Source organism: Burkholderia sp. L27(2015), from assembly GCF_009765705.1.
In the GTDB taxonomy this organism is placed as follows: domain Bacteria; phylum Pseudomonadota; class Gammaproteobacteria; order Burkholderiales; family Burkholderiaceae; genus LMUX01.
Genome location: NZ_LMUX01000021.1, coordinates 1690085 through 1776508 on the forward strand (window position 1 = coordinate 1690085; position 86424 = coordinate 1776508).

Genomic DNA, 86424 nt, shown 5'->3' on the forward strand with positions numbered 1-86424 from the left:
CAAAAAACCACGACACGCTGGCAATGCTGGGCTCACTCCGACCGGTAGCAATATCAAGGATCGTCAGAAAGATTACAGCGCCGACACCGTCGTTGAATAGGCTCTAGCCAGTGATCCGGGTTTCCTGGTCCTTCGGCGCTCCCGCCTTCTTGAGAATGCCCAACACCGCAATGGGGTCGGTCGGCGAGATCAGTGCGCCAAACAGCAATGCAAAGATGAAGCGCAGCTCATATCCCAGCAGATAAGCTGCGCACCAGAACAAGGCGCCTATGACAAACGTGGAAATGATGGTGCCAAGCGTGGAAAGGTCAGAGCAGATAGAAGAATACGCCCGTCCAGCATGGCGCGCGGGCTTGCACCGCCGCCGAGATGGGCCGCTCGAACGTCCCGGCCCAAGGACTGTCCAAGCCAAGACGCATCCGTGCCACGCACCTGAGGGTAGCAAGATGGCTGACGACCTAGATCAATCTGACGAAGCAGTACTGGGCGATACGCGGCACGTCCGGGTCGCCTCGACCCAGCCCGACCCCGCTCCTCAAGCGGACGAAGACTCCCCGGCGCCGATGGCTTTGCCCTGGCTATGTTGTCTCGCGTTCGTTGTAGGCATCGTAACGGGGTTGGGCGCCGTCATCTTTCGCGGACTGATCGGGTTCGTACACAACGTGCTCTTTCTCGGTCAATTTTCGTTCGCGTACGATGCCAGCATTTTCACGCCCGCGGCACCCTGGGGGGCGTTTGTGATTCTCGTGCCGGTCGTGGGTGGGCTCGCTGTCACCTGGATCGTGAGTAACTTTGCGCCGGAAGCAAAAGGGCACGGTGTGCCGGAAGTCATGGACGCCATTTATTACAAACGTGGTGTGATCCGTCCCGTGGTCGCCGTGGTGAAGTCGATTGCTTCGGCACTCGCGATCGGCTCCGGTGCTGCTGTGGGACGAGAAGGGCCCATCATCCAGATTGGCTCGGCGCTGGGCTCGACGCTCGGGCAGATCATGCGAATGACGCCCGGTCAGCGCATCACTCTCGTGGCCGCTGGAGCCGGGGCCGGCATCGCGGCGACGTTCAACACGCCGATTGGTGGTGTGCTTTTCGCCACCGAACTGATGATGCCCGAAATCAGCGTCAACACCTTCCTGCCCGTTGCGATTGCGACGGGTACCGCGACGTTCGTCGGACGACTCTTTTTCGGCGCGATGCCGGCTTTCTTCGTGCCGCAACAGCTCGGCGCGATGCCCAACCAACTCGGTAGCGCGGTCACGCTGATTCTCTATGCGTTGCTCGGCGTGGTGGCCGGCGTTGCTGCTACGCTGCTGGTTCGTACGCTTCACTGGGCCGAAGATGCATTCGACCGGGTGCCAGGGCGTTACTTTCGTCATGCACTCGGCATGTTGATGGTTGGCGTGACGATGTACTTGCTATGGCGCAATGCGGGCCATTATTACATCGAAGGGGTCGGCTATGCGACGATCCAGGCAACGCTCTACGGCCAATTGCAAGGCGGTGCGTTCCTGCTGATGCTGGCGGTGTTCAAGATGCTCGCGACATCAATCAGCCTCGGCTCCGGTTCGTCGGGCGGTGTGTTCTCCCCGTCGCTCTTCATCGGCGCGACGCTCGGCGCATCGTTTGCTTCGCTGATCTCGATGGTGTGGCCGGGAGCACCGGTCAGCGCACCCGCATTTGCGATGGTTGGAATGGGTGCAATGGTTGGCGGCGGCACGGGCGCTGCAATGACGGCCGTCGCGATGATCTTCGAGATGACTCGCGACTACGACATTGTGCTGCCCATGATCATTGCCGTAGCCTTTAGTCTTGGCGTTCGCCGCATGCTGTCACGGGAAAGCATCTATACGCTCAAGCTCGTAAGGCGTGGACATCCCATTCCCACTGCGTTACACGCCAACATGTTCCTGGTACAGAACGCAGCCCAGGTGATGGAGACTGACGTCTTTGTGCTCGATGCGGACACGCCCTTTCGCGACATGCTTGCACGCTCGGAAGGGGTTCCATTTCGGCACGTCGTAGTGACGAAGGAGCAGGAGATCTATGGCGTACTACGCATCAATACGGGACTGCGCCGCGCAGTGAGCCAGGGTGAGGCTGATATCACGCTCGGCGTTTTGGCGCAGCGTAACTTCATTGTCGTGCGCGAGAACGAAGTCGCTTTCAGCGTCATTACCCGGCTCTGGAAACAGCATGCGGTCATGGCGGTCGTCGTCGGAGGACAGGAAGGGCACGATCCCACCAGAGTGCTCGGCGTGATTGCAAAAGAACACATTGCGGACTCGGTTGCAAGCAGTATCAGGATCTTTCCGGGGTAGACTAGGAGGGCAACCTCCGTGTCCCGGATAGCATGCGAGGCACTGCGTGGAAGCCCGTGAAAAGTAGCCGGCGCAGACCTCGGTCAAGGAGGGTCAAGTGAGCCATAAACATAGCCTGTGGGCCGCCCGAAGACGTATCAGCAGGGCTCTTCACCTAGATGCATTGAAAGGTTTATCCAGTTTCGGAATGACGTCGACAGAGACGACGCCCGAGTGGGTGATTGTTTACCGGACCGCACGGGGGTTCTGCTGTATGTACCACGACGCCCCGGTGGAGTTAAGGGAAATGCTCGATGTCCAGATCTGGGCCGAGGAAATGGACGTGCAGACGTACTTCATCGGCCTTTGAAAAGAGCCTGAGCGACAGCGAGAAGGGGCGCGAGGACATTCGCCTTCAACTTTGACGAAGGAAGCGAGATATGTCACGGCGCGCCTAATTGCTTATCCGGACAGCCGCGATTTCGCCGCGACCACTTGCAACTGGTCGCGCTGCCGTCGGGAGTCAAACATCCCCCAGCCGAGTCCGAACTGAGATTGGCGTCTTGTCATCTGCGTAGGAGGCAGCACACGCCGTTCCGAAAATCGCACTGACTCATCCTGAGCCGTTCATCATCTGACTCAGTGCGGCCAGGAACGGCCATTCGACAGCATCGCTCAGATCGCCGACAATCGGCATGCAATCACGGTGAAATCTGCAGGAAAACCTTGTTGACGGAAACGACGATGACATACGAAGATGCCGAAGCTCATGCGAACGACTGGATCGAAGCCTGGAACTCTCACGACCTGGAGCGGATCATGTCGCACTACTCACAAGATGTGGTGTTCGAGGCCGAAACAGTTAGGGCGCGTTGGGAGAAACCGGACGGCAAACTCTTCGGAATCGCGGAACTGAGGAAACACTTCGCCTTAGGTCTGAAACTGGCACCGCAGCTGAAATTTCAGCTTGAACAGGTGCTCCTCGCACCCTCAGGCTACGCAATTCTGTACAGAAGGGAAAGCGGGAATCGTGTGATGGACTGCGTCACCATGAATGATGCCGGTCAGGCGGCGAAGGTGATTGCATACTACGCAGGCGTGCAGCGATAGGTGTGTGGGCGACGCTAGCGACGTCCGCTACGGCCCCACACGTAGCGCACCCAACGTTGCCAACGGCTCTGCGGCGGAGCGAGATGGTCGCGGGTTGCCTGCGCGCCGCGGTCACGCTCGACGCTCTTCTGAACCTGTTCGTGGATCTGGCGCAACGTCAAGCCGCCGGGTCCTTTTAGGTTGTCGGGATCTGGCTTGTCTATCATAGCAATGGCCTATTCTTGATGAGTCGACTTGATCTTGATACATATGGGCAGTCGCGGCAAGCACGGTTGGCGCCAGGAGCGGTCATCGAGTGTGGTGTCTCAGGTTATGCGTTTCGTTGCCGATATTCAATACAACAAAGAGGAAAAGCGGTGGATACAAACAGCTCCATGTTCGAGCCAACTACGTTGGGGCTGGCGCTGGCGGCAGTTCTGCTCATCGGTGTCTCGTAGAACAGCTTGCCGGCGCGGCGCCCGGCACCGCTACGTTTTTCAGTATCGATCAACCTCGATCTTTTTGACCATTGATCTGCGCGGCGCAATGAGGCGGTAACAGCTAGAATTGCGGCTTTAGCATGGAATACCTCAATGTCTTTTGCGTCGCTTGGCCTGATCGATCCCTTGCTGCGTAATCTGCAGGACCTCAATTACCAGATACCTACGCCGGTGCAGGCCAAGGCGATTCCTGCCGTGCTCAGTGGCCGCGACGTCATGGCTGCGGCACAGACCGGCACCGGCAAAACGGCGGGTTTTGCGCTGCCGCTGTTGCAACGGCTGGTGCAACACGGCCCGACGGTGTCCAGCAACCGCGTGCGTGTTCTGGTGCTGGTGCCCACGCGTGAACTGGCCGAACAAGTGCTGCAAAGCTTTATCGATTACGGCAAAGGCCTCGACTTACGATTTCTGGCCGCCTACGGCGGTGTGAGTATCAACCCGCAGATGATGAAGTTGCGCAAAGGGGTGGATGTGCTCGTTGCCACGCCGGGCCGTTTGCTAGATCTCAATCGCCAGAACGCAGTGCATTTTGATCAAGTACAAACACTGGTGCTGGATGAAGCCGACCGCATGCTGGATCTGGGCTTTGCGCGCGAACTCAACGCCGTCTTTGCTGCCTTGCCCGCTCAGCGCCAGACCCTGCTGTTCTCTGCCACGTTTACCGATGATATCTGTGCCATGGCGGCGGGCATTCTGCGCGGCCCGGTCAATATCAGCGTCAGCCCACCCAATGCCACGGCCAGCAATATCGAGCAGTGGGTGGTGCCGGTGGATAAAAAGAACAAGCCTGACCTCTTCATGCACCTTGTGGCTAAGAACAACTGGGAGCACGCGCTGGTGTTCGTCAAAACCCGCAATGGCGTGGATTACCTGGCGGCCATGCTGGATGAAGCGGGCTATGCGGTCGACACTATCCATGGCGACAAACCGCAACCCGCCCGCATGCGTGCGCTGGAGCGCTTCAAGACGGGCGAAGTACGTATGCTGGTAGCCACCGATGTGGCTGCGCGCGGGCTGGATATCGACGATCTGCCGCTGGTGATCAACGTTGATCTGCCAATCGTGGCGCAAGACTATGTGCACCGTATCGGCCGTACCGGCCGCGCGGGCGCCAGCGGCGTGGCGGTGTCCCTTGTGTGTGCCGATGAAGCGCCGCAACTGGCCGCGATTGAAGCGCTGATCCGGCAAACGCTGCCCCGTGAAGAAGAGCCGGGTTTTGAAGCCGACCACCGCGTGCCGCAAACTAGCGCGACGGGCCAGATCATCAAGAAACCCAAAAAGCCTAAGAAGTCGAACGTGCTGCAAGCTGGCGAAAACAAACTCAAGCCTGAGGCGCAGCGCGCTGTGGCCGCGGGTAAAGGCACAAGCTTGTCCAGCGGTAACCCATTCAGTCTTCAAAAGCCACGCAGCAAAGCCGCCAGCAAGCCAGTTGCGGGTTCACGTAAGCCGGTTGGCAAACCCGCTGGTGGCCGTGGCAAACGCCAATCCTGATCCGTGGGGATGAGTAACGCCCGCCCTGGAACAGGCTGGCGGTTTGCGGCGCGCTGGCAGGCAGCGGCGCGGCCGGCGGGTAACGGAGCCTCGCGACTCGGTTGACCGCCAATTCCGGGTTCGGCCAGGAGCGGTCGTCCGGAAGAACTCGCTGAAAGCGGCCATTCGCCGGTATTGACCTGCGCAGCCAATAAACGCTAGGATTGTGAGCATGCCCAGTCGCACCAAACTCCTCTTTTCGCTGGTCCGTGCATGTTGTCAAAACGTGCCGAGGGGAAGTTGCGTCTAGCAATCTAGCTACACGTTGAATCAATCGCCTCTGGCCGCCCGTTGTAAAACCGGCGGCCTTTTTGTTTTTGCCTGCCCCCTTCGAGACGGAGAGAGTTGATGCCGCTTGCGCTGTATGACACCTGGTCGCGTACCGTGCGCCCGTTCACGCCAATCCATGCTGGCCACGTTGGCATCTATTGCTGCGGACCCACCGTCTATGACCATGCGCATATCGGTAATCTGAGAACGTATGTGTTCGAAGACATCCTGCGCCGGGTGCTGATGCGCAACGACTATGAGGTCCGCCACATCGTCAATATCACCGACGTCGGCCATCTGACCTCGGATGCCGATGAAGGCGAAGACAAGATGGAAAAAGGTAGCAGACGGACCGGAGAGTCGGCATGGGCTATCGCTCAGCGCTACACCGAGGCCTTTGTCGCGGATTGGCATGCCCTCAACTTGCTGGAACCGACGGTATGGTGCCGTGCGACCGATCACATCGCCGAACAAATAGCGTTCATCAGCGAGTTGGAACGATTCGGCTACGTGTATCGGACCAATGACGGTCTCTATTTCGACACAAGCAAGCAGGATAACTACGGCTTTCTGGCCCGGCTCGACCGCGCCGGCCTGCAGGCGGGCAAGCGCGTCGCAGTCGGCGACAAGAAGAACATCACGGATTTTGCGCTATGGAAGTTCAGTCCGGCTGGCATCACGCGGCAGATGGAATGGGATAGCCCATGGGGGCGCGGATTTCCAGGTTGGCATATTGAGTGCTCGGCTATGTCGGCAAAGCATCTCGGCATCTGGTTCGATAGATATTGGAGCAGGCAGCGAGCAAGCACGCCACGACGAACAAACCCGTAAATGCGATCACCTATGCCGGCGGATTCTGGTGCTCGACAAATCTCGCCTTTTACTTCTTTTTTGGCGTCCTTCGCCCCGCACCGCCTGGCAATGCCGACTGCCGTGCGACGATCGCATTTACGATGCGTGGCAGGCGTACGCCGATATTGCGAACCGACATGTTTTGGGCAGCGACCTGTGCCCCTTCCAGCACGAACATGATTTCGCTCGCGGTGTCGTCGGGCGACGCGAGACCCGCTGATTTACACAGCCCTCCAAGACGTTTCAACTGACGCGCCTTGTGTTCCTCGATCAATTGGCGAGCCGGATGATTGCGGTCCGGCAGTTCCGCGATCGAGTTGATAAATGGACAACCACGTTGCGACCAGGCGGCGACTTCGTCGGCTATGAAGGTCGCCCAGCCACGAATCTGTGCTTGAGGATCGCCAACGAGAGCCGACTCAATAGCGTCAAATGCAGCCCAATAATGCCCCGTTACTTTTCGCAACCATTCAACCACTAACGCATCCTTGGACTGGAAATGGCGATACAGCGCCATTTTCGTGGTGTTGGCACGCGCAGCAATTGCTTCGACACCGGTTGCATGAATCCCTTCGGCATAAAACAGCTCGGCCGCAGCGGCCAGCACCCGCTCGCGCGGTGGCAACGAGCGCTCTGCGCCCTTTTCGACAATCTGGAAATTTTTCATATCACATTGACAATGATACCGGTCGGTATCAGTATACGGCCCTCATAGATACCGATCGGTATCGTACCATGATGGCTCCGCAGTCGTGCCGGGTCGTGTCGCCATCGTCAGTCATTGGAGAAAATCATGATGAAGCTGTCCGAGTATGTAAGCTACGACGCCGTAGGCCTTGGCGACCTCGTCTCCCGCGGCGAAGTAAGTTCGCAAGAGCTTTCGCAAACTGCCCTTCGTGCATGTGAAGCGGTCAATCCACACATCAACGCAGTGATCGAAACCTGGCAGCCCGAGCCGGCGGACATTGCGCGCGAATTGGGCGGTAGATCGCCACTCGCAGGCGTGCCGTTCCTGATCAAGGATGTCGGCGTGACGATGGCAGGCAGGAAGCTCGAATTCGGCAGCCGTCTGGCTGAAGGGTTCACGGCGGCCGCTGATTCGATCCTGATGCAGCGCTTTCGCAGCGCCGGACTCGTTACGTTGGGACGAACGACTACGCCAGAGTTCGCGTGGAGCGGCACGACGGAATCCGCCCTGTGCGGCCCGACGCGCAACCCATGGGATACGGCGCGTGGCGCGGGTGGCTCCAGCGGCGGAGCTGCGGCGGCGGTCGCCGCCGGCATCGTGCCGCTTGCTCACGCAACGGACGCGGCCGGCTCGATTCGCATTCCATCGGCAACGTCTGGCTTATTCGGCCTGAAGCCCACCCGTGGCCGCGTCTCGAACGGGCCTTCGCTCGACGAGGCAATCAACGGGCTTGCAGCACAGCTCGGCGTCAGTCGCTCGGTACGTGACAGTGCGGCATTGCTCGACGCAGTGCATGGAGCGACCGGCGGAGAAGCGTTCGTGATCGCGCCACCGTCAGCGAGCTATCTTGCGCAGGTCAATATGGCGCCGGGGAATTTGAGGATCGGCATGATGCCACAGGCATGGGGTGGAAAGCGTACGATCCCTGCGATCCTTGACTGCCTAGCGGCAACATCTCGGCTCTGCGCATCGCTCGATCACGAAGTCGAAGAAGGAGGGATGCCTTTGGGCGTCAGTTGGGATGCGTTTGTTCACGCAAGCTCGGTCCTGTGGGCTGTCAACATCGCTGCATGGATAGAAGACATGGCTGCGGCGATGGGGCGCAAGATCGACGCGACGACGCTTGAACCGCAAACGCTCGCAGTGTATCGAACGGGGCTTGGAATCAGCGGCACCGAAGTCATCCGTGCGCTTGATTTACGAAACGCAGTAACCCGCTGCGTGTCGTCGTTCTTCTCCCGCTACGATCTGTTGCTGACACCGACCTTGCCCGATGTCGGGCCGGACATCGGCACGTACGCGCTGGGTGCCGAGACCATGAACGGGCACGAATGGACTAGTCGTGTGTTTGGCAATTCACCGTTCACGCCGGTCTTTAACGCAGCAGGATTGCCTGCAATGTCGGTACCGCTCTTCAACGACGAGGCAAGCGGTTTGCCGATCGGCATGCAGTTCGTCGCATCGGCGGGTCGGGAGGATCTACTCTTTCGTGTCGCGGGCCAACTTGAACAAAATTTGCCGTGGGCGACGCGGAAACCGAGTGTATGGGTGGGATCGACGATAGACTGAAAATGCTGATTCCTCGCTATATCGGTATAGCGGACGCGATACGGCGGTTCTATTGGGCCGCCCGTGGGCCCACGAAAACGACAATCCAGCAACGGACGTTCGTTATGGATGAGCGAAGGTCTGTTTGGGGTCGACTGCTGCCTGATGACTTGATTGATAGCGGACCTTCGCAGTGGGCGATGCGGTCTCATTTCATTTATGAATAGAACTTAACAATGCTTTAAGTTCAGCACCGATCCAGGCCAAAAAAACTAGGTAAAGTACGTCCACAAAAATCATCTATAAAAACAAATGGAGACGTCATGGATCGAAGGAAATTCGTAGTCGGTTTGTCATCTGTAGGAATCGGCATGCCTGTGTGGGCGGTCACCACGGACAAAACGGACACTCCAGCAGCTAGCACCACGTCGGCGTCAGCAACCGTAGGCACATCATCCACCTCCAGCGCATCGACCCACGTAACCGCGGACGTTGCCGATTTCGTCGTGCGCACCACGTGGGATGGCTTGCCTCCCGATCTGATCGAAATCGGCAAGAAATCGATCCTCGACAGCCTGGGCCTCGCGCTCGCGGGAAGGCGGGCGGATACCGGCTCGATAGTCCTGCGCTACTTGAAGGAGCTGGGCCTTGGACACAATACGCCGGATGTAAAGGCGGCCAGCGTACTGGGCACCAGCGTGCGCGTGCCGCCACGCTTTGCAGCGTTTGCCAACGGTGTTGCAATCCATGCCGACGACTTCGACGATACTCAGCTCGCGATGAACCCGACGAGGGTCTATGGACTGTTGACTCACCCGAGCGTCACGGCGCTACCCGCAGCGCTCGCGTCCGCGGAGGTGGGGCATCGGTCGGGTCGCGATTTCATGCTTGCATACCATCTCGGCGTCGAAATCGAAACCAAGATTGCCGAAGCGATAGCGCCGCGTCATTACGAGGATGGTTTTCACACGACCGGAACCTGCGGCGTGTTCGGATCCGCGATCGCCTGCGCAAAGCTGCGCGGCTTCGACAGCCGTCAGATTTGCCGAACACTGGGAGTGGCCGCCGCACAATCCAGCGGCCTGCGCGAGAACTTTGGCACGATGACCAAGCCATTTCAGGCGGGGCATGCGGCTGAGGGCGGCGTGATCGCCAGCGACCTGGTGGCACTGGGCTGGACCGCGGCCGAAAACATCCTGGAAGCGAAGCGTGGCTTCTTCGAGGCAGAGGGCGGCGGGTTCGACCCTGCCGTCATGGAGCGCCTGGGCCAGCCCTGGACGATGGTCACGCCGGGCGTCTCGATCAAGCCATTTCCCTCGGGCTCCCTGACCCACCCCGGCATGACGTTGCTGCAGCAACTTATCCGAACTCAGCATGTGCGAGCCGAGGATGTTGTGCAAGTGCGTGTGGGTGCAAGCCGACAAATGCTCAATACGCTGATCCATCACCAGCCGAAAACCGGGCTCGAGGCGAAGTTCAGTATGGAGTTCTGCGTCGCCATCCTGCTGATCACCGATGGCAAGGCTTCCCTAAATGACTTCCAGGATGACGTCGTGCGGCGCTCCGATGTCCAGGCCATGATAAGCCGCGTGGACTTCTACGATAACCCGGCGGCGGACGCGGCCGGCCTCGACAAGATGCGCACTATCATCGACATTCGCCTCAAGGATGGGCGAACCATTTCCGGACAGGCCGATTACGGCAAGGGTAGTCCACAGGACCCCGTTACCTTCGATGACGTCGTGGAGAAATTCCAGGGATGCGCCGAATATGCGCGTTTTCCGAGCAAGACGGCTGCGCAGGTTGTGGCGGTCGTGCGGGATCTTGAGGGGTTGGAAGATGTCGGTGTGTTGATCAGGCTGTTGCGCCGCACTTAGGCCACACCCCACAGCGTGTCGCCAGGGCGACACGCATCGTCCTTAGTTGGACGGCGGAACGACAACGACAGTACTACCGTTCGTCGAAACGCCACGTGCACCATTGGCACCATTGGTGCCTCGCGCGCCAGCATTACCTGTATTGCCGGTGTTACCCGTATTGCCCTGCGCGCCGGTGGCACCCGTATCGCCTGTGTACCCAGTGGCGCCAGTCGCGCCCGTGTAGCCGGTCGCACCCGTTGCACCCTTGCTACCGTTTACGCCGGAGTACCCCATATCACCTTGAGGTCCCTGATTACCCGTCAGGCCCGGAGGGCCGGCGGGGCCGGTGCATGCGCCGAGCACGATTACTGTCAGTGCGGCGACAACCAATGTTGAGTATTTCATGTGATTCCTTGATTCGACCTACGTGAATCACTCACGGTATCGTGAGCAATTTGCAAATTTGATGTGCTGGTGAACGGAGGTGATCGGCTGTAGCGGCTGAGGGCTACGCGATCATGGGTTTGCCGGGGGAACAGATTGGACAGATAGGGAGTGCGGCTTGGCACATCCCCATTTAGGGTACAGGCGAGAACCGTGCCCGGTACTGTGTTCTACATAAACACGACCTGCGCACGACGCCTGAGCAGGGGCGTGGGAGAGAATCGGTAATTTCTTTTATAAAGTAGGTAACTAACGGTGGGGCGCACCGCCGCGCGCCACGCCTTGGAACTGTTGCGTCACATACTGGCGAAACCACCTGTGGTGCTTACTTGGGTCGCTTATTTAGGTAGCCTATTTAGGTCGATCACTTGCTCGCGGAGTCGACGGGGACTTCGGCGTCGCTGTCGGCCTCGCGACCTCGCTTGGGTCGGAGCACGGCTCTCACCTTCCCGCTGTTTCCGCCGCCGCAGAAAAACCGGTCGCCGCCATCGGACTCGAGCCCCGACACGCTGACTCCCGGCGGCATGACAATCTTTTCCAGGATCTCTCCTGTGCGGGGATCGATACGCCTCAAGTCGCTCTCATCACCTTCCCAGGTGCCGTGCCAGAGTTCTCCCTCGACCCAGGTGACCCCGGTGACGAAGCGGTTGGACTCGATGGTGCGAAGAATCGCCCCCGTCAGGGGATCGACTTGATGGATCTTCCGTTCCCGATATTGTCCGACCCAGAGCGTCCCCTCGGCCCACGCGAGCCCCGAGTCACCGCCGCCGCCAGGCGCCGGAATCGTTGCGAGCACGTAGCCGGTGTTGGGATCGATCCTCTGAATGCGGCCCTCGGCGATCTGAAACAGGTGCTGACCGTCGAAGGCCGTGCCTGCATATGCCGCCACGTCAATCGAGCGCAGTATCTCCCCGCTTGCCGGATCGAAGGCATGCAACTTGTTTCCGGCAGCAAACCAGACTCGCTGTCCGTCATACGTGACGCCATGCACGCTGTCTGCACCCGGAAAGGGTCCGTATTCACTGATGATTTCGGCTGTTGATCGATTCATGTTCTCATCCTAATCACTGGGTAGTGGAGTGGGGAGTAACAAGATTGTCGTGAATCCCGGCACGGGTGGGGTCATCCACCGGCGAGCGCGTCCGCGATCGAACGACTGCACCTTGCCCGCTGTCGCAAGCGCATCGAGCGCGCGCTGCACTGTGCGCTGGCTCGCTCCAAGCGCAAGCGCCAAGGCCGAGCTCGACCACGGCTCACCGTCGGCGAGAAAGGCGAGCATCGCCCCATGCTTTTCTTCGACCGGCCGCGCCAGCACGACGACCTCGCGTGCGCGGTGCGGCACCAGCGCAAATCCTCGCTTCGTCGCGCTGACGTCGGCCAGCGTCCGAAGCACCGTGCGCAGCCGCCCGACTTCAACTCGCAGCCGCGCGCGATGCGATTCATCGGCGTGCTTCGCTCGAAATGCCCGCGCGACCAGGACGTCCCTCGGCACGTCTTCGGGCCACGCTTCGGACAGCGCGCGTGCCAGCGCGAACAACACGGGACGCCTTGCTAGCGAGACCACCGTGCGTGCTTCATGTGCGCCTGTCCCATGCACGACATGACGGCATGCGTCCACGACGAGTGCCCTCGATGCCAACAGGGCTTCAACCTCTTCGAGTAGCAAGGGTTGTTCCTGGTCACGCGTAATCAGGCGCGCTGCAGGTGTGTTGAGGACGAGCGATGCGCTTTCGACCTCCGCCGTCAGCGCCGGGATACCCGCGCGGCGTGCCGCGTGCCGGGCGCGCGCGAGTGCCGCGCGCGCCGTCTTTGTCCGCAGGCGCCGCATCGCAATCGCCGCAACGACCAACTCGTGGGTGGCCCTCAGCGCAGATGGCAACGGAGCCGGATCTAACTCGGCGAGCGTACGCTCGGCCTCGTCGAGGCGCCCGATCAAAAGGTAGCGCCGCACCTCGAGACATCGCGCGTGCGCGGCATTCACCCGGTCGCCGTGCGCTTCGAGCGTCGCCCGGGCTGTGTCGAGCGCTTTCGCAGGCCAGCCCAGGTCGCGCGAGACGAGTGCGATCTCGGCCTCGGCGACGACACATCTCGCGCGGGCCACGGCCTCTTTCGGACCGAAGGCACGCGCCGCACTGCGCACGAGAGCCTTCGCTCGAACGAGATCGCCGAGCTGCGCCATCGCGATACCTCGAAGCGCAAGCGCGGGCGCGTCGTCGCGCAAGGCGACCCAGTTCAGTGCACCGAGAGGGTCCCCCGCCGCGAGCGCATGCGCCGCAGCCGTGATTAGCGAGTCCATCTGAATCGCGCCACGATTGTCACTCCTACTGTTCGATGCCCGAGTACTAATCTAGCACGACCAACCCCTACGTCGTAACGAGAACCGAGCGAACGATGCAGGACACCTAATGGAGAGAGGAACCATGACGACGCATATGACAGTGACACCCGAAACGTGGCTGGCGGCCCGCCTCGAGCTGCTCGAGGCGGAGAAGGAACTCACGCGGCGCAGCGACGCGCTGGCGCGGCGACGTCAGGAGCTGCCGTGGGTTCGGGTCGACAAGGATTACCGGTTCGAGACTTCTGAGTTTGAGACCGCTGAAGGAAACGCCTCGCTGGCAGACCTCTTCCAAGGGCGCTCGCAGCTGCTCGTCTACCATTTCATGTTCGGGCCCGACTACACGGCGGGGTGTCCATCCTGTTCGGCGATCGCTGACGGGTTCAACGGTTTTGCCGTCCACCTGGCGAACCACGACGTCACGCTAGCGGCGGTGTCGCGGGCGCCGCTAGCGAAGTTGCAGGCGTACAAGCGCCGGATGGGGTGGACCTTCCCCTGGGCGTCCTCGCAGGGCAGTGACTTCAATTTTGACGTCAACGTTTCGTTCACCGAGGAGCAACAGCGCGAGGGCGCCATCGAATATAACTACCAGCGCGGCGGCCACGCGATGGACGCGGCACAGGTCCCGGAGCCCGTCGCCCAGTTCGCGGCCACGTGCGGAACCGATGCGCCCACGTATTCGCGCGACAGACCGGGCATGAGCGCGTTCGTGCTCGAGGACGGCGTCGTCTATCATACCTATTCCACCTATGCGCGCGGACTCGACGGTCTGTGGGGCATGTACCAGTGGCTCGACCACGCTCCCAAGGGGCGCAATGAGACGGGCGTCTGGTGGCGTCGGCACGATGAGTACGGCGAGTCGGAAAAGGACCCAAAGCATCGCAAGTACGATGGGCGCTGAGCCAAATCATGGGTCTCGTCGGCGCAACCGGCGGGCGTAAGATGTCGCGGCGCACGGTTTCCGAGCGAGCGTCCCGGCGAGCCTTCTTCGGCGCCTCGGCGCTGCTCTTTGCCGCCAGCGCGGCGATGACGATAGTTTGGTGCACGTCCATGTCGGCCATGGGCGGGATGCCGATGCCCGGCGGCTGGACGATGTCGATGGCGTGGACGCCGATGTGCGGGCAGACGTGGCTCAGTGTCGCGGCGTCGTTCCTGCGCATGTGGGTCGTGATGATGGTAGCTATGATGCTGCCATCCTTGGCGCCCATGCTGTGGCGCTACCATCAGGCTGTCGGGGCTGTCGGGGCAACTGGCGAGGCAAGCGATGCAAGCGATGCAAGCGATGCAAGCGATGCAAGCGAAACCCGCCGGGCTCGACTGACCGCGCTGGTGGCCGTGGGGTACTTCTGCGTGTGGACCGCGTTCGGAATGGCCGTCTTTGCGCTGGGCGCTGCGCTTGCGACGCTCGAGTTGCAGCTAGCGGCGCTGGCGCGCGCCGTGCCGATCGCGGTCGGTGTGGTCGTCCTGATCGCGGGGGCGCTGCAGTTCACCGCGTGGAAGGCACATTATCTTGCCTGCTGCCAGGCGGCACCGCAGCGCGGCCGTGCGTTGCCGGCGGCCGCATGCGCGGCCTGGCGACACGGTCTGCGCCTCGGCCTGCACTGCAGCTACTGCTGTGCAGGGCTGACCGCAACCCTTGTCGTCGTCGACATCATGGATCTGCGCGCGATGGCTGTCGTGACGGCAGCCATCAGCGTCGAACGCCTCGCACCGTCCGGGGAGCGTGTCGCGCGAGTCATCGGAGCCGTCGTCATCGGGGCAGGGTTATGCCTGATCGCGCAAGCCGCCGGGCTAGCCGCAGGGCCAGCATGAAGCATCCCTTCAGCTCTTACGAAAACGGGAGACCGCCTTCAGCACTCGGTCACCGTGGGTCGTGACCAACGAGACGTGCCGCCCTTCCGCAAGACTCTCCAATGAAACGAGCTGGCGCTCCAATAGGGCATCGAGATCGGCGCGATCCAGGTCAATTTGTTCCTGGGCATTCTTCACCAACATCAGCGTTGCGAATTCGTGTGGACTGAGCATCTTTGTCTCCGAAAGAACATGGGGACTTGGCGCAAAGGCGCCGGGAGGTTAGGCTAACCGGGATTGCATGACAGATTCGTGTATCCCGATCAATTTCCGGCCAATGACGATGAACACCGATAACCACGAATTGCCCGCTGGAATGACCGACTCCCAGCGATTTGAGTTGCTGGTGACCAGCGTGAAGGATTACGCAATCTACATGCTGGATCCAAGCGGCTACGTTGTGAGCTGGAACGCTGGCGCCCAGAGGTTCAAGGGGTACGCCGCCAGCGAGATTATCGGCAGGCATTTTTCCGAGTTCTACACCGACGAAGACCGCGCGGCCGGCGTCCCGGTAAGAGCCTTGCGCACGGCGCTTGAGGAGGGAAAGTTTGAAGACGAGGGCTGGCGGGTGCGTAAAGATGGCACGCGCTTCTGGGCGAGCGTGGTCGTCGATCCCATCCGCGACAAGACCGGCGAGCTCGTCGGCTTCGCTAAAATCACACGCGACATCTCCGAAAGCAGGGCTGCTGAGGAAGCGCTACGAAAAAGTGAGGAGCAGTTCCGCCTCCTGGTCCAAGGGGTAACGGACTATGCGATCTACATGCTGTCCCCGGCCGGGGAGGTGATTAGCTGGAACGCCGGCGCGACGCGAATCAAAGGGTACGATCACGGCGAGATTATCGGTCAGCATTTTTCCCGGTTTTACACCGAAGAGGATCGCGCTCGGGGTTTGCCCGCAAAGACCTTGGCGATGGCGGCACAGGAAGGTCGGGTGGAGTTGGAAGGCTGGCGTGTTCGCAAAAACGGCACCCGCTTCTGGGCGAATGTGGTCGTGGACGCGATCCGGGATGAGAGCGGTAGGCTCGTAGGGTTCGCGAAAGTCACGCGCGATATTACGGAGCGGAAAGAGGCGGCGGCTGCCTTGGAACGCGCCAACGCCGCGCTATTCCAATCGCAGAAGATGGAAGCCATCGGCCAGCTCACGGGCGGGGTCGCACATGACTTCAACAATCTTCTTGCCGTGATATCGAACGCGCTGCAGGTTCTCGTCGCTCAGTCGCGGACCCACCTGGACACGAGGATGCTGGAAACGATGCAGCGGGCCGTTGACCGTGGCGCGTCGCTGACCCAACAACTACTCTCGTTTGCTCGACAGCAGCCACTCAAGACAGAATCGCATAATGTGGACGCTCTAATCCACGGATTCGAACCCATGCTGCATCGGGCCGGGAACGCGTCGATCCGGCTGGAATTCAAGTTGGCGTCGGGGCGCAGTGCAGTGCTGCTGGACGCGGCGCGCTTTGAAGCGGCATTGCTGAACCTTGTAGTGAATGCCCGCGATGCGATGCCCGATGGCGGAAACATCGTTATCGGCAGTGAACGCGTTGTGCTTGCTGCAGCCGCGATCGGTAGTCTTCCGGCCGGCCCTTATGTCAGGGTTTTTGTCGCAGACACCGGAACCGGCATGTCGCCCGGAGTCGCTGCGCGCGCGTTTGAGCCGTTCTTTACCACCAAGGAGCTTGGCAAAGGCACCGGACTCGGCTTGAGTCAGGTATACGGGTTTATCGTCCAGTCGGGTGGAGACGTTTCGATCCACAGCGTGGAGGGCGAAGGAACCCTGATCGATATCTATCTTCCCGCAGCAGCAGACTCTTCCGAGAGCCCCGGCGATTATTCGGGGCACTTGGCGACGGAAACCGTGTTGCTGGTGGAGGACGAACCTGACTTGCTGGCTGCGGCATCCGAGCTGTTTAGAAGCATCGGTTACGAGTTGGTGACGGCCAGTAACGGATCGGATGCCGTCGATATCCTCATGCAACGTCCGGAGATCAACATTCTGTTTAGCGACATCGTGTTGCCGCACGGGATCAGCGGTCTGGAGCTTGCGCGACTGGTTCGGGAGCAGTATCCCGACATCAAAATCGTGCTGACCTCCGGCTATCCGATTACCACGCTGCGCCGGGAACATGGCGAGCTCAGCGAGTTCACGTTCATCGACAAGCCCTACCGGCTCGCGGATCTGGCGAAGGCGCTGCGCGCAGGTTGATGCGTCGCAACGGCGGGGGAAGGCCGACGCGTCGTTTAATCCCCCGAGCGCCACGAAGCCATGCTCTGGAGCACACCGTCGCGCCGGATCAGCCCGTGGAATAACGCCGCCGCCAAATGAAGCAGGAACGTGGCGAACAACAGATAAGCGAGGATCGTATGCAACTGGCGCAGCGTTGCATATACGGTGGCGTTCTGCGTCAGTATCGGCGGCAGGTGCAGTGGCCCGAACAGGACGATCGGGTAACCGGCCGCCGAAAGCATGCTCCATCCGATAATCGGCATCAGGAACATCAGTGCGTAAAGCACGACATGCGAGGCATGCGCAGCGAAACGCTGGATGGCCGGCATATCCGCCGGAAGCGGCGGCGGCCGGTGGAACAAGCGGTTTACGATACGAATCACGACAAGGATCAGGATCGCGATGCCTAGCGGCTTGTGGATAGCCACCAGCGTGCTATAGCGGGCGGATTCGGACGCCGCCATGCCCACCCCGATAAACAGCATGGCCAGGACCAGCACGGCCATCAGCCAGTGCAGCACGCGGGACGACGCGGGGAAACGTTGACTTTGTGTGCTCATGATTTGCCTACCGAGCTGACTTCCTGCGGCGTGACCGCACTGGGTGGCTTCACCTTGCGCTCGCCTTCGCGCAGGGTGAAGGAGCGAGCATAGGCCGCTGAACGGGCGCTCGGGATGGGGTCGTCGGATGCCTCGATCCCGGCGGGCAATACCATCGGATCAAAGTTGACGTCCACGCACGGGCCGTCGTCCTCGCTGGACACCTTGTCGATCGTCACCGTGCCCGCGTCGATCTGCTTGCGATCTGCGGGCCAGGGGAAGGTCGGATTGGCCGTCGGGTCGCCCGCCTGTCCGGCCGTGATGACCAGCCGCCACTGCACCGGATGTTTCGCCACGTCGGCGATGAGGGCGTCGAACAGGGCATTTTTGTCTGCGGAAGCGCCACTCGCTGAGGCCGCTGAGGCCGCAACGAACGGCTGGAGCGAGACCGCGGACCAGCGCACCGGCGTCGACACGCCGTCAGAATTGACAAAGCGGAATGTGTTCAGCGAGTTGTAGGTGGCATCGGCGAAGCCGGACGACACTTGGCGCTTTTTGATGATGTCGATGGCCGCGACGAATTCGGGATGATTGGCAGCAAACGCCTGCATTTTCGCAGGATCGGGCTGGCCGGTCGCCGGGTCCGGCTTCGATGCGACCAACTGCTCATAGAACGCTTGCGCGGTCCTGACCGGGAAGACCGGAATATTGATCATGCCGGTGCGCCACTCCTCGGCGTCCGCGGGGAGGAAGCGAAGGGCAAGACTGCGCACCGTATCGGGTTCGTCGGGTATGAACGGCATCCCGCCTGCGAAAGCGATTCGTCCCACCACGGGCACCTTGCCTGGCGCAAAGAGCGCAGCCTTCGATAGTGACGCCGCTTGTCCGTTGCTCTCGAACCAGCCCGTTGCGCAGATGCCTTTCGCGTGGTTGCGACGGAAGCCGGGATGAGGACCGTCGACCTCTTCGAAGGCGGTGATCATCCGTGTTGGTGTCAGCCGGTGCGGCGATAGCCAGCCGCCGGCATAGGCGAACAGCGCTGCGACGCCTAGCGCCACGACGCCGATCACGACCAGCCTCACCAACACCGCGGTCATGCTCAGCGTTCGCCGGGAGTCAGTCGAATCGCGCTCGTTATCTGGCACTTTTCTACTCCTTCAAATGCGTCGGTATCAGCGTGATGGGCTGCCTAGTTCCGCTGCGGATCGTGTATGGAACCATTATCGCGGCTATAGGCGCGGTCTGTGTTTTCAGATTGAACGGAAATTTTCAGGAATGCACGTCGACGCACGAAGAAGCCAATTTCGGCCGATCGACGTTGGAGCTTATCGGGGACTAGCCTGGGGCGGTCGAGCACTGACGGACATTAATTCATTGAACCAGCTTGATGAGCTTCAGCAGGACAGCGAGTTCCGGCTCGTATCGAATCACTCTCAGAAGAGCTGTCATGTCGATTCGTTCGCGGAGTCTGTCCTTGCCGAAGTTCTTGACGTAGCCAGGCCACTGTACTTTCAGTTGCTCCTCACTTTCTCTGCTCGTAGGCGGTCGTCGTTGCTCGCAATCGAGTAGATGCCTTAGCAATACCGCCTCGTGACATGGATCTTGCCAGATCAGTTGGATGCTCAATTTTTTGGCAAGGAAAATACATAATTCGTCTCGTTGCGCCGATCGTCCTCTAAGCAGTTGCTGGAGAAGCGCGGCGTAGCTGCGTTCGCTCTCACCCTCGCAGCCGATGAAGATACGCTTTCTCTGCGGAATCCGGTTATGTCTTGTCATCCAATCGTCGGCACTGCGCCGTAAGTGCCCCCCATGTACTTCCGATAAAAGTTGTCGACGCGCCGCACCCCTTGAATGTCTTTCAGAGCCTAGATAGATGTGCCGCCGGTTGAATCCTTTTCACAAAAGTAAACTTCTTCTTTCGCCAGATTTTCGAGCAGGGAAGCGTTTTGGCAAGTCATCCAAAGCTGCGCACTGTGCGGATTGCGCTCCGGCGAATAGAACCAGCGCAGGATTTCAGGGAGAACGTGGGGATGAATCGCCAGATCGAGCTCGTCGATGACCGCTATCCCACCCAGTTGCAGGACATGGGCCAAATATGGATAGATCTGCAGGAACCGACGCGTGCCGTGACTCTCAAGCACCAATGGCACATCACGCGAGAGACCTTCATGTTGAAACGTCGCGACGGGGCCGTTGTTGCCTTGCTCGATTGACATCGAGCGGATGCCTAAATCAATGCTCGCCAGATCAACATTGACTGACGCCAACATGGTCGGGTTAGCCTGATAGTACTGAAGTATCGCCATCTCATTAACTGGCAATTTTTCCATGAAAATATTGGACGACAACCTTCCGGCAGCCTGCCGTAATGCAAGCGAAGGTGGATGATCCAGTTGCGCTAACGTTGCGATAACACTGGCGTTGTCGCGCAAGATTTTTTTGAGCACAGCCCGTACTGTCGACTTGCCGGCCGCGTTTGCCCCGAAGAACGCAACGACCTTTGGAATCCGTTGTCCAGAGCCTGCCCACGTCTCTGCGAAACGCTCGGGGAAGTCGCACACGGCAGAGCCGACCTTCAAATCAATGACTTGAAGATCGCGAACCGACATAAAGTTTTCTATTTCCAGCAAATGGATCACGAGCGTCTCATGAGGCTTGAATAGGAGAATGCAACAAAAAAATGTCGAATATTGTGTTTGGACTTGGTTTTTCATTGAGTGAGTGGTCAATAGCGTCGTTTTGTGAGGTCCGCAGCGTTGCGTGACGGTATCCGGCGGTCGAGTTCGTCGGACCGCCAATAATTGCCCCGTGAGCGCAGCGCGACGCGTTGATCCGCCTCTTCCGCCCACGTTGCGCTGGCGCGGTTCCTCTTTGTATCGCAACGTATCTGCTGGGTGCTTTGGTACGTATGCTTTCAAAACGATCGTTCCCAGAAACAAGTGAGACACATCTGCGGGCTCCAATACCCCACACGAGCGCGCTCTGCGTCGGATATCGCCTCCCGTGACTCGTGAATCACGCGGCTATTGATTGAGAAGCTAGCTTCATCACCAATCGGAGTTCTTATGTCAGACAATATCTCTCCCGAATCGCCGTCTCGCCGTCGTTTTGTTAGTGTGGCGGCGGCAAGTGTCGCTGCGGGCTCGCTGAGTCCGCTCGCTTTTGCGGAAACGAATCAAGCGATCACTGACGTTGCCCCGGCGACGGGTGATGACCAAATCGCCATTCGCCCACTTCGGGTGCATGTGTCTGAATCACAACTCATCGACCTGCGAAGACGCATCAAAGCGACGAGATGGCCTGACCGGGAGACAGTCACGGATGACTCGCAAGGCGTACCGCTCGCGATGATTCAGGAATTCGCGCGCCATTGGGCGACCGATTACGATTGGCGCAAGTGCGAGGCCAAACTGAACGCCTTGCCGCAATTCGTGACCGAGGTCGATGGGCTGGACATCCATTTCATTCACGTGCGTTCGAAACATGAAAATGCGATGCCGCTCATCGTCACGCACGGGTGGCCCGGCTCGGTCATCGAGCAGTTCAAGATTATCGATCCGCTGACCAATCCCACGGCACATGGCGCGAGCGCGTCAGACGCGTTTCATCTGGTCATTCCGTCTTTGCCGGGCTACGGATTTTCAGGCAAACCTACCACGACGGGGTGGGGCCCTGAGCGCACCGCGCGCGCCTGGGTCGTGCTAATGAAGCGTCTTGGGTACGCGAAATTTGCCGCACAAGGCGGCGACCTGGGTGGAGTGGTCGCGAATGTGATGGCCAAGCAGGCGCCACCGGAACTGCTGGGCATCCACGTCAACTTCCCTGCGACGGTTCCCCCGGAGATCGTTAAAGCGCTTCAAGCCGGTGATCCGCCTCCAGTTGGCTTGTCGGACGACGAAAAGCACGCTTACGAGCAACTGAGCAGCGGAGCCAAGAAGCGACGCGCCTACGCATTGGAGCAGGGCACGCGCCCACAGACGCTCTACGGACTGTCCGACTCGCCCGTTGGACTCGCAAGCTGGCTGCTCGATCACGGTGACGGATATGTTCAGCCGGCGGCGGCGCTCACCTCGGCCGTGTACGGGCACCCCGTCAATGGAGAATCCGCAGGCGAGCTGACGCGAGACGACGTCCTCGACGACATCACGCTCTACTGGCTGACGAATACGGGGATTTCCGCGGCTCGCTTTTATTGGGAGTCTCACTTCAACTTCACGGCCGCCGCCGATGTGTCCGTGCCGGCCGCCGTGAGCGTCTTTCCTCGCGAGAACTATCAGGCGCCGCGCAGTTGGACGGAGCGGGCGTATCACGACCTCATCTATTACAACCGGGTGGATAAAGGCGGCCACTTTGCGGCGTGGGAACAGCCACAACTATTTGCAGAGGAGGTTCGAGCGGGCTTGAGACCGCTCCGTAAATAAATAGTACGTGACGAAGCCAGCATCGGTGCGCCTAAGGCGCACCCGCTGAAGAAGTTGAAAAGGCGCGGCGTGAAGTCAGTCGACAATCGCCTCGATTACGCACGGTCCGCGCTGATTCACGGCGGTAACGAAAGCATCCTCAAAGGCTCGTCGCGACTCAGTGCGGATCGCCTTGACGCCAAGCCCCTGTGCAATAGATACCCAGTCCAGTGACGGACTATGAAGATCGAGCATGTACGTGGCTCTCGGGCCGTCCGAGCGCGCACCGACACGCCTGAGTTCATTGGTCAAAACCTTATAGCCGCGATTGGCGTAGACGATGGTGATCACGTCCAGTTGCTCGCGCGCCTGCGTCCAGAGTGACTGCACCGTGTACATTGCGCTGCCGTCGCCGACCAGCGTCACGACCTTACGCTGCGGACACGCGATGGCCGCCCCGGTAGACACGGCCATCATGCTGCCAATCGCGCCGCCGGTGAGGTTCAGGAAATCGTGCGGCGCAGCGTCCGATAACACTTCGTAGTAAGGCAGTGTCGAGGTCACGCCTTCGTCGGCGACGATTGCGTTTGCCGGCAGATGTTTTGCCACAATCTGCGAGATGGTTTGCGCATCCAGAGCACCGTCGAGGGAGAAGGCAAGCGGACTAGCCTCATGCACGTGTTCTGAAGCGCTTTGGGCATCGAGTGCCTCCATCAGCGCTTCGAGTGCCGCTACGCCGTCTTCATGCGGCTGGGTCAACACAGTTATTTCGCATCCCTCGGGTGTGAGCCAACTGGGTTTGTCAGGGTATGCGAAAAAACTGACGGGAGGACGCGCGCCGACCAGCACCATCAACTCGGTTCCACTGAGAAACTCTGCCGCATGCTCGCCAAAGTATGGCATCCGCTCGACGCTAACGCGCCCTGCACCGCGCTCGATGCGCGGTGCGAAGGTATCGCAAACCAGTCGAGCACCGGTCTTTGCCGCGATCTTGCCGGCGGCAACCAGACCGGCTCCCCGAAGCGCCTCGCCTCGCACAAGAAGTACGACCTTCAATCCGCCGCTCATCATGCTGGCGATTCGATCGACCGTCGCGTCGGCAGCTTTGACGGGGGCCGACGTCGGCAAGGGCTGCGCAACGTCGTCCGCGGTGTCCCACGCGGCATCAGCGGGAAGAATCAAGGTTGCGATCTGGCCCGGCGACTGTTTCGCGGCTTGCACCGCGCGAGCTGCATCGGCGCCCACATTGCGTGAACTCTTGGACGAGAGTATCCAGTCCGACACCGGTCGGGCAAACCCGGCAATATCGGACGCAAGCGGCGCGTCATAGCGGGCGTGCGACGAAGCGTGATCGCCGACGATATTCACAATCGGGCTTGAAGCGCGCCGCGCATTGTGGAGATTACTGAGCCCGTTCGCCAATCCCGGTCCGAGATGCAGCAGCGTAGCAGCCGGTTTTCCCGCCATGCGCGCATAGCCGTCGGCGGCTCCCGTTGCGACATTTTCTTGGAGGACCAGCACGGGCCGCATGTCTTGGACCGCATCCAGTGCTGCGACAAAATGCATTTCCGACGTACCCGGGTTTCCAAAACATACATTCACATCGCTGGCGACCAGCGATTTCAACAAGCTTTCTGCTCCGTTCATGGCGACTACTCCTTTAATGTTGAGGTCCGACGCCGTAAGTCACCAGGATGTGGCTTCAAGACGTTGAACTTGCCTTGACGATCATTCTCAACACATCTAATCTGAGCAACAATGGCCTCAGATTGGAAACATAGTTACGTCATGCGTAAAAATCTCGACTATGGGCTGCTGCACGCGATGAACGCGTTCGTGAAGGTTGTCGACACCGGCACGTTCACGGCCGCAGCCGAGCAGATGGGCCTTACCACCGCACAGGTATCGCGCTTGGTCTCGGAACTCGAGACGCGTCTGCAGACCAAGCTCCTGCAGCGCACTACGCGCCGCATTGCGCTCACCGGCACGGGCGACGTGTATGCGATTCAATGCCGCGATATTCTTGAGCGCGTCGATATGGCAGAAGCGGTCGCTTCAGGCTCGACGACCGAGCCGTCGGGGCGGTTACGCGTGCTCTGCATGGGAGGGTTTGGCAATCGCTACGTCGTTCCGCTGCTCGCGGGATTCTGCTCGCGTTATGCGAAGGTCGCAGTCGAATACAGCACCTCGCAGTACGCGCCGGATCTTCTCGCCGAAGGAATCGACGTCAGCGTTTATCTGACACGACAGCTGTCCGATTCAGGGCACATCGCGCTATCGCTGGGCACGACGTTCAGCGTGCTGTGTGCGGCCCCGGCCTATCTCGCATCAAGGGGCATCCCGGACCATCCGCGCGAGCTCATGAAGCACGCGTGCATACGGCTTATTAATCCGTCGACGTCGGTCGAGTGGGAGTTGATTTCGGGTAAGCAGTCGTATCAGGTGAATCCGGATGGGCCACTGACCGGGGATAATCCCGACGTACTTCTGAACGCCGCCGAGCAAGCGAGCGGCATTGCCTATCTGCCGTTTTTTACCGTGATAGATTCGATACGCAGTGGACGTCTCGTGCGCATACTTCCGTCCTGGCGTTCGGTAGACGTCGGTGTCTTCGCGCTTTATCCGTCCCGCCGCTTCCTGGACGCAAAAACCAAAGCATGGCTGGATTTGCTCAAGACGCACGTTGCACCGATGCTTGCGGCTGACGGGAGGGAGTTTGGATGAACGCTATTGCCTCGACTTCCACAGTGGGTTCACTGCGCGCTCAGATCAAGGCGCGCATCCTGCTGCTCGGCCTCTTCGTCGGTTCCATGTGGTTGGTCTTTTTTCTCTCGGCCGCGCTGCCGTCGCTGGAGTTGAACCGGCACGGCGTGGTGCCGCGCACGCTCAGCGGGTTGCAGGGCATCGTGTTTGCTCCGTGGCTGCACGCAGGGCTTTGGCACATCGTGGCCAACACGGGCGGCCTACTTATTCTGGGCTGGCTGTGCATGTGGCCGCGCATCGCGAACTTCTGGCAGGCGACCTTGGGCGGCATGCTCGGGGCAGGACTCTGCGCGTGGTTGCTCGGTGCTCCCGACTCTGTGCACATCGGTGCCAGCGGCTTGGTATTCGGCTATGCCGGTTATCTGGTCGCCCGAGGCTACTATGCGCGCAGCATCGTATCGATACTCGTGGCATTGTTCGTTGCAAGCAGCTACGGTCTAGTCTTGCTCTTCGGCTTACTGCCGATCTATCCTGGAGTGTCGTGGCAAAGCCATCTTGGCGGTGCACTGGGGGGTATTCTGGCCGCGCGCGCCGCAACCGTGAAGTCGTCCAACCGATCGAACGCATAGACGGCCGTGCCCCGAACTGTGCAGGCAAGGTCAGCCAGGGATCTCGGGCTCGACCAGCTTTGCCAGTTGAACAAGCGACTCCTGCCAACCGAGGTAGCACATCTCTACAGGAATAACCTCGGGCAAGCCCTTCTGCACGATGGTGAGCTCGGTTCCGCAAGACACCTGCCGCAATGAAATGGCGGTGTGCATCTGGCCCGGTAGGTTCGGGTCGTCGAACCGGTCCGAGTAGTGGATCTTCTCGAACGGCACCAGTTCGAGATACTCGCCGCCGAACGCGTGGCTGTTGCCGGTGCCGAAATTACAGAAGGACATCTTGTACGTGCCGCCCACCCGAGCATCCATGTGGTGGACCTGGCACGTGAACCCGTAAGGGGGAAGCCACTTCGCTATCGCATCGGGTTCGAGGAACGCTCGATAGACGCGCTCGGGAGTAGCGCGCAAGACGCGGTGAAGATTAACGATTCCGGTACTCATGGTGTGCTCGCTTTTCACTAGAGACGTTGGATATGTGGCCGAAGGCTTGCTCATCGACGGCTTCTACGCTCGACTGACGCGAATATGATGCACCGTCGCCTAACAAAGCTCAACCATCTAACATTCGCTTTGATGCGTTAAGCTTCGACCATGGACATTCGTCAGCTCAAATATTTCGTCGCGATCGTCGAGTGCGGCAGCCTTTCGAAGGCGGCCGAAAAACTGTGCGTGGCTCAACCATCGCTGAGCCAGCAGGTCGCCGGGCTCGAAGCGGAACTTAAAGCCAAGCTGCTGTTGCGCAGCCACCAGGGGGTGCAGCCGACCGAGGCCGGTCGCACGCTTTATCTGCGCGCCCGCGATGTGATGCGTCAGATGGCGCAGATCCCGCTTGCAGTGCGTATGAATGGCATGGAGTCCGGCCAGGTCGCAATCGGCCTGCCGACCAGTGTCGCTGTCGTTTTCGCCCTGCCGATGTTCGAGTACGTGCGGCGTCACTATCCAGGGATCCGCTTGCAGATCGTCGAAGGGATGAGCGGCTACCTCGCCGAACTGATGGCGAACGGCCGGCTTGACATGGCGATCCTGTTCCGCGAAACGGAGACACGCGGCGTCTCCGTGCGTCCGCTCTTCGACGAAAACCTATTCGTGTTCGGACGAATCGATGGCATTGGGCCAGCGCAAGACGTGCCGATGCGCCATCTAGCGAACGTGCCGATGGTGCTGCCGAGCGCGGCGAACGGCTTGCGCGTTCTGATCGAGAGAGCCTTTGCGCACGAAGGCGTTGACCCTGACATTGTCGCGGATATTGATTCGCTGCCGACCATGCTCGCCATCGCACGCCAGGAGGAGGTCGTGACGATCGTTTCCTCGGATGCGTTCGGCCGCAATACCGCAGACCGGCATCTGGTCCATCGGCTTATCGATCCGGAGATCAGCCGTCCCGTGAGCTTATGCGTGCCGAATGCACTACCAACGAGTGCCGTGTCGTTGGCGATTCAGAAAGTCGTCATTCGCCTCGTGGCCGAGTTAGTCGCAAGCGGGGTCTGGTCCGGCGTCCTGCATCGCAACGATACAGGAACATTACAGCTATAGGCCGCACCTATACCCGGTAGCTCGAATCGGTATTTCACACAGACGCTGCATGCGTCTAAATTGTGTCCTTCGAAGTCGATAAAAGACGCTCGCAAAGAGCCCGAAGGAGATAAATGTATACCCAGATTTTCGACCCGGTTGCCCACTCAATAGGGGCTTCCGCGGCATTCGCCGCACTCCCGCTCCTGACGCTGTTTTTCTTGCTGGGTGTCCTGCGCTTCCAGGCGCGTTGGGCGGCGCTGGCCGCACTCGTCGTCTCAATGGGCGTCGCCATCTTTGGGTATGGAATGCCCGCTGGCCAGACTGGCAGCGGCGCAATCGAAGGCGCCGCGATTGGGTTCTTTCCGATCATCTGGATCGGCATCAATGCGATCTGGCTTTTCAAGCTGACGCAGGAAAGCGGGCACGCTGACGTGCTGCGGCGCTCGCTCGCTCGCGTGAGCGCCGACCAGCGTGTGCAGGCGGTGTTGATTGCGTTCTGCTTTGGCGCGCTGCTCGAAGCGCTTGCGGGCGGCGGCGCACCGGTTGCAATCTGTGCGGTGTTGCTGATTTCGATTGGTGTCGAGCCATTGAAGGCCGCAACGGTTTGCCTGATCGCCGACACTAGCCCGGTCGCATTCGGTGCGCTGGGCTTGCCGATTACCGTGCTTGCCAAAATCACCGGCTTACCGGTCCATGAGATCAGCGTGATGGTGGGACGGCAAACCCCGTTGCTCTCGCTCTTCATTCCACTGATCCTAGTCTTCATTGTCGACGGGCGACGCGGCCTGAAAGAAGTCTGGCCGCTCGCGCTGGTCGCCGGCGTCGTCTTTGCGTTCGCGCAGTTCGCCGGATCGATGCTGCTGCCGGTCGAACTCGTCGACATCGTCGCGGCGCTCATTTGCGCAGGCTTATCCATCCTCTTTCTGCGTGTCTGGGCGCCCGGCGTACTGCGTAGCGACCTCGCGACTGCCGCATCCGCAGTGGCGAGTTCCGGCGGCCGGCAGCGTCTTGACGCTGGCCACAACGGCGCAACCGTGTCTCTTGGCGCCACTTTGGCGCTGCCGATGCCGGGCACAGACGCGCGTGTGCAGCACGCGGCCAATGGGCGCGGAAGTGCTCCTGCCAAGGCGACGCCAAGATCTGATTCGAACGCCGAGATTCTGCGCGCGCTCGCCCCCTACGCAGCAGTCGTTCTCGTTGTCGCGTCGACGCAGATTGGCTTTATCGCCCATGCGCTGGGCGCGATTACCTCGACCTTTCCATGGCCCGGCCTGCACGTCGTCGACCCCAAAGGGGCAGCGGTGTCCGCTGTGAATGCCAAGTTTGAATGGCTGCTTTCGGCGGGCTCGATCGTATTGATTGCGGGCTTGCTGTCGGTGCCGATTCTGAAACTCGGTGCCGCCGTTGCCGCCCGAACCTATCTGAAGAACCTTCATGAACTGCGCTGGGCAGTGTTCACGGTGTGCTGCGTTGTCGGCGTGGCGTATGTGATGAATCTGTCCGGTCAGATCGTGACGCTCGGCATCTGGGCGGCAAACGCCGGGCCAGCCTTTGCACCGGTATCCCCGATTCTCGGCTGGTTCGCAACCGCGCTCACCGGCTCGGATACGTCGGCGAATGCGCTGTTCGGCATGTTGCAACTCACCACCGCGCATCACACCGGTTTATCCGAAATTTTATTAACAGCGGCCAATACGTCGGGCGGCGTCGTCGGCAAGGCGATTTCGCCGCAGAACCTCGCAGTCGGTGCGGTGGCGGTTGGCATGATCGGCCGGGAGGGTGTGCTATTCCGGCGTGTGTTCGGCTGGACTGTCTTGATGATCGCCGTGCTCAGCGTGCTCGTCTATCTCCAGTCCACGCCGATTTTCAGCTGGATGGTGCCGCAATGAGCGTGGCCGCCGCAGTGTCATACGAAGCAACCGCTTTATGCAATGAAATATCGAGGATATGTAAAAGATGAACCACCCTCTAGACGACATCACAGTTGTATCGATCGAACAGGCGATTGCCGCCCCCCTCGCAAGCCGGCACCTGGCTGATTGGGGTGCGCGCGTCATCAAGATCGAACGCCCCGAGGTTGGCGACTTCGCTCGCAACTACGATACCGCGATGAATGGCTTGTCGAGCCAGTTCGCCTGGGTCAATCGCTCGAAGGAAAGCCTCGCCATCGACATCAAGACGGATCGTGGCCAAGAAACGCTCGAAGCACTGCTTGGCGGTGCCGACGTGTTCATCCAAAATCTTGCCCCCGGCGCGGCACAGCGCCAGGGTCTCGACGCGAAGTCTCTGGTCGCGCGTTTCCCGCAACTGATTGCGTGCGACATTTCCGGCTACGGCGCCAACGGACCCTATAGCGACAAGAAGGCTTACGACCTATTGGTGCAATGTGAGACCGGCTTCCTGTCGATCAACGGCACGCCCGAGACCGCGTCGAAATGTGGCCTCGCGATTGCCGATATCGCGACCGGCATGTACGCCCTAAACGGCATCCTGATGGGGCTGCATCAGCGCTCGCGTACGGGCAAGGGCATGGCGTTCGAGGTCTCGCTCTTCGATGCGCTGACCGAATGGATGAGTTATCCGGCGTATTACACTCGCGGTCGCGGCGAGCCGGTTCCACGCAGCGGCGCACGGCACGCCACCATCGCGCCCTACGGTCCTTTTGCGACCGGCGACGGCAAGACCGTGTTCTTCGGCATTCAGAACGAACGCGAGTGGCTCAGCTTCTGCACCGTGGTATTGGGGGACGCCGCCATCGCAGTCGAGCCGGACTACGTGTCGAATTCGTTGCGCGTTGCGAATCGCGAGGCGCTTGAAAAGATGATCGAGCTGCGTTTTTCCGCCTGGAACAGCGACGAAGTGCTGGCGAGGCTCGATCGCGCGGCAATTGCGAACGGCAGGATGAACGATGTCGAGGCGTTGCTCGATCATCCGCAATTGCGAGAGCGCAATCGCTATCGCAGCGTCGAAACGCAGACTGGCGCACACGACATGTTCCTGCCGCCTGTGACGATTCCGGGCCTCGAACCCGTGATGGGGCCCGTGCCGGCGATTGGTCAGCATACCGAGGCGATTCTTGCGGAAATCGAAGCGGATGCGCGCTCAAGTCGGAGCGGCTCATGAGTCAATTTGAGCCGAATCTGACATCGAAGCCACGGCCGCGTACGACACGTACCACACTCGCCGTGCCAGGGCATCGTTTCAGGATGCTGCAATCAGCGGCGGCAAGCGCGGCCGACGCGGTGTTCATCGATCTGGAAGATGCTGTACCGCTCGAAAAGAAGGACGAAGCACTCAGGACGGCCGTGCAGGCACTCAACGAGATTGACTGGGGTGACAAGACCGTCACGGTCAGGGTCAACTCGAACGAAACGGGCGTCGCCGAACACGAGGTCCGAGCGTTGGTCAGCGAAGCGGCGCGGCTGGATTCACTGCTTGTACCTAAGGTGGAATCGGCAGCCGTCATCGCGCAAGTGGAACGATTGTTGGCTGCACGCCCCGAGTCGTTTGCGCCACTGGAGATCGAGGCACTGATCGAGACGGCACGCGGCGTGATGAACGTCGATGTTATTGCCGGCTCGAGCGTCTTGCTCACAGCGCTGCATTTTGGTGTCGGCGATTTTTCGGCATCGATTGGTGCACGCACCGTCGAGATAGGTGGCACGCATCCCGGTTATGCAGTCACTCTGAAAAATGAAGTGGGCAACTATGCCGCAACGCCGCTCGACTTGTGGACGTATCCGATGATGAGGATTCTGGTCGCCGCGCGAGCTTTCGGCCTGCGCGCGATCGACGGTCCGTGCGGCGCATTTCGGGACCCCGTGCTGACGCGTGCGTGGGCATTGAAGGCTGCGGCGATGGGCTACGACGGCAAACAGGTCATCCATCCAGACCAGATCGAGCCCACGCGTGCGGCGTTCACGCCGACGGACGATGAAGTGCGCGATGCCCGTCGAACCTTGGAAGCGCTGGCTGCGGCGCAAACCGCCGGCCTCGCGGCAGTTTCACTCGACGGCAAGATGGTCGACTTCGCGAACGTGCGGATGGCACAGCGAATTCTCTCAATGGCCGAGCGTGAGTAAGTGGGAGCGGACACGGATTAGCCCGCAATTGCCTCTTCGCCCGGCGAGCCTGTCTGCTCTGGTTGGCTCATTTCAGAAAACTCACGGCCCCAAATGCGATTTGATCCAGCGATAAAACTGCTGGATCTCCGCCTCACGCGGATGCCCCTCGCGCCAGGTAAAAAAGTAATCGAGCGAAGCCGGAATCCGCACCCGCCCCAACTGCACGAGCTCACCGCTTTCCAAGAAGCCACGTGCAAGCTGCAGCCGCGCCGTCGCAACCCCTTGTCCGGCCACCGCAGCTTGCAGCATCAACCCCGAGTCATCGAAAATCGGCCCGCGCTCGGGTTCATCCGCCGGCAACCCTGCCGCTTCAAAAAAATCGCGCCATGACCTGCGAGTAAAACGCAGCAGCGGCATATTGGGTAGATGGTCGATCTTGAACCGCTTGTATCGCGCCAATAGCGCCGGACTGCACACCGCAACAACGTTATCGTCCAGCAACTTCCTGCACTGAAACCCCGGCTCGTCGACACGACGATGCCAGATGCCGATATCGACAGAGTAGGGGTCGGGCGGCACGACATCGGTATGCATGTGCAGCGACAGGTCGACCAGCGGGTACTTCTCATAGAAGTCGCCTAGCCGAGGAATCAACCAGACCGAAAGCAAATCGGACATTGCGCTGAGCTCGAGGCGCGTCACCCCCTTCGCTCCGCTTTTAGCGACATCCAGTGCGTCGCGTAAGTCGTCGAGGTTTCTGCGCACTCGTTCCGCGAGTTGCGCACCGGCCGCGGTGGGAATCATGCGTGCGCCAGCGCGTCGAAAAAGCTCCACGCCAACCTGTGCTTCGAGTGCCCGCAGATGATGGCTGATCGCGCTATGCGTCAAATTTAGCTCTTCGGCGGCGCGGCTGAAGCTGCGCCTGCGTGCTGCGGCTTCGAGCGCGCGTAGTGCCTGCAAAGGGGGAAGTGTGGTCGCCATGACGTCAAATTTAACTCACAATACTCGTCGAAATATCTCGTTGGCTTAAAATTGTACGCTCGCGAATAATAAGAAGCCGTTGGCTCCTACTTTCTTCTGGCCATGAACTCCACAAAACTGCGCGTATTCGTTGTGTTCGCTCTCGGATACTTCGTCTCTTACCTGTACCGCGGTGTCAACATCGGGTTTGCGCCTATGCTGATGCGCGATCTCGGGTTATCGACAACCGACTTGGGCAGTTTGACGAGCCTCTACTTCCTCGGCTTCGCAGGAGCACAGATTCCCGCCGGTGTATTGCTTGACCACTTCGGCGCACGACGTGTGACTGCGTGCGTCATGCTGGTTGCTGTAGTCGGCATACTGGTTTATGGCGGCTCGCACAGCCTTGCGGCCTTGATGGTCGGACGTCTTCTGATTGGAGTGGGCGTGTCGGTCTGCCTTGCGGGCGCCTTCAAAGCGAATGCGCAGCACTTCCCGGTGTCCCAGCTCACTTTGGTCAACGGGCTGGTGATGGCGGTCGGCGGCTTGGGAGGCGTGGCCGTCGGCACACCGTTATCGTGGATATTGTCCCTGACAGATTGGCGTTCGGTATGCGTCGCTTTGGCAGCCGTAACCGCCGCCGTCGCGCTGGCCATCGGGCTGTTCGCCCCCAAGACACCGGAACCGCGTGGTCACGCCACGATGCTCGATCAACTCAAAGGCACCGCACACATTCTGCGCAGCCGCGCCTTCTGGAAGGCTGCAACGTTCTCGTCTCTCACGCAGAGCGTGTTCTATGCCATGCAATCGCTGTGGGCGAGTGCCTACCTGCGCGACGTACTGCCGCACACTGCCGACGTCGCCAGTCGAGCGGCCTCGTTGATTTCCGTGATGGGCCTGGCCTTCATCGCGGGCATGATCGGCTTTGGGACGTTGGCGCGGGTTCTGGAACGGCGCGGCTTAAGCGTGTACCTGTTCTCGGGGTTGACGATGGGGTTGTTCGTCACAGTGCAGATCGCGATTGCAACGCAGGTCGCCATCCCGCAGGTGTTGTTGTGGTCGGCCTATGGCGCACTTGGCGGCACAGGCATCATGACGTACTCGGTGCTGGCCGCGTACTTTCCGGCAAGATTGCTGGGCCGGGTCAACACAACATTTACGCTGGTCATCTTCCTGCTGATCTTCGTGATGCAATCGGCGATCGGTTCTGCGCTCGGGCATTGGTCGTCGTCCGATGGACATTATCCGGCAGCGGCGCACCAAGCGGTCTGGTTCGGTCTTATCGTCGTTCAGATCATCGGCGCCATCTGGTACTTCGTGCCGACTCGCGAATCCCGTGTGCCCCGCGTGCCGGAATCGTATAGCACTTTTTGATCAGTTGAGCGCCTTCCTGGCCGCATCCCAGATCGTGGCCAGTTCCGCGTCTGCCTGGATCTTGACGGTTGTGGCGTCGGTCAGCGCTTTATCTAGCGGCGCCAAGACGTTCCGGTACGCGGTCTGCGCGTCGGCCAGCGGTTTGCATGCTTGCGCGTCCAGCCCGGTGCCATCGGCCGCACGGTCGTTGAGACTTACGCACGCTTTGAACTGTGCCAAGTGTTGGTCCAACAAGGCTTCGCGACGGGTCGAGTTGATCCGGCCCGTGCTCACAGCCTCGTCCATCGACGTCACGTAGTCCCGGTCGGCTCCCAACATCTTTGTGCGCAGGTCGCCGGCAAGCACAGCCTCAGCCGGGGACCCGGACGCTCTCAGTGTACGGCCCCTTTGAAGCGCTTTGCGCTGGCTCTCCACCTCGAACCCATACATCGCCATGATTGCAGGCGTTTTGTCGATGATGTCGTGGGATCGGGTAACGAAGTCGTTCAGCTCTTTCACGAGCGACGCCATCTCCGCCTTCGCGGCGGCGACCTGTTGGGCCTTGCGCATGTTCGCGGCGATCGGTGCGCTCATTTCCTTGAGTTGATGAACGTGACCGTCGTAGTCGACCACAACGCCCTTGGCGTAATGCGATGTTTGGGTGTCGGCGTCTTGTCCGGCCGAGCCAATGACGTCGATGCCATCGCTCGTGACCATGCCGCTGACGGTCTCGCCACCCACGACCAGTGTCAGACTGGATCCATCGACGGTCCCCGATACCGCCGTCGCTCCCGGTGCTGTGACGGTGCCGTCGTCATGCAGCGTCGCGCGGCGTAGGGTGCCCGTGAACCGATGGTCCGGTGTCTCGGTGATCAGCATCAGTGCAGCACTGGTGCTGTCATGGAAGACGTACGCGCCAGAGATCGAACGGTCTTCGCATCCGGCCAGTAGGGCCAGGAGCGCCAGTGTGATAAAACTGAATCGCAATGTCATTGAGGTTTAGTCCCGCACAACGGCTCGCTACGCGTTTACTGCCAGCCTCGATAGTCTGCTGGCTGCGATGAATCGCGGTAACGAGGCGGGTAGGCAGGTCGGTATTGACCGGCCCAGTAACCCTGGCGATACCCCGGATAGGAAGGGTGATTGCCAACCATGATGACGGGCCGCCCGATGACTTGAACCGGCGGCTGGGGTATATAGATAGGCGGGCCGTACACGGGCAAGTCGTCCTGGGCGGTTTGCGCGGGTCGAGGCCGCGTCGCGTAAGTCGTGTAGGTTTGTTGATCGGCGTTGTCAGACTCGTCATCATCTTGCGATGCCGCGGCATAGGGCGGGTCCGGCGAGTATGCGGGCGGCTGTTGATAGGGCATGGGCTGAGACGACGCATTGCGAGGCGGTTGGTACGCTTGCCGATATTGCGGCTGCGGCGGCAACTCAGTGGGTTCGGTAGGCAATACACGCTGCACGCTCTGTGGACGTTGGATGGATGCCACTACTGTCTCATCGCGTGCCGGCACGGCTTTCGGTTGCGGCGGCATAGGCTGCGCCGGAATCGGCTTCGGCTGATTTTGCTCCGCAACTTGCACTGCCGGATGCTGTGCCGTCACTTGCCTCGTCTGATGTTGCTCCGGAACTTGTGCCAACTGATGCTGTACTGGAGCTGGCTTCGGCTGATGTAGCTCAGAAGCTTGCGCCAACTGATGCTGTACTGGCACCTGCTTCGGCTGATGTAGTTCTGAAGCTTGCGCTAACTGGTGCTGCACCGGAAGCTGCCTCACCTGATGCTGCTCGGAAGCTTGGCTCCACTGATGCTGCGCCGCAATCGGCTTCGGCTGATGTAGCTCGGAAGCTTGGCTCCACTGATGCTGCGCCGGAATCGGCTTCGGCTGATGCTGCTCCGAAGCTTGGCTCCACTGACGCTGCACCGGAACCGGCTTCGCCTGATGTTGCTCCGAAGCCTGCGCTAACGGGTGCTGCATTGCGGCCGGTTTCCCCTGACGTTGCTCGGAAGCTTGGACCGATTGATGCTGTGCCGGAACTGGCTTCGAGAGATGCGGCTCCGACGCTTGGATCAACTGATGTTGCGCAGGCGCAGGTTTCGGCGAATGCTCCGGCTGATCATGCAACGATGCGGATGTCCGGACGTCGTCTTTAGCCCGTACGCCGTGCCCATTTTGATAAGCACTGTGTAGGTCTCTGAGGTGCGCGCGGCTTTCTTCATCGGTGGTTATGCGCTCTTCACCGGCATCGAGAGAAGCATCGGTGACGCCGTTGCCGTAGGCCAAGGTCGGACCGTCGGCACGCGCGGAAACAGGATGCAGCAAGCCGGCAAAGGACAGCAGAGCCATTGAAATCCCGGACAGCAATCTCATTCGCATAGGTCACCTGTATATGCGTTGCGGCAACGGAAATTGGGGTTCGATAACGGCGTTGCCGCCCAAGCTTCCGACATCCTTTTCGATTTCGCCACTTATCAGCATTATCGACGTTTTTTCGGCGTACAGAAGAGGGAAATGTTCTCTTAAGGGAATGTCCGCAGGGATGTTGTAGGAAAGCGACCGTTCCGGCCCGATTGAGCTAGGCGGAGGCGGATAAAACCGATCAATGTCCGGTTTTATCCCTGTTCACGAAGAGCACGTGCATCGCCGGATCATGCCGCGATGTGCCCTGGTTTACATGGAGTAGCGCCAAAGGTAGGTGGCTTGAGCTACATCCCGAGGTAAGCGCGATGTAAGGCGGGCGAACCCAGCAGCGATGCCGCCGGTCCGGCCAGCGCTTCTTTCCCTCGGGCCAACACGTAGCCGCGCGTGGCAACCGATAGCGCCAGCTCCACGTTCTGTTCGACCAAAATGCTGCCAATGCCGAGTTCCGTGCTGATGCGCTTGATGACTTCATAGACCTGCGCGGTGATCAGCGGCGCCAATCCCAGCGACGGCTCATCGAGCAATATGAACGCGGGCTTTGACATCAGCGCGCGCCCAATCGCCAACATCTGCTGTTCGCCGCCCGACATCGTGCCGGCCAGTTGCCGCTGCCGCTCACGTAGCCGCGGAAACAATGCGTACACTTCCTCGATATGCATCGCGGCTTTCGATGCCGGTTGCGTGACGCCGCCTACCTCCAGGTTTTCACGCACCGTCATCTTCTTGAAGATGCGTCGCCCTTCCGGCACCAGCGCCACGCCGCGGCGCGCAGCAGTGTGAGCGGGCAGGCCGGTAACGTCCATGCCATCGAGCAGAATCTTGCCTTCGTGCGGCTTGACCATACCCATCACGGCCTTGAGCGTCGTGCTCTTGCCTGCGCCGTTGGCGCCCAGCAGCGCAATGATCTCGCCTTGGGCAACGTGCAGCGTGACATCGGTGAGCGCGGTAACGTCGCCGTAGGAAACGCTGATCCCTTCGACCTGGAGTTCTCTGCTCACGCTGTGGCCTCGCCTGGGGTGAGCGCTGGAGGTGGCGGTGGCGCTGGTGGTTGCACTTCGGGCGTCACAAAACTCATCGTGCCCAGATACGCACGGATCACTGCTGTGTCTTGCTGCGCTTCACTGGGTGTGCCGGTGAAAATGCGGCGACCCTGTTCAATCACCGTCACTTGGTCGCACAGTTCGCCGACCAAGGTCAGGTCGTGCTCGACCAGCACCACCAACCGGCCGCGCGCCGCGACATCGCGCACCTGCCGCGAGAAGCGTTGCCGCTCGTCGGCGGTCATGCCGGTTGCCGGCTCATCGAGGAAGAGCACCTTGGGCTCGGCGATCAGTGTGCGCGCCAGCTCGACAAAGTGACGGCGGCCATAGGGCACCGAAGCGACGCGCACCTCGGCGATATCCTCGATGCCCGCGGCTTCGAGCGCCGCATGCACCGGCTGCGCGATTGCTGGCGCGCGCAGCGAAGTGAGCGCATGGAGCCAGCCGCGCCCGCCACGCGCGAACCAGGATGCCGCAAGGCCCGAGGCGACCGCTTCATAGACAGTCAGTTGCGCGGGCAACCGGATCTTCTGGAACGTGCGGCCGATCCCCAAGCGGGCACGGCGATGTACCGGCAGCGCGTCGATGCGCTCGTCGCCCAGCCAGATCTCGCCGGCGTTGATTCGGTTGACCCCGGTTATGCAGCCGATCAAGGTCGACTTGCCGGCGCCGTTCGGACCGATCAGGCCGTGTACCTGGCCCGCCATGCCCAGCAACTCGACGCCGTCGACGGCGGTTACGCCACCGAAACGCTTGGTCACGCCTGCGAGACTCAAGAGGGGGCGACTCATGACAAAGTCTCCGAGCGTTGTTGATCTTGCGCGGGGCGGCTTGCAGTGGACGCAGAGGAGGAGTGCGTGGGGATAGCGTTAGCCACCGGAGCAGAGATAACGGCGCCACCGCGGCTGCGACGCCACCGCGCGCTACACGTTTCGAGCACGCCGCCCACGCCTTGCGGCAGGAACCACAGCACGCACAACACGGTTGCGCCATAGATCAGCAACCGAAGATTGGTCTCACCGAAGCCACGCAGCGCTTCGGGCAATGCCGTCAGCACAAGTGCCGCGATCCAGCCTCCGCCAGCGCTCGCGGCACCGCCCACCACCGTCATCATCAGGTAGCGAAACGAATCGGCGCTGGTGAAGAGATCCGGCGTGAGGAAGCGCACATAGCTTGCAAACAACACACCGGCAAAACCGGCCAGCGCGGCCGATGCGCAGAAGGCGCCGAGCTTGACGGCGAATACGGCGATGCCCGACGACATGGCTGAGATCTCGTCGTACTTGACCGATTTGAGGATCACGCCGAGGAAGGTCCGCTTCTCGATCCAGTGCAGCAAAGCCACCAGCGCCAGCGAAATCGCCAGACCGGCCCAGTACCAGACCTGATGCGACCAGCCGAACGAGCGTATGCCGAGCAGCCCCATCGGACCACGCGTAACGTCCACCATATTGTTCAGGCTCTGCGCCATCAACACGCCAAAGCCGAGCGTGCCGATCGCCAGGTAGTGCCCCTTGAGACGCGCCGCCGGCAATCCGAGCAGCAGCCCGAGCACGAGCGCGAGCGCTACGCCGGCGATGGCAGCCAGTAGCGGATGCACGCCCCAGACCGACAGCACGCCATACGTATAGGCGCCAGCGCCGACAAACCCGGCCTGACCGAACGACAGCAAGCCCGTGTAGCCGGTCAGCACGTTGAGGCTCAAGACCACGACGCTGGAGATGAAGCCCAGCACGAGGATGTTGATCCAGTAATCGTCGAGCATCAGCGGTGCCGCGGCGAGCAGCGCCACAATTACGACAGCCACGACAGCCGTCGCAACCATGGACACGCCGCCGCCCCTGGACACGCCGGCGAGCATCGCGCCCGAGCGTTTGCGATCAGACATTTTCTTCTAACCTCTCAGGTACCAGGCCGCGCGGGAAGAAGATCAACGTGACCAGCAGCAGGCCAAACGCGATCGACATCGAATACGAGTTGGAGATGTAGACCGACGCCACGCTTTGCACCATGCCGATAAAGAGCGCGCCGAGGATGGTGCCGTTCACATTGCCAAAGCCGCCCAGGATGATGGCCGCGAAGGCGTTGAGCATTTCGGTCTGGCCAAGCTGCGGCGAGAGCAGATTGACAGGCCCCGACAAAGCACCAGCGGCCGCGGCCAGCGAGGAGCCGATCACCACGCTGGCGCGCGAGATCTTGTTGACGTCGATGCCCATTGCGGCGGCGATCTCGGGGTCTTCCGACACCGCGCGAAACTGCCGCCCCAGGCGCGAATATTCGACCAGCCACCACAGCGCGCCGAGCAGCAGCACGCTTGCACCGATGACGATCAAGCGCTGCACGCTCACGCCCACCGTGCCTATCGTGACCGAGATATCGTTGAACGGCGTGTCGAAGCTCAACGGTACCGTGCCCCAGATGATCTCCGCCAGGTTGATCAGGATGATGGACAAACCCATCGAGGCGATCAAGCCGTTGAGCTCGGCGCCCCGAAACGGCCTGAAGGCGGTTCGCTCAATGATGATGCCCAGGCCCGCATTGAAGATCATGGCCACGCCGATGGAGATCAGGTAGCCGGTGTAGGGGGCGACCATGAATGCGACGAACGCACCTATCATCACCGATTGCCCCTCGGCGAAATTGACCATGCGCATCACGCCGAAAATCAGCGTGAGGCCGACGGCCACCAGCGCGTAGCTGCCGGCGAGTATCAAGCCGTTGATCAGGATCTGGACGAGCATCGAGTCGGGTCCCCGCGCGAGTTATTCGAGCACCTGCAGGCTGCCGTCGGGCAGGTCCTTGATGAACATGAAGCCGAGGCCTTGCGGCTTGATTTCACGATCGCTGTCGAATTCATACATGCCGAGCACACCCTGATGATGCGTAGCCGCGAGGGCCTTGAGGAAGTCGTCGGGCTTCGTGCCGCCGCGCTTGAGCGCGTCGGCCACCAGCATCACCGCATCGTAGGTGACGATGTCCCAGTGCGTGGTGGACTGCTTGGCGTTGATCGCTTTTTCCAGCGCGGGTTCGAACTTGGCGATGAAATCTTTTTGCGCCTCGGTCTCCTTCGGGTGTTGCAAGAAGAACGTGCCGCGCACCAGGCCGATCTTGCCGGCTTGCAGGCCGACCTGCTTCTCGAAGATGTAGGGCGGCGGCGGATAGTCGGAGAACACCGGGATCTGGATGTTGCCCTCGGCGTATTGCTTGACGAAGTTGGCCGCCTGCCCAGCCGCGATCGAGACGATCACGACATCGGGCTTGGCCGCCTGCACGCGCGTGAGCGTGGCGTACCAGTTGGCGTCTTCACGGTCCTGCGCTGCTTGCAGCACGATCTTGATGCCGGCGCGCTGCAGTATCTCGACCATGTTCTTGCTGAAACTCAAGCCGAAGTCGTCGTTTTCGACCAGCACGGCGGCGGTCTTGAACTTGAAGGTCTTGAGCAGCAAGGCCGCTTCGCGCGCGTTGATGTCGCTGTTCTGCATCACGCTTTGGAAAATATACGGTCCACCGTTCTTGGCGATGCCATTGGCGCTGGAGATCTGCACGATCATCGGCACTTTGGCGTCCGCGGCCACCTGGGCAATGGCGATGGACGCGCTCGAGCACCATTCGCCTATGATGGCCTGCACGTGCTCCACGGTCACGAGACGCTGTGCCGCCGAGTACGCCGTGCGCGGCTCGCAGGCGCCGTCGGCGAACACCAGCTTGAGCTTATGGTTGCCGGCCAGCCCCTGTGCGTTGACTTCCTGCGCGGCCATTTCGGCCGCGACCCGGGCCGAGCGTCCGCCCCAGGCGGTGCTGCCTGTCAGGGGCAGCGCCACACCCACTGTGAAGGTGTCTGCGGTGTTTTGTGCTGCGGCTGGCCATGACGCGAGCGATAAAGCGGTGAAAGCCGCGGCACAAACGGTGGCACTCGCGGCGGTGCTCGCCAATGCATGAACGATGTGGCGAACGAAAGCGTTGCTCATTGCGTTGTCTCCTTCTATTTTGGCGCTGGTATTCCAGCTTTTTATACGGGAATGAGCTTCCCGCTGCACGCGTTGCGTCAGCTCCTACCTTCTACCCCCTACGTTAGCCGTGCTGATCCAGCGGCGCGGCCGTCGAATTCGTACTGTGCGGCGAAACCGGCGTTCGATAAAGGCCGATCGATTCCAAAAGAGAGTGAATTCAATTCATCAATGGCTGTGGAACTCACGCGGGTCCCCAGGGCCGGGTTCCGCCGGTCGTTCAGGCCGCGGCCGAAATGACCGGTCGACCCGGCGTCGCGAGAATTCGGTCCCACTGCGGATCGGCGGGCACCAGGGCGGTCAGGAAGTCGACGAAGGCGCGCACGCGCGGCGACATATGCTTGTTCGGCAAGTAGACGACCGATACGCTCGGGCCGACCGATACGAAGTCGCGCAACACGATTTGCAGCTTGCCTGCACGCACCGCTTTGGCCGCGACGAAGGTCGCCATGTGTGCGATGCCGGCGCCCGCGACCGCTGCGTCGAGCAGCGATTCGGCGTTATTGATGTTCAGGCAGCCCGATATCGGCATGTTGAAGGGCTCGCCGTCGCGCGCGAACGTCCATTCTCGATAGTGGCCGGCTTGCGGTATGAAATACGCGAGGCAGCGATGCTGGAGCAGATCTTCGGGCGTCTGCGGCGTGCCATGTTGGGCCAGGTACTCGGGCGAAGCACAGGTGACGAAGCGCAAATCGCATAATTTGCGTGCAATGACGCGTGAATCGCGCAGCTCGCCGATGTGGATTGCGACGTCCTTGCCTTCGTTGGAGATGTCCGTGATGCGGTCGCTCAGTTCAAGATCGAGCACCAGCTCAGGGTAACGCTTGGTGAATTCGCCCAGTGCCGGCGCCACCACGATGCGCCCGAACCCGATCGGCATCTGCACGCGCACACGACCGTGCGGCGTGGCGCGCATGTGGGCGATGGCGGATTCCGCTTCGGCCACCTCACTAATGATCTGCCGGCAGCGATCGAGAAAAGCATGGCCTTCCTCGGTCAGGGTGATCCTGCGGGTGGTACGGTGTACGAGTCGCTGGCCGATCTCTTCTTCGAGTCGCGAGACCGCTTTGCTGACTGCCGAGGCGGAGAGTCCAAGGCGCTCACCGGCGGCGGTGAGGTTGGCGCTTTCGCCGACACTGATGAACAACGGGATCGCATTGAGATTTTTCATGGCGCCACGTTCGTGAATTGAATTCACACTTTAATGGAACTCTAGCATATTTATCCACCTCGTTTTTCGACGTACTCTGCTCGCAAGGCTGCACGCCCTGCCTGGATAGGGACTGTGAGCGCTCGAAGAAAGCGCGGCAATTCCTAAGCGGTTGGCAGATGAGCAGCAAATAAGCACCAAGCAAACACAAGACGAACTCGAGACAAACTCGGGACAAATTCTGAACGAATTCAGGAGACTCGGATGACCGGCAGGCATCAATCGCCACTCGCGAGACCGCGCGACGCATTCATGCGCGCGCAGTGCAGGCTCTCGTCATGCTGATCGCACAACCTGGCCGGATCGGCCCGTTGACCTTGCGCAACCGCATCGTGATGGCGCCGATGGGTACTAACTACAGCACCACCGACGGCCTTTCGACGCAGCGCGACAAACAGTATTACGCCGAACGCGCGCGTGGCGGCGTGGCCATGATCATGACGGAGGCGATGGTCGTCACCGAGCACGCTCGTCCGCATCACAACTCGCTGTGCGTGTATCACGATCGCTTTATTCCCGGCCTGGCCAGCATCGTTGAAGCGATCAAGGAGCACGACTGCCACGTGTTCGGTCAGCTCAATCATCGCGGTGCACTATTGCGCCGCTCGGTGCTGAACATGGAGCCGGTTGGACCGTCCGCTTGGCATAACCCGAATACGGGCGATGCAGTACGTGCGCTGACGCTGGCCGAGATCGACGAGATCCAGGGGCAGTTTGTCGCGGCTGCGCGGCGGCTCTGGCAGGCAGGCTACGACGGCGTCGAATTGCACGGCGGCAACGGCTATCTGTTCCAGCAATTTCTCACGCCGCGCATCAACAAGCGCACGGACCGGTACGGCGGCTCGCTCGAAAATCGCGTGCGACTGCTGCGCGAAACGCTGGAGCGTTTGCGCAACGACGTGCCGGATCTGTTGCCGATGGTGCGACTGAGCGCGACCGAATTCGTCGACGGGGGCTACACGCAAGAAGAGATCATCGAGGTCGCGCGCGTCATGGAAAAGAGCGGCTGCGTTGCGCTCGACATTTCGGGCGGCAGCAATGAGAGCCCGCAATTGTCGAAGTACACGATCCAGCCGCCATCATTCCCGCGCGGATTTCTCGCGCCGTACGCCAAGCCGATCAAGCAGGCGGTGAGCATTCCGGTGTTCGTGGCCGGACGCATCATCGACGCGGAAGATGCCGAGGCGGTGCTGGCCTCGGGCAGTGCCGATTTCATTTCGCTCGGGCGCGCGTTGTATGCCGATGCGCATTGGTGCGACAAGGCGATGGGCAAGATCGACGCGCCGATACGGCAATGCATTTCGTGCAATGTGTGCTTCGAGCGGTTGACCTTGGAGAAGGACGTTTCGTGCGTGGTCAATCCGATGGTGGGCACCGAATTCGAAGCGCTGCGTTATGCGGAACCGCAATTGTCGCTCGTTGATCGGAGCCCTGGAGTTACCTCGGGGGGTATGTCGAACGTAGCGGTTGGGATTGCCTCAACAAGCCGACGCGTACTGGTACTCGGCGCCGGCATTACGGGCATCGAGGCGGCGCGCTTGTTGGCGGGGCACGGGCATTACGTCGAAGTATGGGAAAAACGCGACTGCGTAGGCGGCCAGATGCATCTCGCTGCGGCGGCGCCGGACAAGGCGGAAGTGTGGGGCGCGTGGAATTATCGTTGGCAGGAGATCGAGGCGTTACGCGTGCCGGTGTTGACCGGACGGGACGCTACGATCGATCAGATACGCGAATTCCGCCCCGACCTGGTGGTCGTCGCGACCGGTGCCGAGCCGCGTCCGATCCCGTTCGATATCGCGGCGATGTCGCCGCAAGTGCGCGCACTCCATGCCTGGGACGTGCTCGGCGACCCACATACGATACCGGCCGGCGCCAGCGTCACGATCATAGGCGGCGGCATGGTCGGCATCGAGACGGCCGATCTGCTCAGCGAGCGCGGCTCGCAGGTCTGTGTCGTCGAAGCATTGGGCAACCTGGCGCAGGGGATGGCGCGCAACAACCGGATGGAGCTGATCGAGCGCTTGCAACGACGCGGCACTCGTCTGCTCACCGAAACGCAAGTCGTGCAGATCGCCGGGCGCCGCATGGAAGTGCAAGGGCCGGGCGATGTTTCGAGCTGGATTGAGTTGGGCGATTTCTTGATCGTTGCGATCGGGCCGCGCTCCAACCGCGACGCGGTCGGTATGCTGGACACCGCCGGCATCGAATATGCGCTGGCCGGCGACTGCTATCGTCCTGGCGATTTTCTCAGTTGCATCCGCGATGCATGGATGATTGCGCTTAGCATGGAAACACGTTTCCGCACTGCCTCGGTGCGTGAGCCGGAACTTTCCCCTGCGCATTCCACAGTGCTGCTCTCTGCGACATGAATATCCGAATTCAGCACCCTGAAGCGCGTGCCGCAGCACTTATCACGGCTCCGATCAAAAAGGCCTAGAACCGATATGAACGAATACGAATTATTTGCGATCCGTTACGCCACACGCGACGGCACCCGCAGCGCAAACTTTGTCGGCGGCGATGCGCACGATGGGCCGATGCCGATGGATTATTTTGTCTGGGTAGCGAAGAGCCCGGCGCACACCTTTGTGATCGATCTGGGTTTCACCGCGGAGGTCGCGGCACAGCGCAAGCGCGAGTTCCTGCGTTGCCCGACCGAGGGCCTGGCACTGGTCGGCGTCGACGCCAACGAAGTGCAGGACGTGATCATCACCCATCTGCACTACGACCACGTCGGCACCTTCGACAAATTCCCGAAGGCGCGCTTTCATCTTCAGGATGCCGAGATGGAATATGCGACGGGTCGCTATATGCGGCACAAGCGCTTTAACCACGGCTATGAAATCGACGACGTGGTCGGCATGGTCCGGCTGGTCTACAAGGACCGCGTGCAATTCCACGCCGGCGATGCCGAGCTGGCATCGGGCCTGAGCGTCCATCACATCGGCGGACATACGGCCGGGCTGCAATGCGTGCGCGTATGGACAAGGCGCGGCTGGGTGGTGGTGGCGTCGGACGCCAGCCACTACTACGAACACTTCGAGACCGACCGCTCGTTCACCACGGTGTTCCACATCGGACAGGCGCTGGAGGGCTACGACGTGCTGCGCCGTCTTGCCGACTCGCCGCGCCACATTGTGCCCGGCCATGACCCGCTGGTCATGGCGCGCTATCCGGCGGCATCGCCCGAACTCGAAGGCATCGTGGTGCGGCTGGACGCCGAGCCTATTCCTTATTGATATCGCATCCAGGCCAAGACCAGTGGAGACCACACCATGAGCACCGAACAGCCGTCCTTGCTGCAGCACGCCAGCCGCGATCTGGCCGCGTTCTCGTCGCAGATCGAATACGAGGACCTGCCCGCCGAAGTGGTCGAGCGCATGAAGCTCAGCGTGCTCGACAGCCTGGGCTGCGTATTGTTCGGCACCTCGCTGCCGTGGACCGAACGTGTGCTCGACATGGTGCGCGCCGAGGGCGGGGTGCCCGTGGCGTCGGTGTTCGGTGTCGACACCAAGACGTCGATCTCGCAAGCGGTATTGGTGAACAGCACTGCAGGCCACGCGTTCGAGCTCGACGATATCCACAAGGAATCCATCGTGCATCCGGGCTCGATCGCGGTGCCTGTCGTCTTGGCGTTTTCCGAGGCAAGACGACCGATGGACGGACGCGAGCTGATCGCCGCCATCGTCGCGGGCTACGAGATCGGTACACGGGTGGGGAATGCCGCGACGATGAGCCTGTTTTATCGTGGCTTTCATCCGCAGGGCTCCTCGGGCGTGTTCGTGGCCGCGGCCAGCGCCGCGCGTTCGATGCGTTTGAACGCTGGGCAGACCCAGCATGCGCTGGGCATCGTGGGCTCGCAGGCCGGTGGCCTGATGGCAGCGCAAGAAGGGGCGATGGTCAAGCGCTTCCACTCCGGGCGGGCTGCTCAAAGTGGCGTGTATTCAGCACTGCTCGCGGCGCGCGGCTTCACGGGCATCAGCGATGTGCTGGAAGCGGGCTACGGCGGCTACCTCAGCACTTACTCGGGCGAGCCCAAACCGGCCCGGCTCACCGACGGCCTCGGCACCGTATGGGAAACCGCCAAGATCGGCTACAAGCCGCATGCGAGCGTGACCAGCATACATACGGCGCTGGATGCTCTGGCCCATTTGATGCGCGAGAACCATCTGAAAGCAGACGATATCGAATCGGTCGACGCGGCTTTGAGCAACATGACCCATGTGCATTGCGCATGGGAATACAAGGCGCAGGGCGTGACTGCCGCGCAGATGAACCTCTCGTACGGACTCGCGGTGATCGCCGTGGATGGTGTGGCTTTCGTCGAGCAGTATCGCGAGGACCGGCTGCGTGATCCACGCTTGCTCGATTTCATCGGTCGCGTGAGCGCGCGCATCGATCCGGAAATCGATGCGATGGGTCCGGCCTATCGGCATGCAGCACGTATCACGGTGCGTACCCGCGACGGCCGCACGCTGCGTCACGAGATTCTCAATCGACGCGGCAGCCCGGAGAACCCACTGGGCCGCGAGGACATCGAGTACAAATTCCGCCAGGTCACGGCCTCGGTGTTATCGAAGCGTCATATCGACCGCGTGGTCGAGCTTGTCGCGCAACTGGAGAAACTTGGCGACCTCCAGGAGTTGATTGCCATACTCGGCGCGGCACGGCCTTGAATGGTCCTTTTTTTCACCTACGACCCGACATTTCAACCATGACACAGACCTCTGCCGAACGCGTTGCCCAGCATTTTCACGATTTCAGCTATGCCCGCGTGCCTGTCGCGACGCGCGACGCGGTCAAGCGGTTGCTACTCGATTACCTCGGCGTCGGCTTGTCCGGCAGCCAAAGCGAATCGGGCCGCATTGCTCGCGAGTTCGCCAAGACACAAGGTGGCGTAGAGCAAGCCACGGTGATCGGCGGCAACATGCGTGTGCCGGCCGTGCTGGCCAGTTTCGCCAATGCGATTTCCGCACACAGCATCGAACTCGACGACATCGACGTGCTTGCACTATTTCACTTCAGCCCGCCGGTGTTTTCGGCAGCGCTGGCCGTGGGCGAAGCGGTGGGCGCAAGCGGCGAGGCATTGATCACGGCGCTGGCGGCCGGCTGCGAGATGATGGAACGGGTCAGCCGCGCGGCCAATTCGTCGCTGCGCAACCGCGGCTTTCACACGACGCCGACGACCGGCGTGTTCGGTGCAACCATCGCGGCCGCCTATTTGATGAAGCTCACGCCGGACCAGATCGTCTCGGCGCTCGGCCTCGCGGGTGCGCAGGCGTGCGGCCTGATGGAGATGTACGGCCCGTCGATGCAGAAGCGCTTCAATCCGGGGCCGGCCGCGCGCAACGGGGTCACCGCCGCGACCATGGCTTCGCTCGGCTTTACGGGCGCGGCAACGATTTTCGATGGCGAGCGCGGTTTCCTGCGTGCATTTACCGATAAGCACGACGCCCGCGCGTTGACCGAAGGCTTGGACGCGCCCTACGAGTTGCTGATCGAATTCAAGCCGTACTCTTGCGCGCGGCCGATTCATAACGCGATCGATTGCGCGCTCACGATCCGCAAGCAACACAAGCCCGACCTGATGGCGATTCGGCGCATCGTGATGGAACGGCATCCGGACTGGGCCCACTATCACCAGAACAAGACGCCGGCGACCTATCACGAGGCGCAGGTGAGCTTGCCGTATTCGGTTGCGGTCGCGCTGGAAGAGGGCGCCGCGCTGTTCGCGCAGTACCGCGACGACAAATTGAAACAGCCGGGACTGCTGCATGCGATGGACGTGATCGAGATCGTCGCCAACGACACCTTGCCGCGTGGCGTCTCGTGCCGCATGACGATGGAGATGAACGATGGGTCCAGCTATGTCGCGCAAGTCGACGATCCGAAGGGATCGATCGGCAACCCGATGAACAACGACGAGCTGCGTATCAAGTTCGATAGCCTTGCCATGCCGGTGATCGGTGCGGATGGCGCGCGCCGTTTAGCCGATGCAGTCGCCGGCATCGAGTCGTCGGACGTCGCGTCACTGATGGGGTTGACGATGCGATGACGCGTTTATTTAGCCCGGCGTTTGAGCATCGCTATCGATGCGAAATTCGCGCAGCTTCCGCCACAGGGTGGAGCGGCTAATTCCCAGGCGGCGGCACGCTTGCTCGCGATTGCCACCGGCTTCGTCGAGCGCGGCGAGGATTTCCGCGAAGTCGGGTGCGCGTTTGAACAGCTCGCTCGGGAGAGCTGCCGGCTCGAACGGCGCCGTGAAAATTTCCGGAATGATTTCCCGCATATCCGGCACGGGCAAGGGCATATCTTTGGAGGGCACGCGAACATGGGCAGCGATGCGCATCGCTACATTGCGCAGTTCGCGCACATTGCCAGGCCAGCGGTAGGCCAGCAGTGCCGCGCGCCAAGGCGCCAGCACGTGGTTCAGGCAGCGTGGGCCATCGGTTGCGCCGAGCAACTCGTCGAGCATGCGAGCCAGGGCGGGCCAGATATCCTCGCGTCGGTCCCGCAGCGGGGGCAGCGACAACCTGAGGATATTCAATCGATAGAACAGATCTTCACGAAAGCGCCCAGCCGCCACTTCCTGACGCAAATCGCGGTGCGTCGCGGCGATAACGCGGATGTCGACCGGCGTCGGCTCGATTGCGCCGACCCGCACGATCTGACGTTCCTGGATCACCCTCAGCAGCCGAGTCTGCAATACCACCGGCATTTCGCCGATCTCGTCGAGGAACAAGGTGCCGTGATGGGCCGCTTCGATGAGTCCGATCTTGCCGCCACGCCGCGCCCCGGTAAATGTGCCGTCCTCGTAGCCGAACAATTCGCTTTCCAGCAGGCTTTCGCTCAGACCACCGCAGTTGACGGCGACAAAAGGATAATCGCAGCGCGTGCCCGCATTGTGTATGCCTTGCGCGACCAGCTCTTTGCCGGTGCCGCTTTCTCCCGTGACCAGCACGGTTGCATCGGACTGCGCATATTGCGTCGCGTATTCCTTGACGCGCCGCAACGCCGGCGAATCATGTATCAGGTCGGCCAGTACGTAACGCGCTCGCAATTGCCGCGGCGTATTGGTCGAACGTACCGAACGTTCCATGCGCTGCAACTGGCTCGTCTCGGTGAACGTGATCAGGCGGCCCGCGACACCGCTCGGATCGAGCAGCGGCCGGTTATGCGCCAGATACGATTGCGCGCCGATCGAGATAATGGCTTCGATGTCCGCAGCACGCACACCGTCGCTGATCAAGTTGTGCCAGGGCACCTGGGGGAAGGCCTGCGCGGGGGCCAGGCCCACCAGCTTTTGTTGCTTGGCACCCAGCACCGCGAACATCGCGGCGTTGATCGACTGGATCCGGCCGTCGGCATCGAGCGCGAGTATGCCGTCGCGCAGATTGCGCAAGATGCCGTCCATGAAGGCGCGTTTGCGCAGTTCGGCGCGCCGTGTGCGTGCCATATCGATCGCGGTCAGGAAGGCATTGCGGATCGAGGCGTCCGAGTACAGCAGCACACCGGCCATCCCGTACTGTTCGGCGATCGTCGTCACGGAGCCTGGTCCGACGATGACCTCCACGCCTTGCCGCCGCAACGCGAGCACGGCCGATTCGGCGTCGTCATTGGTCACGTAGGTGCTACACGGCAGGTCCAGCCCGAACGCCGCTTTCAATTGCAGCAGCTCGGGAAGGATATGGCCGTGTGCGACCACGCCTACCGTCGGGGAGATCAGGCGCGCCTTCGACACCGCGTACAACAGATCGCTGCCGGTCACATTGATCAGCACGGTCGGGAAGTCGGTGTGGTTCTTGATGTAGGTGCCGTTTGCGCCGGCGCTGACGATCACGTCGATCTGATCTTCGCTCAATGCATGGATGTCGCTCATGGCATCGTCGAAGCCTTTGGCCAGCACGCGTATGCGCGCTTCGCTCTCCAGCGTCATCGCGACGTCCCGAAAGCGCCCGCCGAGCTTGCTGAAACCCACCGCGAGGATGGAAGGCAACTCGGTCGCGTTCACATCGCGCGGCTGGCCCGACGTTTCATCGGAGGGTTTCTTATGTTTCATGTGTTCAATTTGATACGTATGAAACGTTTCCGTCAAGCGGGGTTGACCCCGGGGTTGGCCCGGGGTTGGCCCATGTCGAGCCCGTCGCAGGGCGGCGGTTCGCCGCCGTTTGCTGCGTTTCGGTCATGGCATGGAGATTGCACGTTTCATGAAAAATCACTGCGGCGTTGGCGAGGCGAGCTGTTGGCCTGCCACCGAACACACGAAGCCGCTCTATAAAGGAGACGATGTGACCCAAGCCGGTCCTCATACCACCCTGCATGCCCGTCAGCGACTCGAAGTGCCGAACGGCGAACCCGTCGAAATCTATTCGTTGGCTACGCTCACTGAGCGTTACCCGGCGGTCTCGTCGCTGCCGCACTGCTTGCGCGTCGTGCTCGAATCGCTGCTGCGCAATTGCGACGGCCACCGCGTCGACGCGACGCACATCGAACAACTGGCAGGCTGGGAACCCAATGCCCCACGTACCGCGGAGATCCCGTTCGTAGTCGCACGCGTCGTGCTGCAGGACTACACCGGCGTGCCGCTGCTGACCGACCTGGCGGCGATGCGCGACGCCGCTCAACGCTGGGGACGTGACCCGAGGCGAGTCGAGCCCATAGTGCCGGTGACCTTGATAGTCGATCACTCGGTGCAGATCGATCACGCGGCGAGCCCGGACGCGCTGCGCAAGAACCTCGAACTCGAACTGTCGAGAAATGCCGAGCGCTATGCGTTCTTGAAGTGGGGCGGCCAGGCGTTCAAGTCCATCGAGGTGATGCCCACGGGCCGCGGCATCGTTCACCAGATCAACCTCGAATACCTCGCGCAGGGTCTACGCCATGCGGGCTCGGTGGTCTTCCCCGATACCCTCGTGGGCGCCGATTCGCATACGACCATGATCAATGGCATCGGCGTGGTGGGCTGGGGCGTGGGCGGCATCGAGGCCGAAGCGGCGATGCTGGGCCAACCGATTTATTTCCTGACACCGGACGTGGTCGGCGTCGAATTGCTGGGCGCGCTGCCTGCCGGTGTCACAGCCACCGACGCGGCGCTTACGATTACGGCGCGACTGCGTGACGAGAAAGTCGTGGGCACCTTTGTCGAATTCTTCGGTGCGGGCGCGGCTGCGTTGGCGGTGCCGGACCGGGCCACGATTGCGAATATGGCACCCGAGTACGGCGCGACGATGGGTTTTTTTCCGGTGGACGACAGGACGGTCGACTACCTGCGTCAGTGCGGACGTACGAAGCATCAGATCGAGCTGTTCACGCGCTATTACTGCGAGCAGCAAATGTTCGGCATGCCTCAGGCCGGCGATTGCCGTTACTCGCGCGTCGTACAGATCGATCTCGCGGCGCTGGTTCCCAGCGTTGCCGGGCCGAAGCGACCCCAGGACCGGATCGACTTGAATCGCTTGGGGAGCAGCTTCGAGCAAGCGTTTGCGGCACCTGCGCAGCAAGGCGGCTACGGTCGTGATGCGCAAGAGCTGGACAAGCGCGCGGGCTACGATGTGCAGCGCGCCGACGCCACGATCGGACACGGCGACGTATTGTTGGCCGCGATCACCTCGTGCACCAATACCTCGAACCCTTCGGTCATGTTGGCTGCTGGTTTGCTGGCCCGCAAGGCGGTGCAAAAGGGCTTGCGTGTCGATCCGCGGATCAAGACCACGATGGCGCCGGGTTCGCGGCTGGTAACCGATTATCTCGAACGCGCTGGCCTCGCGCCGTATCTTGCTCAACTCGGGTTCAGTCCCGACGCGTACGGTTGCGCGGCCTGCTCGGGCAATGTGGGACCCTTGTCAAGCACGATTGAAAGCACCGTCGTCGCCTACGATTTGGTTTGCGCAGCGGTGCTGTCGGGCAATCGCAATTTCGAAGCACGTATCCATCCGAACCTGCGAGCGAACTATCTGATGAGTCCGCCGCTGGTGGTTGCGTTCGCGCTAGCGGGTAGCGTGCGCATCGACACCGACCGTGATCCCATCGGCACCGCTGCTGACGGCCCGGTATGGTTGCGCGATATCTGGCCCAGCGACGCGGAGGTGCGTGAGCTCCTGCATTACGCTGAAGATCCCCAGGCGGCGCGGCGTATTTACGCCGACGTCCTGACGGGGGATGAAGGGTGGGAAGCCATCCCGACGCCGTCGTGGGCGGCTTATACGTGGCCGCAATCCACCTACATCGCGAAGCCGCCATTCCTCGACGATGCCGAGCTCGAACCCAGCCCGCCACGGCCTATCCGCGACGCGCGTGCGCTGGCGATTCTCGGCGACTCGATTACCACCGACCATGTCAGCCCCGTCAATGCCATCCGACCCGACAGCCCGGCGGGGCAGTGGCTGCAGGAACAGGGCGTGGCTGTGGCCGATTTCAACATTCTGGGCGCGCGGCGCGGCAACTATCACGTCATGGCACGCGCCACGTTTTCCAATATCCGCTTGCGTAACCGGATGTGCCCACCTTTACCCGATGGCCGGCCGCTCGAGGGCGGCTACGCGGTGCATCAGCCCAGCGGCGCGCAAATGACGCTGTACGCCGCCGCGCAGCAGTATCTGGCGCAAGGTGTCGCGTGCGTGGTCTTTGCGGGTGAGGAGTATGGCACGGGATCGTCGCGTGACTGGGCCGCCAAAGGGCCGGCGCTGCTGGGCGTGCGTGCGGTGGTGGCGCGCAGTTTCGAGCGCATCCATCGTTCGAACCTGATCGGCATGGGCATCTTGCCACTGCAATTCGCGGCCGGTGAGAGCGTCGACAGCCTCGGTATCGACGGCAGCGAGCGTTTCGACATCGAAGGGGTGGACAGCGAGTTCACGCCACGACAAGCGGTACGGCTGGTGATTCGGCGTTCGGACGGCACGCAACAGGCTGCCGCGTTGACGTTGCGAGTCGATACGCCCATCGAGTCGGCGTACTGCCGGCATGGGGGGATCTTGCAGTATGTGCTGCGCTCGTTGGTGGCATGAGGCCGGGGTGGCCACGGTCCGCTCCATGCAAACGTTTTAACCCGAAAGCGGGCGTGCGTGAGGTGCGCCTTCCTTAGTCCCGCCGATCGACGGATATCGCGACCGGCGCATTTATAAAGACGAAACGATGAGTTCAACAAAAGAAGTATTGCGCCGTGCGGTCGAGCAGCGACGCGGCTTGGTAGTCCCAGGCGCTTTCAATGCGATGAGCGCGCGCACGGTGGCGGAGAACGGCTTCGAAGCCGTGTATGTCACGGGCGCCGGCGTGACCAATATGTATTTCGGCATGCCCGACCTTTCCTTCGTGGGCTTGCATGAAATCGCCGAACATACCGCGCGCATTCGCGACGTCGTGGACATCCCCGTGATCGTCGACGCCGACACCGGCTTCGGCAACGCGGTGAACACCTACCGCACCGTGCAAGTGCTCGAACGTGCCGGCGCCGACGCGATACAGCTCGAGGACCAGATCTTCCCGAAGAAGTGCGGGCACTTCGCCGGCAAGGATGTAATCGATATCGCTGATATGGAATCGAAGATCAAGGCCGCTGTCGATGCGCGCAAGGACAGCAACTTGCTCATTATCGGCCGCACCGACGCCGCCGCCGTGCATGGTTTCGACGCGGCGATCGAGCGGGCGCAGCGCATGGGCGAGGCGGGCGCCGACATCCTGTTCGTCGAGGCGGTCGAACAAGAGGAGCAGATACGCCGGATTCCCACTTTGCTGGACCGGCCGCTGTTGATGAACATTGTCATCGGTGGCAAGTCGCCTACCTTTGACGCCAGTGTATTGGCCCAGATGGGTTTCTCGTTGGTCCTGTACGCGAACGCCGCGTTGCAAGGCGCGGTTGCCGGTATGAATCGCGCGCTGTCGACGCTCAAGAAGAACGGCCGGCTCGATGAGGACCCGGCATTGGTTACACCGTTCGCCGAGCGGCAACGCCTGGTGAACAAAGGCTTTTACGATGGGCTGGAGGAAAAATACCGGAGCAATTCGTGAGCGCGAATAGCCGCGGACGATAAAAGCGGGGAATACAAGCGAGCCACAGCCACACATCGACCGGCGTCAAGCCGGCATCAGGCTCTCCATGGAGAAGACAATGAGTTCACGTTACAAGCTGATTTTTTTTATATGGCTGCTGCAATTCGTTAATTATCTGGACCGCGTCAACATTTCCGTTGCCGGTCCGACCATGATGAAGTCGCTGTCGATCGACGCCGGCTCATTCGGCTTGATCCTTGCGGCGTTCACGCTGGGTTATGCCTTCATGCAGATGCCGGGCGGCTTTCTTGCCGATCGCTTCGGCGCGAAGACCTTGCTGGTTTGCGCGCCGCTGGTCTGGTCCATCTTCACCGGGCTCACCGGGATGGTGCATACGGTCGAGGCGCTGATCGCCGTGCGTCTGTGCTTCGGACTCTCGGAGGGTTCGTCCAACGCGTCGTTCTACAAGATCATCGGCGACAACTTCTCGTCCAAGGAGCGCGCCAAGGCGGCGGGTTACTGGAATACCGCGCTCGCGCTGGGGCCGGCCTGCGTCGCGCCGCTCGCGGTGTGGGTGCTGGGTCGCACCGGCTGGGAAAACCTGTTCCTGATCTTCGCGCTGCCCGGCTTCGCGATGGCGCTGCTGTTGTGGTACGTGCTGCCTAACGACAAGCGTGGTCTGGTGCGCGCCGACTCGGTCGAGGAAACGCACAAGATAGGCTGGAAAGCGCTGCTGAGGCGCCCAAGCACGTGGCTGTTGTTCATCGCTTATCTGACCTTCAATGTCGGCTTTTGGGGCTTCCTTGGATGGATGCCCGGCTACCTGGCGATGGCGCGGCACATCGATTTGAAGACGCTAGGCTATGCCGCCTCCATCCCCTATGTGTTCGGCTTCTTCGGGCTTCTAGTGTTCGGGTGGCTCGGCAGCCATACCTTTTACCGCTATCGCGGGCAACTGGTCGGCGTGGGTTATGCGCTCGCCGCCTTGTCGCTGTATCTGGCTTACAGCGCGAGCGACATCGGCCCCTGCATGATCGGCCTGTGCTGCGCGGCGTTCTTCCTGTATGGCGGCTTCGGACCGTATGGCTCGATTGCGCTCGACTTGGCGCCGGCGCCGGAACGCGCCGCGTTTGTCGGCTTCATCAGTACCGGTGGCCAGATCGGCGGATTTTTCGCGCCTATCGTTGTCGGCTTCGTTGTGAACAGCACAGGCTCGTTTAATGGCGGATTCATTTTCATGATGTGCGCCTTGCTGATTTCCTCGGGGTGCTATTTGAGCCTGAACCGGTACACCAGATACAGCACCGTGGCGCTCGCGATGCCTTGATCGATGGAGAGCCCGGGATGCACTTTCGTGCGCTTTCGCGCACCTTACATTGCACCACGAGGCTATTGCACATACTCTGCATAGAAACACCAACGATATAAAAGGAGTCCTACGAAAATGAGGTCTATTAAACTCCGCATCCTGCTGTTGTTCGCTCTCTTGTTTTCGCTGGCTGCCCACGCGGAATACCCTGATCATCCGATCCGTCTGGTCGTGCCGTTTCCGGCCGGCAGCGGTACCGACAATGTTGCCCGCAAGCTTGCCGAGGAAATGTCCAAGCAGTTACACCAGTCGATTTACATCGACAACAAGCCTGGTGCACAAGGCATTATTGGCGTCACGACGGTGACCCACGCCGCGGCCGACGGCTACACACTGTTGCTGGTGGGCGTGACGACCGGTGCGAGCAACGTCGGCGCGTTCCAGCATCTGCCCTACGATCCGCTCAAGGATTTCACGCCGATCGGGATGGTTGCCGATTCGCCGCTGGTGCTCGTTGCGGCGCCCGATTTTCCGGCCAAGGACACCGCCGGGATGTTCAGCTACGCGCGTGCGAATCCGGGCAAGCTCACGTATGGATATGGCTCCGGCAGCGCCCAACTGGCCGGGGCAAAATTGATGTACATGGGTAACTTGAAGGGTGTGCCGGTGCCTTACCCCGGCTCACCGCAAGCGATGACCGATGTGATGGGTGGGCGGGTCAACGTGATGTTTGTCGACCTGTCGCCGGCATTGCCGCAGATCAAGGCGGGTACGTTGAAAGCGCTGGGCGTAACGACGAAGGATCGCTTCCCGCTGGTGCCCGATATCCAGACTATCGATGAATCGGGGGCGCCCGGCTACGAATTGATCGTGTGGTTTGGGCTTGCCGGTCCGGCGAAGATGCCGGCCGACGTGACCCGCCGGCTCTCATCGGCGCTCTCGGCCGCGCTCAGGGATCCGAGCCTGGTCCAGACCTACGCGAACCTGGGGCTCGCGCCCAAGATCACCACACCGCCTCAATTCGGCGACTTCCTGAAAAGCGAGGTCGCGAATTGGGGAGCGCTGAGCAAACAGGCGGGCATTGTTCCGCAATAACGATCGACCGACCGCTCGCGGCCGATGCTCGCGAGCGCCTTTCCCGGAGGAATAGACGCGATGTCAGAAACACGGCTTCTTGCACAATTTGTAGCGGGACTAACCGCACGCGATGTACCGAACGATGTGGGCGACGTGCTCAAAAAGGCTCTGGTTGACGCGGTGGGTTGTGGGCTGCACGGTCTCACCACTGAGTGGGGGCGCATGATGCAGGAGTTTGCGCGGGAGGAGGGCGGGACTCGCCCGGAGGCTGCGCTCTGGGCGACCGGCGGCGCCAGCACGAGCGCGCTGAACGCTGCGCTCGCGCATGGCACGGCCGTCCACTCGTTCGACTTCGACGATCACAGCCGGGCCAAGATACACCCCGGTGCGGTGGTCATACCGGCGGCGCTGGCTTTGGCCGAACGCACCGGTGCGAGCGGGCAGCAATTGTTGACTGCGATTGCGGCAGGCTATGAGGTGATGACACGCGTAAGCCTCGCGTCCAACCCGAGCGCGGCGCGTATGCGCGGCTGGCATTTGACGGGCACGACAGGCACGTTTGGCGCGGCGGCGGCTGGGGCGGTTCTGCTGGGGCTGGATGAAGCGGCGACCGCCAGTGCACTGGGTCTGGCCGGCACGCAATCGGCGGGCACGTGGGCGTTCAACTCGGATGGCGCGATGAGCAAGCGTTTCCACCCGGGCCGCTCGGCACAGAGCGGCTTGATGGCGGCGCTATTAGCCAAGCGTGGTTACCACGGGCCGCGCATGATGCTCGAAGCCGAAGATGGGGGTTTCCTGAGCGCAATGTCCGACGAGGCTCGGCCTGCGGAAATCGGCCGCGGGCTCGGAAGTGACTGGCGCACATTGGGCACATGCTTCAAACCCTACGCCTGCTGCGGCAGCAATCACTCGTGCATCGACGCCGCGCTGTTGATCGCGCAACGCGAGTCGCTGACGCTTGCCGATATTGCGCGCGTGGAGCTGGGCCTGGGGCATGTCGTTACGAAGCAAACCGGCTTCGTGTACCACCCGACTACGGTGCTCAACGCGCAGATGAGCATACGCTACGACGTTGCCGTGGCGCTCGCCGATCGCAGCGTTTATCTCGAGCAATTCACCGAGCAACGGATCAAGGACCGTGACGTCTGCGATCTGGCCGAGCGCACCAGTGTGGTGTTCGACGATGAGATGGACGCTGTGTATCCGGAACTCTACGCGGGTAAGGTCACGATCTACCTGACCGATGGCCGCAGTTTCACGCAGCGCGTCGATTATTCGAAAGGCATGCCGGAAAACACCATGTCGCTCGAAGAGATCGAGCGTAAGTATCGCTCGTTGGCGTCGTTTGCGATTGGCGAAGACGCAGCCGAGTCATTGCTTGCGCCGTTGCACGCGGCGTTCGATACCGACGGTGTGAGTCGGTTGGCGAGAGCGCTGGGAGCGGTGCGGATCAGCGCAGGGTCATAAGGAGTGTACTAAGGAGGGTCGGTTCAACTTCGGATAACCGCAACGATTAACAAGACTTTTTTGAGTGCGTCTGCTAGCCTTTTAAATCGGCTATCGGACCAGGGCGCTTACGTCATGGAGGACGATCTACAGATCGAATAACCCGTCGCCGCAATATGGAGAGCAACAGTATTCTCCCATGCGTGCTGTCGTGTGCAGCGCTCTTCGGATGGGAGATCAACCCGTATCAAGGAGCGGTTATCATGCCAACGACGAAGGAATCTGCCCTGTTCTCTCGCACGAAAATTGGTTCAATCGATGTAGCCAACCGGATCGCCATGGCTCCGCTGACGCGTTCGCGCGCCGACAAAAACGGCGTGCACTCGGCACTCGCCGTCGAATACTATCGTCAGCGGGCCACGGCCGGCCTGATCATCACTGAAGCCACCAACATCTCCCGGCAAGGACGCGGCTACGCGTTCACGCCCGGCATTTATACCGAGGCCCACGTCAACGCGTGGCGGCCCGTGACCGATGCGGTGCACGCGGCCGGCGGCAAGATCGTCTGCCAGCTTTGGCACGTTGGCCGAATCTCCCACGTTGACTTGCAGGAAAATGGTGCGGCGCCGGTGGCGCCCTCCGCGATTCAGGCGGGAGAAACCGTCTTCCTGGAAACGGGCAAGCGGGCACGTCCATCGATGCCACGCGCGCTCGAGACCGACGAGATCCCGGGTCTGATCGAAGATTACAAGAATGCAGCGCGGCGTGCTCAGGAAGCCGGCTTCGATGGCGTCGAGGTACATTCGGCGAACTGTTACTTGCTCGATCAGTTCGTACGCGATAGCACCAACAAACGCACCGACGAGTACGGCGGCTCGGTGGAGAATCGCACGCGCTTTCCCGTGGAAGTGATCACGGCCGTCGCGCAAATCTGGGGACCGGACCGGGTGGGCGTACGGCTCTCGCCGCTTACGCGATCAGCGGGTGACACACCGCTGGACAGCAATTCGCAGAGCACGTACGATTTTTACGCCCAACGTCTGGGCAAATTGGGTCTGGCGTATGTGCACTGCATCGAAGGGCAGACTCGCGGCGACAATGCGGCTGATGCATTCGATTTCAAAGCGCTGCATGCCGCGTTCGGCGGCAAATACATTGCCAACAACAGCTACAGCAGGCAGATGGCCATCGACGCTCTCGCGTCGGGACGCGTGGACATGGTCTCCTTTGGCAGACCGTTCATCGGCAACCCGGATTTGGTCAGGCGCTTGTGCCGCGATGCGCCGCTGACCGAGCCTAATCAAGAGACCTTCTACGGTGGGGGAGCGGAAGGTTACATAGACTACAAGACGCTCGATGGGAAACCTGCAGAGTGAGCCAGGATCGGCTTGGGTCTCAGGGATTATGTGCGCTGGCCGGCCGACTCGCTCATCCTATGTGCGTCGGCGGCATAGTCCTGGATCGCGAGCACCAGGTTGTGGACAGCCTGACTCAGATAATCTTGTCCCTGAAGGTCGAGTGAACCTATCGCTGCCCTTGCGCTGTCGTTTTCCTTATCGTTTCCGTTTTCGCTTCCCTTGTCGTCCCCCTTAAACGCCGCTCGCAAAAGCTCGGTCAACGCATCGTAGCGATCGGCTTGCGCCCCGCAGTACTCCACGGGCTCGAATTGCCGCGTGATCGCCAGGACATTGGTGGCCCCGCATATGGTGCGCAGCGCGACCAGTATCCCGCGGATACGATCGAGATGGGCCGCCTGCGAATGCCCTTGCAGCAGTGTGCGTTGCCGGGCGATTTCAGCACGCGTGCTGGTCAAGCCGGCTTCGCGACGAAGCGGATCGAGACGAGCCGAGGCATCTGTTTCGGCACGCAGCATCCCAGACGCAAAAGCCATATTTGCCGACAGCGCCGCCAACACGGCGTCGGAAAGCGCGTCATCCTGCTTCTCAGGCCACAGGAGCAGGCTTCCCGCCAGGCCTATGCAGGCACCGATGATCTCGTTGATGGCGCGGGAGGAGATCAGGCTGCTGGCCGGATGAATGAAGTCGGACACGAGAACGAACATGGGCGTCAGGAAGATCATGAACAGGCCGTAGTTCACGAGGCGCAGCGCGATGACGGCCGCCGACAGCGGCGCGATGAAGAGGAGCATCTCCAACGGGCTCGACAGGCGCGCGATCAGGATTGCCGTGAGCACGCCGCCGATAATGGTGCCCACCGCGCGCTCGACGACCCTGAGCCAAGTATTGGCGCCCAACGGCTGCATGATCACGAGCGCCGCGATCGTCCCCCAGTAGGAAAACGACACATCGAAGCAAGCGCCGAGCGTATAGGAGACCGTGACAGCGATGGCCACCCTGAGAGCCTGACGCCATACGATGGCCGGGACGTCGAAGCTCGACTGTCCCGCCGCGGCAGCCGCCGCCTCGCTCGCGTGTTCCTGCGGTTCCGGCTCCTGCCAGTGGCGCGCGAGTGCGACCAGCGCGTGCGTCGCGACAGCGATCGCGTGTGCCACGACGCCTTGCTGCTTTCCCGCTTCGTCCAGAAGCGCTGCGCCTTCCCCCAGCAGAGGTTCGGGGCTGGGCACAAGTTTGTCCGATTGATGGGCCACCTGATGGAGAAGCCGGCGCAAGCCTTCGAGCAGCGGGCGTTCGACAGACGCATCGAAGGGATGCGGGCTGCCGGCCCGGTAGTGGCTGAGCGCCATCAACGCGGCATAAGCGCGGCCCGCCGCATCGATGCTTTGGCCGAGGCGCGCGCGGCCGCCTGCCAGGCGAGCGACGACCTCTCGGCCGCGCTCGATGGAGAGGCGCACGGCGCGGCGGTGGTCGCCATTCAATTCCGACCATTGCTCGGCATCGGCATGCGCGCCCGCATCGAGCTGTTGCAGGCTTAGCGCCATGTCTTCAAGCCTGGCGAAGATGGCCTGCAGGGCACGGCGGGCGGGTGCTCGAGGATCGGTACGCCAGATGAAGATGCACAACACCATGGCCCAAACAGCCCCCAGCAGGAAGCTGCCGGCGAGTTCCAAGGCGCCAACGGCGGAGCGCGGGGTCGTTACGCCAATCACAACGGCGATCGCTGCGATGAGCGCGGTCGGCGTAGGCATTGGGCCGAACGTCGGGCGATAGGAACGGGTAAGCCCGCAAAGCAAGACCAACACGAAAAGGGCCACGCCGCCCGCCACGATCCCCCAGTGGGCACAATAGGCGGCAATGGAAAGGGTAAGCGTCGAACCCACCGCGTAAGTCGCCAAGACCTTGATGCGGGATCGATTAGGTCCGCCCGGATCGCACAGACACGTCCAAAACGCCGCGACGGCACCGAAAGCGAGGTCCGGCATATGCAATTGAAGGTCGGCGATCAACATGACCGCGACGGCGACGCAAGCCCGGATGCCTTCGACGATGCCGATCTGTTCCGGCGTGAAGGCGAAGATATGACCTTCCGACCACCTGCTCTGGCGATTGAATGCCGTCAAGATTTTTGTCGTCAACTGCATGTTCATCCTCATTTCATCGTCACGGAGCCATTCGTGCCCGAGTCATCGGCAAGATGGCGGTGGATCAGGTTGGGCAGTGTCGTGCAATAATCCGTGAGAGTAACAACAAACGACAATCATAAACAGCAACCATAAAGGAATTGCACTATGACCAATCGCGTCAAACTTACGGCAATCCTCGCCGCCAGGGCCGGCAAGACTGATGAACTGAAGATGCTGCTCGACGGCATGCGTGAACCCTGCCGGGCTGAGCCGGGCAACCTGCGCTGGGACATCTGGCGGGACCAGGCTGATCCGAGCCGCTTTGTGCTCGACGAGCTATACACCGACATTGCGGCTGTCGCGACGCATCGCGAAACGCCGCACTTCAAGAATTACATCTCGAAGATCAACGACCTCGCCGAGCGCACTGTGTTTGTACTCGATCCCATCGCGGTCGCCTGACCCGCGGGTCTACAGCGTGGCTAATGCGTCGTCGATAGGCACGCTTCCGCCGGCAAAGCCAATCACCTTGTTTGCCATGCCGGCCTTGAGAGCCGCGAGCACGACGTCGGCCACATCTTCGCGTGCGACAGGGGCGCGCGAAGACTCTACGTCCGACATGATCTGGATGGAGCCAACGCCCGGTTCCATCGTCAGCGTGCCCGGACGCAGTACGAGGTAATCGAGCCCGCTAGCCATGACATAGTCGTCCGATTCGCGCTTCATTTGCGTGTAATGGCGCAGCGCTTGCGGCGAGCGTTCCGGCTGGTACGCCAGCAACACGCTGATCACGACAAAATGGGCTGCGCCGTGTTGCTTCGCGTAATCCACTGACTTGATAAGCGCGTCGCGGTCGATCAGGCGTTCCTGCTCGGCGCCTTCGGTTTCTGCGGAACCGGCGGCATAAATGACCGTACGCATGCCAACGAATGCGTTCGAGAAATCTCCCGCCAGGTCCGCAATGATCGGCCGGGCACCGAGCCGCTCGAACTCGTCGCGCTTTGCGGCGTTGCGTATCAACGGACAGAATGGAATGGCTGCGGCATGTAATTTTTCGGCCACCAATCGACCCGTCCGCCCGGTCGCGCCAATCAACAGAATGCTCATGACTCTCTCCTTGATTGATGCGCAGTGCAGCTAGGGATGCTGCACGGTAGCGTCTTCCTCAGTCTAATATGAAGCACGCCGAGTCGGGAGCGGAACATTGCAAATATGCTGCATGAAGGCTTTTGACGAAATTTAAGGAAGGCGGGCCGACTGTCTTAAGCGGATCCCAAGCGCGGGTCTTAACCGGGAAACGCATTGCGCGTATGCGCCGTGTCATGGCGCGCCGATTCGATGTGCTCCTTGATGAGCGCGGCCGCGCCCTCAAGATCTTGCGCTTCGATTGCCGCGAGGATTGTGAGGTGGTCGCGCGCATCGCGCCCGCGCGGCTCGCGCGGCTCGCGCGGACGATCCTGCCGATACTCGATGAGCCGGCGCATCCGATGGATGCGGCGCACCGACTGCGCGATGAAACGATTGTCCGACCAGCCGGCGAGCGTTTCATGAAACTCGCAATTCGCTTCGAACAGCTCGATGGGCGTCATGTTCAAGTAACCGCCGTCGAGAATGAACTGCTGCCGCCGCCGCAATTGCGCGAGCGCATGCGGGTCGCATCGAAATGACGGCGACAGGATGCCGGTCGGTTCGATCGCCGCGCGAAACAGATAACTTTCCTCATATGCTTTAAGCGAATCGATCATCGGCATGAAGCGCCAACTGTGACCGACCTGCCGCTCGATCCAGCCTTCTTCCTGGATCACCGACAATACCCGTAGCAGCGCACTGCGTGGCGCTGCGTAACGTCGGATCAGATCGCCTTCCGCGACAATGTCGGGCAACTCGCGGGCCAGCCTGTCCTGCGCGATCTTCAGGTATAGCGGGTCGCTGGGCGTGGCCGAAAAGCGTGCCGCCACGCTCGCGAGTTCGCGCGCATGCTGCGCCATCGAATACCCGCGGTTGATGTCGTAGCGCAGCACACCGATTTGGCCGAGATGGCGCAACGCCACGTTCACGGGGGAACGCGACGTGCCGATACGTGCGGCGAGCGCGGATTCGATCAGGCGTTCGCCGCACGCGAGATCGTCGTGCCGCACGAGAGCGACGATCTCGCGCGCAACGCGTGCCTGCAACGGCGTTAGTTGAGTTTCAGTCATGCTGGGTTTCAGCTCTGTCAGGTCGTGCTGCTCTGCTGCCACAATTTAGCCGGCACAATTTCGACTGTCATCATTCGCAGCAACGCGTCACTGCCACAGACCATCAGGCATCGGCAGTCCGTCGAACTTCGCCGTATCGAGCCGGCCATGCAAGCCGCTCACTTCACTGCCGAGCACATAGTCGAGTTGCCGCGTGTGTTGCGCCGAATGCCATGTGCTGCGTTCGATGACTTGGTCCGCATCTTGCTCGCCGTAGTACGTGTGCATGCGAAACCCACAGGTCTTGTCGTCCTGCGCGGCCCACCAACGATCATGACGCGCGATGACGCTGTCCGCATAGTTCAGCAGGTCGGGAACAGTTTTCAGGTGATCGAGCATGGCATTGCTGACGTCGCGCGTATCTTTGAGTCCGCTCTCGACTGCCTGCAGGAAACTGTCGGGGATCTGGAAGATGTGATAACTGAGTTGGCACACCGAGCGATCGCGCTTGGCGATCGGACGGGTTTCCAGATGCCCGGGCGGGATCTGCGCGATCAGGCCACGCGCGGTCGCGAGGAAATACCTCCAGCGGCTCATCAGTTCCGCGGCAGGTAGACGCATGTCGTGCACGCTTTTGCCGACGAACGCGGCAACGTCCTTGAGCGATTGCGCGAATATCATCTCTTCCCCGCGTATCAATACCGGCACGCTGCGCACACCGCGCGCGACCAACTCCTGGCGCGCTTCCGGCTCATCGAGGATGTTGACGGACACGAACGGCACGTCCAGCCGCGCGAGAAATTCCTTGACCTTGACGCAGCTCGAACAGCCCGGCTGCCAGTAAACACGTAAGGGATCGGCCATGTCAGTCTCCCGCTTGGATTGCATTAGATGATCATAGAATGCAATAAACGAGAACGCAAGCGGTTTCCTAAACGGCTTCATCTCGGGACGCATTGCCTGCGATCGGGCGACAAGCTTACCAAGCTGGGACGAGGCGCCGAGACCGGACGCGAAGCACTCCGATGCGATGGCGCCTGCGTGATCTGCTTTAGTGCGTCACGAGTGCGCACTTGGAACCGGACAGCGGTGCGAACGCCTGGTCGCCCGGCACCGTTTCGACGACCTTATACAGATCCCATTCGCCTTTCGATTCTTCCGGCGTCTTTACCTGTACCAGATACATGTCGTGCACCAGCTTTCCATCGGCACGGATATGCCCGTGGCGTATCACGTCATCGTTGATTTCCGCGGATTTTAGCTGCGCGACCACGGCATCGGAGTCGTCGGTGCCGGTGGCCTGAATCGCCTTCAGGTAATTCAACACCGCTGAATACACCGCCGCCTGCATCATGGTCGGCATGCGATGATGGATCGCAAAGAAGCGCTGCCCGAACGCGCGCGAACGATCATCGCGATCCCAGTAGAAACCGTTCGTAAGCATCATGCCCTGAGCGTTCTTGAGGCCCATGCCGTGGATTTCGGTGATCAACGACAGCAGCGGCGTGAAAACCTGCTTGCCTTGCTGGATCATGTTGAATTGAGCCGCCTGCTTGACCGTGTTCAGCGTATCGGTACCCGAGTTCGCCAGCGCGATGACCTGCGCACCGGACGATTGAGCCTGCAGCAGATAAGACGATTGGTCGGGCGAATTGACGGGGTGGTGAACGGAACCCAGCACCCGGCCGCCGTCACGCACGACGATCTCGCTGGCGTCCTTTTCGAGCGCGTGGCCGAACGCATAGTCGGCGGTGATGAAATACCACGTCTTGAGGTTCTTTTTCATCAGCGCCCCGGCCGTCGAATTGGCTAGCGCGTAGGTGTCGTACATCCACTGGATGCTGTGCGCCGTGCATTGCTCGTTGCTGATTGCCGATGAGCCGGCGCCTGTCACCAGCGCCAGCTTATGTTTTTCGTCGGCGATGCGATCCACGGCCAGGGCGACGTTGGAAAACGTCAGGTCGGTGATCATGTCGACGTTCTGACGATCGAACCATTCGCGCGCGACGCTCGCGCCGATATCCGTTTTGCCTTGAGAGTCGGCCGAAATCAGTACGATCGGTGCGCCGAGAATCTTGTGATCTTTCGAGAAATCGTCGATCGCCATTTGCGCCGCGACGATGGAGCCTTTGCCGGCGTTATCGCTGGATACGCCGGACAAGTCGGTCAGTACCCCGATCTTCACTACGCCATCGGAAATGCCGTTGGCAGCGTGAGCAGCGGTGGGCATGAGCAGGGAAGATGCATATACAGACGATGCAAGAATTGCTGATACAAGAGCAGACGATGTGCAGGATCTCAATCTAAAGGTGCGGATATTCAAGGGTGTCTCCAGCTTTTTTATTTTGGATACGTCGGATGCATCGCGTACATCCAATCGCGTGTTCTACCCCGACGAACGTGTTGGCGTTTCGCCGGTGGCCACTCAAAGAGCGACGCTAGAGTCTATGGAATGATGCCGGCCCTGTCTATTCCGTAAAAGCGATACTTGTCATCTAAAAGTTCTACAACTGTCATAAGAATGGTGTAGATTTGTTTGTGCTACTTCGGTGTGCGAACTGGGGCAAAACTCTTGCCAACGACGGACAAGGAGATGATTATGCTAAAACGAGCGACGGCCGAATTCTTCGGCACTTTTTGGCTAACTTTCGGCGGTTGCGGCAGCGCGGTACTCGCCGCGGCCTTTCCCGGACTCGGCATCGGTTTCGCCGGAGTTGCGCTGGCTTTCGGGCTGACGGTGCTGACGATGGCTTATGCCGTCGGTCCCATCTCCGGCGGCCATTTCAACCCTGCTGTCACGATAGGTCTCTGGGCCGGGCGACGCATCCCGGCCACGTATATCGTCCCGTACATCGTTGCTCAGGTCCTCGGCGCAATCGCCGCAGCGGCGGTTCTCTATCTGATCGCGAGCGGCAAGCCCGGGTTTGAAATCGGCGGCTTCGCGTCCAACGGTTACGGCGATCTTAGTCCTGGGAAATACAGTTTGGCCTCATGTCTGATCATGGAAGTCGTAGCGACCTTCTTCTTCCTCATGGTCATCATGGGTTCGACGGCCGCGAACGCACCGGGTGGATTCGCGCCGATTGCGATCGGCTTTGCATTGACGCTGATCCATTTGATCTCCATCCCGGTGACCAATACCTCCGTCAACCCGGCACGCAGCACCGGGCCGGCGCTGTTCGCCGGCGGCCCCTACATTCATCAACTGTGGTTGTTTTGGCTGGCGCCTATCGTAGGCGGAATACTGGGTGGGCTGGTCGCCAGTTGGCTGGGCGATACGAGAGCGTCTCGCGACAAACCGCAACTGGCCACATCGCCGGGTAATCCGAGCTGAGCCGAGCTGAGCCGAGCTGAGTTCAGGCGGCGTGCGAATACATCGCTCTTCCGGCGAACGGCAGTTGCGCTTTCAAGATGCAACCGCTGCTCGACTCGGTCATGTAGAGACTTTTGTTATCCGCGCCGCCGAACGCGATGTTCGTGGTGAAGTCGCCTTTGCACGAACGTACGAACGCAAGCGTCAATCCCTGCTTGCTGTATAGCCAGGCGCCGCCCAGGCCGGCATGAGCCACCGCGAGGTTGTCTTCGACATCCATCGCCATGCCGTCCGGCCCGGCGCCGCCATTCATATAGACAAACGCCCCGACCTTGGACACGGTGCCGTCGGCCATCAACGGCGCGCGCCATACGCTGTTCGCGCGGGTAACCGCCACGTACAGTACCGTCTCGGCCGCATTCAAGCAGATGCCATTGGGGCTGGGCACGTTGTTGAGCAAACATTGCAGTTGCCCGCCGGCCGTGTATCGATATACGCGGCCGGTCGGGTCGTGCAGGCCGGTCTGCCCTTGGTCGGTGAAGTACATGTCGCCGTTGGAGGCGAACACAAGATCGTTGACGCCCTTGAACGACTCGGTGTGGCGCCGTCCGATGACCTCGCTCACCGTTCCGCTCTCGGGGTCGAGCAGCATGATGCCATTCTTGTAGTCGGCCAGGAAAATGCGGCCGTCCCGATGTATCTTCAAACCGTTGGGCTCGCCGTCGTATTCGGCGATCAGGCTGAAGTTGCCTTGCGCATCGATGCGGAAGATGCGGCCATAGGGAATATCGGTGCAATACAGGTTGCCGGCACGGTCGAACGAAGGCCCTTCGAGGAAGCTATCGGTGGGTCTGCCGCCATTGTTGACATTGCCCCAGTTGCAACGCTGGCCGGCTTTGCGATAGCGCTCGGGTACCGATGCGAAAACTTCTGTTTCAATGATTGCCGGCGGTTGGAACATCGGGTGTGTCCTCGCAAGTGGCGTGATATCGAAGTCAGAGAATATAGTTTTGGAAGCGGCGCACGAAGTCGCGCTGGCTTGCGATGTTGGCGCGTCGCAAGCGCTCGGCCTCTACGGCGTCGCCGCGCCGCATTGCGTCGACCACAAGCTGAAGCTCCTTGAGGCCGAGTTCGATGCGCCCGGGCAGCATCGTCGTGCGGTCGACGATCGCGCGGGTTCGGTCGCGCAGTGCATCGAGCATCTCGACGAGGACGCTGTTATCGGTGGCCTCGACTACAGCCACGCGGAAATTTTCGATTTCCGCCAGATACGAATCGAAGTCGTTTTCTCGCGCATAGCGTTCCATGGGGCCGTGAAACAGGTCGACCAGATATTGCCATGATTCGGGGGGGCGGTTCTGCGTAGCGAGCCGCACACACAGGCCCTCCAGATTTTCCCGGACGTCGAGCGTTTCGAACACGCGTTTCAGGTCGAGTTTGGCCACGACTGCACTGTGATTGCGTTGCCGCTCGACCAAGCCGCGTTGCTGCAGCGACAGCAGCGCATCGCGGATGCGCGGGCGCGACACGCCGAATTCGAGCGCCAGCGCAATTTCCTGTAATTGCGTGCCTGGCGCGATCTGCCCACGCGAAATTCGCTTGCGCAATGTGTCGATGATCTGGTCCAGCCGGGGCGCGTCCTCGGGATCGGAAGAGCTGACCGCGCTGTCCTCGATAGCTACCTTTTTTTGCATAGGTCGTAAGTGTTGGGCGCCGCAAGCGTAGGCAGAGTCGATCGACTCATGAGATTGGTCTGAGAGATCGGTCCTACGGTGAAAGCCAGTCTAGCATGATAGTGAGCAATATTGTTAATTTTACAATCAACAATATTGTTGACAATAGTGTGGCGCCGACCTAAGGTGTTTAAAACGAGAGCGACTGTGGCGTCTCACGTCACAGTTCGGCTCTTCAACTGCGGGGAGACCATCATCGCTACCATCAATGAGACACGTGCCGCGTTTGCTGCGGCCTTGCGCGCACCGGGCGCGGGTATCGTTGCGCCGGGCACCGGCGATGGGCTGGGCGCCAGGCTGATCGAACAAGCCGGCTTCAAGGCTGTGTATGTTTCAGGTTATGCCATCGAAGGCACTTATGGCAAACCGGACCTGGGCCTGCTCAGTTTCTCGGAAGTTGCGGCCCGGCTCGAACAGATCGCCGACGCCACCAATCTGCCCGTGGTCGCCGATGCCGATACGGGATACGGCAACGCCTTGAATGTCATTCGCACCGTGCGCGGTTTGGAGCGCGCCGGCGTCGCCGCTTTGCAGCTCGAGGATCAGGACCTGCCCAAGAAGTGCGGCTCGATGCCGGGCAAGCTGTTGATTTCGACCGATGCCATGGTAGGCAAAATCAAGGCGGCGGTCGACGCGCGTAGCGATCCGAATCTCTTGATCATTGCGCGTACCGATGCACTGGCGTCCGAAGGCGCAAGCGCTGCGCTCGATCGGTTGGGCCGCTATCGCGAAGCGGGCGCCGACCTGCTTATGGTGCTGGGTCCGTACGATCGCGCCATGGCGCACGACCTGATCCGCCGCTCACCCGGGCCGCTGGCCTATCTCAACGCAGAGAGCCTGACCATGCCGATGCTGCCACCAGCCGAGCTGCATGAGCTGGGTGTGCCGCTGGTGATTTTTCCCACGGCGTTGATTCTTGCCGCGGCAAAAGCGATGCAGAACACCTTGCAAACGATTTTGACGACTGGTTCGACCGAGGCCTTGATCGGCTCCGAACTCGTTTCGCCGAACGACTTCAATGCGCTGGTTGGTTTGGCGGCACTGCGTAGTGCCGAAGCGCGGTATGTTGTCTAGGAGCTGCGCATGTCTGCCAGCGTTTTGCCCCATGCCTCATCGGACTCCGGCGATCGGAAGGGTTCGAACGATAGCGACCGCGCATCGCTGCGCGAAGGCGTGCGCGGCTTTCTCGCCCAGCGCAACAGCATGGCACGCGTGCGCGAATTGCGCGATCAGCATCCCGGCTTCCAACGCACCTTCTGGAAGGAACTCGCCGACCTCGGGTGTATAGGCGCGTTGCTGCCGAGCGAATATGGCGGCACCGGTCTGGAACTCGCCGACATGGTCGCGTTGATGCTCGAATTCGGTCCAGCTCTGATTCCCGAACCGATCGTGGCCACGGCGGTGGGTGTCGCCGGGTTGCTCGCGTTGGTGCCGGGCTCGGAGCTCGCCGCACGCTTGAGTCCGGAAATTGCCGACGGCACCGTGATCCCGGGCCTGGCCTGGCAGGAGTGGGCGGAGGATATCCCGGGAAGCGCTTGCACGGTATCGGCTCCACTTCTCAATGGATGCATCGTTCTCGACGGCCAGCGCCGCTTTGTTCTGCCGGCTTATGCCGATGGATTTCTGCTGACCGCGATCGTGGGCACTCGCAGCGCCCTGTGTTGGCTTCCGGTCGGCTCGCCCGGCCTCGCGCTCGGAACGGAATCGCGGGTGGATGGAACGGTGAGCGGCGTTTTGCAGCTCTCCTCGGTGCGGGTCACGCCTTATCATTTCGCGATGTCCGAAACGCTGGACTGCGCCGCCATCGCGAGGGTGGTCGACGATTGCAATCTGTGCGTCGCGGCCGAACTGCTCGGTATTGCCGAGACTGCGCTCGCGCATACGCTCGAGCATTTACGCACGCGCGAACAATTCGGGCGACCGATCGGTGCAAACCAGGCACTGCAGCACCGCGCGGTCGACCTATACGTCAAGCAGGAACTGGCGAGAGCGGCGCTGGGCGCTGCGACCGAGGCGCTATCGCACCCGTGCGACCCTCGGCAACGGGCCATACACGCCAGTCGCGCCAAAGTTCGCGCAATCGATGCGGCATTGACGATAGGGCGCGAGGCTGTGCAAATGCACGGCGCGATGGGGTTTGCCGACGAATGCGACATCGGGCTGTACTTGAAGCGCGCGCTGGTGCTGGCGGCGTGGCTGGGTAACGGCACGGCTCATCGCAGGCGCATCGAGCAGTTGCACAGCGCTCAGCGGCAGGAAGAGGGCGATACGGAGAGTGTGGCGCCGCGCCCGGCCGCATCCGATATCGAATTGCCCAAGGACTGGAACGCGCTGGCTGACGACGTGTTCCGGCTGCAGGTCCGCGCGATTCTCGAACGGGAATATCCGCCTGGGTTACGCAACCCGCCGCAACGCCTCACGTGGCGGCAGTGCCAGGCCTTCTACCAAAAAATGGGCAGCTACGGCCTGCTTGCGCTGGCATGGCCCAAGGAGTTTGGCGGCGCCGGGCTTAGCGCGCAAAAGCAGATCATCTTCATGGAAGAGCAGGATCGCTGGGGCGTTGCGCGTGCCCCGGACATGGGCATCACGATGGTCGGGCCGGCGTTGATTCACTATGGCACCAGCGCGCAACGCGAACGCTACCTCGGGCCGATTCTCAAGTTCGAGCACATGTGGTGCCAGGGCTTTTCCGAGCCTAATGCAGGATCGGATCTGGCTAACCTGAACACGCAGGCCAAAGCGCAAGGCGAATTTTTTGTCATCGACGGCAGCAAGATATGGACGACGTTTGCGCAAGACGCAACGCACATGTTCTTGTTGGCCCGTACGGCCAAGAAGCCCAGGAAGCAGGATGGCATCAGCGTGTTCCTACTGGACATGAGTACTCCGGGCATCAGCGTTCGCCCCATCAGGGATATGGCCGGTCACGAAGAGTTTTGCGAGGTGCACTTCGATCAAGTAAGAGTCGGCGCCGACTGCGTGCTCGGAGCGGTCGATGCGGGATGGTGTGTCGCAAAGATGCTGCTTTCGCGGGAGCGCTTCTACCTGGGAAATCCTCGGCAGGCGCAATATGCGTTCAAGCGCCTGGAAGCCGTTCACGCGCAGTTGGGGCTGACGAGCGATCCGGTGTTTGCTGCGCGCCTCACGCAACTCGGCATGGATGTCTACGATCTCGGCAGTCTATACAAGCGCTTTGCCGATCAGGTGCGGCGCGGTGATCCGCTGGGTTCCGATGTGTCGATTCTCAAGTTGTTCGGCTCTGAAACCTATCAGCGCATATCCCAGTTCACGATCGAGTCGATCGGATGCAGTGGCGGCCTCAGTGGTGAAACGCCGCTCGGCAATGCCCGCATCGACACGATGTCGCTATGCATGAACGCGCTTCCGTCCACGATCTACGGCGGCAGCAACGAGGTGCAGCGCAACGTGCTGGCCAAGCAGATACTGAACCTGCCGGTGGCGGTATGAGCGACGCTGCGATCGCGCGTCTATTTAACCCGCGCTCCATTGCGATCATCGGCGCCTCGCCCGATGCGTCTACGATCAATGGACAGCCGCTAAGCAATCTGGTCGCGCGTGGCTACGCAGGCGCGTTATACCCGGTTAATCCCAAGCATCCGCACATCGCAGGGATGGCGTGCTATCCCGACGTCGCTTCGTTGCCCGAGGTACCCGATCTCGCGCTGATACTGCTTAGCGCGGACCGTGCGGTTCAAGCGGTGGTCGAATGCGGCCGGCGCGGGGTCGCGTTCGGCATCGTCATCGGGGCGGGGTTCGCCGAAGTTGGCGCCGCCGGTCAGCGTCTGCAGCACGAGTTGGTCGAGGCCGCGCGCGCGCATGGCATCCGGTTGCTTGGACCAAACTGCATCGGTTTGATGAATCTGCGCGAAAACGTCTTCGCGGGTTTCGGGCCGGTATTCGCGATGAGCGAGTTGCGCTCGGGCGGCGTCAGCATGGTGACCCAGAGCGGAGGCTTCGGCTTTTCCGTGGTCAACATGGCCGAAGAACTGGGCGTGGGGTTTCGTTATGTGGTGAGCACCGGCAACGAAGCGGATCTAACCAGCCTCGATATCCTCGAGCATTTGATCGAAGACGAGCACACCGCTGTCATCGCCGCCTATTTCGAAGGCATCGGCGACGCGCACCGCCTGCCGGGACTGGCTCGGCGTGCGCTCTCGCAGCGTAAGCCGGTGATCGTGTGGAAAGTCGGCAGTTCGCCGGAAGGCCAGCGTGCTGCGCTCTCCCACACCGGCACGCTGGGTGGAACGAATGAGCTGTATCAAGCCGTGTTCGATCAATTTGGCTGGTCGCGGATCCAGGATGTCGAGGAACTGGTCGATTACACGGCCGCGTTCGCTCGCGCCAAGCTGCCGGAAAACGACAACATCGGCATCGTCACCGTGTCGGGCGGTGCGGGTGTTTTGCTGGCCGATGGCTGCGCCGCGTTGAATCTGCAGGTGCCGCAACTTACTGACGCGACTCGCATGCGTCTTGCGCGGGTGCTGCCCGCCTATGCGACGCTCGACAATCCGGTCGATGTGACCGCGAGCGTGCTGAACCAGCCGGACCTGATCCGCGCGGCGTTGACCATCATTCTTGACGACCCGGCCGTAGGCAGTCTGTTGATCGTTGCGTCGTCGGTCGAAGGCCCGATGGCGTCGAAAATCGCCGAAGAACTGGTCAAGCTCGATGCGGCCACGCATAAACCGGTGTTGGTATCGTGGAGCTCGCGCGAAGCGCGGGTGGGGGCGGCGTATGAGATTCTTCGGGGCGCCCGCATTCCGTTGTTTCGAACACCGACGCGCTGCTGCAAGGCGGTGGGTGCTTTGTGCCGGTTTGCCGGAGCGCTGCGGCGCCATGAGCGCGACGTTCTGGAAGCACTGATGGCGCCACCGCCGCATAAGGACCTTCTCGCGCACGGCATCGACTGCGTCACCGAAAAGCACGCTCGACTAGCGCTGACTACCTACGGGTTTACGTCCACGGTAGAGCGTCTGGCGACCACCCGTGGCGAGGCAATAGTGATCGCGGCCGAAGTCGGTTTCCCGGTGGCGATGAAAATACAGTCCGTCGATATTCCACATAAAACCGAGGCCGGCGGTGTACAACTGAATGTGTGCGATGCTCAAGCGGCGCGCGCGGCGTTCGACGCGATCGTGACTAGCGCTTACCGGTATGCACCCGGCGCGGTTATCGAGGGCGTGTTGATCCAGGAGATGGTCGTCGACGGGGTCGAGACTATCCTTGGCGTGATCAACGACGAGCATTTCGGGCCGGTGCTGATGTTTGGGCTAGGCGGCATTTTTACCGAGGTGCTGCGCGACGTGGTATTCAGATTTTCCCCGATAGGCCCGTCGCTTGCGCGCGAGATGATCGCGTCGATCCGCGGCCGAGCGGTGCTGGAGGGTGCGCGCGGCAGGCCTGCGGCGGACGTGGAGGCGCTGGCGGACGCCATCGTGAGTCTGTCGCGATTCGCGCACGACTATGCTGCGACCTTATCGGAGATCGATATCAACCCGCTGATCGTTTTGCCGCGCGGCCTCGGGGTGCGCGTGGTCGATGTCCTGATTGGATTACGCGGTACGCAGCAGGAGCACCGACTGAGCATGTAAAAGACTCAGGCACGCGGCACTTCGTGGCACTGCACGGCAATACCGTCGCTGTCGGCACGAAGAACGAGGGAGACGGCTATGCAGATCAAAAATCTAATGCTGGGTGCAATATTGATGGCTCTGGCCACGGCGTTTACGTCCGTTGCGGCGCAAACCTTTCCTACCAGGACCATCGAAATCATCGTTCCGTTTGCGCCGGGCGGCATTGCGGACATTTTGCCGCGACTGTTGGCACCGAAATTGAGCGCGGAGCTGAAACAATCTATCGTTATACTAAACAGACCGGGTGCGAGCGGCAACTTGGGAACCGCCCAATTCACGCGGGATGCGCCCGACGGCTACACGCTGCTTGAAACGCCCTTGAGCACGCTTTCAGTCAACGCCGCATTATTCGGTAAAAGCCTGCCCTACGACCCCGTAAAGGATCTGGAACCGGTCGCGCCCCTGGCGACCCTGCCATTGTTCCTGGTCACGAACTCCTCCCTACCGGTCAACAATCTGGCCGAGCTGGTCGCCTATATCAAGGCCCACCCAGGAAAGATGAGCTATGCCTCGGCCGGTGTCGGGGGCTCGAATCATCTCGCCGGCGAAATGTTCCGGTTCGCCGCGGGGCTCGATGTCACGCATGTGCCGTTTAGCGGGAGCGCCCCCGCGCTCAATGCGGTGCTGGGCAAATACGTCGATTACATGTTCGACAGCGGTCGCGTACTGCCCTACGTTAAATCCGGCATGCTCAAGCTGATCGCAGTCACGACGCCGCAACGCCTACCCGAATATCCCAATGTGCCCACCATGGCCGAGACTTACCCCGGCTTCGTCGCGTCGGGCTGGCATGGCATCGTGGCGCCGGCCGGCACACCGCGCGACGTCGTCCTTATCTTGAACAAGGCTATTGGGCAAGCCTTGCAGGATCCGGAAGTCAAAAAGCAATTGGCCGTGCAGGCACTCGTGCCATTTATCGCGAGCCCGGAAGAGTTCACGGTCTTCATCAATGAAGAGACCAAGAAGTGGTCCGAGGTGATCCGCAAATCGGGCGCCAAGGCCGAGTGAGGGGATGTCCATGCAAATCACGCCGAATCACGCCGAATCACGCCAATAGCGAACGCCTTGGGCGCTGAAGTCTTAGAGGAGCGAAGATGATGCTTGCCGCAGACGAAAGAATCCGGGTCTTCTGGGCCCCCGGTTGTACCAGTTGTCTTCGGGTCAAGGAATTTCTGACTCGACTGGAGATCGACTACGAGTCGGTGAACGCCGCCTCCAGTGCCGAACACGTTGAGGAGATGGCGCGGCTGGGGGCCCGCAGTGTGCCGATCGTCTCGCGCGGCGATGCGTTCGTCTATGCACAATCGCTCGCGGACGTGGCCAGCTTTCTTGGGCTGGAAGTTGAGGTCGATCGCCAACTGAGCCCGCATGAACTGGTACGGCGAGTGAATATCATCCTGCCGGCGGGGCAGCGATATATCAAACAAATTCCCGACGACGTGCTGGACGTTCGCTTTCGCAACAGCGTGCGCTTGCTGCGCGGCATCGCCCACCATGTGTTTCGCATCGTCGAGGCATTTGTGGAGGCGATGGAAACAGGCGTCGAGTTGAGCAACGAGCTGATCATGGATGCCACGGAGGCCGTGCGGCCCGGAGACGATGTGTTGACCTACGGCTCGGCGGTTCTGGCGGAGTTTAACGCGTGGTGGGTGCGCTATCCCGACAAATCCTGCCAGGCGCAAATGGACACCTATTTCGGCCGGCAATCGGTGCATGACGTGCTGGAGCGGACCACCTGGCATTCGGCGCAACACGTGCGCCAGTTGCTGCTTGTGCTGGATACGCTCGGGATTGCGCCGGATAGCCCACTCACGCGCGAGGACCTGGCGGGCTTGCCGTTGCCCGAGAAGGTTTGGGAAGGCTGATGTAAGAGCTTATTTCCGGTGGAATATTTCCCGCTGATTTTGGCCAACCTCAAGCGAGGATTTCATGGACTGCTCCAAAGACAAGCCGTGGCGCACGGCGATCGCCGAATTTACTCATGACGGCGTCAGCGTACGCGGCTACGATGTATTGAAAGAGCTGACCGGAAACATCGATTTCGGTGCCATGGTCTACCTGCTGCTGAAAGGAGAGCTGCCGCGCGGCAACGAATCCAAAATGATCAATGCGGTATTCGTATGCTGCGCCGATCACGGTATTTCACCGTCGTCTACCGTAACGCGATTCATCCAGGCTGCGGGAGTGCCGATTCAATGCTCGGTGGCCGCCGGGGTCATGATGTTCGGCGACATCCACGGTGGCGCAGGGCAGGAGTTCTGCAGAAATATCCAGCAACTGGTCACGCAGGCGCAGGAGAGCCAAGCGGAGTTCGATGAGGTGGCACGCGAATTCGTCCAGGCGCACAAGCGCATCGACGGCTTCGGACATCCCCAACATACCGATGGCGACCCGCGCACCGCCGTGTTGTTCAGGCTGGCCGAAGAATATGGGGTGGCAGGCGCTCACATTGCGATGACCCGGGCGCTGGAAAAAGCCTTGCAGGTTCGTGCCAAGCGTGCGATCCCGGCCAATATCGATGCCGCCATCGGTGCGATCGCTGCGGACCTGGGTCTGGACTGGCGGCTCGCCCGCGCGCTACTGGTCATTCCGCGTACCGCGGGTTTGTTCGCGCACGCTTTCGAGGAAGCAGTCCGCGAGCCGGGTTGGCGCCAGATCGCTGAGGATCAAATCGGCTATGACGGGCCGGCAAGCCGCACCATAGAGCATACTTAGAAAACGTTGCAGAGCGCTGTGCAGCCGGAATCATCGGAGGAGGGGACATGGGCAATACGCTGGCACAGAAAATCATCGCACGCACTAGCCACCGGAATAGCGTGTCGGTCGGCGAGGTCGTGATCTGCGAGCCGGATGTGATCGAGACGATCGATCTGGTCATGCCGCATTACATCAAGACGCTCGCCGAGCACGGCGTGCATCGCTTTCGTTATCCCGAGCGCATCGTGGTGTTTGCGGATCACGAGGTGCCATCGCAAAGCCCGGCGACCGCGATGATGAAAAAGCGTCTGCCGCGACAGCTCGAAGAACTCGGCGTGCGCCACTTTTACAGCGAGGGTCGCCACGGCATCAGCCACCAGGCGATTATCGAGCACGGGCACGTGCTTCCCGGCATGCTGGTCACCGGCCCGGATACGCATATCACCACGCTCGGCTGCGTCGGCGCATTGTCTCCGCCGCTGAACTACGAAGCGGTGCAGGCAATGGCGACCGGAGAGATGTGGTTGCGGGTTCCCGAGACCATACGGATCGAGCTGTCGGGTGTACCGCCTCCAGGAGTGATGAGTCGCGACGTGGCGCAATGGATTATTCACCGGCTAGGCGCGCAGCTGTGCGATTACCGTGTCCTGGAGTATGGTGGCCCCGCTTTTGCTGCGCTGGATATGGATTTTCGGATGACCTTGTGCAATGTGGCGATCGACGTCGGGGCAAAGGCAGCGCTGGTCGAGCCCGATGAGGTGACCGCTGCTTATCTGCGTTCGCGTACCACGGCTGTACTCGACATGACACGTAGCGATGCCGATGCCGAATACGCTTTGGTGTTTCGTCAGGATCTGGCCGACTTCGAACCCATGGTCGCGGCGCCGCCGAGCCCCGACAATGTCGTGCCGGTTTCGAAGGTGGCCGGTGTCAAGGTCGATCAGGTCTATATCGGCTCGTGTGCCGGAGGACGACTCGAAGATTTGCGGGCTGCTGCCGGCGTGCTGCGAGGCCGCAAGGTGCACCCGCGTGTGCGGATGCTGGTGATTCCCACGTCGCAGGAAATTTTCGCCAACGCGGCGCGCGAGGGTCTGCTCGAAGTTTTCGTCGATGCAGGCGCGATCGTCAACAGTCCGAGTTGCGGTCCGTGCTATGGCAATCTCGCGCCGTTGGTCGAGGGCGATGTCTGCATTGGTACAGGCACCACCAACAGCCCCGGGCGCATGGGCAGTACTGGGGCGTCCATCTATCTGAGTAACGCGATTACTGCGAGCGTCGCCGCCGTCGCCGGCGAGATTTGCGATCCCCGTGTTTTCTTCGCGAGAGGCGAGCTATGACGAATTGGCTCTGGAAGGGTCGGGTGTGGGCGTTCGGCGATGCGCTGCCCAACGATAACGGATTGATGCCGATCAGCTTTACGCGCGCACAGGTGTACGACGAGCAGGTGCTAGCCCAGCACTGCTTCGAGGATATCGATCCCAGCTTGGCCGCTCGGATTCAACCGGGTGACCTCATCGTTGCGGGCAAGAACTTCGGATGTGGGAATCCGCATACCCAGGGCTTTCTTGGCCTCAAGGGGCTGGGGGTGGCGGTGCTTGCGGAATCGATGTCGCGTGGACCGCTTAGGGCTTGCGTCAATGCCGGGGTGCCGGTTCTCGCGCCGGCGCCCGGTATTTGCGCGTTTGCTCAAACCGGCGACGTCGTCACCGTCGATTTCGAGCATGGGTCCATCGAGAACCTGACGCAAAACAGCCAAATGGAAATCCCCGCTTTGCCTGTGATCATGCGCGATATCGTGGCTGCCGGAGGGGGGCTTGGGTTCATGCTGGAACGGTTGAAGGCGCTGGAGACGCGTGGGGCGTAGTCGCCACCTTGAACGCAATGTCGTGACCGGGCGTTTACCCGTACAATAAGAAGGGCGCTTCCGTGCCTAGAGGGATCGCGGTTGCGAAGGTGCGACGAGTACGAATTCGTGTGTATGCGTAAATTCCAACCCCGGGAGCAGCGTTGAGCTCGCTGATGCACAAGCCGCTACTGAGCAGATTCAAGGAACTCCCCCTGAAGGACCGATTGGTTCAAGGGGGCGTCGCTGCGCTGCAAGCTATTTGCGGTGCTAGCATCGCATACGGCCTGGCTCAGGCGATACACGCCGAGCAGCCGTTTTGGGCGGCGATTACCGCCATCGCGGTAACCCAGCCTAATTACACGGACACCGTGAACCTATCGCGCGATCAATTTATCGGCGCCATGATAGGGGCAATTTTCGGTTTTTTCGGTGCGACATTGGGAGCCGGCCACTACATTGGCTACGTGGCGACCGTCATGGCCGTCATCGTAATCTGCTGGGGCTTGAACGTAGGCAGCGCCGCCCGGCTGGGAGCGATCACCGCGACCATCGTCATGCTGGTTCCGCTCGACGGGCCGGTCTGGAGCATTGCGCTGTCTCGCCTGCTTGAGGTCGTGTTGGGAACCTTGTGTGCAACGCTCGTTAGTTGGTTGTTTTCGCGCGCCGAACGGCGCTGGTTCAGCAAATCGTAAACGCACACGCTCCTGCGCTGTGCGCTCCCTCGGGCGTAACCTGTCGAATCAGAATCAGGTTTAGGTCAAATCTTCCCTGGGGGCAATCGTCCCTCGACATTCACCAAAGATAGAGACATAAGGCGCGCGTTGGATCGATGTGCTCAGGCGATCCAGTAGATGCATATACTCCTAGTCGGTCTTATACTGGTGAATTGAAGCGTAATTCAGGGGGAGACTTACATGGAATTATTACAGTGCAATTGTTCTTCGCTGCGAAGCGCAACGCGCACGCTTTCGCTGGCTTACGACGAAGTGCTGCGTCCTTCGGGGCTGCGTTTGACGCAGTTTTCGATTCTTGCGCGCATCGCGGCGGTGGGTCCACACCCGCTGAACGATCTCGCGGAGATGCTGGCCATGGATCGTACTACCTTGGGTCGTAACCTGAAGCCGCTCGAGCGCGACGATTTGGTCTGCCTCGAAGTTGGCATGGATCGGCGCCAACGCGTGATCAATCTGACTGCGGCTGGCCGGCGCGCGCTTATGCGCGCAAAGCCGTTGTGGGAAACGGTGAACCAGCGCTTCGAGGTGAAATTCGGCGTTGGCAAAGCAAAAACGCTGCGCGATACGATGAAGCAAATCGTCAAAACGGGACGAGAACTCTCGGCGGAAACCGTTGCTTGAGGACAGGCACAACATGATCTCGGCCGGAGCTGTCATGACGTGCCTTCGCGGCGATCGACGTCGAGCGCTATTGAGCGAGCGCCTGATCGCCGAGCGTCTCGATGACCTGTTGGCGTAACCATCGATTGGCGTCGTTATTTTCGAAATCCTGGTGCCAATGCACTGTGACGGTCACCTCGGGAATCTTTACCGGTAGTTCGAAGACCGAAAATTTACCCGTGGGGTTGAGAAACGGGGCCGCTCTGCGTGGCAACGTAACGATCCAGTCGGTTCGCGCCAGAATGAATGGAACGACAGTGAAATGCGGGACGCGTAGCGCGATTTTCCGATGCACTGTCTTCTCCCGAAAGTCATCTTCGATCTGCTGATGAGCATTCTCGACAGAATTGACCAATACATGCGAAAGCGCGAGATAGTCTTCCAGTGATAGCGCGTGCTTGGGCAAGCCTTGGCGCCGACGCGTCATGCAGACGTATTCCTCGTGAAACAGCACGTGATGCGGGGTACGCTCGCGCAGCGTCGGTAAATTCCCAATCGCCAGATCCAGCTTGCCGCTACGCAACGCTTCCTCAGCCTGCGCGACCGGAAGTGACTGCACGTCTAGATGCACATTGGGGGCCAAGGCTTCGAGCCGTGCACATAGCGGAGGCAGAAACACCAGTTCGCCGATATCCGACATCGTGAGGCGAAACAGCCGTGAACTCGTTGCCGGATCGAAGGGCGTCATGAAGCGCAGGGCTTCTTGCGCTGCCGCCATTGCGCGTCGCAACGGTTCGCGCATTTCGAGCGCAGCCGAGGTGGGCTGCATCTCGTTGCCTGTTCGGATGAACAGGGGATCTCCGATAGCTCCCCGCAGGCGTCCAAGGGCATAGCTGACAGCCGGTTGCGATAGTCCGAGACGCACGCCCGCGAGCGTAAGGCTACCCTCTTCGAGAATGGCGTGAAACACGCGGAGCAAGTTCAGATCGACCCGACCTGTATCCATATTTTTATGACCTTGTGCGATATTGATCTATTTGACCAATATCTTATGGGATTTCTATACTCCGTTGCAATGAGTACATGTCTAGTTATTTACTGATACCAGCGCATACGTGGAGTGAAGATGGCAGAGCGGTCGTTTAAGAAAGAAGTCGAGAAGCTGCTGATCGGTGCGGGCGAGACTTTCAGTGGCGAAGGCATCCTTGCCGTAACGAAGGCATTGCTTCAGTCAGGAGTGTCTTATGTGGCCGGCTACCAGGGGGCGCCGATTTCGCATCTGATGGACGTGCTGGCCGACGCCGACGACATCCTGCGTAGCCTCGGCGTGCACTTCGAGAGCAGCGCCAGCGAAGCGACTGCGGCAGCCACGCTTGCGGCTTCCGTGAACTACCCGCTGCGTGGCGCGATTACGTTCAAGGCGACGGCCGGGACCAACGTGGCGTCCGATCCGCTGTCGAATCTCGCTTCGGGCGGCGTGACCGGCGGCGCGTTGATCATCGTCGGTGAGGACTATGGCGAAGGCTCCAGCATCATGCAGGAGCGCTCGCATGCATTCGCGATGAAGTCGCAGATCTGGCTGCTCGATCCGCGCCCGAACCTGCCTTCGATCGTGGATGCCGTCGAACATGGCTTCCGCTTGTCGGAGGCCAGCAGCACGCCGGTGATGCTGCAACTGCGCATTCGTGCCTGCCACATGCACGGTCAGTTCGTCGCGAAGGACAACGTTCGGCCGACCTTCACGCTCGCGGATGCGATGAATCACCCGCGCCGCGATCTCTCGCGCATCGTGTTGCCGCCGTCAAGCTTTGCGCATGAGAAAGAGAAAGTCGAGCGACGCTGGCCGGCCGCAGTCGAATATGTGGAGAAGGCGGGCCTCAACGAATTTTTCGGCGATGAGAGCGCCAAGCATGGCTTGATCGTGCAGGGTGGTTGCTACAACGGCGTGATACGTGGATTGCAGCTACTCGGTCTGGCCGATGCCAGCGGCAACACCGACGTGCCGCTCTACGTGATGAATGTCGCCTATCCGTTGATTGACAGTGAACTGCGCCGCTTCGCACTCGGCAAGGAAGCGGTGTTAATGATCGAGGAAGGGCAGCCGGAGTTCATCGAGCAAGGTGTCAACACGTCCTTGCGTCAGGCGGATCTACAAGCGCGCATTCACGGCAAGGATATGTTCACGCGTGCCGGAGAATACTCGCCGACCATGATGCTCAAAGGCTTGCTCAAGTTCTTCGAGCGCTATCGCCCGGAACTCGCTTTGCGTGATCATTTGCCGGCCGGTGTCAGGGCGACACTGGCGCCTAAGCCAGTGCCGATTCCGGTGGTGGCGTCGAGTGCGGTGTCGAAGGTGGCTGTCGTGGCCGCCGCACCTGAGCCGGCACCGTTACTTGCTGAAACAGGCGAACACCTGCCGGTTCATGCAAGGCCGCCTTCATTCTGTACCGGTTGTCCGGAACGGCCGATCTTCACTGCGCTCAAGCTCGTTCAGCGCGAGTTGGGCGATCATCACATCAGTGCCGATATCGGCTGTCATTTGTTCTCGATCCTGCCGCCTTTCAACCTGGGCGCGACCACGATGGGCTACGGTCTGGGTGCGGCGGGTGCGGCGGCATTCAGCAGCGAAGACAGCACGAAGCGCGCAGTCTCGATCATGGGTGATGGCGGATTCTGGCATAACGGTTTGACGAGCGGCATCGGCAATGCGGTGTTCAACAAGTCGGACAATCTCACGCTCATCGTCGACAACGGTTATTCCGCTGCCACCGGCGGACAGGACATCCTGTCGTCCAAGGCCGATAACACGAAACGGGTGACACAACTGCCGATCGAGCAGGCCGTGCGCGGCGTCGGCGTGAAATGGGTGCGTACGTTGACGCGGACTTACGATATTTCGCGGATGCGCGATACCCTGCGCGAGGCGCTCACCACGAAGTCGCGCGGACCCAAGGTCATCATCGCGCAGTCTGAATGCATGTTGAACAAGCAGCGACGGGTCAAGCCGCTAACCAAAAAAGCGATCGGAGAGGGCAAGCGCGTCGTGCAGGAGCGGTTCGGTGTCGACGATGACGTCTGTACCGGCGATCACTCGTGTATTCGCATTTCGGGCTGCCCGTCTCTGTCGATCAAGGACAATCCCGATCCGTTGCGCACGGATCCGGTCGCGACTGTGCTGGATAGCTGCGTGGGTTGTGGCGTATGCGGCGAAGCGGCGCACGCGGCCGTGTTGTGTCCATCGTTCTTCCGCGCGGAGTTGATTAGCAATCCGAGCTGGGGCGAGCGCTTGAGACAGCGGTTGCGCACCGCGGTGATCCAGTTCCTGCAACGGCGTCTGGCTGCCCGGGAGGTGCGTTATGTCTGACGCGAAAAATAGCGCAGTGCCCGCCGGCATCTTCATGCCCCTGGCTCCCCGTCCGATCAGCATTGCGATACTGGCGATGGGAGGCGAAGGCGGTGGCGTTCTTGCCGACTGGATCGTAGATCTCGCCGAGCAGGCTGGCTTCACGGCGCAGACCACTTCGGTGCCCGGCGTCGCCCAGCGGACCGGGACCACGGTGTATTACGTCGAGTTCGATCCACGCACGGTCGAACAGCGCAATGGCAGCGCCGCTGCCGTGTTATCCCTGATGCCCGTGCCGGGCGACGTCGATGTGGTGATAGCGTCGGAGTTGATGGAAATGGGACGCGCGGTGCAGCGCGGAATTGTCACACGTGATAAGACGACATTGATCGCATCGACTCATCGTGTCTATTCGATGCCGGAGAAAATGGCGATGGGCGACGGCCGCGTCGACCCCGCGCCTTTTATCGAGTCTGGCACACGTGCAGCGTTACGATTCATTCATGGCGACTTTGCGGCCACCGCTGCACGTGCAGGTAGCGTGATCAGCGCCGCGTTGTTTGGTGCGCTTGCAGGGAGTGGCGCGTTGCCGTTTCCTCGCGACGCATTCGAGTCGGCCGTCAGGCGCGCTGGAGTGGGCGTAGAGAGCAGCCTGAAGGCGTTCGCTGCGGGTTTCACCTTGGCAACTGAGCCGCTCGCATCGACGGCCACGGAATTGCCGAAGGAGGTGTCGTTACCTCCCGTGCCGATGCTGAAAGAACTCGATGCACGTGTCGCAGATGCCTTCCCGACGCCGACGCACCCCACACTACGCGCCGCGTTGCGCCGACTCGCCGACTATCAGGACTTGCGATACGCGCAACTCTACCTGGAGCGCGTCGAACGAATACGCTCGTTGACGAGCAGTGAGCGTGATCCGAACGCGCTGTTGCTGGGCGAAGCGGCACGACATCTGGCGCTGTGGATGACCTATGAAGACACGGCCCGAGTTGCCGAACTGAAGATACGCAGTGGCCGTTTTACACGCGTGACGAAAGAGGTGCGCGTGAAGGACGATCAGATCCTCGACATCAATGAGTATTTCCATCCGCGCCTGGAAGAGATTGCGGATACGCTGCCTGCCGCGTTGGGGCGCTGGTTGATGCGCCCCGGTCTGATGCATCGGTGGGTTCTATCGCTGACGCAGCATGGTCGAGTGGTGAAGACGACTTCGCTGGCGGGATTCCTGACCTTGTACGGCGTCGCTTCGAGTCGTCGCTGGCGTCGCGTGTCGCTGCGATATGTGCGTGAGAATCGCGAGATCGAGATGTGGCTGCATCGGATTGAAAGCTATGCCGCCAGTGACTATGCGCTCGCGATCGAATACGCGCGTTGCCAGCGACTCGTCAAGGGATACGGTGACACGCACGCACGCGGTATGCGGAACCTGAGGACGATAGACGTTGCACTCGCGAGTCTGGCCGGGCGTGGCGACGTGGCCGCGCGCCTTGCGGCAATGCGCGAAGCCGCACTCGCTGACGAACACGGTGAAAAACTCGGGGCGTTGCTGCAGGAATGGCGCGTTGCACCGGCTACTGACGCGCAAGCCGCTTGAGCGGTGCGCATTCCCCCGACAGTTTGCTTACTATGACAACAAGGAGCATTTCATGGATACAACTTCATTGAGCCCGCTGGTGCAGGGTCTGGCGACAGGTGCCGTCAAGATCGTCGATCTGACGCAAACGCTGTCCGACCGATTCCCTGCGCTGCAACTGCCGCCGCAATTCGGTCAGGTGTGGGCGTTCAAGAAGGAGAAGATCAGTCAATACGACGAAGCGGGTCCAGGGTGGTACTGGAACAACTTTTCTTGCGGCGAGCATACCGGTACCCATTTCGACGCACCGGTGCATTGGGTCACCGGTAAAGACCATCCCAACAACAGCGTGGACACAATCGACGCACGAAACTTCATTGCGCCGGCCGTCGTGGTCGACGCAAGTGCGGAGGTCGCGACGAATCCAGACTGGCTTCTTACGGTTGAGTTTCTCGAGCAATGGGAGACGAAGCATGGTCGTATCCCCTTGGGTGCATGGGTGCTGTTTCGTACGGACTGGTCAAAACGCGCGGAGGATCCTGCCGCGTTCGTCAACATGGGGGAGGATGGGGCCCACACGCCCGGTCCGACTCAAGAGACCGTCGAATGGTTGATCCGGGAACGAAAGGTCCATGGGTTTGGCGTGGAGACGATCAATACCGATGCGGGCCAGGCCTACAGTTGGCCGCTTCCCTATCCGTGTCACACGCTGATGCACGGCGCCAATCGCTATGGCTTGCAATGCTTGACGAACCTCGATCAATTGCCGCCGCAAGGGACGGTAATTGTGGCGGCACCGTTGAAAATCGAAGGCGGTTCCGGCAGTCCGTTACGCGTACTTGCACTGGTTGCGCGCAGCGATTGAGCGAGAGACGAAGGGGCCGAAACACTCTTTCGAAAATAGCGCTTGACGGTGCTGCGTTTAGACGTCAATATTCGCCTCCCGTCTGATGAAGACGGCGAAAAAAGCGAGACGCTTTTTTACGAAATGTTCTTTAAAAACTTAACAGTCGATAAGTGTGGGCGCTTGATAGCGAGGCACTGACCGGGCTCTGGGTCTTTGGACTTTAGAGTGGGTCAGCAGCAAAAG

The 86424-nt window shown here is 60.8% G+C and carries 73 protein-coding genes and 1 pseudogene; 43 read left to right on the top strand and 31 right to left on the bottom strand.

From position 1 onward, the window contains the following. Nucleotides 1-103: 103 nt before the first annotated feature. Nucleotides 104-412, bottom strand: coding sequence for a cation:proton antiporter (locus GSQ77_RS25955; protein WP_216854943.1), 309 nt, complete (start codon nucleotides 410-412; stop codon nucleotides 104-106). Nucleotides 413-446: 34 nt separating this feature from the next. On the opposite strand from GSQ77_RS25955, the gene GSQ77_RS25960 reads away from it, so the two are divergent. Continuing rightward, nucleotides 447-2315 carry a chloride channel protein gene (locus GSQ77_RS25960; protein ID WP_158906191.1) on the top strand — a complete coding sequence of 623 codons (1869 nt, stop codon included), beginning with the start codon at nucleotides 447-449 and terminating at the stop codon, nucleotides 2313-2315. A 723-nt stretch (nucleotides 2316-3038) separates the two neighbouring features. Further along, nucleotides 3039-3404 carry a nuclear transport factor 2 family protein gene (locus tag GSQ77_RS25970; protein WP_158906195.1) on the top strand — a complete coding sequence of 122 codons (366 nt, stop codon included), beginning with the start codon at nucleotides 3039-3041 and terminating at the stop codon, nucleotides 3402-3404. A 14-nt stretch (nucleotides 3405-3418) separates the two neighbouring features. Here GSQ77_RS25970 and GSQ77_RS25975 read toward each other — a convergent pair whose 3' ends face one another. After that, nucleotides 3419-3610, bottom strand: a complete 192-nt coding sequence (locus GSQ77_RS25975; protein ID WP_158906197.1) for a hypothetical protein — start codon at nucleotides 3608-3610, stop codon at nucleotides 3419-3421. Between the two features lie 366 nt (nucleotides 3611-3976). Between GSQ77_RS25975 and GSQ77_RS25980 the strand changes: the two genes are divergently transcribed. Both GSQ77_RS25980 and GSQ77_RS25985 read left to right on the top strand, forming a co-directional pair. Next, nucleotides 3977-5374 carry a DEAD/DEAH box helicase gene (locus GSQ77_RS25980; protein ID WP_158906199.1) on the top strand — a complete coding sequence of 466 codons (1398 nt, stop codon included), beginning with the start codon at nucleotides 3977-3979 and terminating at the stop codon, nucleotides 5372-5374. A gap of 387 nt (nucleotides 5375-5761) precedes the next feature. Then, a pseudogene (locus tag GSQ77_RS25985) lies at nucleotides 5762-6463 on the top strand (cysteine--tRNA ligase); the annotation flags it as partial. 100 nt (nucleotides 6464-6563) lie between these two features. Here the strand turns inward: GSQ77_RS25985 and GSQ77_RS25990 are convergent. Then, nucleotides 6564-7142, bottom strand: coding sequence for a TetR/AcrR family transcriptional regulator (locus GSQ77_RS25990; protein ID WP_254067793.1), 579 nt, complete (start codon nucleotides 7140-7142; stop codon nucleotides 6564-6566). A 189-nt stretch (nucleotides 7143-7331) separates the two neighbouring features. Here GSQ77_RS25990 and GSQ77_RS25995 point away from each other — a divergent pair, with 189 nt between their 5' ends. Both GSQ77_RS25995 and GSQ77_RS26000 read left to right on the top strand, forming a co-directional pair. Continuing rightward, nucleotides 7332-8792: an amidase gene (locus GSQ77_RS25995; RefSeq protein WP_158906608.1), complete on the top strand. Its 1461-nt coding sequence runs from the start codon at nucleotides 7332-7334 to the stop codon at nucleotides 8790-8792. A gap of 302 nt (nucleotides 8793-9094) precedes the next feature. Next, the gene (locus GSQ77_RS26000; protein ID WP_254067794.1) at nucleotides 9095-10648 is read left to right on the top strand and encodes an MmgE/PrpD family protein; all 1554 of its coding nucleotides are present in this window, start codon (nucleotides 9095-9097) and stop codon (nucleotides 10646-10648) included. 42 nt (nucleotides 10649-10690) lie between these two features. On the opposite strand, the gene GSQ77_RS26005 is transcribed toward GSQ77_RS26000, so the two are convergent. From GSQ77_RS26005 to GSQ77_RS26015, 3 genes are all read right to left on the bottom strand, one after another. Next, a complete protein-coding gene (locus GSQ77_RS26005; RefSeq protein WP_158906203.1) occupies nucleotides 10691-11035 on the bottom strand; it encodes a collagen-like protein in 345 nt (114 codons plus the stop codon). A 403-nt stretch (nucleotides 11036-11438) separates the two neighbouring features. Continuing rightward, entirely contained in the window at nucleotides 11439-12125 is a 687-nt protein-coding gene (locus tag GSQ77_RS26010) for a PQQ-binding-like beta-propeller repeat protein (RefSeq protein ID WP_158906205.1), read from the bottom strand. Nucleotides 12126-12134: 9 nt separating this feature from the next. Continuing rightward, nucleotides 12135-13370: a helix-turn-helix domain-containing protein gene (locus GSQ77_RS26015; protein ID WP_158906207.1), complete on the bottom strand. Its 1236-nt coding sequence runs from the start codon at nucleotides 13368-13370 to the stop codon at nucleotides 12135-12137. A gap of 124 nt (nucleotides 13371-13494) precedes the next feature. On the opposite strand from GSQ77_RS26015, the gene GSQ77_RS26020 reads away from it, so the two are divergent. Further along, a complete protein-coding gene (locus GSQ77_RS26020; RefSeq protein ID WP_158906209.1) occupies nucleotides 13495-14310 on the top strand; it encodes a DUF899 domain-containing protein in 816 nt (271 codons plus the stop codon). Between the two features lie 8 nt (nucleotides 14311-14318). After that, nucleotides 14319-15221 (top strand): DUF2182 domain-containing protein, encoded by a 903-nt coding sequence (locus GSQ77_RS26025; RefSeq protein ID WP_158906211.1) that lies wholly within the window; start codon nucleotides 14319-14321, stop codon nucleotides 15219-15221. Between the two features lie 9 nt (nucleotides 15222-15230). On the opposite strand, the gene GSQ77_RS26030 is transcribed toward GSQ77_RS26025, so the two are convergent. Continuing rightward, nucleotides 15231-15434 (bottom strand): hypothetical protein, encoded by a 204-nt coding sequence (locus GSQ77_RS26030; RefSeq protein ID WP_158906213.1) that lies wholly within the window; start codon nucleotides 15432-15434, stop codon nucleotides 15231-15233. 142 nt (nucleotides 15435-15576) lie between these two features. On the opposite strand from GSQ77_RS26030, the gene GSQ77_RS26035 reads away from it, so the two are divergent. Then, a complete protein-coding gene (locus GSQ77_RS26035; RefSeq protein ID WP_216854956.1) occupies nucleotides 15577-17466 on the top strand; it encodes a PAS domain-containing sensor histidine kinase in 1890 nt (629 codons plus the stop codon). Between the two features lie 35 nt (nucleotides 17467-17501). On the opposite strand, the gene GSQ77_RS26040 is transcribed toward GSQ77_RS26035, so the two are convergent. The 4 genes from GSQ77_RS26040 to GSQ77_RS26055 form a co-directional block, all read right to left on the bottom strand. Further along, nucleotides 17502-18047, bottom strand: coding sequence for a cytochrome b (locus tag GSQ77_RS26040; RefSeq protein ID WP_158906215.1), 546 nt, complete (start codon nucleotides 18045-18047; stop codon nucleotides 17502-17504). Further along, nucleotides 18044-19123, bottom strand: a complete 1080-nt coding sequence (locus GSQ77_RS26045; protein WP_158906217.1) for a catalase family peroxidase — start codon at nucleotides 19121-19123, stop codon at nucleotides 18044-18046. The genes GSQ77_RS26040 and GSQ77_RS26045 overlap by 4 nt, the downstream gene beginning before the upstream one ends. 274 nt (nucleotides 19124-19397) lie before the next feature. Then, nucleotides 19398-19802 (bottom strand): hypothetical protein, encoded by a 405-nt coding sequence (locus GSQ77_RS26050; protein WP_158906219.1) that lies wholly within the window; start codon nucleotides 19800-19802, stop codon nucleotides 19398-19400. An 89-nt stretch (nucleotides 19803-19891) separates the two neighbouring features. Continuing rightward, on the bottom strand, nucleotides 19892-20665 hold the full coding sequence (locus GSQ77_RS26055; RefSeq protein WP_216854944.1) for an ATP/GTP-binding protein: 774 nt from the start codon (nucleotides 20663-20665) through the stop codon (nucleotides 19892-19894). A gap of 426 nt (nucleotides 20666-21091) precedes the next feature. On the opposite strand from GSQ77_RS26055, the gene GSQ77_RS26060 reads away from it, so the two are divergent. Beyond that, nucleotides 21092-22447 carry an epoxide hydrolase family protein gene (locus GSQ77_RS26060; RefSeq protein ID WP_158906221.1) on the top strand — a complete coding sequence of 452 codons (1356 nt, stop codon included), beginning with the start codon at nucleotides 21092-21094 and terminating at the stop codon, nucleotides 22445-22447. Between the two features lie 75 nt (nucleotides 22448-22522). Here GSQ77_RS26060 and GSQ77_RS26065 read toward each other — a convergent pair whose 3' ends face one another. Continuing rightward, nucleotides 22523-24073 (bottom strand): acetolactate synthase large subunit, encoded by a 1551-nt coding sequence (locus GSQ77_RS26065; RefSeq protein WP_158906223.1) that lies wholly within the window; start codon nucleotides 24071-24073, stop codon nucleotides 22523-22525. A 141-nt stretch (nucleotides 24074-24214) separates the two neighbouring features. On the opposite strand from GSQ77_RS26065, the gene GSQ77_RS26070 reads away from it, so the two are divergent. Both GSQ77_RS26070 and GSQ77_RS26075 read left to right on the top strand, forming a co-directional pair. After that, on the top strand, nucleotides 24215-25150 hold the full coding sequence (locus GSQ77_RS26070; RefSeq protein WP_158906225.1) for a LysR family transcriptional regulator: 936 nt from the start codon (nucleotides 24215-24217) through the stop codon (nucleotides 25148-25150). Beyond that, nucleotides 25147-25758: a rhomboid family intramembrane serine protease gene (locus GSQ77_RS26075; protein ID WP_158906227.1), complete on the top strand. Its 612-nt coding sequence runs from the start codon at nucleotides 25147-25149 to the stop codon at nucleotides 25756-25758. The genes GSQ77_RS26070 and GSQ77_RS26075 overlap by 4 nt, the downstream gene beginning before the upstream one ends. Before the next feature lie 30 nt (nucleotides 25759-25788). On the opposite strand, the gene GSQ77_RS26080 is transcribed toward GSQ77_RS26075, so the two are convergent. Next, nucleotides 25789-26235 carry an SRPBCC family protein gene (locus GSQ77_RS26080; protein ID WP_158906229.1) on the bottom strand — a complete coding sequence of 149 codons (447 nt, stop codon included), beginning with the start codon at nucleotides 26233-26235 and terminating at the stop codon, nucleotides 25789-25791. A gap of 150 nt (nucleotides 26236-26385) precedes the next feature. Between GSQ77_RS26080 and GSQ77_RS26085 the strand changes: the two genes are divergently transcribed. From GSQ77_RS26085 to GSQ77_RS26100, 4 genes are all read left to right on the top strand, one after another. Continuing rightward, complete coding sequence (locus tag GSQ77_RS26085; protein ID WP_158906231.1) at nucleotides 26386-27327, top strand: LysR substrate-binding domain-containing protein; 942 nt, start codon at nucleotides 26386-26388, stop codon at nucleotides 27325-27327. Nucleotides 27328-27440: 113 nt separating this feature from the next. Continuing rightward, nucleotides 27441-29198: an L-lactate permease gene (locus GSQ77_RS26090; protein WP_158906233.1), complete on the top strand. Its 1758-nt coding sequence runs from the start codon at nucleotides 27441-27443 to the stop codon at nucleotides 29196-29198. Nucleotides 29199-29265: 67 nt separating this feature from the next. Further along, nucleotides 29266-30432, top strand: coding sequence for a CaiB/BaiF CoA-transferase family protein (locus GSQ77_RS26095; RefSeq protein WP_158906235.1), 1167 nt, complete (start codon nucleotides 29266-29268; stop codon nucleotides 30430-30432). Then, on the top strand, nucleotides 30429-31391 hold the full coding sequence (locus tag GSQ77_RS26100; RefSeq protein ID WP_158906237.1) for a CoA ester lyase: 963 nt from the start codon (nucleotides 30429-30431) through the stop codon (nucleotides 31389-31391). The genes GSQ77_RS26095 and GSQ77_RS26100 overlap by 4 nt, the downstream gene beginning before the upstream one ends. 81 nt (nucleotides 31392-31472) lie before the next feature. Here GSQ77_RS26100 and GSQ77_RS26105 read toward each other — a convergent pair whose 3' ends face one another. Then, nucleotides 31473-32354 (bottom strand): LysR substrate-binding domain-containing protein, encoded by an 882-nt coding sequence (locus tag GSQ77_RS26105; protein WP_158906238.1) that lies wholly within the window; start codon nucleotides 32352-32354, stop codon nucleotides 31473-31475. A gap of 102 nt (nucleotides 32355-32456) precedes the next feature. Between GSQ77_RS26105 and GSQ77_RS26110 the strand changes: the two genes are divergently transcribed. Further along, nucleotides 32457-33707 carry an MFS transporter gene (locus GSQ77_RS26110; RefSeq protein WP_158906240.1) on the top strand — a complete coding sequence of 417 codons (1251 nt, stop codon included), beginning with the start codon at nucleotides 32457-32459 and terminating at the stop codon, nucleotides 33705-33707. Here GSQ77_RS26110 and GSQ77_RS26115 read toward each other — a convergent pair whose 3' ends face one another. The 8 genes from GSQ77_RS26115 to GSQ77_RS26150 all read right to left on the bottom strand — a co-directional run bounded on the left by GSQ77_RS26115 (nucleotide 33708) and on the right by GSQ77_RS26150 (nucleotide 42327). Further along, nucleotides 33708-34679, bottom strand: coding sequence for a hypothetical protein (locus GSQ77_RS26115; protein ID WP_158906242.1), 972 nt, complete (start codon nucleotides 34677-34679; stop codon nucleotides 33708-33710). It abuts the gene before it with no gap. 35 nt (nucleotides 34680-34714) lie between these two features. After that, complete coding sequence (locus tag GSQ77_RS26120) at nucleotides 34715-36034, bottom strand: hypothetical protein (protein WP_158906244.1); 1320 nt, start codon at nucleotides 36032-36034, stop codon at nucleotides 34715-34717. Nucleotides 36035-36393: 359 nt separating this feature from the next. Further along, nucleotides 36394-37107 (bottom strand): ABC transporter ATP-binding protein, encoded by a 714-nt coding sequence (locus tag GSQ77_RS26125; RefSeq protein WP_158906246.1) that lies wholly within the window; start codon nucleotides 37105-37107, stop codon nucleotides 36394-36396. Then, complete coding sequence (locus GSQ77_RS26130) at nucleotides 37104-37940, bottom strand: ABC transporter ATP-binding protein (RefSeq protein ID WP_158906248.1); 837 nt, start codon at nucleotides 37938-37940, stop codon at nucleotides 37104-37106. The genes GSQ77_RS26125 and GSQ77_RS26130 overlap by 4 nt, the downstream gene beginning before the upstream one ends. Continuing rightward, nucleotides 37937-39037 carry a branched-chain amino acid ABC transporter permease gene (locus GSQ77_RS26135; protein ID WP_158906250.1) on the bottom strand — a complete coding sequence of 367 codons (1101 nt, stop codon included), beginning with the start codon at nucleotides 39035-39037 and terminating at the stop codon, nucleotides 37937-37939. Before GSQ77_RS26135 ends, GSQ77_RS26130 begins: the two co-directional genes overlap by 4 nt. Continuing rightward, nucleotides 39030-39890, bottom strand: a complete 861-nt coding sequence (locus GSQ77_RS26140) for a branched-chain amino acid ABC transporter permease (RefSeq protein WP_158906252.1) — start codon at nucleotides 39888-39890, stop codon at nucleotides 39030-39032. Before GSQ77_RS26140 ends, GSQ77_RS26135 begins: the two co-directional genes overlap by 8 nt. A 21-nt stretch (nucleotides 39891-39911) precedes the next feature. Beyond that, complete coding sequence (locus tag GSQ77_RS26145; protein WP_158906254.1) at nucleotides 39912-41117, bottom strand: ABC transporter substrate-binding protein; 1206 nt, start codon at nucleotides 41115-41117, stop codon at nucleotides 39912-39914. A 259-nt stretch (nucleotides 41118-41376) separates the two neighbouring features. Further along, nucleotides 41377-42327, bottom strand: coding sequence for a LysR family transcriptional regulator (locus tag GSQ77_RS26150; protein WP_158906257.1), 951 nt, complete (start codon nucleotides 42325-42327; stop codon nucleotides 41377-41379). A gap of 317 nt (nucleotides 42328-42644) precedes the next feature. On the opposite strand from GSQ77_RS26150, the gene GSQ77_RS26155 reads away from it, so the two are divergent. From GSQ77_RS26155 to GSQ77_RS26170, 4 genes are all read left to right on the top strand, one after another. Then, nucleotides 42645-44735 (top strand): FAD-dependent oxidoreductase, encoded by a 2091-nt coding sequence (locus tag GSQ77_RS26155; RefSeq protein ID WP_158906259.1) that lies wholly within the window; start codon nucleotides 42645-42647, stop codon nucleotides 44733-44735. Nucleotides 44736-44810: 75 nt separating this feature from the next. Then, complete coding sequence (locus tag GSQ77_RS26160; RefSeq protein ID WP_158906261.1) at nucleotides 44811-45605, top strand: N-acyl homoserine lactonase family protein; 795 nt, start codon at nucleotides 44811-44813, stop codon at nucleotides 45603-45605. Between the two features lie 36 nt (nucleotides 45606-45641). Next, nucleotides 45642-47042 carry an MmgE/PrpD family protein gene (locus GSQ77_RS26165; RefSeq protein ID WP_158906263.1) on the top strand — a complete coding sequence of 467 codons (1401 nt, stop codon included), beginning with the start codon at nucleotides 45642-45644 and terminating at the stop codon, nucleotides 47040-47042. 38 nt (nucleotides 47043-47080) lie between these two features. Continuing rightward, nucleotides 47081-48421, top strand: coding sequence for an MmgE/PrpD family protein (locus GSQ77_RS26170; RefSeq protein ID WP_158906265.1), 1341 nt, complete (start codon nucleotides 47081-47083; stop codon nucleotides 48419-48421). A gap of 9 nt (nucleotides 48422-48430) precedes the next feature. Here GSQ77_RS26170 and prpR read toward each other — a convergent pair whose 3' ends face one another. Next, nucleotides 48431-50425 carry a propionate catabolism operon regulatory protein PrpR gene (gene prpR / locus GSQ77_RS26175; protein ID WP_158906266.1) on the bottom strand — a complete coding sequence of 665 codons (1995 nt, stop codon included), beginning with the start codon at nucleotides 50423-50425 and terminating at the stop codon, nucleotides 48431-48433. A gap of 148 nt (nucleotides 50426-50573) precedes the next feature. On the opposite strand from prpR, the gene acnA reads away from it, so the two are divergent. From acnA to GSQ77_RS26205, 6 genes are all read left to right on the top strand, one after another. Beyond that, nucleotides 50574-53369 (top strand): aconitate hydratase AcnA, encoded by a 2796-nt coding sequence (acnA, locus tag GSQ77_RS26180; RefSeq protein ID WP_158906268.1) that lies wholly within the window; start codon nucleotides 50574-50576, stop codon nucleotides 53367-53369. Nucleotides 53370-53496: 127 nt separating this feature from the next. Beyond that, a complete protein-coding gene (locus GSQ77_RS26185) occupies nucleotides 53497-54369 on the top strand; it encodes an oxaloacetate decarboxylase (RefSeq protein ID WP_158906270.1) in 873 nt (290 codons plus the stop codon). A 100-nt stretch (nucleotides 54370-54469) separates the two neighbouring features. Further along, nucleotides 54470-55678, top strand: coding sequence for an MFS transporter (locus GSQ77_RS26190; RefSeq protein WP_158906272.1), 1209 nt, complete (start codon nucleotides 54470-54472; stop codon nucleotides 55676-55678). A 117-nt stretch (nucleotides 55679-55795) separates the two neighbouring features. Next, on the top strand, nucleotides 55796-56755 hold the full coding sequence (locus GSQ77_RS26195; RefSeq protein WP_158906274.1) for a tripartite tricarboxylate transporter substrate binding protein: 960 nt from the start codon (nucleotides 55796-55798) through the stop codon (nucleotides 56753-56755). A 60-nt stretch (nucleotides 56756-56815) separates the two neighbouring features. Continuing rightward, on the top strand, nucleotides 56816-58204 hold the full coding sequence (locus GSQ77_RS26200; protein WP_158906276.1) for an MmgE/PrpD family protein: 1389 nt from the start codon (nucleotides 56816-56818) through the stop codon (nucleotides 58202-58204). Nucleotides 58205-58446: 242 nt separating this feature from the next. Further along, nucleotides 58447-59559 (top strand): alkene reductase, encoded by a 1113-nt coding sequence (locus tag GSQ77_RS26205; protein WP_158906279.1) that lies wholly within the window; start codon nucleotides 58447-58449, stop codon nucleotides 59557-59559. Nucleotides 59560-59585: 26 nt separating this feature from the next. On the opposite strand, the gene GSQ77_RS26210 is transcribed toward GSQ77_RS26205, so the two are convergent. Continuing rightward, nucleotides 59586-61688 carry an FUSC family protein gene (locus tag GSQ77_RS26210; RefSeq protein WP_158906281.1) on the bottom strand — a complete coding sequence of 701 codons (2103 nt, stop codon included), beginning with the start codon at nucleotides 61686-61688 and terminating at the stop codon, nucleotides 59586-59588. A gap of 141 nt (nucleotides 61689-61829) precedes the next feature. Here GSQ77_RS26210 and GSQ77_RS26215 point away from each other — a divergent pair, with 141 nt between their 5' ends. Beyond that, nucleotides 61830-62126 (top strand): putative quinol monooxygenase, encoded by a 297-nt coding sequence (locus tag GSQ77_RS26215; protein ID WP_158906283.1) that lies wholly within the window; start codon nucleotides 61830-61832, stop codon nucleotides 62124-62126. Nucleotides 62127-62135: 9 nt separating this feature from the next. Here GSQ77_RS26215 and GSQ77_RS26220 read toward each other — a convergent pair whose 3' ends face one another. The 4 genes from GSQ77_RS26220 to GSQ77_RS26235 form a co-directional block, all read right to left on the bottom strand. After that, nucleotides 62136-62771: an SDR family oxidoreductase gene (locus tag GSQ77_RS26220; protein ID WP_158906285.1), complete on the bottom strand. Its 636-nt coding sequence runs from the start codon at nucleotides 62769-62771 to the stop codon at nucleotides 62136-62138. A 179-nt stretch (nucleotides 62772-62950) separates the two neighbouring features. Continuing rightward, the gene (locus GSQ77_RS26225; protein WP_158906287.1) at nucleotides 62951-63862 is read right to left on the bottom strand and encodes a GntR family transcriptional regulator; all 912 of its coding nucleotides are present in this window, start codon (nucleotides 63860-63862) and stop codon (nucleotides 62951-62953) included. Nucleotides 63863-63949: 87 nt separating this feature from the next. Further along, complete coding sequence (locus tag GSQ77_RS26230; RefSeq protein WP_158906289.1) at nucleotides 63950-64705, bottom strand: glutaredoxin; 756 nt, start codon at nucleotides 64703-64705, stop codon at nucleotides 63950-63952. A 187-nt stretch (nucleotides 64706-64892) separates the two neighbouring features. Further along, nucleotides 64893-66071: an ABC transporter substrate-binding protein gene (locus GSQ77_RS26235; protein ID WP_158906291.1), complete on the bottom strand. Its 1179-nt coding sequence runs from the start codon at nucleotides 66069-66071 to the stop codon at nucleotides 64893-64895. Here GSQ77_RS26235 and GSQ77_RS26240 point away from each other — a divergent pair. Together GSQ77_RS26240 and aqpZ are read left to right on the top strand one after the other, a co-directional pair. Continuing rightward, nucleotides 66070-66297, top strand: coding sequence for a hypothetical protein (locus tag GSQ77_RS26240; RefSeq protein ID WP_158906293.1), 228 nt, complete (start codon nucleotides 66070-66072; stop codon nucleotides 66295-66297). The two genes, GSQ77_RS26235 and GSQ77_RS26240, sit on opposite strands and share 2 nt — an antisense overlap. 143 nt (nucleotides 66298-66440) lie before the next feature. Next, the gene (gene aqpZ / locus GSQ77_RS26245) at nucleotides 66441-67175 is read left to right on the top strand and encodes an aquaporin Z (protein ID WP_158906295.1); all 735 of its coding nucleotides are present in this window, start codon (nucleotides 66441-66443) and stop codon (nucleotides 67173-67175) included. A 22-nt stretch (nucleotides 67176-67197) separates the two neighbouring features. Here the strand turns inward: aqpZ and GSQ77_RS26250 are convergent, their stop codons facing one another. Together GSQ77_RS26250 and GSQ77_RS26255 are read right to left on the bottom strand one after the other, a co-directional pair. After that, entirely contained in the window at nucleotides 67198-68115 is a 918-nt protein-coding gene (locus GSQ77_RS26250) for an SMP-30/gluconolactonase/LRE family protein (RefSeq protein WP_158906297.1), read from the bottom strand. A gap of 34 nt (nucleotides 68116-68149) precedes the next feature. Then, nucleotides 68150-68848 (bottom strand): GntR family transcriptional regulator, encoded by a 699-nt coding sequence (locus GSQ77_RS26255; protein WP_158906299.1) that lies wholly within the window; start codon nucleotides 68846-68848, stop codon nucleotides 68150-68152. Nucleotides 68849-69034: 186 nt separating this feature from the next. Between GSQ77_RS26255 and GSQ77_RS26260 the strand changes: the two genes are divergently transcribed. The 10 genes from GSQ77_RS26260 (at nucleotide 69035) to GSQ77_RS26305 (ending at nucleotide 80439) form a co-directional block, all read left to right on the top strand. Beyond that, complete coding sequence (locus GSQ77_RS26260; RefSeq protein WP_216854945.1) at nucleotides 69035-69961, top strand: oxaloacetate decarboxylase; 927 nt, start codon at nucleotides 69035-69037, stop codon at nucleotides 69959-69961. 9 nt (nucleotides 69962-69970) lie between these two features. Beyond that, complete coding sequence (locus GSQ77_RS26265) at nucleotides 69971-72355, top strand: acyl-CoA dehydrogenase (RefSeq protein ID WP_158906300.1); 2385 nt, start codon at nucleotides 69971-69973, stop codon at nucleotides 72353-72355. Beyond that, on the top strand, nucleotides 72352-74499 hold the full coding sequence (locus tag GSQ77_RS26270; protein WP_158906302.1) for an acetate--CoA ligase family protein: 2148 nt from the start codon (nucleotides 72352-72354) through the stop codon (nucleotides 74497-74499). The genes GSQ77_RS26265 and GSQ77_RS26270 overlap by 4 nt, the downstream gene beginning before the upstream one ends. Before the next feature lie 78 nt (nucleotides 74500-74577). Then, nucleotides 74578-75549: a tripartite tricarboxylate transporter substrate binding protein gene (locus tag GSQ77_RS26275; protein ID WP_158906304.1), complete on the top strand. Its 972-nt coding sequence runs from the start codon at nucleotides 74578-74580 to the stop codon at nucleotides 75547-75549. A gap of 86 nt (nucleotides 75550-75635) precedes the next feature. Beyond that, nucleotides 75636-76406, top strand: a complete 771-nt coding sequence (locus tag GSQ77_RS26280) for a glutaredoxin domain-containing protein (protein WP_158906306.1) — start codon at nucleotides 75636-75638, stop codon at nucleotides 76404-76406. Between the two features lie 64 nt (nucleotides 76407-76470). Next, nucleotides 76471-77256: a citryl-CoA lyase gene (locus GSQ77_RS26285; protein ID WP_158906309.1), complete on the top strand. Its 786-nt coding sequence runs from the start codon at nucleotides 76471-76473 to the stop codon at nucleotides 77254-77256. A 47-nt stretch (nucleotides 77257-77303) separates the two neighbouring features. Beyond that, nucleotides 77304-78575 (top strand): aconitase/3-isopropylmalate dehydratase large subunit family protein, encoded by a 1272-nt coding sequence (locus GSQ77_RS26290; RefSeq protein ID WP_158906311.1) that lies wholly within the window; start codon nucleotides 77304-77306, stop codon nucleotides 78573-78575. Then, nucleotides 78572-79102, top strand: coding sequence for a 3-isopropylmalate dehydratase (locus GSQ77_RS26295; RefSeq protein WP_158906313.1), 531 nt, complete (start codon nucleotides 78572-78574; stop codon nucleotides 79100-79102). Before GSQ77_RS26290 ends, GSQ77_RS26295 begins: the two co-directional genes overlap by 4 nt. 155 nt (nucleotides 79103-79257) lie before the next feature. Beyond that, nucleotides 79258-79776, top strand: a complete 519-nt coding sequence (locus GSQ77_RS26300; RefSeq protein WP_158906315.1) for an aromatic acid exporter family protein — start codon at nucleotides 79258-79260, stop codon at nucleotides 79774-79776. Nucleotides 79777-79998: 222 nt separating this feature from the next. Beyond that, entirely contained in the window at nucleotides 79999-80439 is a 441-nt protein-coding gene (locus tag GSQ77_RS26305) for a MarR family winged helix-turn-helix transcriptional regulator (RefSeq protein WP_158906317.1), read from the top strand. Between the two features lie 67 nt (nucleotides 80440-80506). Here the strand turns inward: GSQ77_RS26305 and GSQ77_RS26310 are convergent, their stop codons facing one another. Continuing rightward, on the bottom strand, nucleotides 80507-81424 hold the full coding sequence (locus GSQ77_RS26310) for a LysR family transcriptional regulator (RefSeq protein ID WP_158906318.1): 918 nt from the start codon (nucleotides 81422-81424) through the stop codon (nucleotides 80507-80509). A gap of 120 nt (nucleotides 81425-81544) precedes the next feature. Here GSQ77_RS26310 and GSQ77_RS26315 point away from each other — a divergent pair, with 120 nt between their 5' ends. The 3 genes from GSQ77_RS26315 to GSQ77_RS26325 are packed head-to-tail and all read left to right on the top strand — an operon-like array spanning nucleotide 81545 to nucleotide 86199. Further along, a complete protein-coding gene (locus GSQ77_RS26315; RefSeq protein WP_158906320.1) occupies nucleotides 81545-83782 on the top strand; it encodes an indolepyruvate ferredoxin oxidoreductase subunit alpha in 2238 nt (745 codons plus the stop codon). After that, complete coding sequence (locus tag GSQ77_RS26320) at nucleotides 83775-85355, top strand: indolepyruvate oxidoreductase subunit beta family protein (protein ID WP_254067795.1); 1581 nt, start codon at nucleotides 83775-83777, stop codon at nucleotides 85353-85355. Before GSQ77_RS26315 ends, GSQ77_RS26320 begins: the two co-directional genes overlap by 8 nt. A gap of 52 nt (nucleotides 85356-85407) precedes the next feature. Then, nucleotides 85408-86199, top strand: coding sequence for a cyclase family protein (locus tag GSQ77_RS26325; protein ID WP_158906321.1), 792 nt, complete (start codon nucleotides 85408-85410; stop codon nucleotides 86197-86199). The last annotated feature ends 225 nt before the right edge of the window (nucleotides 86200-86424 follow it).

Bases quoted from the DNA above. Each gene is read 5' to 3' on its own strand.
- GSQ77_RS26255 (WP_158906299.1), bottom strand. From the start codon at position 68,848: ATGCAAAAAAAGGTAGCTATCGAGGACAGCGCGGTCAGCTCTTCCGAT.
- GSQ77_RS26205 (WP_158906279.1), top strand. From the start codon at position 58,447: ATGCCAACGACGAAGGAATCTGCCCTGTTCTCTCGCACGAAAATTGGT.
- GSQ77_RS26265 (WP_158906300.1), top strand. From the start codon at position 69,971: ATGTCTGCCAGCGTTTTGCCCCATGCCTCATCGGACTCCGGCGATCGG.
- GSQ77_RS26040 (WP_158906215.1), bottom strand. From the start codon at position 18,047: ATGAGCACACAAAGTCAACGTTTCCCCGCGTCGTCCCGCGTGCTGCAC.
- GSQ77_RS26110 (WP_158906240.1), top strand. From the start codon at position 32,457: ATGAACTCCACAAAACTGCGCGTATTCGTTGTGTTCGCTCTCGGATAC.
- GSQ77_RS26145 (WP_158906254.1), bottom strand. From the start codon at position 41,117: ATGAGCAACGCTTTCGTTCGCCACATCGTTCATGCATTGGCGAGCACC.
- GSQ77_RS26240 (WP_158906293.1), top strand. From the start codon at position 66,070: ATGAGCAGGGAAGATGCATATACAGACGATGCAAGAATTGCTGATACA.
- GSQ77_RS26020 (WP_158906209.1), top strand. From the start codon at position 13,495: ATGACGACGCATATGACAGTGACACCCGAAACGTGGCTGGCGGCCCGC.
- GSQ77_RS26225 (WP_158906287.1), bottom strand. From the start codon at position 63,862: ATGACTGAAACTCAACTAACGCCGTTGCAGGCACGCGTTGCGCGCGAG.
- GSQ77_RS26090 (WP_158906233.1), top strand. From the start codon at position 27,441: ATGTATACCCAGATTTTCGACCCGGTTGCCCACTCAATAGGGGCTTCC.
- GSQ77_RS26065 (WP_158906223.1), bottom strand. From the start codon at position 24,073: ATGAACGGAGCAGAAAGCTTGTTGAAATCGCTGGTCGCCAGCGATGTG.
- GSQ77_RS26100 (WP_158906237.1), top strand. From the start codon at position 30,429: ATGAGTCAATTTGAGCCGAATCTGACATCGAAGCCACGGCCGCGTACG.
- GSQ77_RS26155 (WP_158906259.1), top strand. From the start codon at position 42,645: ATGCTGATCGCACAACCTGGCCGGATCGGCCCGTTGACCTTGCGCAAC.
- GSQ77_RS26095 (WP_158906235.1), top strand. From the start codon at position 29,266: ATGAACCACCCTCTAGACGACATCACAGTTGTATCGATCGAACAGGCG.
- GSQ77_RS26085 (WP_158906231.1), top strand. From the start codon at position 26,386: ATGGACATTCGTCAGCTCAAATATTTCGTCGCGATCGTCGAGTGCGGC.
- GSQ77_RS26160 (WP_158906261.1), top strand. From the start codon at position 44,811: ATGAACGAATACGAATTATTTGCGATCCGTTACGCCACACGCGACGGC.
- acnA (WP_158906268.1), top strand. From the start codon at position 50,574: ATGAAAAATCACTGCGGCGTTGGCGAGGCGAGCTGTTGGCCTGCCACC.
- prpR (WP_158906266.1), bottom strand. From the start codon at position 50,425: ATGAAACATAAGAAACCCTCCGATGAAACGTCGGGCCAGCCGCGCGAT.
- GSQ77_RS26195 (WP_158906274.1), top strand. From the start codon at position 55,796: ATGAGGTCTATTAAACTCCGCATCCTGCTGTTGTTCGCTCTCTTGTTT.
- GSQ77_RS26060 (WP_158906221.1), top strand. From the start codon at position 21,092: ATGTCAGACAATATCTCTCCCGAATCGCCGTCTCGCCGTCGTTTTGTT.
- GSQ77_RS26080 (WP_158906229.1), bottom strand. From the start codon at position 26,235: ATGAGTACCGGAATCGTTAATCTTCACCGCGTCTTGCGCGCTACTCCC.
- GSQ77_RS26305 (WP_158906317.1), top strand. From the start codon at position 79,999: ATGGAATTATTACAGTGCAATTGTTCTTCGCTGCGAAGCGCAACGCGC.
- GSQ77_RS26270 (WP_158906302.1), top strand. From the start codon at position 72,352: ATGAGCGACGCTGCGATCGCGCGTCTATTTAACCCGCGCTCCATTGCG.
- GSQ77_RS26325 (WP_158906321.1), top strand. From the start codon at position 85,408: ATGGATACAACTTCATTGAGCCCGCTGGTGCAGGGTCTGGCGACAGGT.
- GSQ77_RS26170 (WP_158906265.1), top strand. From the start codon at position 47,081: ATGACACAGACCTCTGCCGAACGCGTTGCCCAGCATTTTCACGATTTC.
- GSQ77_RS26115 (WP_158906242.1), bottom strand. From the start codon at position 34,679: ATGACATTGCGATTCAGTTTTATCACACTGGCGCTCCTGGCCCTACTG.
- GSQ77_RS25980 (WP_158906199.1), top strand. From the start codon at position 3,977: ATGTCTTTTGCGTCGCTTGGCCTGATCGATCCCTTGCTGCGTAATCTG.
- GSQ77_RS26300 (WP_158906315.1), top strand. From the start codon at position 79,258: ATGCACAAGCCGCTACTGAGCAGATTCAAGGAACTCCCCCTGAAGGAC.
- GSQ77_RS26045 (WP_158906217.1), bottom strand. From the start codon at position 19,123: ATGACCGCGGTGTTGGTGAGGCTGGTCGTGATCGGCGTCGTGGCGCTA.
- GSQ77_RS26120 (WP_158906244.1), bottom strand. From the start codon at position 36,034: ATGGCTCTGCTGTCCTTTGCCGGCTTGCTGCATCCTGTTTCCGCGCGT.
- GSQ77_RS26230 (WP_158906289.1), bottom strand. From the start codon at position 64,705: ATGGCCGATCCCTTACGTGTTTACTGGCAGCCGGGCTGTTCGAGCTGC.
- GSQ77_RS26130 (WP_158906248.1), bottom strand. From the start codon at position 37,940: ATGAGTCGCCCCCTCTTGAGTCTCGCAGGCGTGACCAAGCGTTTCGGT.
- GSQ77_RS26025 (WP_158906211.1), top strand. From the start codon at position 14,319: ATGGGTCTCGTCGGCGCAACCGGCGGGCGTAAGATGTCGCGGCGCACG.
- GSQ77_RS26165 (WP_158906263.1), top strand. From the start codon at position 45,642: ATGAGCACCGAACAGCCGTCCTTGCTGCAGCACGCCAGCCGCGATCTG.
- GSQ77_RS26050 (WP_158906219.1), bottom strand. From the start codon at position 19,802: ATGACAAGACATAACCGGATTCCGCAGAGAAAGCGTATCTTCATCGGC.
- GSQ77_RS25995 (WP_158906608.1), top strand. From the start codon at position 7,332: ATGAAGCTGTCCGAGTATGTAAGCTACGACGCCGTAGGCCTTGGCGAC.
- GSQ77_RS26070 (WP_158906225.1), top strand. From the start codon at position 24,215: ATGCGTAAAAATCTCGACTATGGGCTGCTGCACGCGATGAACGCGTTC.
- GSQ77_RS26150 (WP_158906257.1), bottom strand. From the start codon at position 42,327: ATGAAAAATCTCAATGCGATCCCGTTGTTCATCAGTGTCGGCGAAAGC.
- GSQ77_RS26015 (WP_158906207.1), bottom strand. From the start codon at position 13,370: ATGGACTCGCTAATCACGGCTGCGGCGCATGCGCTCGCGGCGGGGGAC.
- GSQ77_RS26275 (WP_158906304.1), top strand. From the start codon at position 74,578: ATGCAGATCAAAAATCTAATGCTGGGTGCAATATTGATGGCTCTGGCC.
- GSQ77_RS26010 (WP_158906205.1), bottom strand. From the start codon at position 12,125: ATGAATCGATCAACAGCCGAAATCATCAGTGAATACGGACCCTTTCCG.
- GSQ77_RS26105 (WP_158906238.1), bottom strand. From the start codon at position 32,354: ATGGCGACCACACTTCCCCCTTTGCAGGCACTACGCGCGCTCGAAGCC.
- GSQ77_RS26285 (WP_158906309.1), top strand. From the start codon at position 76,471: ATGGACTGCTCCAAAGACAAGCCGTGGCGCACGGCGATCGCCGAATTT.
- GSQ77_RS26310 (WP_158906318.1), bottom strand. From the start codon at position 81,424: ATGGATACAGGTCGGGTCGATCTGAACTTGCTCCGCGTGTTTCACGCC.
- GSQ77_RS26000 (WP_254067794.1), top strand. From the start codon at position 9,095: ATGGATCGAAGGAAATTCGTAGTCGGTTTGTCATCTGTAGGAATCGGC.
- GSQ77_RS25975 (WP_158906197.1), bottom strand. From the start codon at position 3,610: ATGATAGACAAGCCAGATCCCGACAACCTAAAAGGACCCGGCGGCTTG.
- GSQ77_RS25960 (WP_158906191.1), top strand. From the start codon at position 447: ATGGCTGACGACCTAGATCAATCTGACGAAGCAGTACTGGGCGATACG.
- GSQ77_RS26290 (WP_158906311.1), top strand. From the start codon at position 77,304: ATGGGCAATACGCTGGCACAGAAAATCATCGCACGCACTAGCCACCGG.
- GSQ77_RS26215 (WP_158906283.1), top strand. From the start codon at position 61,830: ATGACCAATCGCGTCAAACTTACGGCAATCCTCGCCGCCAGGGCCGGC.
- GSQ77_RS25970 (WP_158906195.1), top strand. From the start codon at position 3,039: ATGACATACGAAGATGCCGAAGCTCATGCGAACGACTGGATCGAAGCC.
- GSQ77_RS26030 (WP_158906213.1), bottom strand. From the start codon at position 15,434: ATGCTCAGTCCACACGAATTCGCAACGCTGATGTTGGTGAAGAATGCC.
- GSQ77_RS26185 (WP_158906270.1), top strand. From the start codon at position 53,497: ATGAGTTCAACAAAAGAAGTATTGCGCCGTGCGGTCGAGCAGCGACGC.
- GSQ77_RS26200 (WP_158906276.1), top strand. From the start codon at position 56,816: ATGTCAGAAACACGGCTTCTTGCACAATTTGTAGCGGGACTAACCGCA.
- GSQ77_RS26235 (WP_158906291.1), bottom strand. From the start codon at position 66,071: ATGCCCACCGCTGCTCACGCTGCCAACGGCATTTCCGATGGCGTAGTG.
- GSQ77_RS26210 (WP_158906281.1), bottom strand. From the start codon at position 61,688: ATGAACATGCAGTTGACGACAAAAATCTTGACGGCATTCAATCGCCAG.
- GSQ77_RS26250 (WP_158906297.1), bottom strand. From the start codon at position 68,115: ATGTTCCAACCGCCGGCAATCATTGAAACAGAAGTTTTCGCATCGGTA.
- GSQ77_RS26315 (WP_158906320.1), top strand. From the start codon at position 81,545: ATGGCAGAGCGGTCGTTTAAGAAAGAAGTCGAGAAGCTGCTGATCGGT.
- GSQ77_RS26135 (WP_158906250.1), bottom strand. From the start codon at position 39,037: ATGTCTGATCGCAAACGCTCGGGCGCGATGCTCGCCGGCGTGTCCAGG.
- GSQ77_RS26220 (WP_158906285.1), bottom strand. From the start codon at position 62,771: ATGAGCATTCTGTTGATTGGCGCGACCGGGCGGACGGGTCGATTGGTG.
- aqpZ (WP_158906295.1), top strand. From the start codon at position 66,441: ATGCTAAAACGAGCGACGGCCGAATTCTTCGGCACTTTTTGGCTAACT.
- GSQ77_RS26035 (WP_216854956.1), top strand. From the start codon at position 15,577: ATGACCGACTCCCAGCGATTTGAGTTGCTGGTGACCAGCGTGAAGGAT.
- GSQ77_RS26320 (WP_254067795.1), top strand. From the start codon at position 83,775: ATGTCTGACGCGAAAAATAGCGCAGTGCCCGCCGGCATCTTCATGCCC.
- GSQ77_RS26140 (WP_158906252.1), bottom strand. From the start codon at position 39,890: ATGCTCGTCCAGATCCTGATCAACGGCTTGATACTCGCCGGCAGCTAC.
- GSQ77_RS26295 (WP_158906313.1), top strand. From the start codon at position 78,572: ATGACGAATTGGCTCTGGAAGGGTCGGGTGTGGGCGTTCGGCGATGCG.
- GSQ77_RS26005 (WP_158906203.1), bottom strand. From the start codon at position 11,035: ATGAAATACTCAACATTGGTTGTCGCCGCACTGACAGTAATCGTGCTC.
- GSQ77_RS26075 (WP_158906227.1), top strand. From the start codon at position 25,147: ATGAACGCTATTGCCTCGACTTCCACAGTGGGTTCACTGCGCGCTCAG.
- GSQ77_RS26190 (WP_158906272.1), top strand. From the start codon at position 54,470: ATGAGTTCACGTTACAAGCTGATTTTTTTTATATGGCTGCTGCAATTC.
- GSQ77_RS26280 (WP_158906306.1), top strand. From the start codon at position 75,636: ATGATGCTTGCCGCAGACGAAAGAATCCGGGTCTTCTGGGCCCCCGGT.